Here is a 112,610-nt window from a genome sequence, read left to right on the forward strand (position 1 = left end):
ACCGGCGCTGTACGCCATGGACGCCAACAACAATCGTTTGTGCAAACTCGATTTCGCTCTTCCTGAGAAACGCAATGAAGACGCCTTCTATGAAGAAGTAAACGGAGTATGCCGATGAATTATCAACAAACAGTAGGATTAACAGCGCTGGGGATACTTTTCTTCGTGGCGACTGCAAATGCGGAAGATTGCCAAATATCGCTTTCGCAGCCGGTGGTGGATTACCATGAAATGCGTCGAGATAATATCGATAAAACCCAGCAGAACTGGCACAAAATGGCGGACCGTACCCTCAACGTTAATGTTTACTGCCCGCAGCCGCAGCAAATGGCGGTGTTGTTACAGGGGACGGCAGGCGATAAAGGGCGCTTCACATTCGGCCAGTCTGGCGGGATGGCGGTTAAAATCGATGATATGACCATCGACGGTAAAAATTACACCGTCGGCAAAACGGTCGATCAGCTCGGTTTTACTCCGCAAAGCGGCACGCCTTCGCCGTTTTATGTGCGTAATAATGAAGCGGTTATTGCGGTTGATAATAATCAGGTGCCTTCAGGCCAGCAGATGAATTTCCGGGTCACGCTATCACCTGTGCTGGATGACAATGCGTTTAGCCGCATCACCGATCAAACCGTACTGGAAAGTGACTTAACCTGGACTCTGCTGACGAGGTAGCATTTCGGTGAGTAAAAAATAGCTCTTCATTATTTCTATCGCCAATGAAATGCCTGTTTTTTTCTTGCAGCTGACTCAAGCATTGATAGGCTGGCAACCTTCATGCTGAAATATCTGAAATTTTTTTGATTACACTGTAGGTAACAAAGGGAATAAACCGGAAGGTTTATTCCCTTTTTTTTTACACTTCCAGGTAGTTCAGTATCCCGTCAGCCGCTTTGCGCCCTTCGGCAATCGCCGTCACCACCAGGTCGGAACCGCGAACGATATCGCCACCGGCGAAGATTTTCGGGTTGCTGGTCTGGAAGGCATTATCGCTGCCTTCTGGCGCAATAATACGGCCCTGCGAGTCCAGCTCAACGCTGTGCTTCGCCAGCCATTCCATGCTGTGAGGGCGGAAACCGAACGCCATCACCACGGCGTCAGCGGGGATCACGTGCTCGGAGCCTGCCACGATTTCCGCGCGACGACGGCCTTTCGCATCCGGAGCGCCCATCTCAGTGCGCGCCATCTTCACGCCGCTCACTTTACCGTTGGCATTCACTTCAATACCCAGAGGCTGGATGTTGAACTGGAATTCTACGCCCTCTTCACGCGCGTTTTTCACTTCGCGCTTAGAGCCCGGCATGTTCTCTTCGTCACGACGGTAGGCGCAGATCACGTGCGCCGCATTCTGACGAATGGAGGTACGCACGCAGTCCATCGCGGTATCACCGCCGCCCAGCACCACCACGCGTTTGCCTTCCATGCTGACGAACGGCTCATCGGCGGTTTCACCATAACCCATAATCTGCTTGGTGTTGGCAATCAGGAACGGCAGCGCGTCATAAACGCCCGGCGCGTCTTCGTTTTCCAGACCACCGCGCATGGACTGATAAGTACCCACGCCCAGGAACACGGCGTCGTAATCCTTCAGCAGATCGTCGAGCTGTACGTCGCGGCCCACTTCTGTGTTCAGTTTGAACTCAATGCCCATGCCGGTGAAGATTTCACGGCGACGGGTCATGACCTCTTTCTCCAGCTTAAAGGCCGGGATACCAAAGGTCAGCAGGCCACCAATCTCCGGATGGCGGTCAAAGACCACCGCCTTCACGCCGTTGCGGGTCAGCACGTCCGCACAGGCCAGGCCCGCCGGGCCCGCGCCGATGATCGCCACGCGCTTGTTGGTTTGCTTCACGCCGGTCATATCCGGACGCCAGCCCATCTCAAACGCTTTATCGTTGATATAGCGCTCGATGTTGCCGATGGTCACCGCGCCAAACTCGTCGTTCAGCGTACAGGAACCTTCGCACAGACGATCCTGAGGGCACACTCGGCCGCACACTTCCGGCAGGGTGTTGGTCTGGTGAGACAGCTCGGCGGCTTCAAAAATACGTCCTTCGTTGGCCAGCTTCAGCCAGTTAGGGATGTAGTTGTGTACCGGACATTTCCATTCGCAGTAAGGGTTACCGCAGGACAGGCAGCGGTCTGCCTGTGCTTTGGCCTGGCCTTCTGAAAACGGCTCGTAGATTTCAACAAATTCAATTTTGCGGATCTTCAGCGGTTTCTTTGGCGGATCAACACGCTGCAGGTCGATAAACTGGTATACGTTCTGGCTCATCTGAATTCCTTACTGCGCCTGCACGCGCAGCTCTGCTGCGCTACGACTACGGTGACCCAACAGGGCTTTAACATCGCTGGACTTCGGCTTAACCAGCGCGAATTTCGCAGAGAACGCCGGCCAGTTCGCCAGGATCTCTTCGCCGCGCGAAGAACCGGTATGCTGCACGTGTTCGGTAATCAAACCGCGCAGGTGTTCTTCGTGAATGGCCAGCGTGTCAACGTCCAGCACTTCTACCAGTTCAGGGTTCACGCGTTTACGGAACTCACCGTCTTCATCCAGGACGTAGGCAAAACCGCCCGTCATGCCTGCGCCGAAGTTCACGCCGGTTTTACCCAGAACGCAAACAATCCCGCCCGTCATGTATTCACAACCGTTATCGCCAATGCCTTCCACCACGGTGATAGCACCGGAGTTACGCACCGCAAAACGCTCGCCCGCACGGCCCGCGGCAAAAAGACGACCGCCGGTTGCGCCGTACAGGCAGGTGTTACCGATAATGCTGGCTTCATGGCTGCGGAAGGCTGAGCCGACCGGAGGACGTACCGCCAGAAGACCGCCCGCCATGCCTTTGCCGACGTAGTCGTTGGCATCGCCGGTCAGGTACAGCTCAACGCCGCCTGCGTTCCACACGCCGAAGCTCTGACCCGCAGTACCGCTGAAGTGCGCGGTAATCGGATCGGCTGCCAGCCCCTGGTCACCGTGCGTCTGCGCGATGTAGCCGGAGAGGGAGGCACCCACGGAACGGTCGGTGTTGCGGATATCAAACCAGAACGTTTTGCTCTGCTTGTCGTCCACATACGGTTTCGCCTGCTGCAGCAGCTGCGCGTTCAGCACGCCGTTGTCGAACGGCGGGTTGTTCTCGGTGCAGTAGACCGCTTTGCCAGGATGCGGCTGCGCGGTTTCCAGCAGCTTAGACAGCTCCAGCTTCTGCTGCTTGGCGGTGAAGCCTTCCAGCTCTTTCAGCAGGTCGGTACGGCCAATCAGGTCCACCAGACGCTTCACGCCCAGCTGCGCCATCAGCTCGCGGGTTTCACGGGCGATGAACTCAAAGTAGTTGGTCACTTTGAACGGCAGGCCGTGGTAGTGGTTCTTACGCAGCTTCTCGTCCTGGGTTGCAACGCCGGTTGCGCAGTTGTTCAGGTGGCAAATACGCAGGTATTTACAGCCGAGCGCAACCATTGGGCCGGTACCGAAGCCAAAGCTTTCCGCACCCAGAATCGCCGCCTTGATGATGTCGAGGCCGGTTTTCAGGCCACCGTCCACCTGCAGACGGATCTTGTGACGCAGACCGTTAGCCACCAGCGCCTGCTGGGTTTCCACCAGGCCAAGTTCCCACGGGCAGCCCGCATATTTCACGGAGGAGAGCGGGCTTGCGCCGGTACCACCGTCATAACCGGCGATGGTGATAAGGTCCGCATAGGCCTTCGCCACGCCGGTGGCAATGGTGCCGACGCCCGGTTCGGAAACCAGCTTCACGGAGATCATCGCTTTCGGGTTGACCTGCTTCAGGTCGAAAATCAGCTGCGCCAGATCCTCGATAGAGTAGATATCGTGGTGCGGCGGCGGGGAGATCAGCGTCACGCCCGGTACCGAGTAGCGCAGTTTGGCGATGTACGGGGTAACTTTATCACCCGGCAGCTGACCGCCTTCGCCCGGTTTCGCACCCTGAGCGACTTTAATCTGAATCACGTCGGCGTTGACCAGGTACGCTGGCGTCACGCCAAAGCGGCCGGATGCCACCTGCTTGATACGGGACACTTTGTTGGTGCCGTAACGGGCAGGATCTTCACCGCCTTCGCCGGAGTTAGAGTTGCCACCGATGCTGTTCATGGCTTCCGCCAGCGCCTCGTGGGCTTCCGGGCTCAGCGCGCCGATGGACATCGCCGCGGTATCGAAGCGTTTGAACAGTTCGGATGCCGGTTCGACTTCGTCAATGCTGACCGCTTCATCACCCGGATTCAGGGCAATGAGGTCGCGCAGCGTCGCCGCCGGACGGTTGTTCACCAGCTCAGCGTACTGCTGATAATCACGGTATTCGCCGCTCTGAACCGCCTGCTGCAGCGTGCGCACCACGTCAGGGTTGTAGGCATGATACTCGCCGCCGTGAACGTATTTCAGCAGACCGCCCTGATCCAGCGGCTTACGTGCCAGCCAGGCGCGCTTGGACAGGTTCACCAGATCCTGCTGGAAGTCAGCAAAACCGGCGCCGCCGATGCGGCTGACCACGCCCTGGAAGCAAAGGTTGGCGACCTCATCATGCAGGCCGACCGCTTCAAACAGCTTCGAGCAGCGGTAGGAGGCAATGGTCGAGATGCCCATTTTGGACATGATCTTGTACAGACCTTTGTTGATGCCGTTACGGTAGTTCAGCATCACCGCGCGGTAATCTTTGTCGATCGCGCGGGTATCCACCAGACGGGCCAGCGTTTCATAGGCCAGGTACGGATAGATCGCCGTCGCGCCAAAGCCTAACAGCACGGCAAAGTGGTGCGGGTCGCGCGCGCTGGCGGTTTCAACAATGATGTTGGCGTCGCAGCGCAGGCTCTTATCCACCAGACGCGTCTGGATAGCGCCCACCGCCATTGGTGCAGGCACCGGCAGACGGTTTTTCGCGATGTTGCGGTCGGACAATACCAGCAGCACGGTACCGTTACGCACCATCTGTTCGGCTTTGTCGCACAGCGCATTCACCGTCTCTTCGAGGCTCGCGTCGTTCACGTCGAAGGTAATATCGAGCGTGTCGGCGCGATAGTGCTCCTCTTTCATGGTGGTAAGCTGTTTGAAATCGGAGTACAGCAGGATCGGCGATTTAAAGGTCAGACGGTGCGCCTGGCCTTCGGCCTCGCAGAAGACGTTCATCTCGCGACCGATGCTGGTGGCCAGCGACATCACGTGGGCTTCACGCAGCGGATCGATTGGCGGGTTGGTGACCTGCGCAAACTGCTGGCGGAAGTAGTCGTAAATGATGCGCGGCTGGCTGGAGAGCACGGCAAACGGGGTATCGTCACCCATCGAGCCGACCGCTTCCTGGCCGTTCTCACCGAGCACGCGGATGACGGAGTCCAGCTCTTCCGCGCTGTAGTTAAACTGCTTCTGGTAGCTGGCGAGGGTGTCATCGTCCAGCTCGCGGCTGCCCACTTCTTCATCCGACAGATCTTCAAACGGCACCAGACGACGCACGTTTTTCTCCATCCACTCTTTGTACGGATGGCGGCTCTTCAGATCGTTATCGGTTTCGGCGGAGTGCAGGATGCGTCCACTGCGGGTGTCGATCACCATCAGCTCGCCCGGACCGACGCGGCCTTTCTCGACCACTTCGTCAGGCTGGTAATCCCAGATGCCGACTTCAGAGGCGCAGGTGATGAGCTTATCTTTGGTGATGACGTAGCGCGCCGGACGCAGGCCGTTACGGTCCAGGTTACAGGCAGCGAAACGACCGTCGGACATGACGATGCCCGCCGGGCCGTCCCACGGCTCCATGTGCATGGAGTTAAAGTCGAAGAACGCGCGAAGCTCAGGGTCCATATCCGGGTTGTTCTGCCAGGCCGGCGGCACGAGCAGACGCATGGCGCGCACGATATCCATCCCGCCCGCCAGCAGCAGTTCCAGCATGTTATCCATCGAGCTGGAGTCCGAGCCGGTTTCGTTCACGAACGGCGCGGCATCATGCAGGTCAGGGATCAATGGCGTCTGGAACTTGTAGGTACGGGCGCGGGCCCACTGGCGGTTACCGGTAATAGTGTTGATCTCACCGTTGTGTGCCAGGTAGCGGAACGGCTGAGCCAGCGGCCAGCGTGGAACGGTGTTGGTGGAGAAGCGCTGGTGGAACAGGCAAATGGCCGATTCCAGACGCAGGTCCGCCAGGTCCAGGTAGAAGCGCGGCAGGTCAGCCGGCATACACAGACCTTTATAGATGTTCACCAGGTTAGAGAGGCTACAGACGTAGAACTCTTTATCGTCCTGGAGACGTTTTTCAATGCGGCGGCGGGCGATAAACAGACGGCGTTCCATATCACGCGGACGCCAGCCCGCAGGCGCGTTGACGAAAATCTGTTCAATACGAGGCAGCGAGGAGAGGGCGATTTCACCGAGCACCCCTTCGTTGGTTGGCACATCGCGCCAGCCGACAATCGACAGGGTTTCACGCTGAAGTTCTTCTTCAACGATGCGGCGTGAGGCGGCAGCTTTTTCAGGATCCTGGTTCAGGAACAGCATGCCGACAGCGTAGTTTTTGGCTAAACGCCAGCCGCGCTCTTCCGCCACGATGCGGAAGAAACGATCCGGTTTTTGCAGCAGCAGGCCGCAACCGTCGCCAGTTTTACCATCGGCAAGAATGGCGCCACGGTGCTGCATACGGGCCAGTGCGTGAATAGCGGTACGCACCACCTTGTGGCTAGGTTCGCCTTCTATGTGGGCGATCAGGCCGAAACCACAGTTATCCTTCTCAAGGGATTTATCGTACAACATATCAGTGAACCTCCCCAGGCTCGTCGGGCTTCCCACTGAACTTTACCGTGGCGCACAGGCACAGAAAGAGCATGGCGACGGGGTTTGCGTTTCATACGCGGACCTCGCATTCGCCCTCTTTTTCATCCTTTCGCGCAGGTAAACAAGTTTGAGGACTTGCTTCAGAGGGAATCTCAATTACTGCATAAATATGATGAGCAGGCCGCTCATCCAGAAAGCTTCCAGCGGATTTCCAACTTATCGGGAATTGGTACACAGGTCAAATGGCAATCTTATTTATACAAAAATGTGCTAAAGAGAGTTTATCTGTTTGTATTTTAATGTTATTTAACTAATTTTGCATTGAATGAATGCCCTGAAAGAGCACAGCGGAGTGTGATCTGACTCACTATATGAAAGCGGTATTATCCATGTAGCGTGCTGAATAGCGGTTTTATAGCAGAACAATAATCTGGCATTGGACGCAAACCCGCATAAACACACTGTTTTTCAGTGATGGCGCTATAAATGAAAAAAACAATCAGAACATAAGGAAAAGTAATCACATGCGGCGTGAATGAAATTGCAGTAATCCTGAGTATTTATTCATATAGATAAAGGCCGTCCAGGGCGATTGATCCAGGTCATCGCCGACAGAGGCTAAAAATGGCAGGCTTGTCCCCTTTCTCCGGGACGGTCTATCAGATTATGCAGTTACAGAAATTAGTCAATATGTTTGGTGGGGATCTTTTGCAGCGCTACGGGCAAAAGGTTCATAAGCTGACGCTGCACGGCGGGTTTAGCTGCCCGAATCGCGACGGCACCATCGGGCGCGGAGGCTGCACCTTCTGTAACGTCGCGTCGTTTGCCGATGAGGCGCAGCAGCACCATTCTATCGCTGAGCAGCTTGCCCACCAGGCCAGCCTGGTGAACCGTGCGAAGCAGTATCTGGCCTATTTTCAGGCTTACACCAGCACGTGGGCGGAGGTGCAGGTATTGCGATCGATGTATCAGCAGGCCGTCAGCCAGGCCAGTATCGTTGGGCTGTGCGTGGGAACCCGCCCGGACTGCGTACCGGACGCGGTGCTGGACCTGCTCAGCGAGTACAAAGAACAAGGCTACGAGATCTGGCTGGAGCTGGGCTTGCAAACGGCACATGATAAAACGCTGCACCGTATCAACCGTGGCCATGATTTCGCCTGCTACCAGCGCACCACGCGGCTGGCACGCGAGCGCGGGCTGAAGGTCTGTTCACATCTGATTGTCGGTCTGCCCGGTGAAGGTCAACAGCATGGCCTTGAAACCCTGGAAAAAGTCGTTGAAACCGGCGTGGACGGCATCAAGCTTCATCCGCTGCATATCGTGAAGGGCAGCATTATGGCGAAAGCCTGGGAGGCCGGGCGGTTAAGCGGTATCGAGCTTGAGGACTATACGGTGACGGCGGGGGAGATTATTCGCCACACGCCAGCGGAGATTGTCTACCACCGCATCTCGGCCAGCGCCCGCCGTCCAACGCTTCTGGCACCGCTGTGGTGTGAGAACCGCTGGACGGGGATGGTGGAAATTGACCGCTACCTGCAGGAGAACGGCGTACAGGGTTCGGCGCTGGGCCGCCCGTGGGTTCCGCGTCTACCGGCGACGGCCGCCTAACAAACTCCCCAGCATGCCGCGCACGATCTGATTGGTGACCTGTCGCGCGGCGCTTTTCGCCATCGTCTGCACTACGCCGTCGCGTTTGCCGCCGCGCGGCCCGGTGCTGCCGAACAGGATGTCTTTGAGTCCGCCAAGAATGCCGTCATCCACGGCGACAGACTGCCCTTTAGCGGCAGGCGCATCCTGCGATTCCGTTGTCGCCTGGACTCCTTTTTGCAGCATCTCGAACGCGGACTCGCGATCCACCTCGTCTTCATATTTCCCGTAAACCGGAGAGTGGTTAATCAGGCCGTTGCGCTCATCGTCGGTCACCGGCCCCATGCGCGAGCAAGGTGCAATGACCATGGCGCGTTCCACTACGGACGGGCTACCCTTCGCATCGAGGAACGAGATCAGCGCTTCACCGGTGCCCAGCGCCTGAATGGCGGCTTCGGTATCAAAGGCCGGATTGGCGCGCATGGTTTGCGCAGCGGCTTTTACCGCTTTTTGATCTTTCGGCGTGAAGGCGCGCAGGGCGTGCTGTACGCGGTTACCGAGTTGTCCCAGCACGTTATCGGGGATATCCGACGGGTTTTGCGAGACAAACCAGACGCCGACGCCTTTGGAGCGGATCAGGCGGATAACCTGCTCGATCTTGTCCAGCAGCACCTGCGGTGCATCGTTAAACAGCAGGTGCGCTTCATCAAAGAAGAACACCAGCTTCGGCTTCTCAAGGTCGCCCGCCTCTGGCAGCTGTTCGTAAAGTTCAGAGAGCATCCACAGCAGGCTGGCGGCGTAGAGTTTCGGCATCTGGTAGAGCTTTTCGGAGCTCAGGATGTTAATAATCCCTTTTCCGCTGCTGTCGGTGCGCATCCAGTCTTTGATATCCAGCATTGGCTCGCCGAAGAAGTGCTCGGCACCCTGTTGCTCCAGCGTCAGTAGGCCACGCTGAATTGCGCCCACCGAGGCGCTGCTGATGTTGCCGTACTGGTTCTGGAAGGATTTGGCGTTATCGCCGATGTACTGCGTAATGGCGCGCAGATCTTTGAAATCAAGCAGCAGCAACCCCTGGTCATCGGCAATACGGAAGATGATATTCAATACGCCGGACTGCACGTCGTTGAGGTTAAGCAAACGGGCCAGCAGCAAGGGACCGAGATCGGAGACGGTGGCGCGCACCGGGTGGCCTTTTTCACCGAAGATGTCCCATACCACCACCGGGTTACCGTGCGGCGTCCAGTCCGTGATGCCGATATTCTTCAACCGTTCGAGCAGTTTTTCAGAGGCGGTCCCTTCCTGAGCCACACCGGTTAAATCGCCTTTTACGTCAGCCATAAAGACCGGTACGCCAATCTCTGAAAGCGACTCCGCCAGCTTTTGCAGGGTGACGGTTTTCCCCGTCCCGGTCGCGCCGGTGATCAGACCGTGGCGGTTCGCCATCGCGGGCAGTAAATAGAGCTCTTTTTCCAGCGTCCGGGCAATTAACAATGGTGTACTCATGATGCGCTTCCTCTCGTAGTCCTGGGTGGAGTATAAGCAACCTGACGGTAAAACGGCTGAGTAAATTGCTGACTTTGCGGCGCATTATCCAGCGCGGACTATGCTTTTGCATACGGTTCACAAAATAGTGGGAAACTATGTCCAGATTCTTCTTTAACGATCGCAAACAGCTGGTCAACGATGCCATTGAAGGCATACTGCTTTCTGCGCCACATGCCAATCTCGTCAAGCTTGATATCGATCCGGCCATCCGGATCGTCGCGCGCGGCGACTGGGATAAAAGCCGCGTGGCGGTAATTTCCGGCGGCGGCTCAGGCCATGAACCCGCACACGCCGGGTTTGTTGGCAAAGGGATGCTGACGGCGGCAGTGTGCGGCGATCTGTTTGCCTCGCCGAGCGTGGATGCGGTACTGAATGCCATCGTCGCGGTCACGGGCGATCGCGGCTGTCTGCTGATCGTCAAAAACTACACCGGCGACCGCCTGAACTTCGGCCTGGCCGCTGAAAAGGCCAAACGCTTCGGCCTGAAGGTGGAGATGGTGATTGTGGCGGACGATATCGCGCTGCCGGATAACAAGCAGCCGCGCGGTATTGCCGGCACGGCACTGGTGCACAAGATTGCGGGCTATGCGGCGGAACAGGGGAAATCGCTGAGCGAGGTGCGGGATATTGCGCAACAGGCCTGCGATAACCTCTGGAGCCTGGGCGTAGCGATGCAAACGTGCAACCTGCCGGGCAGCGACGATGAAGAGGGGCGCATTAAGCAAGGCCATGTCGAGCTGGGCCTGGGCATTCACGGCGAGCCCGGGGCTTCCGTGGTGGATACGCAAAACAGCAAAGCCGTTATCGACACCCTGGTGACGCCGTTACGCGCGCAGGCGGGGGAGGGGCGTTTTGCGGTGCTGATTAACAATCTTGGCGGCGTATCGGCGCTGGAGATGGCGCTGCTGACCAAAGAGCTGGCGCACTCGGCGCTGAAAGAGAATATCGCGTACCTGATTGGCCCTGCGCCACTGGTCAGCGCGCTGGATATGAAAGGCTTTTCTCTGACGCTGCTGAAGCTCAACGATTTCTTTGAAAAGGCGATTCACGCCGACGTCGAGACGCTGGGCTGGCAGAAGCCCGTCGCATTTGCGCCACTGCGCACCGTGGCGCATAGCGCCATTCATGACCGTGTGGAGCACACTCCGTCTGACAATCCACAGGTGCGTGCGTTTGTCTCCTCCGTGTCGACAACGCTGCTCCAGCTCGAAAACCGCCTGAACGCGCTGGATGCTAAAGTGGGGGATGGCGATACCGGCTCTACCTTTGCGCAAGGGGCGCGGGATATTGCGCAGCGCCTGGAGGAGAACGCGCTCCCGCTTAACGATGTGTCTAAGCTGCTGCTGCTGGTTGGCGAGCGGCTGGCCACGGTGATGGGCGGATCGAGCGGTGTATTAATGTCGATCTTCTTTACCGCGGCCGGGCAAAAGCTTCACGATGGCCAGTCGCTACCGGAAGCGTTGCTGAGCGGGCTGGCGCAGATGAAGCAGTACGGCGGGGCGGATCTCGGCGATCGCACGCTGATCGATGCGCTGCAACCGGCGCTGGAGGCGTTACAGAAAGGCAATATTCAGGCGGCAGCGCAGGCCGCGCAGCAGGGCGCAGAAGCAACGTCGAAAATGGCGAAAGCCGGCGCGGGACGCTCGTCGTATGTCAATAAAGAGAACCTGGATGGGGTGATGGATCCGGGAGCGGTCGCGGTAGCGGAAGTATTTAACGTATTGGCGCAGCAGTGAAAGTAGGCCGGGTAAGGCGAAGCCGCCACCCGGCAAACTCACATCAGAAATCTGCTTTCAGCACCACGCGGTAGCGGGCTTTGCCGTCGCGCACGTGCTGGATCGCTTCGTTGATTTTTGACATCGGATACAGTTCGGTGGTCGGCGCCACTTTGGTGCGTCCGGCGAATTTCATCAGTTTGCGCAGCTCGTACGGCGTACCGGTTGCAGAACCGGAGATGCTGCGATCCCCGCCGATCAGGGTAAACGCCGGAACCGGCAGCGGCTTCATTACCGCACCCACGGTGTGGAAGTTACCGCCGTAGGCCAGCGCTTCAAAGTACGGCTGCCAGTCGAGATCGACGTTCACGGTGTTGATGATCAGGTCAAACTGGCCCGCCAGCGCGTTCAGCGCGTCCGGATCGCGGCTGTTCACCACTTTATCCGCCCCCATCGCCAGCACTTCTTTCTCTTTCGCCGGGTTCGAGCTGAACGCCGTGACTTCACAGCCCATCGCGTGCAGCAGCTTAATGGCAATATGCCCCAGTCCGCCGATACCGATGACGCCGACGCGGCTGGTGGCGGTGATATGGTGCATCAGCAGCGGCTTGAAGACGGTGATGCCGCCACACAGCAGCGGACCGGCGGATTCGATATCAATGCTGTCCGGCAGCGGGATGACCCATTGCCAGTCGGCGCGCAGTTTATCGGCAAAACCACCTTTGTTGAGAATGGTGGGAACGGCGCCTTCGAGGCAGTTGATTTGATTGCCGCTGATACAGGCATCGCAGTGACCGCAACTGCGTGCCGTCCAGCCAATGCCCACGCGCTGGCCCACTTTGAGCCCTTTGTCCTGCGCGGCGCTACCGAGCGCCACGACGCGGCCAATAACTTCGTGCCCGGCAACCAGCGGATAGCTGGAGAAGCCCCATTCGTTGTCGATCATCGAGAGATCCGAGTGGCAGATCCCGCAGTAATCAACCTGTACTTCGACGTCTTCTGCTTTTAGTTCGCCCGCATCGTACTCGTACAGCTCAAGTTCTGCACCCGCCTGCGGTGCGGCGTAGCTTTTTATCTTCGACATCGTGTTTCCCCCGTTGTGGTGTGAACTGAGAGTGTAGAGCATTCAGTTTACAGCCGCTTAACAGAAGAGGGCAGGAACGAAAGTTACAGACTTTTCAGCATTCTGACTTCGCAATCAACGTGGCCGGTACAGCCCAGCGGCGCATCGATATGCTCAAAGCCCAGATGTTCATACAGGCCGATGGCCTCTTTGAGGAAGGCGGTCGTTTCAAGGTAGCAGCGGGTAAAACCCTGCTTGCGCGCGTGGTCCAGCGCCATCAGCGCCAGCTTTTTTGCCAGTCCTTGTCCGCGTGCCGTTGGCAGGAAATACATTTTCTGCAGTTCGCAGATATCCGGCTCGCTGCAGCTGAGGGGCGCCACGCCGCCGCCGCCCACGACCTGACCGTTCTGCTCGATGACCCAGTAGGCATGACCAGGCTGGCTGTAGAGCTGGAAAAGCGCGTCCAGATTCGGGTCGGCAACCGTGTAGCCCTTGTCAGCCGTCAGTCCATATTCGGCAGAAACGGTGCGAATAACGGCGGCGATAGCCGGGTTATCCTGCTCAGCGATCCGGCGCATCGTCGTCGCGACGGGGGTAATCACGCTCATAGCATTACTCATTACAAAAATTGACACATAACTGCTGTTAATAGCACCGCAGAAAGGGGAGTGCAAGCGAGGAGTTTTCAGGAAGGTTACCCCTTACGCCCTGAAGCGTAAGGGGTAAAAGCATTACAGGGCAGCGATAACCGCCTGCTGCTCAATCAGCTTGGTCTTCGCATCGGCGAAGGCAACCAGACGCTCACGCTCTTTCGCGATGACCGCTTCCGGCGCGCGGGCAACAAAGCCTTCGTTCGCCAGCTTGCTTTCGATTTTGCCAATTTCCACGTCGACTTTCGCCACTTCTTTCGCCAGACGAGCCAGCTCAGCGTCTTTGTCGATCAGACCCGCCATCGGGATCAGCAGCTCGGCGCCGTCGATGATTTTGGTCACGGAAACCGGACCTTTGTCATCAGCAGGCAGCACGGTGATGCTTTCCAGACGCGCCATGGTTTTCAGGAAGGTGTTGTTCTCGGTGACGCGACGAACGGCCGCTTCGCTACAGCCGCGCAGCAGCAGCTCCAGCGGTTTGCCCGGCGCGATGTTCATTTCAGCACGAATGTTACGTACCGCCACGATCGCCTGCTTCAGCCACTCGGTATCCGCAGACGCCGCTTCATCAACCTTAGCCGCATCGAACGCCGGGAACGGCTGCAGCATGATGGTGTCGGCGTTGATGCCTGCAATCACCTTCACGCGCTGCCAGATGGTCTCGGTGATGAATGGAATAACCGGATGCGCCAGGCGCAGCAGGCCTTCCAGAACGGTAATCAGCGTGTTGCGCGTGCCGCGCAGTTCCGCCTCAGTGCCGCCGTTCATGACCGGCTTCGCCAGCTCCAGATACCAGTCACAGAACTGGTTCCAGGTGAATTCATACAGAATGCCCGCCGCGATATCGAAGCGGTAGCTGTCCAGCGCGTCGCGGAACGCTTTCACGGTCTGGTTGAATTCCGCCAGGATCCAGCGGTCGGCCAGGGAGAGGGTCATCTCGCCGCCGTTGAAGCCGCAATCCTGATCTTCGGTGTTCATCAGCACAAAGCGGCTGGCGTTCCACAGCTTGTTACAGAAGTTACGGTAACCTTCCAGACGCTTCATGTCCCAGTTGATGTCACGGCCGGTCGAGGCCAGCGCTGCCAGGGTGAAGCGCAGGGCGTCGGTACCGTGAGCCTCAATCCCGTTCGGGAACTGTTTCTCGGTGCGCTTGCGGATTTTCTCCGCCAGCTGAGGCTGCATCATGTTGCCGGTGCGTTTTTCCAGCAGCTCTTCCAGAGAAATACCGTCAACCATATCCAGCGGGTCAATGACGTTACCCTTGGATTTGGACATCTTCTGGCCTTCGTCGTCGCGGATCAGACCGGTCATGTAGACGGTATGGAACGGAACCTGCGGCTTGCCGTCTTCGTCTTTGATGAAGTGCATGGTCATCATGATCATGCGGGCAATCCAGAAGAAGATAATGTCGAAGCCGGACACCATCACGCTGGTTGGGTGGAACTGACGCAGCGCGTCGGTGTTTTCTGGCCAGCCGAGGGTGGAGAAGGTCCACAGCGCGGAGGAGAACCAGGTATCCAGCACGTCTTCGTCCTGACGCAGGGCAACGTCAGCGCTCAGGTTGTTTTCCTGGCGCACTTCATCTTCGCTGCGGCCAACGTACACGTTGCCTTCGTTGTCGTACCATGCCGGGATACGGTGACCCCACCACAGCTGACGGGAGATACACCAGTCCTGAATATCGCGCATCCAGGAGAAGTACATGTTTTCGTACTGCTTCGGCACGAACTGAATGCTGCCGTTTTCAACCGCTTCCACAGCCGGTTTCGCCAGCACGTCGGCACGCACGTACCACTGGTCGGTCAGCATTGGCTCGATAACCACGCCGCCACGGTCGCCGTATGGCACGGTCAGGTCGTGAGGCTTGATCTCTTCCAGCAGGCCCAGTGCGTCAACGGCAGCCACAATCGCTTTACGCGCGGCAAAGCGTTCCAGCTTCTGGAACTCGGCCGGGATGTCGCTGGAATAAACGTCGGATTCGTTGCCTTTGGTGTCGTACACTTCTGCGCTTTCGCGGATATCGCCGTCGAAGGTCAGAATGTTGATCATCGGCAGGGCGTGACGACGACCCACTTCATAGTCGTTGAAGTCGTGCGCCGGGGTGATTTTCACGCAGCCGGTGCCTTTTTCCATGTCGGCGTGTTCGTCGCCCACAATCGGAATACGGCGGTTTACCAGCGGCAGCACCACGAATTTGCCAATCAGATCTTTATAACGCGGATCTTCCGGGTTAACGGCCACGCCGGTATCGCCCAGCAGGGTTTCCGGACGGGTGGTCGCGACCACCAGGTAATCTTTACCGTCAGCGGTTTTTGCGCCGTCGGCCAGCGGATAGCGGATGTGCCACATGGAGCCCTTGGACTCGCGGTTTTCCACTTCCAGATCGGAAATCGCGGTGCGCAGTTTTGGATCCCAGTTAACCAGGCGCTTGCCGCGGTAAATCAGGTCTTCTTTGTACAGGCGGACGAAGACTTCTTTCACGGCGTTGGAAAGGCCTTCATCCATGGTGAAGCGCTCGCGCTCCCAGTCCACGGAGTTGCCGAGACGGCGCATCTGACGGGTAATGGTGCCGCCAGATTCCGCTTTCCACTGCCAGATTTTGTCGATGAACGCGTCGCGACCGTAGTCGTGGCGGGTTTTCCCTTCTTCAGCGGCAATTTTACGCTCAACCACCATCTGGGTCGCGATACCCGCGTGGTCAGTCCCCGCCTGCCACAGGGTGTTTTTGCCCTGCATGCGCTGGTAGCGGATCATGGTGTCCATGATGGTCTGCTGGAAAGCATGACCCATATGCAAACTGCCGGTGACGTTCGGCGGCGGGATCATGATGCAGAAGGACTCTTTGCTTTCGTCGCCGTTAGGCTTGAAATAGCCCTGCTGTTCCCAGTGCTCGTAAAGCGGCTGTTCGATATCGCGTGGGTTATATGTCTTTTCCATTATTTCCAGGTTGCCGTATTCAGGTTAAAACCAGCCAGGCGGTACGCTTTATAGCGTTCGCGCGCCAGTTGTTTCAAGGATTCTTCGTAAGGGACAAAGTCTACCACTTCTGTGAAAGCGGTGGCAAAATCTGCAAAATCTATCCGAAGGCTAATCAGAATGTCGCGCGCGCTGCTGTTGCGCTTTTGCGGCCAGGCAATTTCCACCGGCGCCCCGCCGCGTGGCCCTTCGCCTGACAGGTTATGCGGAACAAAGCTCTCCGGCGGGCGGGCCCACAGCGCTTCATCGAGACGAATCGCCTGCTGCTCATCTTCACAGGCTATCAACACGCGTTTGCCTGCGCGCCAACGTTCTGCGGCAATTTCACACACCAGTTGTTCGACGGCGCTGAGTCCATCCTGATGGGTGTCGTTGTCCAGAAGGTAGAACGTTGCATTCTTCATATATGGGGCTTCTTGTCGTGGATTTAAATGCAAAGCCGGGTGGCGCTTCGCTTACCCGGCCTACGGTTGAGTGGCGTGTAGGCCGGGTAAGGCGAAGCCGCCACCCGGCATTTTATATCATTCGTCGCCGTTAAAACCCGCACGGTTGAGCAGGAACTGCGACAGCAGCGCTACCGGACGACCGGTTGCGCCTTTGGCCTTACCGGAGCGCCATGCGGTACCCGCGATATCCAGGTGCGCCCAGTTGTACTTGCGGGTGAAGCGCGCCAGGAAGCAGCCCGCGGTGATCGCCCCGCCAGGACGTCCGCCGATGTTCGCCATATCCGCGAAGTTAGACTCCAGCTGCTCCTGATATTCGTCACCCAGCGGCAGACGCCATGCGCGGTCACCGGCCTGCTCCGAGGCGCTAATCAGCTCGTGCGCCAGCGGATTATGGTTAGACATCAGGCCGGTAATGTGGTGGCCAAGGGCAATCACGCAGGCACCGGTCAGGGTGGCGACGTCAATGACCGCTTCTGGCTCGAAGCGCTCAACGTAGGTCAACACGTCACAGAGTACCAGACGGCCTTCAGCGTCGGTGTTCAGCACTTCTACCGTCTGGCCAGACATGGTGGTCAGGACGTCACCCGGGCGATACGCGCGACCGCCGGGCATGTTTTCGCAGCCCGCCAGGACCCCGATCACGTTGATCGGCAGCTGGAGTTCCGCGACCATGCGCATCACGCCGTAAACCGCCGCCGCGCCGCACATGTCGTATTTCATCTCGTCCATGCCTTCGGCAGGCTTGATGGAGATACCGCCGGAATCGAAGGTCAGGCCTTTACCGACCAGCACGACAGGGCGCGCGTCTTCGGCCGGGTTGCCCTTGTACTCGATAACCGACATCAGGGATTCGTTCTGCGAGCCGTTACCCACCGCCAGGTAAGAGTGCATTCCCAGCTCTTTCATCTGCTGTTCGCCGATGACGCGGGTAATCACGTTTTTGCTGTAGGCGTCTGCCAGCTGGCGCGCCTGAGAGGCGAGGTAAGCGGCGTTACAGATGTTCGGCGGCATGTTGCCGAGATCTTTTGCCGCTTTAATACCGGCGGCAATGGCCAGACCGTGCTGAATGGCGCGCTCGCCGCTGGTCAGCTCGCGACGGGTTGGCACGTTAAAGACCATTTTACGCAGCGGACGACGCGGCTCGCTTTTATTGGTCTTCAGCTGATCGAAGCTGTACAGGCTCTCTTTTGCCGTTTCGACTGCCTGACGCACTTTCCAGTAGGTGTTACGCCCTTTAACGTGCAGCTCGGTCAGGAAGCATACCGCTTCCATTGAACCGGTATCATTCAGCGTATTGATGGTTTTCTGAATCACCTGCTTGTACTGACGTTCATCCAGCTCGCGTTCTTTGCCGCAGCCAATCAGCAGAATGCGCTCTGACAGTACGTTCGGAACATGGTGCAGTAACAGCGTCTGCCCAGGTTTGCCTTCCAGTTCGCCACGGCGCAGCAGGGCGCTAATATAGCCGTCACTGATTTTATCGAGTTGTTCGGCGATCGGGGAGAGTCGGCGTGGTTCAAAGACGCCCACAACGATGCAGGCACTCCGCTGTTTCTCCGGGCTACCGCTTTTTACACTGAACTCCATGCACTACGCTCCTGAATCTTAAAGACAACGGCGGCGGCTACGGATAGAATTGAAACCTTTCGTAACTCATGTCCGCTGTTGTGGTGACTTCGTGTTAATCTTACGTTACTACGGTTTCGACACGTCAGAAAAAGTCCTGAAGCGTGAATCCGCCGGATGTTTTAATCTTAGCGATGATTTCGACGACTCAAGAGAATAAATGACGTTTAAGCCATGAAACAAGCGATTTTCCAGCAAAGAGACGGGTTTTTACGGGCGTATTTAAAGTGATAATCATAAGATATCTGGTGCGGGAGACGCTCAAAAGCCAACTGGCGATCCTCTTCATCCTGCTGCTGATTTTTTTCTGTCAGAAGCTGGTTAAGATCCTCGGTGCGGCCGTTGACGGCGAAATTCCAACAAATCTGGTGCTTTCCCTGCTTGGTTTAGGGATCCCGGAAATGGCGCAGCTTATCCTGCCGCTAAGTCTTTTCCTTGGCCTGCTCATGACGCTTGGGAAACTCTACACCGAGAGTGAAATCACGGTGATGCATGCCTGTGGCCTGAGCAAAGCGGTGCTGGTCAAAGCCGCCATGATACTGGCGCTGTTCACGGGGATCGTTGCGGCGGTGAATGTGATGTGGGCGGGTCCTCTGTCTTCTCGCCATCAGGACGAAGTGCTGGCCGAAGCGAAAGCCAACCCCGGCATGGCGGCGTTAGCCCAGGGGCAGTTCCAGCAGGCAACCGACGGGAACTCCGTGCTGTTTATTGAGAGCGTTGACGGCAGCAAATTCAACGATGTTTTCCTGGCGCAGCTGCGTCCTAAAGGTAACGCGCGTCCTTCTGTGGTGGTTGCCGACTCCGGTCAGCTTGCTCAGCGCAAAGATGGTTCTCAGGTCGTGACGCTGAACAAAGGCACCCGTTTCGAAGGCACCGCGATGCTGCGTGACTTCCGCATTACGGATTTCCAGAACTATCAGGCCATTATCGGCCATCAGACCGTGGCGCTCGATCCAACGGATACCGAGCAAATGGACATGCGTACCCTCTGGAATACCGATACCAACCGAGCGCGTGCTGAGTTCCACTGGCGTATTACGCTTGTCTTCACCGTGTTCATGATGGCGCTGATTGTCGTTCCGCTGAGCGTGGTGAACCCGCGTCAGGGACGCGTGCTCTCTATGCTACCAGCGATGCTGCTTTACCTGATCTATTTCCTGCTGCAAACCTCGATTCGTTCCAACGGCGCGAAGGGTAAGCTGGACCCAATGGTCTGGACATGGTTCGTTAACAGCCTGTACATCTTACTGGCGCTGGGGTTAAACCTGTGGGATACGGTGCCTGTGCGCCGCATACGTGCCCGATTCTCGCGTAAAGGAGCCATCTAATGCAGGCGTTTGGCGTTCTTGATCGCTATATCGGTAAAACCATTTTTACCACCATCATGATGACGTTGTTCATGCTGGTGTCCCTCTCCGGCATTATCAAATTTGTCGATCAGCTGAAAAAAGCCGGGCAGGGGAGCTATGACGCGCTGGGCGCGGGGATGTATACCCTGCTCAGCGTGCCGAAAGATGTGCAGATCTTCTTCCCGATGGCGGCCCTGCTGGGGGCGCTGCTGGGGCTGGGGATGCTGGCGCAGCGCAGTGAGCTGGTCGTTATGCAGGCTTCGGGTTTTACCCGTATGCAGGTCGCGCTGTCGGTAATGAAAACCGCCATCCCCCTGGTGCTGTTGACCATGGCGATTGGCGAGTGGGTCGCGCCGCAGGGCGAACAGATGGCGCGTAACTATCGTGCTCAGGCGATGTACGGCGGCTCACTGCTCTCGACTCAGCAAGGTTTATGGGCGAAAGACGGTAAAAACTTCGTCTACATCGAACGGGTGAAGGGGAATGATGAACTGGGCGGAGTGAGCATCTACGCTTTCGATGACCAGCGCCGTCTGCAGTCCGTTCGCCACGCCTCTTCGGCGAAGTTTGACGCCGAACATAAGCAGTGGCGGTTGTCCCAGGTTGATGAATCTGACCTGACCGATCCGAAACAGATTACGGGTTCTCAGACGGTAACCGGTACGTGGAAAACCAACCTGACGCCCGATAAGCTCGGCGTCGTGGCGCTGGATCCTGACGCGCTCTCCATCAGTGGTTTACACAACTATGTGAAATACCTGAAGTCGAGCGGACAGGATGCGGGACGCTATCAGCTCAACATGTGGAGCAAAATCTTCCAGCCGATGTCCGTGGCGGTAATGATGCTGATGGCGCTGTCGTTTATCTTCGGCCCGTTGCGCAGCGTGCCGATGGGGGTCCGCGTCGTGACCGGCATCAGCTTCGGCTTTGTGTTCTACGTGCTCGATCAGATCTTCGGTCCGCTGACGCTGGTTTATGGCATTCCGCCGATTATCGGTGCGCTGCTGCCAAGCGCCAGCTTCCTCCTGATCAGTCTCTGGCTGCTATTGAAACGCTCCTGATTGACCTCTCCTCGCTTCCGGTTACCCGGGAGCGAGGCTAATCTCCTGTTTCACCCCGCACTTTTTCTCACAACCTTCAACGTCCCGCCGCGAATTTGAGTATTATTGAGCGATAACGTCGTGAAGGGATCCTCTATGAAGCAAATTCGAATGCTTGCCCAGTATTACGTCGACCTGATGATGAAGCTTGGGCTGGTGCGTTTTTCCATGCTGCTTGCGCTGGCGCTGGTCGTTCTGGCCATTGTCGTGCAAATGGCGGTTACCATGGTTCTGCATGGTCAGGTCGAGAGTATCGACGTCATCCGCTCCATCTTCTTTGGCTTGCTTATTACTCCCTGGGCGGTCTATTTCCTTTCCGTGGTGGTTGAACAGCTGGAAGAGTCCCGTCAGCGTTTGTCTAAGCTGGTGGATAAGCTGGAAGAGATGCGCGAGCGTGACCTGAAGCTCAACGTCCAGCTCAAAGACAACATTGCGCAGCTGAATCAGGAGATTTCAGATCGTGAGAAAGCGGAGGCCGAGCGTCAGGCCACCCTGGAGCAGCTGAAAATCGAAATGAAAGAGCGCGAGGTCACGCAGATCCAGCTTGAGCAGCAATCTTCTTTCCTGCGGTCGTTCCTGGATGCGTCGCCGGATCTGGTGTTCTACCGTAATGAAGATAAAGAATTTTCCGGCTGTAACCGGGCGATGGAGTTGCTTACCGGAAAAAGCGAGAAGCAGCTGATTCACCTGAAGCCGCAGGACGTTTACTCTGAAGAGGCGGCGGCCAAGGTCATGGAGACCGACGAAAAAGTCTTCCGTCATAACGTCTCGCTGACCTATGAACAGTGGCTGGATTACCCGGACGGGCGCAAAGCCTGCTTTGAGATCCGTAAGGTACCCTACTATGACCGCGTGGGGAAACGCCACGGCCTGATGGGCTTTGGCCGCGATATTACCGAGCGTAAGCGCTATCAGGATGCCCTGGAGCGCGCCAGCCGCGACAAGACCACCTTTATCTCCACCATCAGCCACGAGCTGCGTACGCCGCTTAACGGCATCGTCGGGTTGAGCCGTATTCTGCTGGATACCGACCTGACCGCAGAGCAGGAAAAATACCTCAAGACTATCCATGTTTCAGCGGTCACGCTGGGTAATATCTTCAACGATATTATTGATATGGATAAGATGGAGCGCCGTAAAGTTCAGCTTGATAACCAGCCTGTGGATTTCACCAGCTTCCTTGCCGATCTGGAAAACCTGTCTGGCCTGCAGGCGCAGCAGAAGGGATTGAGCTTTGTCATGGAGCCAACCCTGCCGCTGCCGCATAAAGTGGTGACGGACGGCACGCGACTGCGCCAGATCCTGTGGAACCTGATCAGCAACGCGGTGAAATTTACCCAGAAAGGAAAGGTGGCGGTGCGTATCCGCTATGACGAAGGTGACATGCTGCACTTCGAGGTGGAAGACTCCGGGATGGGTATTCCGCTGGAGGAGCAGGACAAAATCTTCGCCATGTACTATCAGGTGAAAGACAGCAACGGTGGGAAACCGGCCACCGGTACGGGCATTGGCCTGGCGGTGTCTAAACGTCTGGCGAAGAGTATGGGCGGCGATATCACCGTTGCCAGCCAGCCGGGCAAAGGGTCAACCTTCACGCTGACGGTCCATGCCCCTGCGGTGGCGGAAGAGGTAGAGGATACCTTTGAAAATGACGATATGCCGCTGCCTGCCCTGCACGTCCTGCTGGTGGAAGATATTGAGCTGAACGTAATTGTGGCGCGCTCTGTACTGGAAAAACTGGGCAACAGCGTGGATGTCGCGATGACCGGCAAAGACGCGCTGGAGATGTTTAAACCAGGCGAATACGATCTCGTTCTGCTGGATATTCAATTACCGGATATGACCGGGCTGGATATCTCGCGCGAGTTGACGCGTCAGTACGCGGCCGACGAACTGCCGCCGCTGGTTGCCCTGACGGCGAACGTGCTGAAAGATAAAAAAGAGTATCTCGATGCCGGTATGGACGATGTTCTCAGCAAGCCGCTGGCGGTGCCTGCTCTGACCGCTATGATCAAAAAGTTCTGGGATACCCATGATGAAGAGGAGAGCACCATGACGTCTGTTGATAGCGCAAAAGCCCAAACGATACTCGATACCGCGATGCTGGAGCAGTACATCGATCTGGTGGGGCCGAAACTGATTACCGACGGTCTGGCGGTGTTCGAAAAAATGATGCCGGGCTATCTGAGCGTGCTGGAATCCAACCTGACGGCCCGTGACCAGAAGGGGATCGTGGAAGAAGGACATAAAATCAAAGGTGCCGCCGGCTCGGTTGGCTTACGCCATCTGCAGCAGCTGGGGCAACAGATTCAGTCGCCTGATTTACCTGCATGGGAAGATAACGTGGGTGATTGGGTTGAAGAGATGAAACAGGAATGGCAAAACGATGTGGCGGTGCTAAAAGCCTGGGTTGACGCCAGAAAAAAATGACCCCGGATTAACCGGGGTGCGCGAATACTGCGCCAACACCAGGGAAATCGTGGCTGCGCCTGTTTTTAAACGTTATTTTTGAAAGGGCGCTGCCTGAAAAATTTAGGCCGCACGCAGATAAGATAGCAAATCTTAAATGGTTTGTTACATGAATCAGTGAAATGTGTGAAGCATAGCGTTTTAATCAAAATTATTAATGTGCTTCAGCAAGTTGCAGAAAAGGATTGTCATGATGAAAAAGATTGGTGTCGTGCTAAGCGGATGCGGTGTTTACGATGGCTCTGAGATACATGAAGCCGTCATCACGCTGCTGGCCCTGGCTAAGCAGGGAGCCGAGGTGATTTGTTTTGCGCCAGACAAAAATCAGGCGGATGTGATTAACCATCTGACCGGTGAGCCAATGGCGGAAACCCGTAACGTGCTGATTGAAGCCGCGCGCATTGCGCGAGGTGACATCCATCCTCTTATTCAGGCAGACCCTGCAGAGCTTGATGCGCTCATTGTGCCGGGTGGGTTTGGCGCAGCCAAAAATCTCAGTACCTTTGCCGCGCAGGGCGCGGAGTGTCAGATCGATCCTCATCTCAAAGCGCTGTCGCAGGCCATGCATGCGGCAGGGAAACCGCTGGGCTTTATCTGTATCGCACCGGCGATGTTGCCTAAAATTTTTGATTTCCCGCTGCGCCTGACTATCGGGACGGATATTGATACCGCAGAGATCGTCGAGGAAATGGGGGGCGAACACGTTCCGTGCCCGGTGGATGACATTGTGGTTGATGAAGATAACAAGATTGTCACCACGCCTGCGTATATGCTGGCGAAGAATATCGCGGAAGCCGCCGTGGGCATTGAAAAACTGGTCGCCCGCGTGCTGGTGCTGACGGAATGAGGCGTCCGTTTTCCGCAGGCGCATGGGTGAAACGCCTTCTTCTACGCATTGTTCTCGTCATGGCGGTGTTCTGGGGAGGCGGGCTGGCCGTGTTCAGCATTATGCCGGTCCCGTTCTCTGCCGTGATGGTTGAGCGTCAGCTCGGCGCGTGGCTCAGCGGCGATTTCGGCTATGTTGCCCATTCTGACTGGGTAAGCATGGACGAGATCTCTCCGTTTATGGGGCTGGCGGTCATCGCAGCGGAGGATCAGAAATTCCCGGAGCACTGGGGGTTCGACGTTGCGGCCATTGAGAAGGCGCTGGCCCATAACGAACGCCATGAAAACCGCGTGCGCGGCGCGTCAACGTTGTCGCAGCAGACGGCCAAAAATCTGTTTCTGTGGGACGGCCGCAGCTGGGTGCGAAAGGGGCTGGAAGCGGGGCTCACCCTGGGCATGGAAACGGTCTGGAGCAAAAAGCGCATTCTGACCGTGTATCTCAACGTTGCCGAGTTTGGCGACGGGGTATTTGGTGTCGAAGCTGCATCACAACGCTATTTTAATAAACCCGCCAGCAAGCTGAGCATGTCTGAGGCGGCGCTGCTCGCGGCTGTTCTGCCTAATCCCATCCGTTTTAAAGCCAGTGCCCCCTCAGGGTACGTGCGAAGCCGTCAGGCGTGGATTATGCGCCAGATGCGTCAGTTGGGAGGAGAAGGGTTTATGGAGAGCAACAAACTTATGTAGGGCGGGTAAGCGCAGCGCCACCCGCCTGAAGGGCAGAGACCTTAATCTTCGTCGAACCCTGCGTTAAACAGCGCAATCACCGCCGCCAGCGCTTCCTCTTCCTGGGGGCCGGTGGCTTCGACTTCAATCTGACGCCCTTTGGCGGAATCCAGCATCAGCAGCGCAATGACGCTGTTCGCCTCCGCTTCGGTACCTTCGTCATTCCGCAGCAGAACTTCTGCATCGAAACCCTGCATCAGCTCAAACAGCTTCATCGCCGGGCGCGCATGCATGCCCAGCTTATTGGTGATCTCAACGGTCTGTTTTACGGTCATGTTTTACGTTTTTCCAGCGTGCGATGACGGGACTGAACGTTCTTTCCGCGTGAGCGGAAGTAGTCGGCCAGCTGTTCGGCGATGTAGACCGAACGATGTTTACCGCCGGTACAGCCAATCGCTACCGTCAGATAGCTACGATTGTTTGTCTCCAGCATAGGTAACCATAGCTCAAGGTAGCTTCGCGTCTGGTAGATAAAATTGTGAACTTCTGTGTGCCTGTCGAGGAAGGCCGCAACGGGTTTATCCAGACCGGTCATGGGACGCAGTTTCGGATCCCAGTGCGGGTTCGGCAGGAAGCGCACGTCGAAAACATAATCCGCATCAATCGGGATACCGTGCTTGAAGCCAAAGGATTCGAACACCATCGTCAGTTCGCGCTCGCGTTTACCCAACAACCGGGTACGCAGCATTTCCGCCAGCTCGTGAACGGACATCTCAGAGGTGTCGACAATCAGGTCGGCGCGAGAACGCAGCGGCTCCAGCAGATCGCTCTCTTCATCGATTGCGCTCTCCAGGGAGAGGTTCTTACTGGAAAGCGGGTGCAAACGACGGGTGTCGCTGTAGCGGCGAATCAGGGTATTACGGTCTGCATCGAGGAAAAGCAGCTGAGGCGAGAACGTGTCAGGCAGGTTACTCATTGCCTGTTCGAAGATCTCTGGCGATTCCGGCATGTTACGAACGTCGATACTGACGGCGGCCGAGGTCTGTCTCTCCGCAAGCGTACGGGCCAGGTCGGGCAGCAACACGACCGGAAGGTTATCGACGCAGTAAAAACCCATGTCTTCCAGCGCGCGCAGAGCAACGGATTTCCCCGACCCTGAACGACCGCTGACAATCATCAGCACCATGTTCCGTTTCTCCTCAGGACAACAGATGTGAAGGCCATCTCCTGGTTATGCATCATCCTGATTGCCTTCTGCTTCGGTGATAATTTGATAAAGCTCTTCATCACTTTGAGCCGAGCGCAGTCGACGGCAAATGGTTTTATCAGCCAGACGTTTGGCGACCAGCGACAGCGTATGCAGATGGGTTTTCGTCTGGTCAGCAGGCACCAGCAGCGCGAAGAGGAGATCGACGGGCTGGTTATCAATGGCATCAAAGGCGATCGGTGTTTCAAGCTGCACAAACACACCGACGGCACGCAGGGTATCCTCTTCCAGCTTGCCGTGCGGGATTGCGATGCCGTTGCCGATACCGGTACTGCCCATCTTTTCGCGGGTCAGAATCGCTTCGAACACCACCTGCGGCGGCAGGCCCAGCTGTTTTGCGGCCAGTTCACTGATGATTTCCAGCGCACGTTTTTTGCTCTGGCAGTGAACCGCACTGCGGGTACATTCCTGGTTAAGGACATTGCTCAGTTGAAGAGCGGAATCGTTGTTCATCATAATTTCACCTAAGCGCTAACTGTACAAATGGCCTGTTGTGTTTCACAACAGGCCATCCTGCACCCGTTAACTGCCCGGACAATTAGTGTTGTTTCAGTTTATCTTTATGTTTATTGAGCTGTCGCGCAAGCTTATCAATCAAGCCGTCGATAGCAGCGTACATGTCTTGCCCTTCCGCACTGGCATGCAGTTCCCCCCCGTTAACATGCAGGGTGGCATCCGAGATATGAGTCACTTTCTCCACTTTCAACACAATGTAGACCTGATTGATCCTTTCGAAATACTGCTCGAGTTTTGCAAACTTCGCGTTCACAAAGTCGCGTAAAGCCTCAGTAATTTCGACGTTTTGTCCAGTGATGTTGAGCTGCATAGTGTCTTCCTTATCGGTTGTGTCAGACCAGCTGTTTACGCTGGTTGGACGGCGGAATGGATAAAGACTCTCGATACTTCGCAACAGTACGACGTGCCACCATAATACCCTGATCGGACAGCATGGTGGTTAACTTACTGTCGCTTAGTGGCTTCGCGGGATTCTCCGCGGCGATCAACTTCTTCACCAGAGCACGAATGGCCGTTGACGACGCTTCGCCGCCGCCCTCGGTATTCACATGGCTGGAGAAGAAATACTTAAGCTCAAAAATACCGCGTGGACTGTGCAGATACTTCTGCGTGGTGACACGGGAAATGGTTGATTCATGCATCTCGACGGCCTGAGCGATATCCGCCAGCACCATCGGTTTCATATACTCTTCACCCTGCTCAAAGAACGCCTGCTGCTGTTCGACAATACAGCGGCTGACGCGTAGCAGCGTATCATTTCGGCTCTCCAGACTTTTGATCAGCCATCGCGCTTCCTGCAAATTGCTACGAATATATTGGTTGTCGGCGTCGTTACGCACGCTGGTGCACATGGAGGCATACTGCTGGTTGATTTGCAGGCGAGGGATGCTGTCTGAATTCAGTTCAACGACCCAGCGGCCGTTGTGTTTTCTGACCAGCACGTCCGGGATCACGTACTCGGGCTCGCTGGTCTGGATCGACTGACCGGGGCGCGGATCGAGCGACTGGATCAGATTCACCGCTTCTTTCAGCACCTCTTCCTTCAGGCGCGTGACGCGCATCAGGGTGCGGAAATCGTGGTTCGCCAGCAGATCCAGATGATCGCTGATGATCGCCCGCGCCTCCTCGAGCCATGGCGTTTCTTTGCTGAACTGAGAAAGCTGGATCAGCAGACAGTCGCGCAGATCTTTTGCAGCCACGCCTACCGGATCGAAACGCTGGATGCGCTTCAGAACGGCTTCGACTTCCTCAAGCTCAATCTCGTCGTCGCCCATGCTTTCCAGTATATCGTCGAGGGTGACGGTCAAATAGCCGGTGTCGTCAACGGCATCGACAATTGACGTGGCAATCGCGCGGTCGGTATCGGAGAAGGGGGTGAGTTCCACCTGCCACATCAGGTAATCCTGCAGCGACTGGGTGGTTTCGCCCTGATAGACCGGTAGCTCATCGTCCTGGTAGTCCGCACGCGTACCGGAAGGGGTTCCGGCGGTGTAGATTTCATCCCAGCTGGCATCAAGCGGAAGCTCGTCGGGCATCTCTTTTTGTTCGAGTGCATCCGCGGTATCGAGCGCTTCAGTATCCTGCGATTGCTGGGTATCTACCTCGTCATGAAGATCGGTTTGTTCCAGCAGGGGGTTACTGTCCAGCGCCTGCTGGAGCTCCTGCTGAAGTTCTAACGTGGACAGTTGCAACAGGCGAATTGCCTGCTGTAGCTGCGGCGTCATCGCCAGTTGTTGGCTGAGCCTTAATTGCAAACCTTGCTTCATGTTCAGAGCATTTTTCTCCGGTTCGGCGTTACGTTACCTCTACCCTATCAGAGTCTGAAGTCTTCCCCAAGATAGACGCGCTTAACATGATCGTCTTCGAGGATCTGCTGCGGCGTACCGTGGGCGATCAGATTGCCCTGGCTGACAATATAGGCGCGTTCACATACGGCCAGCGTTTCACGCACGTTGTGGTCGGTGATCAGTACGCCAAGCCCGCTGTCGCGCAGGTGCTCAATGATACGTTTAATGTCGATAACGGAGATGGGATCAACGCCCGCAAACGGTTCATCCAGAAGGATAAATTTCGGGTTTGCGGCCAGCGCACGCGCAATCTCAACGCGACGGCGTTCGCCCCCGGAGAGTGCCTGACCGAGGCTGTCGCGCAAATGCTCAATGTGGAACTCTTCCATCAGCTCGTTGGCACGATCCTGACGCTGTTCGTTGGTCAGGTCGTTACGAATTTGCAGGACCGCCATCAGGTTGTCGTAAACGCTGAGACGACGGAAAATGGAGGCTTCCTGCGGCAGATAGCCGATCCCGCGACGCGCGCGCGCGTGCAGCGGCAGAAGGCTGATGTCTTCATCGTCAATGATAATGTTGCCGGCATCGCGCGGCACAATACCCACCACCATGTAGAAGGTTGTCGTTTTACCCGCACCGTTCGGGCCAAGCAGCCCCACGATTTCGCCGGAGTTGACGGTCAGACTGACATCTTCTACGACACGGCGGCCCTTATAGGCCTTCGCGAGGTTTTTTGCAGTTAATGTTGCCATAACGAATTAGTTACTCTTCTTCTGTGCCGGGGCCTGGCCCTTGCCTTTGTCCTGCAGCTGCGACGGAACCAGTACGGTGGTCACGCGTTTGCCTTTCTCGCTGGAGGCCTGCATTTTTTGCTCTTTAACCAGATAGGTAATCTGGTCGCCGGTAATGTTGCTGTCCAGCTGTTCCAGATACGCATTCCCGGTCAGGATGACCAGATCCTTCGCCAGCTCATAGTGCATGTGCGTAGCGCGGCCTTTCACCGGCTTGCCGTTGTCCTGCATCTGGTAGAAGGTCGCCGGATTACCATAGCCATCGATAATCTCTTTGCCCTGCTCGCCACCCGGACGGGTTACGACCACTTTGTCGGCGTTGATTTTGATGGTGCCCTGGGTCATGACGACGTTACCCGTGAAGGTGACGACGTTACCCTGCATATCGAGAGACTGGGTGTCGGACTCAATATGGATCGGCTGGTCGGTATCGCCCGTTACAGCAAGCGCGGGGAGACTGGCCGCCAGCATCGCGCTGGCGATAATTACTTTAAGGCTGAGTTTGTTTGTTTTGAATTTCATAGGAGGTTCTAACCTTTTCAATCAGCTCGGCGTTCTTGCTGCGTAAGTTCCCGCGCATTCTTAAACCGCTGGAATTAAATGTTGTGCCATACAGTGTGACCAGATCCTGCGACGTCACGTCCTGGGTTACCAGGTTGATCTGGGCATTATCCGTCGTAATTTTTCGCAGTTGCGAGTCAGCGGTCAGGGCGTTGACTTCAACGTGGCCATACAGATAAAGCATACGGTCATTTGTCAGTTTGGCCCGATCTGACTTAATTGACCACGTCGGCACTTTGTTTTTATCAAATGTGGTCATCACAGGTTGGGTAAACCATGAAACGCCATCATCGGAAAAATATTCAACATGCTGGGCAATCAGGCGATAGTTCAGCGCGCCTTCCGGGCTATAGACCACGGTGTCGCTGTGATCGCTTTTATAGGTTGGATCGGTATTGTTGATCACTTCCGTTTGCGTATCGTCGCGATCGGCAAGGTTCACGCCAATCAATACCAGTGCGACAAGCGAAAGCAAAATGATAATCCAACGTCTGGTTTTACTCATATCGATTGCCCTTTGGCCTCATCAAGCTTGCCCTGCGCCAGCAGAAGCAGATCGCAGACTTCACGGACAGCGCCGCGGCCACCGTTGATGTGGGTAACGTAGTCGGCGCGCGGGATCAGCAGCGGATGCGCATCGGCAACGGCGATGCTCAGCCCAACTTCAGCCATCACCGGCCAGTCAATCAGGTCGTCCCCGACGTAGGCCACGTTTTCCGGTGCGATAGCCAGTTTACCCAGTAAATCATTGAACGCCGCCATCTTATCGGATTGACCCTGATACAGATGGGTAATACCTAAAGTTTCACAGCGGTCTTCTACCAGTTTAGCGTTTCGTCCGGTGATGATCGCCACCTCAATCCCCGAGGTGAGCGCACAGCGGATACCGTAGCCGTCGCGAACGTTAAACGCCTTCAGCTCTTCACCATTATTGCCCATGTAAATCAGGCCGTCGGAGAGAACCCCATCCACATCGAGGATGAGCAGACGAATGTTTTCCGCCTTTGCCATCATCTGCGTACTGACCGGACCATAACAGGTTGCAAGGGATGCACCCGCATTACTCATTGTCTTATCCTTCATTACACTACGCCTGCGCGCAGCAGATCATGCATATGTACCACACCCAGCAACTGGTCGCCATCGGCAACCATAACGGAGGTGATATGGCGGGACTGCATCAGGTTCAGCACATCCACGGCCAGCGTACCCGGACGCACGCGGATACCGCCCGGCGTCATCACGTCGGCAATGCCGAGCGTGCGGACATCGACACCCATATCGAACACGCGACGCAGGTCGCCATCGGTGAAGATCCCCTGAATTTTCATCAGATCGTCGCACACGACCGTCATCCCCAGATTCTTACGGGTGATTTCCAGCAGAGCATCACGCAGGGAGGCTTCTTTACTGACGTGAGGGATCTCATCCCCGGTGTGCATAATATCGTTTACCCGCAGCAGGAGCTTGCGCCCCAGCGCGCCGCCCGGGTGGGAAAGCGCGAAATCTTCCGGCGTAAAGCCACGGGCTTCAAGCAGCGCCACGGCAAGCGCATCGCCCATGACCAGTGCAGCGGTGGTGCTGGAGGTCGGCGCCAGACCGAGCGGACAGGCCTCCTTGGGAACCTTCACGCACAGGTGAATATCGGCTGCACGCGCCATGCTGCTTTCCGGACGGCTGGTCATGCAAATCAGCGGCACCTGCAGTCGCTTCAGAACCGGGATGAGCGCCAGGATTTCATTGGACTCACCGGAGTTGGAGAGCGCGATGACGATATCCTGCGGCGTGACCATACCCAGGTCCCCGTGCGCGGCTTCCCCCGGGTGGACAAAGAAGGAAGAGGTGCCGGTACTGGCAAAGGTTGCCGCCATTTTGCGTCCAATGTGGCCGGATTTGCCCATCCCCATCACCACGACTTTGCCGGCGCAGTAGAATATCTTCTCACATGCCAGACTAAAATCCTGATTAATGTACTGATCTAACTGCGCCAGACCTTCACGTTCAATCTCCAGAACGTCTTTGCCTGCTTTCTGAAAGTCAAAACCCGGCTGCAATTCTATTTGCGACATAATGCGTTTCCGTTTACCCAGAGAGAAGAGGCGAGAGCCAGTACAGCATCGCCATCCATACGATAAATCCACCCGTCAGCAGCGCGCCTGCGCCTTTGCCGATCTGTCGTTGCCGCCGCCAGCAGAGCAGGGCAAAAATTACGCTGACCAGCAACATCACGCCGTAATCACGTGAGAACGCCAGAGGATTAAAGGGCCCTGGCGAAATCAGGGCCGGCAGGCCCATCACAATAGCGATATTAAAAATGTTAGAACCGATGATATTACCAATGGCAATGTCATCCTCACCTTTACGTGCCCCCGCAATGGCGGTGGCCAGCTCCGGCAGGCTGGTGCCGATGGCAATCACCGTCAGGCCTATAGTCAGCTCGCTGATGGCAAAATAGTTCGCCAGCACCGTCGCGTTATCCACGACCATGCGCGTTGCCATCGGCATGATGATCAGTGCGACGCCCAGCCAGAGCAGGGCAACAGGCAGCGTGCCTTCTCGCGGAAGCTCGGCGACCTGCTCGCGCGTGAGGCTATCCTGACCCTGCTTTTCAGCCAGACGGGCGATCTTAACACTATACAGCAGCCAAATAACGGCCAGCGCCAGCAGGAAAATGCCGTCGCTGTAGCTCAGTACGCCATCGTAAAATACGCACCCTGCCAGCAGGCTTACGAGTAACATTAGCGGCAATTCACGGCGCAGAACATCAGAATGCACGCGAAAAGGATGGAGCAGCGCGGCCAAGCCTAAAATCAATAAAATATTGACGATGTTAGAGCCAATGGCGGTGCCGACTGCCAGGTCTACCTGACCATGCAGCGAGGCGGAGACAGAGACGATGATTTCAGGAAGCGACGTTCCTACGCTGACCACGGTCATCCCGATGACAACAGGCGGTACGCCACTCAGGCGACACAGGATAGATGCAGCAAACACTAAACGGTCAGCACTGTAGACCACCAACAGTAAACCAATTATTAACAGTGCTGTTGCTAAAAGCATCAAAAGTCCTTTCTTCAGGTATACTCGTCGGTCCATTGCTCGGGAATGGCTGGACTGCATACAGTCTGAGGCGTAACGAATTCCTAATTTTGACTTTATGCGCCGGAAAAGTAAAACAAATGCCAGCTTTCGCTAACCTCTACGGTTATTATTCTGTAAAAATGCGGAGTTTAGGGCTGATTCAGGCTACATGCCTTAACGTGAGCAGGATAAGAAAGGAACCATAAATGAGCCAAACCATGGCGAATTTAGTCGATGTCCGCGGTGTGAGTTTTTCTCGCGCCAACAGATTGATATTTGATGATATTTCGTTGACCGTGCCGCGTGGCAAAATTACTGCCATCATGGGGCCGTCCGGGATCGGTAAAACGACCCTGCTCCGCCTTATCGGTGGGCAGATCCCACCGGATAGCGGTGAAATCCTCTTTGATGGCGAAAACATCCCGGAGATGTCGCGCTCGCGCCTGTATACTGTTCGCAAACGCATGAGCATGCTCTTTCAGTCGGGGGCTTTGTTCACCGACATGAACGTCTTTGATAACGTTGCCTATCCGCTGCGCGAGCATACCAGCCTGCCGCCTGCGCTGCTGAAAAGCACGGTGATGATGAAGCTAGAAGCCGTCGGGCTGCGGGGCGCCGCGAAGCTGATGCCTTCGGAGCTGTCTGGCGGGATGGCGCGTCGTGCCGCGCTGGCGCGAGCCATCGCATTAGAACCTGATTTAATTATGTTCGACGAACCGTTTGTCGGGCAGGATCCCATCACGATGGGCGTGCTGGTGAAGCTCATCTCTGAGCTGAACAGCGCGCTTGGCGTCACCTGCATTGTGGTGTCTCACGATGTACCTGAAGTGTTGAGCATTGCCGATTACGCCTACATCGTAGCGGACAAAAAGATCGTCGCACACGGTAGCGCCCAGGCGCTGCAGGAAAATTGCGATCCGCGCGTGCGGCAGTTCCTTGACGGTATTGCCGATGGCCCTGTGCCGTTCCGCTACCCGGCGGGCGACTATCGTGACGATTTACTGGGAATAGGGAGTTAAGCCACTCATGCTGTTAAATGCGTTGGCCGCTCTCGGACACCGTGGCATAAAAACCATCAGGACGTTCGGGCGTGCCGGATTGATGTTATTCAACGCGCTGGTCGGCAAGCCGGAATTCCGTAAGCACGCGCCGCTATTGGTGCGTCAGCTTTATAACGTCGGCGTGCTGTCGATGCTCATCATCATTGTCTCCGGTCTGTTTATCGGTATGGTGCTGGGTCTGCAGGGCTACCTGGTGCTGACAACCTACAGTGCGGAAACCAGCCTCGGGATGCTGGTGGCGCTCTCGCTGCTGCGTGAACTGGGGCCCGTTGTGGCGGCGCTGCTTTTCGCCGGGCGCGCGGGGTCGGCCTTAACGGCTGAAATTGGCCTGATGCGCGCGACCGAGCAGCTCTCCAGCATGGAAATGATGGCGGTCGATCCGCTGCGTCGCGTGATCTCGCCGCGTTTCTGGGCCGGGGTCATCTCTTTACCGCTGCTGACGATTCTGTTTGTCGCCGTTGGGATCTGGGGCGGTTCGCTGGTTGGCGTGCACTGGAAAGGCATTGATGCCGGTTTCTTCTGGTCTGCCATGCAGGACGCCATTGATCTGCGAATGGATCTGATTAACTGCCTGATTAAGAGCGTGGTATTTGCCATTACGGTCACCTGGATTGCATTGTTCAATGGTTACGATGCCATCCCGACGTCGGCGGGCATTAGCCGCGCAACTACACGTACAGTCGTTCATTCGTCGCTGGCCGTACTGGGTCTGGATTTTGTGCTCACCGCACTGATGTTTGGGAATTGAGTTCATGCAAACGAGAAAAAATGAAATTTGGGTCGGTGTATTCCTGCTGCTGGCGCTGCTGGCCGCGCTGTTTATCTGCCTGAGAGCGGCGGATATCACGTCTGTGCGCACCGAGCCGACGTATCGCATCTATGCCACCTTCGATAACATCGGCGGGCTGAAGGCGCGTTCACCGGTCCGTATTGGCGGCGTGGTGATCGGACGCGTATCTGACATTACGCTGGATGAGAAGACCTATCTGCCACGCGTCGCGATGGATATCGAAGAGCGTTACAACCACATTCCGGACACCAGCTCCCTTTCTATCCGGACTTCCGGTCTGCTGGGCGAACAATATCTGGCGCTTAACGTCGGTTTTGAAGACCCCGAGCTGGGAACGACTATCCTTAAGGACGGGAGCGTGATCCAGGACACCAAGTCCGCCATGGTGCTGGAAGATATGATTGGTCAGTTCCTTTACAACAGTAAAGGGGATGATAAAAAGTCTGACAATGCCCCTGCGCAGAGTGAAGACCATACCAATGCTGCGCCGACCCCAGGTGCTGCGAATTAATATCAGGAGAAGTCATTCATGTTTAAACGACTGTTAATGTTTGCCATGCTGGTTATTGCCCCTCTCACCGCGGTGCACGCGGCGGATCAGAGTAACCCGTACAAACTGATGGACGAAGCCGCGAAGAAAACCTTCGATCGTCTTAAAAACGAGCAGCCTAAGATTCGTGCTAATCCTGATTACCTGCGTGACGTGGTTGACCAGGAGCTGCTGCCGTACGTGCAGATCAAATATGCGGGAGCCCTGGTGCTGGGCCGCTATTACAAAGACGCAACCCCGGCTCAGCGTGATGCCTATTTTGCCGCTTTCCGTGAATACCTGAAGCAGGCGTATGGTCAGGCGCTGGCGATGTACCACGGTCAGACCTATCAGATCGCCCCGGAGCAGCCGCTGGGTGATGCGACCATCGTCCCTATTCGCGTAACGATCAACGATCCTAACGGCCGTCCGCCGGTGCGTCTGGATTTCCAGTGGCGTAAAAACAGCCAGACCGGCCACTGGCAGGCGTATGACATGATCGCTGAAGGCGTAAGCATGATCACCACCAAACAGAACGAGTGGAGCGACCTGCTGCGCACCAAGGGGATTGATGGCCTGACCGCGCAGCTGCAGTCCATCGCTCGTCAGAAAATTAGTCTGGACGAGAAGAAGTAATGTCACAGCAACTCAGCTGGTCGCGTGAAGGCGAGACATTAAAGCTGTCCGGTGAGCTGGATCAGGATCTGCTGAACCCCTTATGGGATAAACGCCATGAGGCCATGCAGGGCGTGACGGTTATTGACTTAACCGACGTCACGCGGGTAGATACGGCAGGCGTTGCACTGCTTGCCCATCTGGTTGCGGTAGGGAAAAAGCAGGGGGCGAGCGTCACGCTTCGCGGCGCGAGCGAGAATGTCGTGACTCTGGCGCAGCTCTACAATCTCCCTCAGGACGTACTGCCTCGTTAATATTTTCAGTGCGTTACTTCCGAAAGCCCTGACAGTTTCATCGTCGGGGCTTTTTGCTTGTTTAAGACGACGCCACTTTGCTCTAAGATGTTGGGCTTGTTTTCACTATCAGATGATTAAGAGCCCATGGAAAATCATGAAATCCAGACAGTGCTGATGAATGCACTCTCCCTTCAGGAAGCCCACGTCACAGGCGATGGCAGTCACTTCCAGGTTATTGCTGTGGGTGAGATGTTCGACGGTATGAGCCGTGTGAAGAAACAGCAGGCTGTGTACGCGCCGCTGATGGAATATATTGCGGATAACCGCATCCACGCCCTGTCGATTAAAGCGTTCACCCCGCAAGAGTGGGCACGCGATCGCAAACTAAACGGTTTTTGAGCTGAGGGCGACAGGCCCGCAGCACGGTTGAATTTATAAGAGAGCACACCATGGATAAATTTCGTGTACAGGGGCCAACGCGTCTCCAGGGCGAAGTCACAATTTCTGGCGCGAAAAACGCCGCGCTGCCCATCCTCTTTGCTGCACTGCTCGCGGAAGAGCCGGTAGAGATTCAGAACGTACCGAAGCTGAAAGATATCGACACCACCATGAAGCTGCTCACCCAGTTGGGCACGAAAGTCGAGCGTAACGGTTCCGTCTGGATCGACGCCAGCAAGGTGAATAACTTCTCTGCCCCTTACGATCTGGTGAAAACCATGCGTGCTTCCATCTGGGCGCTTGGCCCGCTGGTGGCGCGTTTCGGTCAGGGTCAGGTTTCGCTGCCGGGCGGTTGCGCTATCGGTGCGCGTCCGGTTGACCTGCACATCTTTGGCCTGGAAAAACTGGGCGCAGAGATCAAGCTGGAAGAAGGCTACGTTAAAGCGTCCGTCAATGGTCGTCTGAAAGGCGCGCACATTGTTATGGACAAAGTGAGCGTGGGCGCAACGGTGACCATTATGTCTGCGGCAACGCTGGCAGAAGGGACCACGGTCATCGAAAACGCCGCGCGTGAACCGGAGATTGTGGATACTGCCAACTTCCTCGTGGCGCTGGGTGCGAAGATCTCCGGTCAGGGTACCGACCGCATCACCATCGAAGGCGTTGAGCGTCTGGGCGGGGGTGTCTATCGCGTACTGCCGGACCGTATCGAAACCGGTACCTTCCTGATCGCTGCTGCGATCTCTGGCGGGAAAATTGTTTGTCGCAACGCGCAGCCAGATACCCTGGATGCGGTGCTGGCGAAACTGCGCGATGCGGGCGCGGATATCGAAATCGGTGAAGACTGGATCAGCCTTGATATGCATGGACAGCGTCCAAAAGCGGTCAATGTGCGTACGGCACCGCATCCGGCCTTCCCAACTGACATGCAGGCACAGTTCACCTTGTTGAACCTGGTCGCCGAAGGGACCGGCTTTATCACGGAAACCATTTTCGAGAACCGCTTTATGCACGTACCGGAACTGATCCGTATGGGGGCACGTGCCGAGATCGAAAGTAATACCGTGATTTGCCACGGCGTTGAGAAACTGTCCGGTGCTCAGGTGATGGCAACCGATCTGCGTGCGTCTGCCAGCCTGGTGTTGGCGGGTTGTATCGCGGAAGGCACAACGATCGTGGATCGTATTTATCACATCGATCGTGGCTATGAGCGTATCGAAGATAAACTGCGCGCGCTGGGTGCCAATATCGAGCGTGTGAAGGGCGAGTAATCGTTCCGGCAGCCCCCTGCCAGAAATGACCGGGGGGTTGCTGTTCCTGTCAAAAAAACCTTATTCCTGCGATTCTTTTTTTACTTTTCTCAGGCGAATCATGCGCGATCTGTCGATAAATTCATGGGTGACAGGATCGTGGTAGCGCGAAGGCCAAATCACCCACGGATGCGTGTCCAGCGCCGTTGCGATAATTAATTCTCCTTTTGGCCAGGGGCGGGTGAGAGCGTTTGCCAGAGTTGAAGAACTCAGTCCATGGCGGCGGGACTCTGCTGCCAGTGAAGTGCCTTTTTTGCGCAGTGCGGCAATAATATCAGCCGTGTGCCAGTCGATAAATTTCGTATCCATAACGCCGTCCTTAAGTTCGGATTCACCTACGCCGTTTCTTCTGAAACGACGGGTTTACTATACCCATTTCGAACTCTTGTTCTAAAAAGTTCGCGTTACTTGAAGGAATATTCAGAATAAGACATGGCTTTATTCATGCGGTCTCTAAACCGATGAATTTACATGAACGCGGAATTTACTGGTGTGTACAGGAATCTCCCCGCCAGGATCGCGGGGAGAAAAAGGGAGATTAACGGTCGCGCTGAACGGCGATGTGGGCAAGGCCAATCAGTGCCTCGCGCCATGGGCTGTCTGGAATGACCTGAAGGGCCTCGATGGCCTTGTCGGCTTCTTCTTCTGCACGCTGACGCGTCCATTCCAGCGATCCGCAGATTGCCATGGTTTCCAGTACAGGTTCCAGAAGATGGCGGCCATTTCCCTGCTCAATCGCTTCACGGATCATCTTCGCCTGGTCGGCCGTTCCGTTACGCATGGCGTGGAGCAGCGGCAGGGTCGGTTTGCCTTCGTTCAGGTCATCGCCAACGTTTTTGCCGAGCGTCTCGCCGTCCGCACTGTAATCCAGCAGATCGTCAATCAGCTGGAAGGCTGTGCCCAGATAGCGGCCATAGTCCTGCAGGCCTTTTTCCTGCGCTTCGGTACAGCCCGCCAAAATGCCGGAACACTGGGCCGCCGCTTCAAACAGGCGCGCGGTTTTGCTGTAGATGACGCGCATGTAGTTTTCTTCAGTGATGTCCGGGTCGTTGACGTTCATCAGCTGGAGCACTTCGCCTTCAGCGATGACGTTAACGGCTTCGGACATCACTTCCAGCACTTTCAGGGAACCCAGGCTGGTCATCATCTGGAAGGCGCGGGTATAGATAAAATCTCCCACAAGGACGCTGGCTGCGTTCCCGAACGCGGCGTTAGCCGTGGCTTTGCCACGACGCATATCCGATTCATCCACCACATCGTCGTGCAGAAGCGTCGCCGTGTGGATAAATTCGATGAGCGCGGCGATAGTGATGTGGGCATTTCCCTGATAGCCAACGGCTCTGGCAGCCAGAATAGCAATCATCGGACGAATGCGTTTACCGCCGCCGCTGACAATGTAATAGCCCAACTGATTGATCAGCTGAACGTCAGAGTTGAGTTGCTCCAGGATTGCTGCATTCACACCCGCCATATCTTGCGCGGTTAACTCGTTGATTTTTTCTAAATTCATCGCAAAAGCCGGGCTTTTTATCCTGTTGATCCCATCTTCAATGGGGTAACGAAGGGTTTCGGTTTATCAATAGTAGTGCTGATTGTACTGAAAAAACGGCTCAGATAAACGTTACCGTACGTGTTGTGTTTTTTTTCTTCATGTATTGACGGTAGCACTTGTCAAAGGCTCGCGTTTTGCGTAATATTCGCGCCCTATTGTGAATATTTATAGCGCACTCTGATTCATACGAGGACGTGCGCGGAAGCGGAGTTTATATGTACGCGGTTTTCCAAAGTGGTGGTAAACAACACCGAGTAAGCGAAGGTCAGACCGTTCGCCTGGAAAAGCTGGACATCGCAACTGGCGAATCTGTTGAGTTCGCAGAAGTTCTGATGATCGCAAACGGTGAAGAAGTCAAAATCGGCGTTCCTTTCGTTGATGGCGGCGTTATCAAAGCTGAAGTTGTTGCACACGGTCGTGGCGAGAAAGTTAAAATCGTTAAGTTTCGTCGTCGTAAGCACTACCGTAAGCAGCAGGGCCACCGTCAGTGGTTCACTGATGTGAAAATTACTGGCATCAGCGCCTAAGACCTGAGGAGAGATTTAAATGGCACATAAAAAGGCTGGCGGCTCCACACGTAACGGTCGCGATTCAGAAGCTAAACGCCTGGGCGTTAAGCGTTTCGGTGGCGAATCCGTTCTGGCGGGTAGCATCATCGTTCGTCAACGTGGTACCAAATTCCACGCTGGCAACAACGTAGGTTGCGGTCGTGACCACACTCTGTTTGCTAAAGCAGACGGTAAAGTGAAATTTGAAGTTAAAGGCCCGAACAACCGTAAATACATCAGCATCGTTGCTGAGTAAGGTTTTCTCGGTCCGGTAACGGATTAAAGCCCCGCAACCTGTTGCGGGGCTTTTTACATTGGAAACCCGGTAATTTTTTCTGTAGGGAAAACGGGCATGAAGCAGCAGGCCGGCATAGGAATTCTTTTGGCGCTCACAACCGCAATGTGCTGGGGTGCGCTGCCAATTGCAATGAAGCAGGTACTGGAAGTGATGGAGCCGCCTACGGTGGTCTTTTATCGCTTTCTGATGGCAAGCATCGGCCTCGGGGCGATTCTGGCCATCAAAGGTAAGCTTCCACCCTTGCGGCTCTTCCGTAAACCGCGCTGGCTGGTATTGCTGGCTATCGCGACGGGCGGTCTGTTCGGTAACTTCATCCTGTTCAGCTCTTCCCTGCAATATCTCAGCCCCACGGCGTCGCAGGTGATTGGTCAGCTTTCGCCGGTGGGCATGATGGTCGCCAGCGTCTTTATCCTCAAGGAGAAGATGCGCGGTACGCAGATTATCGGGGCGAGCATGCTGTTGTGCGGTCTGGTGATGTTCTTCAACACCAGTCTGATCGAGATTTTTACCCGCCTGACGGATTACACCTGGGGTGTCATTTTCGGTGTGGGGGCAGCAACGGTCTGGGTGAGCTATGGCGTCGCGCAAAAGGTGTTATTGCGTCGGCTTGCCTCACAGCAGATCCTCTTTTTGCTGTACGCTTTGTGTACAATAGCATTGCTGCCATTAGCGAAGCCGGGCGTGATTACCCAGCTTAGCGACTGGCAACTGGCGTGCCTCATTTTTTGTGGGCTGAACACGCTGGTCGGTTATGGCGCGCTGGCCGAAGCGATGGCGCGCTGGCAGGCAGCACAGGTGAGCGCGTTGATCACGCTTACCCCGCTGTTTACGCTGTTATTTTCAGATTTGTTATCAATGGCCTGGCCCGATGTCTTCGTCAGACCGATGCTCAACCTGTTGGGTTATCTCGGTGCGTTTGTCGTGGTTGCGGGCGCGATGTATTCCGCCATTGGTCATCGTCTTTGGGGACGTTGGCGCAAAAATGAAGCGGTTGTAGTAGTCCCCCGCTCAGGCGAATGAGTTACGGAGAGTAAAATGAAGTTTGTTGATGAAGCGACGATCCTGGTCGTGGCTGGTGATGGCGGCAACGGTTGCGTGAGCTTCCGTCGTGAAAAGTATATCCCTCGTGGCGGTCCTGATGGCGGCGACGGTGGGGATGGTGGTGACGTGTGGCTGGAGGCGGATGAGAACCTCAACACGCTGATCGACTACCGTTTCGAAAAATCCTTCCGCGCCGAACGTGGCCAGAACGGCCAGAGCCGTGACTGTACCGGGAAACGCGGTAAAGACGTCACCATTAAAGTTCCGGTCGGTACGCGTGTGATTGACCAGGGGACGGGTGAAACCATGGGCGACATGACCAAACACGGTCAGCGCCTGATGGTGGCGAAAGGCGGCTGGCACGGTCTGGGTAACAGCCGTTTCAAATCGTCCGTTAACCGTACGCCGCGTCAGAAAACGATGGGTACGCCGGGCGATAAGCGCGACCTGCAGCTGGAACTGATGCTTCTGGCTGACGTGGGCATGCTGGGTATGCCAAACGCAGGTAAATCGACGTTTATTCGCGCGGTTTCTGCGGCGAAGCCAAAAGTGGCTGACTATCCGTTTACCACGCTGGTACCAAGCCTGGGCGTTGTCCGTATGGATAACGAGAAGAGCTTCGTGGTCGCCGATATTCCGGGCCTGATTGAAGGCGCCGCGGAAGGGGCGGGTCTGGGTATTCGCTTCTTGAAACACCTTGAGCGCTGCCGCGTGCTGCTGCACCTCATTGATATCGATCCTATCGACGGTTCCGATCCGGTTGAAAACGCCCGCATCATCGTTGGCGAACTGGAGAAATACAGCGAGAAACTGGCGAACAAACCACGCTGGCTGGTCTTCAACAAGATCGACCTGATGGACAAAGCCGAAGCGGAAGCAAAAGCGAAAGCCATTGCTGAAGCGATGGGTTGGGAAGATAAATACTACCTGATCTCTGCGGCAAGCCAGGTTGGCGTGAAAGATCTGTGCTGGGATGTGATGACCTTCATCATTGAGAACCCAATTGTTCAGGCGGAAGAAGTCAAACAGCCTGAAAAAGTCGAATTCATGTGGGATGACTACCACCGCCAGCAGCTCGAAGAGCTGGAAGCGGAAGAAGACGATGAAGACTGGGATGATGACTGGGATGAAGACGACGAAGAAGGCGTCGAGTTCATCTACAAGCACTAATTGCTGTTCAAAGCCCCCGTTATGGGGGCTTTTTTTATTCCAGCGTTGCGGGCAGCCAGCAGCTGGCGATTAAGCCACCTTCAGCGCCATTCTCAAGCGTTAGCCTGCCGTGGTGGAGCTGGAGGATGCGCTGCACGATGCTCAGGCCCAGCCCACTGCCTCCGTAGCGCTGGTCAAGACGGCGGAATGGCTCGGTAATTGACTGTCGGTGCGCTTCATCAATTCCAGGACCCTGATCGATAACGCTAATCTGCGTCCCGCCGTCGACCTCGGTTAATGTCACTGTAATCGTTGTCCCTGACGGGCTGTAGCGCCCGGCATTCTCCAGCAGGTTGCGCAGCATGAGGCGCAGGAGAACGGCGTCTCCCTGAACCGTGAGCGCGCTTTTAGCGGGCCAAATCACCGTATGCTCTTTGGCTTCATGCCCCAGGCCGAGAGGTTCAATGATATTTTCCGTCCAGTTCACGGTTTCGTAGTGTCCGCTCGCCATGGCCTGTCCGGCCCGGGCCAGCATCAGCAGCTGTTCGACGGTATGCATGAGCTGATCGATACGGCTAATCAGCGTGGCGGCCTGTGGCGCACCTGACTGCGACATCAGCTCCAGATGGAGCCGGATGCCAGCAAGAGGCGTTCTCAGCTCGTGAGCAGCGTCTGCAGTGAAGAGACGTTCCTGCTTAATGGTGCTATCCAGCCGGGCCAGCAGCTGGTTCAGAGAGGTCGTCACCGCGCCAATTTCTTCCATGTCGGAAAACATGGGAAGCGGTGTTAAGTTATCGGCTGAACGGTTAGCGAGGCTGGCGCGGAGTTTATTCAGCGGCCGGGTTATCCAGGTGACCGCCCAGAAAGAGAAGAGCAGGGTAAAGCCAACCATCACCAGGGAAGGGACCAGCAGCGAGGCAATCGCTTCGCGTATCTCTTTCTCAACGTGATTATTGCGCGCTTTCGCTGACAGCGTTTCGTTGACCAGAAAACCAATCTGTTCACGGCTTTCATGCCATAGCCAGATGACGCTTATCAGCTGAAAAAACAGGAGAATGACCGCCAGCAGTACCATCAGACGCCGACGCATGCTGTTCATTTCTGGCTCTCCAGACGATAGCCGACGCCGCGAACGGTTTTGATCCTGTCTTTACCGAGCTTACGCCGCAGATTATGGATGTGGACCTCAAGGGTATTTGACCCGGGATCGTCCTGCCAGGAGTAGATATCCTGCTGGAGCGTTTCTCTGTGTACCGTTTGCCCGCTGCGCATGATCAGACGCGTAAGCAAGGCGAACTCTTTTGGCGTGACCTCTACGGCCTGATCCTGTTGCAGCACCTGCTGGGTTTGCAAATTCAGCGTAATGTCGCCGTCGGTCAGTAAGTTATCACTATGGCCCTGATAACGGCGAATCAACGCTCGCACCCGTGCCTGCAGCTCCGCGAGCGCGAAAGGCTTCACCAGATAATCATCTGCGCCTGCATCGAGGCCGGTGATACGATCTTCAATGGCATCACGTGCCGTCAGGATCAGGACGGGATTGTTGATGCCGCGACGTCGCCACTGGCTGAGCAGCGTGGCGCCGTCTTTATCGGGCAAGCCCAAATCGAGGATCACCAGGCTGTATTCGCCGCTCTGGATCAGGGCATCCGCCTCTGCTGCGGTGCCTGCACAGTCGAGAGCATACCCTTCATTGGCCAGCCCCAGCGCCAGCCCTTCCTGCAATAACAGATCGTCTTCAACTATAAGTAGTTTCATCGCTAGTTATTCTGGTAGATGTCCTTATAAAGCCTGCTTTCGAAGCGAACCAGCGGAATACGACGATTGCGCTGATCGGTCGGTTCGACGGCATAGCCGGAAAGATACTGCACGAATGCCATGCGCTGTCCGCTGGCGGTAGTGATGAAGCCTGCAAGGTTGTAAACCCCCTGCAGTGAGCCTGTTTTCGCGGAGACTTTGCCATCCACGCCGGCAGCGTGAAGCCCTGCGCGGTACTGCAGTGAACCGTCATGTCCGGCCAGCGGCAGCATTGAAATAAAGTTTAGCTCAGTGTCATGCTGTGCAATGTACTGAAGCACCTGCAACATCGTGGCCGGAGAGATCAAATTATGGCGCGACAGGCCGGAGCCATCGACGGCGATGGTATTACCCAGATCGATCCCCGCCTGCTGGCGCAGAATCTGACGTACCGCGTCTGAGCCCGCGCGCCAGGTTCCCGGCACGCCGAAACGGGCGTGGCCAATCATGCGGAACACCGTATCGGCAATCATATTGTCCGACTTTTTCAGCATAATTCGCAGTAAATCGTGCAGCGGCGCAGACTGTTTGCTCGCGATGACCGTGCCGGGCTGGTTGACCTGCGTCTGACGAAGCAGGGTGCCGGAATAGGTTATTCCCGCTTGTTTCAGCTCATCTTTCAGAATGGCGCCTGCATAGCTTGCGCCATCCTGTATCGCAAAGGCCAGCGGCAGCGGATCGGCGCGCTGCGTCAGGCAGCCGGTGAGCGTGAAGCGGTTAAGGTCGCCTGGCACCACATCCAGTTCGCAATACTGGGCATCGGGGGAACCCTTGGCCAGCGTGCGAACCTGGCTAAACATGGTGACCGGGTAGTAGGACGCGATACGGATAAACGCTAAATCATCCGGCTTTGGCGCACTGTAAAGCGAAACCGAGAAGCAGTTGCGGTCAACAATCGCGGCGGCGGGCGGGGCGCTAAAGCACTGCGTCATGTCGTTCCACGGCCAGCCCGGGGCTTTGTCGTGGCTGGCAAAGATGGACGTGTCGATCAGCACATTGCCATCAATTTTCTGCACGCCGGTTTTTTTTAGCACCGCAACCATATTGCGGATATCCTGGCGTTTAAAGGTAGGATCGCCGCCAAAACGGGCGATAAGATCGCCTTTCAGTTCGCCACCCTCGACGTTACCTTTGGTTTCAAGGGTGGTCGTAAAACGGAAGTCAGGCCCGAGCTGGAGCAGAGCGGCGAGGGCGGTGATCACCTTTTGGGTACTGGCAGGCAGCGCCATCTGTTGACTGTGATAGTCAATCTCGGGAGCCTGTGCGCCAACCTTCTGCACCATCAGGGCGAGGTTCGCGCCTGCGGGAAGCTGATTAATGTACTCATCAACATTCGCGGCCTGGGCGGTGAACGTTATACTGGTAGTCAATCCGATGATAAAACTGGAAAATCGCATAATCTCGCGCTAACAACCCGAAAACAAACCGTCATACTACGGTGCATGGCACTGCAAAGTAAACGATGACCCATAGTGAACTTCGCGGTAAAATGCGTATCAAATTGAAAAATTGCTGCTGACCTGGGGCGTTGCTCCCGGGTCGGTTTTCTTTTTGCTTCTGGCCTGTTCAGGTGGGCTGGAGCAGGGAACACTGCTCCCAACAGGAATGTTTAAGAGGTATAACAAATGCAAGCTATTCCGATGACCTTACGTGGTGCCGAAAAACTGCGCGAAGAGCTGGATTTTCTGAAATCCGTACGTCGCCCTGAAATCATCGCCGCTATCGCGGAAGCGCGTGAGCATGGCGACCTGAAAGAGAACGCTGAATACCACGCCGCGCGTGAGCAGCAGGGCTTCTGTGAAGGGCGTATTAAAGATATCGAAGCAAAACTGTCCAATGCACAGGTTATCGATATCACCAAAATGCCGAATAATGGCCGTGTGATTTTTGGTTCAACCGTTACCGTGCTGAACCTGGACAACGACGAAGAGCAGACCTATCGCATCGTGGGTGATGATGAAGCTGACTTCAAACAGAACCTGATTTCGGTGAACTCACCGATTGCTCGCGGCCTGATTGGCAAAGAGCAGGACGATGTTGTCACCATCCGCACCCCTGGTGGTGAAGTGGAATACGAAATTATTAAGGTTGAATACCTGTAATTCGCTTCTCTACTAAGATGTTGATACATTGTAAAGAAAAGAAAAAGGCCGCGTAGCGGCCTTTTATCAACTCAAGGAGCATGGCATTTTGCTCGCCTGCTGACAGAAATCCCTCGTTTCACACAGAAAATGTGTTTAATTCAGGATATCCTTAACGTGGCAGCGAGATTTTACGCTCTTTAGATGGGCGGTAGAGCACCAGCGTTTTACCGATGACCTGTACATTACAGGCGCCGGTTTCGCGCACGATGGCTTCCACGATCAGGTTTTTAGTGTCTCTGTCTTCAGAGGCGATTTTCACCTTGATCAGCTCGTGGTGTTCCAGCGCTTGTTCAATCTCGGCAAGCACCCCTTCGGTCAAACCATTGTTGCCAAGCATCACTACAGGCTTGAGCGGATGTGCCAGACCTTTAAGGTGCTGTTTTTGTTTAGTACTCAGATTCATCGTATATTTTTGCTTACGTTGGGATTGAAAACGGTTCATTCTACCGCCATCTCCCTAATATCGCCAAATAGCTGCGTAGAAATTTACGTCACAGGCAAGTAACGATGAACCAGGACGGAAATGTTAAATGACAGGTAAAAAGCGTTCTGCCAGCTCCAGCCGCTGGCTTCAGGAACACTTTAGCGATAAATATGTTCAACAGGCACAGAAAAAGGGGTTGCGTTCCCGTGCCTGGTTTAAACTTGATGAAATACAGCAAAGTGACAAACTTTTTAAGCCGGGGATGACGGTTGTTGACCTCGGTGCGGCACCTGGCGGATGGTCCCAGTATGCGGTAACGCAGATCGGCGGAACGGGCCGAATCATCGCGTGCGATCTTTTACCAATGGATCCCATCGTTGGTGTCGACTTCCTTCAGGGCGACTTTCGTGATGAATTAGTGCTGAAAGCGTTACTTGATCGTGTAGGTGACAGTAAGGTCCAGGTTGTCATGTCAGATATGGCACCAAATATGTGCGGAACACCGGCGGTGGATATCCCCCGCGCCATGTATCTGGTGGAGCTAGCGTTAGAAATGTGTCGTGATGTACTAGCGCCTGGTGGTAGTTTTGTTGTGAAGGTGTTTCAGGGCGAAGGTTTCGAGGAGTATCTTAAGGAAATTCGCTCCCTGTTTGCGAAGGTCAAAGTTCGTAAGCCGGACTCTTCCCGGGCCCGTTCCCGTGAAGTGTATATTGTAGCGACCGGGCGAAAATGATAACCGGGAGATTTCAGACGAAAGTTTGAATGAAACTGGATATAGAGTATCCTGACGCTGTTTTTAACACAGTTGTAATATGAGGTTAATCCCTTGAGTGACATGGCGAAAAACCTAATACTCTGGCTGGTCATTGCCGTTGTGCTGATGTCAGTATTCCAGAGCTTTGGGCCCAGCGAGTCGAATGGCCGCAAGGTGGATTATTCTACCTTCCTGCAGGAGGTCAATCAGGACCAGGTTCGCGAAGCGCGTATCAACGGACGTGAGATCAACGTTACCAAGAAAGATAGTAACCGTTACACGACTTACATCCCGGTGAACGATCCTAAGCTGCTTGATAACCTTCTGACCAAAAACGTCAAAGTGGTAGGCGAGCCGCCAGAAGAACCAAGCCTGTTGGCTTCTATCTTCATTTCCTGGTTCCCGATGCTGCTTCTTATCGGCGTCTGGATCTTCTTTATGCGCCAGATGCAGGGCGGCGGTGGCAAAGGTGCCATGTCGTTCGGTAAGAGTAAGGCGCGTATGTTGACGGAAGATCAGATCAAAACCACGTTTGCAGACGTCGCCGGGTGTGACGAAGCAAAAGAAGAGGTGGGTGAACTGGTTGAATACCTGCGCGAGCCGAGCCGTTTCCAGAAGCTGGGCGGTAAGATCCCGAAAGGCGTCCTGATGGTCGGCCCTCCGGGTACCGGTAAAACCCTGCTGGCGAAAGCCATCGCGGGTGAAGCGAAGGTGCCGTTCTTTACTATTTCTGGTTCTGACTTCGTTGAAATGTTCGTGGGTGTTGGTGCATCTCGTGTGCGTGACATGTTCGAGCAGGCCAAGAAGGCAGCACCGTGCATTATCTTCATCGATGAAATCGACGCCGTAGGCCGCCAGCGTGGCGCAGGTCTGGGCGGTGGTCACGATGAACGTGAACAGACGCTGAACCAGATGCTGGTTGAGATGGACGGCTTCGAAGGTAACGAAGGTATCATCGTTATCGCGGCAACTAACCGTCCGGACGTACTTGACCCGGCGCTGCTGCGTCCAGGCCGTTTCGACCGTCAGGTTGTTGTCGGTCTGCCGGATGTTCGCGGTCGTGAACAGATTCTGAAAGTCCACATGCGTCGCGTACCGCTGGCGCCAGATATCGACGCGGCAATCATTGCGCGCGGTACTCCGGGCTTCTCCGGTGCGGATCTCGCTAACCTGGTCAACGAAGCTGCACTGTTTGCCGCTCGCGGTAACAAGCGCGTCGTATCGATGGTGGAGTTCGAGAAAGCGAAAGATAAGATCATGATGGGTGCGGAACGTCGCTCCATGGTGATGACGGAAGCGCAGAAAGAGTCCACGGCTTACCACGAAGCGGGTCACGCGATTATTGGTCGCCTGGTGCCGGAACACGATCCGGTGCATAAAGTGACGATTATTCCGCGCGGTCGTGCGCTGGGTGTGACCTTCTTCCTGCCTGAAGGCGACGCGATCAGCGCCAGCCGTCAGAAGCTGGAAAGCCAGATCTCAACCCTGTACGGCGGTCGTCTGGCGGAAGAGATTATTTACGGTCCGGAACATGTTTCTACCGGTGCGTCGAACGACATTAAAGTGGCGACAAACCTGGCACGTAACATGGTGACTCAGTGGGGCTTCTCCGACAAACTCGGTCCGCTGCTGTATGCAGAGGAAGAGGGTGAGGTGTTCCTGGGCCGCTCCGTCGCGAAAGCGAAACATATGTCCGATGAAACGGCTCGTATCATCGACCAGGAAGTGAAAGCGCTGATTGAACGTAACTACGGTCGCGCGCGTCAGATCCTGAATGACAACATGGACATTCTGCATTCCATGAAAGATGCGCTCATGAAATATGAGACCATCGATGCACCGCAGATTGACGACCTGATGGCGCGCCGCGAAGTGCGTCCGCCAGCAGGCTGGGAAGACCCAGGCGCTTCCAATAACTCTGACAACAATGGCACCCCGCGTGCGCCGCGTCCGGTTGATGAACCGCGTACGCCAAACCCGGGCAACACCATGTCAGAACAGTTGGGCGATAAGTAAGTCACTGCTGTTGAAGCGTTTGTTTGTACCTCAAACCCTGGAGCTTGCTCCGGGGTTTTTCATTTCTGTTTAACCATTTACATATCAGGGATTTCGCCATGAAATTATTCGCTCAGGACTCGCATCTCGATCTTTCACATCCCCATGTGATGGGGATCCTGAATGTTACCCCTGACTCCTTCTCTGACGGCGGCACGCATAACACGCTTATCGAGGCGGTTAAGCATGCGAATTTAATGATTAATGCAGGTGCCACCATCATTGATGTTGGCGGCGAATCGACGCGCCCCGGTGCGGCGGACGTGTCTGTGGAAGAAGAGCTGGCGCGCGTGGTGCCGGTCGTTGAAGCAATCGCGCAGCGGTTTGAAGTGTGGATCTCAGTAGATACCTCCAAACCGGAAGTCATCCGAGAAGTGGCGAAAGTGGGCGCTCACATTATCAATGATATTCGTTCACTTACCGAGCCGGGAGCGATTGAGGCGGCTGCGGAAACCGGGCTGCCGGTTTGCCTGATGCATATGCAGGGGCAACCGAAAACCATGCAGGACGCGCCGAAGTATGACGATGTCTTTGCCGACGTAAATCGCTTCTTTATTGAGCATATCGAACGTTGTGAACGTGCCGGTATCCCAAAAGAGAAATTGCTGCTCGACCCGGGGTTCGGTTTCGGTAAAAATCTCTCACACAACTATGCGCTGCTTGCGCGCTTATCGGAATTTCATCACTTTGGCCTGCCGCTGCTGGTGGGGATGTCGAGGAAATCGATGATTGGCCAGTTGCTGAATGTAGGCCCGAGCGAACGCCTGAGCGGCAGCCTGGCCTGCGCGGTGATTGCGGCGATGCAGGGGGCGCACATCATTCGTGTCCATGACGTCAAAGAAACAGTAGAAGCCATGCGTGTGGTGGAAGCCACACTGGCAGCGAAGGAAAACAAACGCTATGAGTAATCGTAAATATTTTGGTACCGACGGTATCCGCGGGCGCGTAGGCGATGCTCCCATCACCCCTGATTTTGTCCTGAAGCTCGGCTGGGCTGCCGGCAAGGTTCTGGCGCGTCATGGCTCACGTAAAATTATCATCGGTAAAGACACCCGTATTTCCGGCTATATGCTGGAATCCGCGCTGGAAGCGGGGCTTGCGGCGGCTGGACTGTCCGCCTCTTTTACAGGCCCAATGCCAACGCCTGCGGTCGCGTACCTGACGCGCACCTTCCGTGCGGAAGCGGGGATTGTTATCTCGGCCTCTCACAACCCGTTCTACGACAACGGCATTAAGTTCTTCTCTATTGATGGCACCAAGCTGCCGGATGAGGTGGAAGAAGCCATTGAAGCTGAAATGGAAAAAGAGATCACCTGTGTTGATTCCGCCGAGCTGGGTAAAGCGAACCGTATCGTTGATGCGGCGGGTCGCTATATCGAATTCTGTAAAGGCACCTTCCCGAATGAGCTGAGCCTGGCCCACCTCAAAATTGTGGTGGACTGTGCAAATGGCGCGACCTATCACATCGCCCCGAATGTCTTCCGCGAACTGGGTGCGAAAGTGATCGCCATCGGCTGTGAGCCGGATGGTCTGAACATCAACGAGCAGGTCGGTGCGACGGACGTTCGTGCCCTGCAGGCGCGCGTGCTGGCAGAAAAAGCCGATCTGGGTATTGCGCTGGACGGCGATGGTGACCGCGTGATCATGGTTGATCACGAAGGTAACAAGGTCGACGGCGACCAGATCCTCTACATTATAGCGCGTGAAGGTCTGCGTCAGGGTCAGCTGCGCGGCGGTGCGGTTGGGACGCTAATGAGTAACATGGGCCTGGAACTGGCGCTGAAACAGCTCGGTATTCCGTTCGTTCGCGCGAAAGTGGGTGACCGCTATGTGTTGGAAAAATTGCAGGAGAAGGGCTGGCGTATCGGCGCTGAAAATTCAGGTCACGTGATCCTGCTCGACAAAACCACCACCGGTGACGGTATTGTGGCCGCGTTGCAGGTGGTTGCCGCCATGGCGCGCAACCATATGAGCCTGCACGATCTGTGCAGCGGCATGAAAATGTTCCCACAGATCCTCGTAAACGTACGTTTCACTGCCGGCAAAGGCGATCCGCTGGAAAATGAGAACGTGAAAGCGGTGATGGCTGACGTTGAAGCTGCCCTAGGCAGCCGTGGTCGCGTGCTGCTGCGTAAGTCTGGTACTGAACCGCTGATCCGCGTGATGGTGGAAGGCGAAGACGAAGCGCAGGTAACCGAATTTGCGCACCGTATTGCGGATGCTGTTAAAGCTGCATAATCTTGCACGCTAAATGTTTAAAAAGGCGGCGTTTGCCGCCTTTGTTTTAAGCAATTAATGGCTTTTTGCTGTTTTTTTCCGCAGTTGATACAATGCGTCGAAAATGCCCTTGCGAAGGTGATTCGCTTTGGTTAGTATTCACACCCGCTTCAGTGGGAAACAGAAATCCTGCTAATTGGTCGAAGCATTGGTATGCGGCAAATCCGCAAGGAACAGGTTGATTATGTACGAAGCTCTTTTAGTTGTTTTCCTTATTGTAGCCATCGCTCTCGTAGCGCTGATTATGCTGCAGCAAGGTAAAGGCGCTGATATGGGAGCCTCCTTCGGAGCAGGCGCTTCCGGTACGCTGTTCGGTTCAAGTGGTTCTGCGAACTTCATGACCCGCACGACGGCGATTCTGGCGACGCTGTTCTTCATCATCAGTCTGGTGCTTGGCAATATCAACAGCAACAAGACCAGCAAAGGAAGCGAGTGGGAAAACCTGAGCGCGCCAGCAAAAACTGAGCAGACTCAGCCAGCTGCACCGGCTAAGCCAACCAGCGATATCCCGCAGTAAGTATTCCGTACCGAGGTGGTGGAATTGGTAGACACGCTACCTTGAGGTGGTAGTGCCCTAACGGGCTTGTGGGTTCGAGTCCCATCCTCGGTACCAATATTCCAGAAGAAAGACGTCGAAAGACGTCTTTTTTTTCGTCTGTAGCTTTTGCCGTTCGTAGGCCCGGTAAGCGCAGCGCCACCGGGCAAAATGGCGGGTGGCGCTGCGCTTACCCGCCCTACAAAAGCCGAACAAAAAGGCGCCCATTGGGCGCCTTTTGCATGTTTCATTATCGATTATTTCTTATCGCTGTGTTCCAGGTTTTCAACCTGCGGCAGGCCGTTACCTGAATTCGCAGAGAGCAGGCCATTCTCAACATAGTTGAACAGCTTCTCACGGGTATCGGTGATGTCCAGGTTACGCATGGTCAGCTGGCCAATACGATCGTCCGGTGAAAACACTGACTCACCTTTCTCCATGGTCAGACGCTCTGCTTTATAGGTCAGGTTATCAGACACGGTGTTCAGGATGGAGTAGTCGTTACCGCGACGCAGTTCCAGGGTCACTTCACCGGTAATTGCACTCGCCACCCAACGCTGAAGCGCATCACGCAGCATCAGCGCCTGCGGATCGAACCAGCGGCCCTGATACAGCAGTTTGCCCAGCTGACGGCCATGAGAGTGATACTGCTCAATGGTGTCTTCGTTGTGAATACCAGTCAGCAGACGCTCGTAAGCAATATGCAGCAGCGCCATTCCCGGAGCTTCATAGATGCCACGGCTTTTCGCTTCGATGATACGGTTTTCAATCTGATCGCTCATGCCCAGGCCGTGACGACCACCAATACGGTTAGCTTCCAGCATCAGCTCAACGTCATCAGAGAAGGTTTTGCCGTTCAGCGCAACCGGATGACCACGTTCGAAACGCACGGTCACTTCTTCTGCCGGGATCTTCACGTTCTCATCCCAGAACTTCACGCCCATGATTGGGTTAACGATCTTCACGCTGGAGTTCAGGAATTCTAGGTCTTTTGCTTCGTGCGTCGCACCCAGCATGTTGGAGTCGGTGGAGTAGGCTTTCTCGACGGACATCTTATAGTCAAAGCCGCAGGCGATCATAAACTCGGACATCTCATGACGACCACCCAGCTCGTCAATGAAGTCGGTATCCAGCCACGGTTTGTAGATCTGCAATTCGGCGTTGGTCAGCAGGCCATAACGATAGAAACGTTCAATATCGTTTCCTTTATAGGTGCTGCCGTCACCCCAGATGTTGACGCCGTCTTCTTTCATGGCGGCAACCAGCATGGTACCGGTGACCGCACGGCCCAGCGGAGTGGTGTTGAAATAGGTCAGGCCGCCGGTAGTGTTATGGAATGCACCACACTGAATAGCCGCGATACCTTCCGCGACCAGTTGCTTACGGCAGTCAATCAGGCGCGCGTTCTCTGCACCATACTCTTTCGCGCGACGAGGAATGGCATCATAGTCGTCCTCATCCGGCTGACCCAGGTTCGCAGTATAAGCATACGGAACCCCTCCCTTCTGGCGCATCCACAGCAGTGCAGCGCTGGTATCCAGGCCACCTGAGAAAGCGATGCCAATACGTTGTCCTACCGGAAGATGCTTGAGAATCGTCGTCATAGAATAAAACCCTGCTTGATTGACTGATTAGAGACCGCTTTCGCTCTCTTGTGCATTTTTATGCAAAATAAGTGAGTATTCATTTAATCATCTTTTGGCGAAGACCGGAAGAGACTCGTGCGTTTTTTGTAAAAATTTTGGTCTGATCGATCTGGCGGAAGTCGCCTTGACAGGTGGGGTCAACTATCAATATACTAAACGCCGATTTTACGTCCCGTCTTCGGTACCAAATCCCAGCATTATTTGCAAATTCTGTCCAAAACGCGTAGAATTTGCCACGTTTCAGGCGCGGGGTGGAGCAGCCTGGTAGCTCGTCGGGCTCATAACCCGAAGGTCGTCGGTTCAAATCCGGCCCCCGCAACCACTTTCCCATAAAGTTCTTTTTCAAATATACTGTGAAGACTTAGAGCCTTCGTAGCTGGATTTGAAAAAATTCTTTCGGAGAGTGCTCCAGGCCACAGTTGTGGCTATAGGGTTCAGTTATCTAAAGCCCCGATTTATCGGGGTTTTTTGTTATCTGACTACAGAATAACTGGGCTTTACGCCCTTTTTTTATGTCTTGGGGGTGGGCTTGTCCACATTAGAGCAAAAATTAACAGAGATGATTACTGCACCGGTCGAAGCACTGGGCTACGAACTGGTCGGCATCGAATTCGTTCGCGGCCGTACATCGACGCTGCGCATCTATATTGATAGTGAAGATGGCATCAATGTTGATGATTGTGCTGATGTCAGCCACCAGGTGAGTGCGGTTCTTGATGTTGAAGACCCAATTACCGTTGCGTACAACCTGGAAGTTTCCTCACCTGGCCTCGATCGCCCGATGTTCACGGCCGAGCACTATGTGCGCTTTACCGGTGAAGAAGTGGCTCTCGTTCTGCGTATGGCCGTACAGAACCGCCGTAAATGGCAGGGAATTATCAAAGCCGTTGATGGTGAAATGATCACGGTGACAGTCGAAGGCAAAGATGAAGTGTTCGCGCTGAGTAATATCCAGAAGGCGAACCTGGTTCCCCACTTTTAACAGTCTGGATTGAGGTGAAAAGCCCGCGATGAACAAAGAAATTTTGGCTGTTGTTGAAGCCGTCTCCAACGAGAAATCACTGCCGCGTGAGAAGATTTTTGAAGCGCTGGAAAGTGCACTGGCTACAGCAACCAAGAAAAAATACGAACAAGAGATCGATGTTCGCGTAGAAATCGATCGTAAAAGCGGTGACTTCGATACATTCCGTCGTTGGGTAATCGTTGAAGAAGTGACCCAGCCGACTAAAGAGATCACGCTGGAAGCCGCCCGTTTTGAAGACGAAAGTCTGAACGTGGGTGACTACGTTGAAGATCAGATTGAATCTGTGACCTTCGACCGTATCACTACCCAGACCGCTAAACAGGTTATCGTGCAGAAAGTGCGCGAAGCCGAGCGCGCGCTGGTTGTCGATCAGTTCCGCGATCAGGAAGGCGAAATCATCACTGGCGTGGTGAAGAAAGTGAACCGCGACAACATCTCTCTGGAGATCAAATCCGAAGGGTTGCCGGGTAACGCTGAAGCCGTGATCCTGCGTGAAGATATGCTGCCGCGTGAAAACTTCCGTCCGGGCGACCGTATTCGTGGTGTTCTGTACGCTGTGCGTCCAGAAGCTCGCGGTGCGCAGCTGTTCGTGACCCGTTCTAAACCAGAAATGCTGGTAGAACTGTTCCGTATCGAAGTACCGGAAATCGGTGAAGAAGTTATCGAAATTAAAGCGGCGGCTCGCGATCCGGGCTCCCGTGCGAAAATTGCGGTGAAAACCAACGACAAGCGTATCGACCCGGTCGGTGCTTGCGTCGGTATGCGCGGTGCGCGTGTCCAGGCAGTTTCTACTGAGCTGGGCGGCGAACGTATTGATATCGTTCTGTGGGATGACAACCCGGCGCAGTTCGTGATCAACGCAATGGCTCCGGCTGATGTGGCGTCTATCGTTGTTGACGAAGACAAACACACCATGGATATCGCTGTTGAAGCGGGCAACCTGGCGCAGGCAATCGGCCGTAACGGTCAGAACGTACGCCTGGCGTCACAGCTGAGCGGCTGGGAACTCAACGTCATGACCGTTGATGACCTGCAGGCTAAGCATCAGGCTGAAGCCCATGCGGCGATCGATACCTTCACCAAATACCTGGATATTGACGAAGATTTCGCCACTGTTCTGGTTGAAGAAGGTTTCTCTACGCTGGAAGAACTGGCCTATGTGCCAATGAAAGAGCTGCTGGAAATTGACGGTCTGGATGAACCAACCGTTGAAGCCCTGCGTGAACGCGCTAAAAACGCACTGACCACCCTGGCACTGGCTCAGGAAGAAAGCCTTGGCGATAAGAAGCCGGCTGATGACCTGCTGAATCTGGAAGGTCTTGATCGTGCGATTGCGTTCAAGCTGGCTGCCCGTGGTGTTTGTACGCTGGAAGGTCTCGCTGAACAAGGCGTTGATGACCTGGCTGATATCGAAGGTTTAACCGACGAGAAAGCCGGCGAGCTCATCATGGCCGCACGTAATATTTGCTGGTTCGGCGACGAAGCGTAATAAACTGTAGCAGGAAGGAACAGCATGACTGATGTAACTGTAAAATCGCTGGCTGCTGAGATTCAGACCTCCGTGGACCGCCTGGTACAGCAATTTGCTGATGCAGGGATCCCGAAGTCCGCTGATGACTCGGTGACCGCGCAAGAAAAACAAACCTTGTTAACGCACCTGAACCGTGAACACGGCTCTACGCCTGACAAGTTAACGCTGCAGCGCAAAACGCGTAGCACGTTAAACATCCCTGGTACCGGTGGCAAAAGCAAATCGGTACAAATTGAAGTCCGCAAGACGCGCACCTTTGTAAAACGTGATCCGCAAGAGGCAGAACGCCTTGCCGCGGAAGAGCAGGCACAGCGTGAAGCGGAAGAACAAGCTCAGCGTGAGGCGGAAGCAGCCGCTAAACGTGAAGCAGAATTAAAAGCTGAACGTGAGGCCGCAGAAAAAGCGAAACGCGACGCAAGTGATAAAGTGAAGCGTGACGCTGCGGAAAAAGACAAAGTGAGCAATCAACAGACAGACGAAATGACCAAAACCGCCCAGGCTGAAAAAGCCCGCCGTGAAAATGAAGCTGCCGAGCTGAAGCGTAAAGCGGAAGAAGAAGCCCGCCGTAAGCTGGAAGAAGAAGCTCGCCGCGTCGCCGAAGAAGCGCGTCGCATGGCAGAAGAAAATGAGAAGAACGGTGTTGATACCGCTGAGCAGTCTGAAGACACCAGCGACTATCACGTGACCACTTCTCAGCACGCACGTCAGGCTGAAGATGATAACGACCGTGAAGTAGAAGGCGGCCGTGGCCGTGGTCGTAATGCAAAAGCAGCGCGTCCGGCGAAAAAAGGTAACAAGCACGCGGAATCCAAAGCTGACCGTGAAGAAGCACGTGCGGCTGTTCGCGGTGGTAAAGGCGGTAAGCGTAAAGGTTCCGCTCTGCAGCAGGGCTTCCAGAAGCCGGCTCAGGCCGTTAACCGTGACGTTGTGATCGGCGAAACCATTACCGTTGGCGAACTGGCGAACAAGATGGCGGTTAAAGGCTCTCAGGTCATCAAAGCAATGATGAAGCTGGGCGCGATGGCAACCATCAACCAGGTGATCGATCAGGAAACCGCACAGCTGGTTGCGGAAGAGATGGGCCACAAAGTTATCCTGCGTCGTGAAAACGAGCTGGAAGAAGCAGTAATGAGCGACCGTGACACAGGTGCTGCGGCAGAACCGCGCGCACCGGTAGTGACCATCATGGGTCACGTTGACCACGGTAAAACCTCTCTGCTTGACTACATTCGCTCTACCAAGGTTGCCTCTGGCGAAGCGGGTGGTATTACTCAGCACATCGGTGCATACCACGTAGAAACTGACAACGGTATGATCACCTTCCTGGATACCCCAGGCCACGCCGCGTTTACCTCCATGCGTGCTCGTGGTGCTCAGGCGACGGATATCGTTGTTCTGGTTGTTGCTGCAGACGACGGCGTCATGCCGCAGACCATCGAAGCTATCCAGCACGCGAAAGCAGCGGGTGTGCCGGTTGTGGTTGCAGTGAACAAGATCGATAAGCCAGAAGCGGATCCCGATCGTGTTAAAAACGAACTTTCCCAGTACGGTATCCTGCCGGAAGAGTGGGGCGGCGAAAGCCAGTTCGTACACGTGTCTGCGAAAGCGGGTACCGGTATCGACGAACTGCTGGACGCGATCCTGCTGCAGGCCGAAGTTCTGGAGCTGAAAGCTATCCGTAACGGTATGGCGAGCGGTGCGGTTATCGAATCCTTCCTGGATAAAGGACGTGGCCCTGTTGCTACCGTTCTGGTTCGTGAAGGTACGCTGCATAAAGGCGATATTGTTCTGTGCGGTTTCGAATACGGTCGCGTTCGTGCGATGCGTAACGAACTGGGTCAGGAAGTGCTGGAAGCAGGTCCGTCCATTCCAGTGGAAATCCTGGGTCTGTCCGGTGTTCCGGCTGCTGGTGACGAAGTGACCGTTGTGCGTGACGAGAAGAAAGCGCGTGAAGTGGCACTGTATCGTCAGGGCAAATTCCGTGAAGTTAAACTGGCTCGTCAGCAGAAATCTAAACTCGAGAACATGTTTGCCAACATGACCGATGGCGAAGTTCACGAAGTGAACATCGTTCTGAAAGCCGACGTTCAGGGTTCTGTGGAAGCGATCTCCGACTCCTTGCTGAAACTGTCTACCGACGAAGTGAAAGTGAAGATCATCGGTTCTGGCGTAGGTGGTATCACCGAAACCGACGCGACCCTGGCTGCTGCCTCCAACGCTATCCTGGTTGGCTTCAACGTTCGTGCGGATGCCTCTGCGCGTAAAGTCATTGAATCCGAAAGCCTGGATCTGCGTTACTACTCCGTCATCTATAACCTGATCGACGAAGTGAAAGCAGCGATGAGCGGTATGCTGTCTCCTGAGCTGAAACAGCAGATCATCGGTCTGGCTGAAGTACGTGACGTGTTCAAATCACCGAAATTCGGTGCGATCGCGGGCTGTATGGTTACCGAAGGTAACATCAAGCGTCACAACCCAATCCGCGTACTGCGTGACAACGTGGTTATCTATGAAGGCGAGCTGGAATCCCTGCGCCGCTTCAAAGATGACGTTAACGAAGTCCGTAACGGCATGGAATGTGGTATCGGCGTGAAGAACTACAACGACGTTCGCGTTGGCGATATGATCGAAGTGTTCGAGATCATCGAAATTCAGCGTACCATCGCTTAATTTCCGATTGTAAGCCGGGATCGCCTCGCGCCACCCGGCAATAATTTCAAAAAGGGGCTTTAGCCCCTTTTTTGTCTGGAGAATTTATTATGGCGAAAGAATTTGGTCGCCCTCAGCGCGTAGCGCAGGAAATGCAGAAAGAGATCGCACTCATTCTGCAACGTGAAATCAAAGACCCGCGCGTCGGCATGATGACCACCGTTTCCGGTGTGGAAATGTCCCGCGACCTGGCCTATGCAAAAGTGTTCGTCACCTTCCTGAACGATCAGGACGAAGCCGCAGTGAAAAACGGCATTAAAGCGCTGCAGGAAGCCTCTGGTTTCATCCGCTCTCTGCTCGGCAAAGCGATGCGCCTGCGTATCGTGCCTGAACTGACCTTCTTCTACGACAACTCGCTGGTCGAAGGTATGCGTATGTCCAACCTGGTGACCAGCGTGGTGAAACATGACGATGAGCGTCGTGTTAACCCGGCGGACGACAGCAAGGAGGACTGATGAGTCGTCCTCGTCGTCGTGGTCGCGACGTGCATGGTGTGCTGCTGCTGGATAAACCCCAGGGCGCTTCCAGCAACGACGTGCTGCAAAAAGTGAAGCGTATTTTTAACGCCAACCGAGCGGGCCACACCGGCGCGCTCGATCCGCTGGCAACCGGCATGCTGCCGGTCTGTCTGGGAGAGGCGACAAAATTTTCCCAGTACCTGCTCGACTCCGATAAGCGTTACCGCGTTATCGCTAAGCTGGGCCAGCGCACGGATACCTCCGACGCGGATGGCCAGGTCGTGGAAGAGCGTCCGGTGACCTTTAGTGCGGAGCAGCTTGATGCGGCGCTGGAGAGCTTCCGTGGGGAGACGATGCAGGTGCCGTCGATGTATTCGGCGCTGAAGTATCAGGGCAAAAAACTCTACGAATACGCGCGCCAGGGTATTGACGTCCCGCGTGAAGCCCGTCCGATTACCGTGTATGAGCTGCTCTTTATTCGCCACGAAGGTGATGAGCTGGAGCTGGAAGTGCACTGTTCGAAAGGGACCTATATTCGCACCATCATTGATGACCTCGGTGAAAAGCTGGGCTGCGGCGCACATGTGATTTACCTGCGTCGCCTTGCGGTGAGCAAGTACCCGGTGGAGCGAATGGTGACCCTGGAACATCTGCGCGAGCTGGTTGAACAGGCGGAATCTCAGGGGATCGCGCCGGCAGAGCTGCTCGACCCACTGCTGATGCCGATGGACAGTCCGGCTGCGGACTTCCCGGTTGTTAATCTTCCTTTAACATCGTCCGTTTACTTTAAGAACGGCAACCCGGTTCGTACGTCAGATGCGCCGCTGGAAGGCCTGGTACGCGTGACTGAAGGTGACGAAGGGAAATTCATCGGCATGGGCGAAATGGATGGCGAAGGGCGCGTTGCGCCGCGTCGTCTGGTCGTCGAATATCCGGTCGACGCGTGACGGTAATAACGGCTCACCTTGCGATAAGCAGGGGAGACGAGTAGAATATCGCCGCTTAACGCCTGGTAAATTGTTTAACAATCTGCGGGGCGTACATGGGATTGCTGAATTAGAGATCGGCATCCTTACATTCTTTATACTTTGGAGTTTGAAAATGTCTCTAAGCGTTGAAGCTAAAGCTAAAATCGTTTCTGAGTTTGGTCGTGGTACTAACGACAGCGGTTCTACCGAAGTTCAGGTTGCACTGCTGACTGCACAGATTAACCACCTGCAGGGTCACTTTGCAGAGCACAAAAAAGATCACCACAGCCGTCGTGGTCTGCTGCGTATGGTTTCTCAGCGTCGTAAACTGCTCGACTACCTGAAACGTAAAGATGTTGCACGCTACACCGCGCTGATCGAGCGTCTGGGTCTGCGTCGCTAAGTCTTGCGAGTTTCAGAAAAGGGGGCCTGATGGCCCCTTTTTTCAAGCAGACGGCAGCAATTCACTGGAAACTATTGTATTGTTGCTATAAATGATCTTCATTGCAGAGGTTCGCGCGGCTAATGAGAGGCTTCACCCAGGGGGGTGTTGGTTGTCATTAGTCGCGAGGATGCGAAGAAGGTCGGGTCAAATCGACAGCACACCGGTGGTGTGCTGTCAAACATTTAAGAAAGGACAGAACTTTGCTGAATCCGATCGTTCGTAAATTCCAGTATGGTCAACATACCGTCACGCTGGAAACCGGCATGATGGCACGTCAGGCGACTGCTGCCGTTATGGTAAGCATGGATGACACCGCGGTATTCGTTACCGTTGTGGGCCAGAAAAAAGCTAAACCAGGTCAGGACTTCTTCCCGCTGACCGTTAACTACCAGGAGCGTACCTACGCTGCCGGTAAAATCCCGGGTGGTTTCTTCCGTCGTGAAGGCCGTCCAAGCGAAGGCGAAACCCTGATCGCGCGTCTGATTGACCGCCCGGTTCGCCCGCTGTTCCCGGAAGGCTTCGTCAACGAAGTGCAGGTTATCGCGACCGTTGTTTCCGTTAACCCACAGGTTAACCCGGACATCGTGGCGATGATCGGTGCGTCCGCTGCCCTGTCACTGTCTGGTATTCCATTCAATGGCCCAATCGGTGCCGCGCGCGTCGGTTACATCAACGACCAGTACGTGCTGAACCCAACTCAGGAAGAGCTGAAAGAAAGTAAGCTGGACCTGGTGGTTGCGGGTACCGAAGCCGCTGTGCTGATGGTTGAATCCGAAGCTGAACTGCTGAGCGAAGACCAGATGCTGGGCGCTGTGGTCTTCGGCCATGACCAGCAGCAGGTTGTTATCCAGAACATCAACGACCTGGTGAAAGAAGCCGGTAAACCACGTTGGGACTGGCAGCCAGAAGCGGCCAACGACGCGCTGAACGCACGCGTTGCTGCACTGGCAGAATCTCGTCTGAGCGATGCATACCGCATCACCGACAAACAGGAGCGTTACGCTCAGGTTGATGTGATCAAATCTGAAGTAACCGCGACCCTGGTTGCCGAAGACGAAACGCTGGACGCTAACGAAATTGGCGAAATCCTGCACGCTATCGAGAAAAACGTTGTTCGTAGCCGCGTTCTGGCTGGCGAGCCGCGTATCGATGGCCGTGAAAAAGACATGATCCGTGGTCTGGACGTGCGTACTGGCGTGCTGCCACGTACTCACGGTTCTGCGCTGTTCACCCGTGGTGAAACGCAGGCGCTGGTTACCGCGACCCTGGGTACAGCCCGTGACGCGCAGATCATCGACGAACTGATGGGCGAGCGCACAGACAGCTTCCTGTTCCACTACAACTTCCCTCCGTACTCCGTAGGTGAAACCGGCATGGTTGGCTCGCCGAAGCGTCGTGAAATTGGTCACGGTCGTCTGGCGAAGCGCGGCGTGCTGGCAGTGATGCCAGAAGCAGACAAATTCCCGTACACCGTACGTGTGGTGTCTGAAATCACCGAATCTAACGGTTCTTCTTCCATGGCTTCCGTGTGTGGTGCCTCTCTGGCGCTGATGGATGCAGGCGTGCCAATCAAAGCCGCCGTTGCGGGTATCGCAATGGGCCTGGTGAAAGAAGGCGACAACTATGTTGTTCTGTCTGACATTCTGGGTGACGAAGACCACCTGGGCGATATGGACTTCAAAGTAGCGGGTTCCCGCGACGGTATCTCTGCGCTGCAGATGGATATCAAAATTGAAGGTATCACCAAAGAGATCATGCAGGTTGCGCTGAACCAGGCTAAGGGTGCACGTCTGCACATCCTGGGCGTGATGGAACAGGCTATCAACGCGCCACGCGGTGATATCTCTGAATTCGCACCGCGTATTCACACCATCAAGATCAATCCAGACAAGATCAAAGATGTTATCGGTAAGGGCGGTTCCGTAATCCGTGCGCTGACCGAAGAGACCGGCACCACCATCGAAATCGAAGATGACGGTACCGTGAAGATCGCAGCTACCGACGGCGAGAAAGCGAAATTCGCGATCCGTCGCATCGAAGAAATCACTGCAGAAATCGAAGTGGGCCGCGTCTATGCAGGTAAAGTGACCCGTATCGTTGACTTTGGTGCGTTCGTTGCCATCGGCGGCGGTAAAGAAGGTCTGGTTCACATCTCTCAGATCGCTGACAAGCGCGTTGAGAAAGTGACCGACTACCTGCAGATGGGTCAGGAAGTGCCGGTTAAAGTTCTGGAAGTCGATCGCCAGGGCCGTATCCGTCTGAGCATTAAAGAAGCGACCGAGCAGTCTCAGCCAGCTGCTGCGCCAGAAGCACAGGCAGCAGAACAGCAAGGCGAGTAAGTTGCCATTTGCCCTCCGCTCTGCGGAGGGCCTATTATCAGGCAGGACGCCTTGTTAAGCCGCCGGGGGACAGGACGTTCATCCAATAGTTGTCTTCGGGAGTGGGAAATGAAGCCTTTTTTGCGCTGGTGTTTCGTTGCGACAGCTTTAACGCTGGCAGGATGCAGCAACTCTGCCTGGCGTAAGAGCGAAGTCCTCGCAGTGCCATTGCAACCGACTTTGCAGCAGGAAGTGATCCTGGCACGCATGGAACAAATACTTGCCAGTCGGGCTTTAACCGATGACGAACGCGCACAGCTTTTATATGAGCGCGGAGTGTTGTATGATAGTCTCGGTCTGAGGGCATTGGCGCGAAATGATTTTTCACAAGCGCTGGCTATCCGACCTGATATGCCTGAAGTATTCAATTACTTAGGCATTTATTTAACGCAGGCAGGCAATTTTGATGCTGCCTATGAAGCGTTTGATTCTGTACTTGAGCTTGATCCAACTTACAACTACGCGCACTTGAATCGCGGTATCGCATTGTATTACGGCGGTCGTGACAAGTTAGCGCAAGATGATCTGCTGGCGTTTTATCAAGACGATCCTAATGATCCTTTCCGTAGCCTGTGGCTTTACATCGTTGAGCGGAAGCTCGATGAGAAGCAGGCAAAAGAGGCACTGAAACAGCGCTTCGATAAATCGGACAAGGAACAATGGGGATGGAACATTGTCGAGTTCTACCTGGGCAACATTAGCGAAGCAACGCTGATGGAACGCCTCAAGGCGGACGCAACGGATAACACCTCGCTCGCTGAGCATCTCAGTGAAACCAACTTCTATTTAGGTAAGTACTACCTAAGTCTGGGGGATAAGGACAGCGCTACGGCACTGTTCAAATTAGCGGTCGCTAACAACGTACACAACTTCGTTGAGCACCGTTATGCATTGTTGGAATTATCGCTCTTGGGCCAGGAGCAAGACGACCTGGCAGAATCGGACCAGCAATAGCTGACGACATAAACATCAGCCCGTAATCTTTTGATTGCCATCACCTTAACTGGTGAGGGCGTTGTTGTTCGTCAATACACCTACTTTGAGCCGGTTCACACTTTTCAATGAAAATTGCTAATCATTTTCACGATGAGCTAAGTAGACTGGCCGCCATTGACATTGAGGCACTCGTACTACATGGCTGAATTCGAAACCACTTTTGCAGATCTGGGCCTGAAGGCTCCTATCCTTGAAGCCCTTAACGATCTGGGTTACGAAAAACCATCTCCGATCCAGGCTGAGTGTATCCCACACCTGCTTTCTGGTCGTGACGTGCTGGGCATGGCCCAGACTGGTAGCGGTAAAACTGCAGCGTTCTCGCTGCCGCTGCTGAACAACATTAATCCGGACCTGCGTGCACCGCAGATCCTCGTTCTGGCTCCAACCCGTGAACTGGCTGTTCAGGTTGCAGAAGCCATGACGGAATTCTCTAAACATATGCGCGGCGTAAACGTGGTTGCCCTGTACGGCGGCCAGCGTTATGACGTGCAGTTACGCGCCCTGCGCCAGGGCCCACAGATTGTTGTCGGTACGCCGGGCCGTCTGCTGGATCACCTGAAGCGCGGTACCCTGGATCTCTCTAAACTGAGCGGTCTGGTACTGGATGAAGCAGATGAAATGCTGCGTATGGGCTTCATCGAAGACGTTGAAACCATCATGGCGCAGATCCCGGACGGTCATCAGACCGCGCTGTTCTCTGCCACCATGCCGGAAGCGATTCGTCGTATCACCAAACGCTTCATGAAAGAACCTCAGGAAGTGCGTATTCAGTCCAGCGTAACCACTCGCCCGGACATCAGCCAGAGCTACTGGTCTGTATACGGCATGCGTAAAAATGAAGCGCTGGTACGTTTCCTGGAAGCGGAAGATTTTGATGCGGCGATTATCTTCGTTCGTACCAAAAATGCGACCCTGGAAGTGGCTGAAGCCCTGGAGCGTAGCGGCTACAACAGCGCAGCGCTGAACGGCGACATGAACCAGGCCCTGCGTGAGCAGACTCTGGAGCGTCTGAAAGACGGTCGTCTGGATATCCTGATTGCAACCGACGTGGCAGCACGTGGTCTGGACGTTGAGCGTATCAGCCTGGTTGTTAACTACGACATCCCGATGGATTCCGAGTCTTACGTTCACCGTATCGGCCGTACCGGTCGTGCGGGTCGTGCAGGCCGTGCGCTGCTGTTCGTTGAGAACCGCGAGCGTCGTCTGCTGCGTAACATCGAACGCACCATGAAGCTGACCATTCCAGAAGCGGACCTGCCAAACGCAGAGCTGCTGGGCAAACGCCGTCTGGAAAAATTCGCCGCCAAAGTACAGCAGCAGCTGGAAAGCAGCGATCTGGATCAGTACCGTGCGCTGCTGTCGCAGATTCAGCCTGTTGCTGAAGGCGAAGAGCTGGACATGGAAACCCTGGCTGCAGCACTGCTGAAAATGGCTCAGGGCGAACGTAGCCTGATCGTGCCACCAGATGCACCGATGCGTCCTAAGCGTGAATTCCGTGACCGTGACGACCGCTTCGAACGTCGTGGCGACCGTAACGATCGTGGCCCACGTGGTGACCGTCCAGAGCGTGGTGGTGAAGACCGTCCTCGTCGTGAACGTCGCGACGCAGGCGATATGGAACTGTACCGCATTGAAGTGGGCCGTGATGATGGTGTTGAAGTTCGTCACATCGTTGGCGCTATCGCTAACGAAGGCGACATCAGCAGCCGTTACATTGGTAACATCAAGCTGTTCGCATCCCACTCTACCATCGAGCTGCCGAAAGGCATGCCGGGTGAAGTACTGCAGCACTTTACGCGTACCCGCATCCTGAACAAGCCGATGAACATGCAGCTGCTGGGCGATGCACAGCCACGCCCTGACCGTGGCGGCGAACGTCGTGGCGGTGGTCGCGGTTTCGGCGGCGAGCGTCGTGAAGGCGGTCGCAGCGAAGGTCGCGGTGGTGAAGGTCGTCGTTTCTCCGGCGAGCGCCGTGAAAGCCGTGGCCCGCGTCGTGAAGAAGGCACCAGCCGTCGTCGTTTCGGTGACGCGTAAGCCTTACGCTTCTGACGTAAAGTAAAATATACAGCCCCGATACATGCTATCGGGGCTTTTTTTATTCCCTTTGTACTCTTGTACTGGTACAGTGCGTCACATTAAAATGCAGAACCGCATGATTGACTGGAGAAAAGGCTGTATGGCGACACTAACCACCACCCAAACGTCACCTTCGCTGCTTGGCGGCGTGGTGATCATCGGCGGAACCATTATAGGTGCCGGGATGTTCTCCCTGCCCGTGGTCATGTCCGGTGCGTGGTTCTTCTGGTCGCTGGCCGCGCTGGTCTTTACCTGGTTCTGTATGCTCCATTCCGGGCTAATGATCCTCGAAGCCAACCTGAACTACCGCATTGGCGCGAGCTTCGACACCATCACCAAAGACCTGCTGGGCAAAGGCTGGAACCTGGTGAACGGGCTGTCCATCGCGTTTGTGCTCTATATCCTGACCTACGCGTATATCTCGGCAAGCGGTTCGATTCTGCATCACACCTTCTCGGAGATGTCGCTGAACGTACCGGCGCGTCTGGCCGGGCTGTGCTTTGCCCTGGGCGTGGCGTTTATCGTCTGGATGAGTACCAAAGCGGTGAGCCGGATGACGGCGATCGTGCTGGGCGCGAAGGTCATCACCTTCTTCCTGACCTTCGGCAGCCTGCTGGGGCACGTGACGCCTGCCACGCTGTTTAACGTTGCCGAAGTGAATACCTCCTATACGCCGTACCTGCTGATGACCCTGCCGTTCTGCCTGGCGTCGTTTGGCTACCACGGTAACGTGCCGAGCCTGATGAAGTACTACGGCAAAGATCCGCGCACGATTGTGAAGTGTCTGGTCTACGGCACGCTGCTGGCGCTGGCGCTGTACGTCATCTGGCTGCTCGGGACGATGGGCAATATCCCGCGCCCGGAGTTTATCGGTATTGCGCAGAAGGGCGGTAACATTGATGTGCTGGTGCAGGCCCTGAGCGGCGTGCTGAACAGCCGCAGCCTGGATCTGCTGCTGGTGATCTTCTCTAACTTCGCGGTGGCGAGTTCATTCCTCGGCGTGACGCTGGGCCTGTTTGACTACCTGGCGGATCTGTTTGGCTTTGATGATTCTGCGATGGGCCGCTTCAAAACCGCGCTGCTGACCTTCCTGCCACCGATTGTGGGCGGCCTTCTGTGGCCGAACGGTTTCCTGTACGCCATCGGCTATGCCGGTCTGGCGGCGACCATCTGGGCGGCAATTGTGCCGGCGCTGTTGGCCCGCAAATCACGTAAACGCTTCGGCAGCCCGAAATTCCGCGTCTGGGGCGGCAAGCCGATGATTGCGCTGATCCTGGTGTTTGGCGCGGGCAATGCCCTGGTACATGTGCTGTCGAGTTTTAATCTGTTGCCGGTGTACCAGTAAACATTTTGTGCCGGATGGCGGCTACGCCTTATCCGGCCTACGCGTCCCCGTAGGCCAGGTAAGCGAAGCGCCACCTGGCAAAAAGGCTACCCCACCAACTCCTCTTTCACCTGCATGGCCAAATCAAACGAATGCAAACGTGCCTGGTGATCGAAAATCTGGCCGTTAACCATAATTTCATCCGCCTGCGTTTCGCGCAGCACCGCCTCCAGCCCGTGACGCACTTTCGCTTTATCACCCACCAGCGACATGCTCAGCGCTTGCTGTACGCCATACTGCTCTGAAGCTGACCACAGCTGATGCATATTCTCCACCGGCGGCGGAAGCTGGCCCGTCTCACCGCGACGCAGCTTCACAAACGCCTGCTGCATGGAGGTGAACAGGAATTCCGCGTCGCGATTGCTGTCGGCGGCAATAATGTTGATACAGACCATCGCGTACGGTTTCTCCAGACGCTCGGACGGTTTGAAGTGCGTGCGGTAGAGATGCAGTGCCTGATGCAGCATATCCGGCGCGAAATGCGAGGCAAACGCAAACGGCAGCCCCAGCTGGGCTGCGAGCTGCGCGCTGTAGAGGCTTGAGCCCAGCAGCCAGACCGGGATCTTCTCGCCGTAACCCGGTACCGGGCGCACGTGCGGGTTCGGGTCACGCGCGTCGAACCAGTCCACCAGTTCGGCCACGTCGCGCGGGAAGTTGTCGATATCGCCGCTCATATGGCGGCGCAGGGCGCGCATGGTCGGCTGATCGCTGCCCGGCGCACGGCCAAGCCCTAAATCAATACGGCCCGGATAGAGGGTATTCAGCGTGCCGAACTGCTCGGCGATCACCAGCGGGGCGTGGTTCGGCAGCATCACGCCGCCGGAGCCCAGGTGCAGCGTGGTGGTATTTGCCGCCAGATAACCAATCAGTACCGAGGTAGCGGCACTGGCAATGCCCACCATGTTGTGATGTTCGGCCAGCCAGTAGCGGTGATAGCCACGCTTTTCGGCCAGCTGAGCCAGATCCAGAGAGTGCGAAAAGGCTTCTCTTGCCGAGGCGCCTTGTGGGATCGGCGCCAGATCCAGCACCGAAAACGGAAGGGTTTTGTCAGTCATAACAGCTCACTTTGTCGACGGTGAATCTTTAATACTGCATTAAAAAATGATAACCGTTGTTAACAAAGTGAGCCTTTTTTAGGCCTGAAGTTCCAGCCCGGCCAGACGCTTCCAGTAGCCGTTACAGTCGCTGTTTGCCGTCAGCGGCAGCGGAGCAGCGCCGTTTTCGTTAGCGCGGAAGGCGTCCAGCATCGCGAACACGCCGGTATCCAGCGGTGACAGGCGCACCATATCGACCAGCCCGTCCATCGACGCCAGCTCGTTGCCCAGGTTATAGACATAGCCGCTCATGGTCTGAATACCGTTGAGAACAAACACCTGCTGATTCTCCTGCGACAGCATGCTGCGCCCGTTCGGATACTTAATGCAGCAGGTTTCGCACTCGTCTTTCGGACGATCTTCCGAGCGTGCGGTAAAGCAGCGGGCGGAATAGGCCAGCGGCAGATGCCCGTAGCTCAGCACTTCCACTTCAAACTTGTTGCGAATGCCCAGCTCTTGACACTGCGTGAGCAGGTTTGCCAGCCAGTCGCGGGAGAGTTCCACCGGCATGCACCAGCGCGTCATCCCCTGTTTGAGCAGCAGGCGCAGGGTCACCGCGTTGTAGCAGTTCAGGGCATGACCCGCGACAAACGGCAGCTTGCGCTCGGCACACATGTTCACCACGCCGAGATCGCTCGCTTCCAGCAGGAACTCGCCGTTCTCAACGTAGCGTTTCAACTCGCCCAGTTCAGAAGAGGCCTGCACCAGCGCGAGCGTGGAAAGCACCACCTGTTTGCCGCTTCCCGCCAGGCTTTTCGCCATCTCCAGCCAGTCGCCCACTTTCGTCGCCCTGCGTTTGCTGCACACCGCTTCGCCGAGGTAAATCACATCGGCGCTGCTGGTGGCGGCCTGTTGGTAAAAATCTTCCAGCGTCTCTTTTGGCCAGTAGTAAAGCACCGGCCCTAATGAATATTTCATGATTTTCTCACTGCCATTTACGGTGATACGCGCCCAGCGTGGTTTGCGTGCCTTCGGACATCGATCCGAGCGTCTCCATCCAGGCCAGCTGCGGCGCGTAGTTCTGCGGGTCCGCCATGCAGCGGTCGATAGCCTGACGCCACACTTTCGCCACCTGGCTCACGTATGCCGGGCTGCGCTGGCGACCTTCAATTTTCACCGAGGCGATATTGGCCGCCAGCAGTTCCGGCAGCAGCTCCAGCGTGTTAAGGCTGGTGGGCTCTTCCAGCGCGTGGTAACGCTCGCCGTCCACCAGATAGCGGCCTTTACACAGGGTGGGATAACCGGCGTTTTCACCGTCCTGATAGCGGTCAATCAGCACTTCGTTCAGGCGTGATTCCAGCCCCTGCGGCGTTTGCTGCCAGCGGACAAAGCGGGCAGGGGAACAGGCCCCGACGGTATTTGGCGACTCGCCGGTTAAATACGAGGAAAGATAGCAACGGCCTTCGGCCATAATGCACAGGCTACCAAAGGCAAAAACTTCCAGCGGCACTGGCGTGACGCGTGCGAGTTGCTTAACCTGATGAATAGAGAGTACGCGCGGCAGCACCACGCGGGCCACGTCAAAGTTTCGGTGATAAAAACGTACGGCCTCTTCGTTGGTGGCAGATGCCTGAACAGAGACGTGGCGCTCAATATGGGGATAGCGTTCTGCCGCATACTCAAGCATGGCGAGGTCGGCCAGAATCAGCGCATCGGCACCCAGCTGTGCCGCCATATCCACCGCGCGCTGCCAGCGGGCGTAGCCGTCAGGATGAGCAAAGGTATTGATGGCGATATGCAGCTTGCGGCGGTGCTGATGAACGAAGTTAACGGCTTCCTGAAGCTTTTTCTCCGTAAAGTTGAGGCCAGCAAAATGGCGGGCATTGGTGTCATCTTTCAGCCCGATATAGACCGCATCGGCCCCATTTTCGATGGCCGCCTTAAGCGCCGGAAGGTTTCCGGCAGGGCAGAGCAGCTCCATAATTTATCCTGATGTTGTCGATCGCAAAAATGTTAACGAGCTGGGATTTTAATTAACCCATACGCGACAATTTTTGATTTAAGGCAGCTAATGGCGTATTGATGGCACCAATAATGAGGTTGTCCGGACGACGGTTTGTTGATTTACGCCGCTATGTTATGCGTCGGATATGGCAAAATAGCAGGACTATAGATATCAGGGAGTAAAGCTCGTGCTGGATAAACTGCGTTCACGTCTCGTACAATTTGGCCCATCAATGCTGAGCGTGCCGGTAAAGCTGGCGCCGTTCGCGCTTAAACGTCAGGTGCTGGAGCAGGTCCTGAGCTGGCAGTTCCGCCAGGCGCTGCAGGATGGCGAGCTGGAATTCCTGGAAGGCCGCTGGTTGAGCATTGAGGTACGTGACATCGGGCTGCGCTGGTTTACCTCCGTTGAGAATGACCAGCTGATCGTCCGCGAAACCGCCGAGGCGGACGTGAGCTTTAGCGCCAACGCCAGCGATCTGCTGATGATCGCCGCGCGCAAGCAGGATCCGGATACGCTCTTCTTCCAGCGCCGTCTGGTGATTGAAGGCGACACGGAGCTGGGCCTGTACGTTAAGAATTTAATGGATGCCATTGAGCTGGAGCAGATGCCGAAAGCGCTGCGCGTGATGTTAATGCAAATGGCAGATTTCGTTGAGGCCGGGCTGAAAACCCCGCCGGACAGTAAACACACTTCAGTAGGTGAGCCATGCTGATTCGAGTCGAAATTGGGATTGATGCACCGGGTATCGATGCGTTATTACGCCGCGCTTTTGAGAGCGATGCGGAAGCCCAACTGGTCCACGATCTCCGTGAAGACGGCCTGATCACGCTGGGGCTGGTTGCCACCGATGATGAAGGTCAGGTGGTAGGCTATGTTGCCTTCAGTCCGGTCATCGTTCAGGGCGAAGAGCTGCAGTGGGTCGGTATGGCACCGCTGGCGGTGGATGAAAACTATCGCGGGCAGGGGTTGGCGCGCCAGCTGGTCTATGAAGGGCTGGATTCGCTCAATGAGTTCGGTTATGCGGCCGTTGTAACGCTGGGCGATCCGGCATTCTATGGCCGTTTGGGCTTCGAGCAGGCCGCGCATTACGATCTGCGCTGCCGCTGGCCGGGTACGGAATCCGCTTTCCAGGTGCACCGTCTGGCGGACGACGCGCTCAACGGCGTCAATGGTCTGGTTGAATACCACGACCATTTCAATCGCTTTTAATCAGGCTCTCGCGTAGCGCCTCAAAGGAGCCGTCTCCGGTCACGAGGCGCTCTTTCTGGCGCTTCGTCAGCTGTTTGATGCGGTATTCCAGCCTGAGCGCCAACGATCGGTCACCGACGGGCGCCGAAAAGGCGAGCTGTAATTCTCCTTTCCCCCGCAGCGCTTTTGCCCCTTTCCCCGTTTGATGTTGTAAAAAACGCCGCGCCACATCGGTGGTGATCCCGGTGTAGAGTGCGTTATCAGCGGTTCGGACAAGATAGAGAAACCAGCACACGGTAAACAGATTCAGTATGTTAAGGTGAACGCACCATAGCATGAGAGAGAACGAAAATGGAAACACTGGCCGCCATTAACCGCTGGCTGGCGAAGCAGCACGTCGTCACCTGGTGCGTCTACAGCGAGGGTGAGATGTGGTGCGCAAACGCGTTTTACTACTACGATCCGGAGCGCGTCGCATTTTACGTCATGAGCGAAGACAAAACGCGTCATGCGCAGATGACCGGCCAGCAGGCAAAAGTCGCGGGCACGGTAAATGGCCAGCCGAAAACAGTCGCGCTGATCCGTGGGGTACAGTTTAAAGGGGAAATCCGTCGCCTGGACGGAGAAGAGAGCGACGCGCGTCGCAAGCACTACACGCGCCGCTTTCCGGTCGCCGCTGCGCTAAAAGCCCCGGTGTGGGAAATCCGCCTCGATGAGCTGAAATTTACCGACAACACCCTGGGCTTTGGCAAGAAGCTGCACTGGTTACGCGCCGAGCAGGCGTAGCGCTTCGCGGTTAAACGCCGGGAGATCGTCCGGTGTCCGGCTGGTGATCAGCTGGTCTTTGTCGTTGACCACCTCCTGATCGTAAAACTCGGCGCCCGCATTTTTCAGATCGATAACGATCGGTTTCACCGCCGTGAGCTTACGCCCGCGTACAACCTCCGCGCTGATGAGCAGCTGCGGCCCGTGACAGATGGCAAAGACCGGTTTGCCGGTAGAGACAAAGTCCCGTGTGAAGGTCACGAAGCGCTCGTCTCCGCGCAGGGAATCCGGTGAATGGCCGCCGGGTAAAAGCAGGGCGTCAAAATCTGAGGGGCTCACGTTATCGATAGTCTCGTCGATGGTCACGCTGGCCTCGCCCTTATGGCCTTTCACCGTTTTGCCCGCCTCTTTCTCGATGGTGATGACCTCATGTCCCGCCTTGCGGAACGCCTCTGCAGGAGAGGTGAATTCTGAATCTTCAAACTCGTCGGTAATCAAGACTGCGATTTTCTTGCCCATGTTTCCTCCGTTGTTTTGGCTTCAGACTGATTTTTCTCCGCTTGTGGTAAATACTTACCTGTAACAGACTTCTAAGTGTGGTCGACGACGCCGAGTTCGCAAACGGACAATTCTGTAAAGGGGATACGATGAGTCAGGTATTGATTACCGGTGCTACCGGATTAGTGGGCGATCATCTGCTGCGGCTGCTGATTCAGGATCGCCGCGTGAACTACATCGCCGCCCCGACGCGTCGACCGCTGGTGGACATCTCCGGGGTCTTTAATCCGCACGATCCCCAACTGACGGATGCGCTGGCGCAGGTCCAGGACCCGATTGATATCGCCTTTTGCTGTCTGGGCACCACGCGGCGGGAGGCGGGGAGCAAAGAGGCATTTATCCACGCCGACTATACGCTGGTGGTGGACACCGCGCTTACGGCGAAAAAGCTGGGAGCCAGACATTTTCTGGTGGTCAGCGCGCTGGGCGCCAGTGCCGGATCGCCTTTCTTCTACAACAAGGTGAAGGGCAAGATGGAGGATGCGCTGATTGCGCAGAAATGGGAGCAGCTGACGATTGTGCGCCCCTCAATGCTGATCGGCCACCGGGACGAGCGCCGCTTTAACGAGTCGATATTTGCCCCGCTGTTTCGGATCCTGCCCGGCAACTGGAAATCTATCGAGGCGCGGGACGTCGCGCGTGCGCTGTTAAAAGAGGGACTGGCTCCGTCGAAAGCGGGCGTAAACATTATCCCTTCGGCAAAACTGCGTGAAATCGCGCAGGGCGAGGCGTAAACTCCCCCGGCTAATTACTCATACTCTCCGGGGAATGCTATGACTGGTCAGTCTTCATCTCAGGCGGCAACACCTGTTCAATGGTGGAAGCCCGCACTCTTCTTTCTCGTGGTCATTGTTGGCCTTTGGTACGTGAAATGGCAACCGTACTACGGCAAAGCCTTCACCGCCGCCGAAACGCACAGCATCGGTAAATCTATTCTCGCTCAGGCGGATGCCAGCCCGCTTCAGGCGGCGTGGGACTATGCCATGGTCTACTTCCTTGCCGTCTGGAAGGCTGCCGTCCTGGGCGTGATCCTGGGCTCACTGATTCAGGTACTGATCCCGCGCAACTGGCTGGTGAAAACCCTCGGACAGCCGCGCTTTCAGGGTACGCTGCTGGGAACGATCTTCTCCCTGCCGGGCATGATGTGCTCCTGCTGCGCTGCGCCCGTGGCGGCAGGGATGCGCCGCCAGCGCGTGTCGATGGGCGGCGCGCTGGCGTTCTGGATGGGCAACCCGCTGCTCAATCCGGCGACGCTGGTTTTTATGGGCTTTGTCCTGGGCTGGCATTTCGCGTTCATTCGTCTGGTGGCCGGACTGCTGACCGTGCTGGTGGTGGCGACGCTGGTGCAAAATCTGGTGAAGGATAAGACGCCAGAGTCCGCGTCTGTTGAGCTGGACGTCAGCGAGCCGCAGGGCGGGTTCTTTGCGCGCTGGGGCAGGGCGCTATGGCAGCTTTTCTGGAGCACCATCCCGGTCTATATCCTGGCGGTGCTGGTTCTCGGGGCGGCGCGCGTCTGGCTCTTCCCGCATGCGGATGGCGCTATCGACAACACGCTGTTGTGGGTCATTGCGATGGCCGTTGCAGGCTGCCTGTTTGTGATCCCTACCGCCGCAGAAATTCCTATTGTTCAGACCATGATGCTGGCCGGCATGGGCACCGCACCGGCACTGGCATTGCTCATCACGTTACCGGCCATCAGCCTGCCGTCGCTGATTATGCTGCGTAAGTCATTCCCGGCGAAAGCGCTGTGGCTCACCGCGGGGCTGGTGGCGTTGAGCGGGGTGATGGTGGGAAGTATTGCGCTTCTGTGAAAAACGCCCGGTGGCGCTACGCTTACCGGGCCTACAAAAAAATCCCCTCACTTGAGGGGATTTTTTTATTTAATGTAAGTAAACGCGGTGGTGACGTGCTTCACGCCGCTCACCCGGCTGGCGATATCGGCCGCCGCTTTCCCTTCACGTTCGGTCACCAGACCCAGCAGGAACACTTCACCGTTTTCCGTTGTCACCTTCACGTTGGAAGATTTCACCTGGTCCGAGCCCAGCAGCTGGGAACGTACTTTGGTGGTGATCCAGGTATCGGAAGAGGCATCACCCAGGCCAATTGGCTTGCCCTGACGCACTTCGTTAAACACCTCTGTGGTCCCTTCAACGCCCATCGCAATCTGTTTCGCACGCGAGGCGAGCTCCATGTTCGGCGCCTGGCCTGCCAGCAGCACTTTGCCCTGATAAGCCGTCACGTTGATACGCGCCTCTTTCTTGATCTGTTCGTCTTTCGACAGCGCACTGTTGACGCGCAGCTCCAGCGTACCGTCATCCACCTGTGTTCCCACAGTGCGCGGATCGGTTGCCGCTTTGGTGCCTACTGCGGCAGTACCCACAACGGCCGCAGCGATACATCCCTGAAGCAGTAATGCAGACATAAGGACTGCGAGGGTCGATAAAGCCTTCATAAGAACTCCTTAATCATCCTGGTGAGGGAAAAGCGTGTTATCGATCAAGTCACATAAGCAGTTCACCGTGAGCATATGCATTTCCTGAATACGCGCGCTCCGGTGAGACGGAATGCGGATTTCCACATCCTGCGGCCCAAGCAGACCCGCCAGCTCCCCCCCGTCATAGCCGGTTAAGGCCACGATGGTCATGTCGCGGGTGACGGCGGCTTCAACAGCTTTGACTATATCCCGGCTATTGCCGCGCGTGGAGATAGCCAGCAGCACATCTCCGGCATGACCCAGGGCTCGCACCTGCTTTGCGTAAATTTCGTCATGCAGACGATCGTTAGCAATCGCCGTTAAGACCACATTATCGGTATTAAGTGCAATGGCAGGTAAACTGGGGCGTTCTGTTTCAAAACGATTGATCATGCTGGCAGCAAAATGCTGTGCGTTGGCGGCTGACGTGCCGTTGCCACAACAGAGGATTTTGTTGCCGTTTAGCAGGGATTGCACCAGCGTCATTGCGGCACGCGAGATAGCATCCGGAAGGGCTTCCGCCGCGGCAATCTGAGTCTGGATGCTTTCTGTGAAGCACACTTTAATTCTTTCGAGCACGTTATCCCTTTTAAATCTTAATTATGCGTCTTCGCCAAAAGCGTTTTTAAGCCATTCGATCTCATTTCCGGTGAAGGCTATCACATCGAACCGGCAATCCACAGTATCAAAACTCCCATTATGGCGGGCAAGCCACAAGTGGGCAGTCTGTAATAATTTATGTTGTTTGGCGAGCGTCACGCTGGCGGCAGCACCGCCAAAACGGGAGGACTGTCGAAAGCGCACTTCTACAAACACAATGACCTGACCGTCTTTCATGATCAGGTCGATTTCGCCGCCACGTCCACGGACGTTGGCGACGATAAAACGCAGTCCTTTGCCTTCAAGCCAGCGACGCGCCTTTAACTCCCACGCATCGCCGGTTTGTTTGCGGCTTAACTGGCCGGGACGATCTGCCCCTGCTGGTATTTGAGCCATGATAACTTCCTGTTAATCACACAATCCTGGGTCGCGGTCAGATCGCCGGTGTTGCCGTTAAGCTCGAAGCCCGGCACCTGACGCATCTGGGTAAAGTGGTTCGCCAGCGCCCACGCATCAACCCCCATCGCATACAGACGCGCCAGAGAGTAATCGTTACGCACCGCGCTCAGCGCCTGCTGCATCAGGGATGGATTGCTGCCGGCCAGCATCGGGATTTCGCTGTACTGCAGACCGTCCATTTCCAGACGGAAATCCGGGCCTGCGGTGCCCTGTGCGCTGCGGGAGCTGGCGTAGAGCGTTGCGCCGCTCTGGCTGCCGTTACGCATCGCAATCATCGGTTTGATAAAGGCGATCTCCTGCGGCGTGGCAACGATATAGGCCGCATCCACTTTACCGCCACCGCTAATCTGCGCGTCGGTTGGCGGCGCAGGGATCGTCAGGCCGCCAATCGTCACGCCCTGCTGCTGTGGCAGGCTCGCGGTGACCGGGCTACCGTTAAGTGCGATACCCGCCCCGCCGTTTACGCCTGCGCGCAGTTCAGAGACGGAACCGAATTTCTGCTGCAGCACCACGCCGCCGCCCAGCTTCTGCCACTCATCGGCAAAGGCATTGGCCACGCGATCGCCCAGCGTGCTGCGTGGGATGAGCAGCAGCGGAGCCTGCTTACCCTGCTCATGAATATGACGCGCCGCATCGCGGGCTTCATCTTCTGGAGAGAGCGCGAAGTAGCAGATATTCGCCCGGTTCTGAACCTGCTCTGGCTGGTTGAGCGCCAGCACGTTCAGCGTGGTATTGCTCTTCATCAGCTCTTCCACGTTGTTCTTCAGCAGCGGACCGACAACGATGCTCGCCCCGTCCTGCTGTACCTGCGCCAGCACCTGGTCAAGCGGCTGCGAGCTGGTGTCGTAGATTTTCAATTCAGCGCCCGGGTTGGCGCTGGTGGTTGCCACGGCCTGCGGCTGCGCGGCAGGTTGAGCCGCGGGTTGTGCAGGCTGCTGTTGAGGCTGTTCTGCTGTTGTGGCAGGAGCTGGCGCCGTTTGCGTCTCGGCCGGAGCCTGGGCCGCAGGTGCTGCTGTAGCCGGTGCAGCTTCAGCTGGAGGCGTCGTCGGGGCCGTCACAGGGTTTTGCATCGTGCCCTGCGCTGGCGTTTGCGCCGTGGTCAGGTCGCTGGTCTCTGCGGCGGATGGGCTGACAACATCATTATTCACATTAGCCGCCTGGGCTGCCTGTGCGGGAACGGCGCTGCCGGCTACCGACGTCGTGCCGTTTTTCGCCGCTTCAAAACCCTGCTGAATGGTACGTCCAAACACCGCCGCCTGGCCGTTGAGCGGCAGAAGGAGGGCGATTTTGCTGGTGGAAGCGGGCTTAAAGTTCTGCACGTTCACCAGCTGGGTTGGCAGCATTTTCGCGCCCGGGTTTTGCGGGTAGCGCGTCTGCCAGTCCGTAATGCCGGCTTTCAACATTTTTGGATCGCTGCGGTTGTTAAACCACATCTGCTGCAGATCCAGCCAGCCCTGCAGGACGTTTTCATCGGCGTTGATGACCAGCGCCTGCGCCTGTTCCTGCGTCATCGACGCCAGCGCTTGCCAGGTGGCATCAATATTTTTCTGCTTATCAGCACCGCCAAGCAGCGGCTCTTGCGCGACGAGCGCGCGGAGCAAGGTCAGCGAAGGGCGTCCCTGCTCAGCGGTAATACCCGCCTGCCAGAAGCGCGCCTGCTGGTTTTTATCCAGCGCGCTTACGTCGATATCACCGAGGATCTTCTTCGCGGCGGCATAATCTTTCAGCGCGACTTTCAGCTCGGCAGAGAGCAGGCTCTGCTCGCGACGCTGTGCGTCGTTAAGATCTTTTGGCAACTGGTTAAACAGTTCGGCTGCCCGCTGGGTTTTACCCTCTTTCAGCAGTGCACGAATGGCGAGTAATTGCCAGTTGGTCTTGGTATCATTTGAACTCTGCGACATTTGTTGCAGATAAAAGCCAGAATCAGCCTGAGCAGAACCCTGGAGATGGGCGGTGCTCTGGTCAGGTGCCTGGGTGCCACAGCCTGCAAAGATCAGGGCTGCCAGCAGAAGCGGCACGCTGCGCGTGGCTTTTTTTCGAAGAAACGTTAACGGTACCATACTGTATCCAGTGATTTTTTTACGCAATGCTCAATATTAAATCGGCAATACGGACGAAACAATGAAACAACACGAAACGGCAGATAATTCTCAAGGCCAGCTTTATATTGTACCTACTCCTATCGGGAATTTGTCTGATATTACCCAACGTGCGCTCACCGTACTGCAAGCTGTTGATTTAATTGCTGCTGAAGATACCCGCCATACCGGCCTGCTGCTGCAACATTTCGCGATTAATGCCCGTTTGTTTGCGCTGCACGATCACAATGAGCAACAAAAAGCCGAAACGCTGGTGGCGAAGCTGAAAGAGGGGCAGAACATTGCCCTGGTCTCCGATGCCGGTACGCCGCTGATCAACGATCCGGGCTATCACCTGGTGCGTACCTGTCGCGAAGCCGGTATTCGCGTTGTGCCCCTGCCGGGACCGTGCGCCGCGATTGCTGCGTTAAGCGCCGCAGGTCTGCCGTCTGACCGTTTCTGCTATGAAGGCTTTCTGCCTGCTAAATCCAAAGGCCGCCGCGACGTCTTAAAAGAGCTGGAAGCGGAACCGCGCACCCTGATTTTCTACGAATCCACGCACCGCCTGCTGGAGAGCCTGGAAGATATGGTGACCGTCTGGGGGGAAGGCCGCTACGTGGTGCTGGCGCGCGAGCTGACCAAAACCTGGGAAACCATCCACGGCGCGCCGGTGAGCGAGCTGCTGGCGTGGGTGAAGGAAGACGAAAACCGCCGCAAGGGTGAAATGGTGCTGATCGTCGAAGGGCACAAGGCGGAAGAAGACGCCCTTCCTGCCGACGCGCTGCGCACGCTGGCGTTGCTGCAGGCGGAACTGCCGCTGAAGAAAGCCGCTGCGCTGGCGGCAGAAATTCACGGCGTGAAGAAAAATGCGTTGTATAAGTATGCGCTGGAGCAGCAGGGGGAGTAATTCCTGCTGTTTTGCCGGGGGGGCGGCTGTGCGCCTCACCCGGCCTGCAAACTACACTGTGATGATCTCGGTGCCCGTTTTACCCAACAGTTCTTTTTCGTGCTTTCCGATTCCATCATCCGTAATCACACAGTCTATTTTTTCCATCGGCAGCACCTGGTTGAACCCGCGGCGATTAAATTTACTGGCGTCCAGCACTGCAATCACCTTATGCGCGGCAGCTGCCATCACGCTGCTGATCGAGTAGCCTTCATTGAACGTCGTAATGCCGTTGGTGGCATCAATACCGTCCGCGCCGACAAACATCAGATCTGCGCTTATCCCGGTCAGAGAGCGCTCAGCGATGGTGCCATGCATAGAGTGGGTTTTATGGCGCACGGTACCGCCACAAACCACGAGCGTAATGTCTTTATTTTCCGAGAGGGCAAACGCGGCAGGCAGGCTGTTGGTGATGACGGTGATATTGGCTCGTTTGGTCAGCGCTTCGGCGATGAGCATGGTGGTGCTTCCGCTGTCCAGAATGATCGTCATTCCCTCTTCAATCATGGCCGCGGCAGCCTGTGCGATGCGCTTCTTCGGGTCGCTCGCAAGTTGATAACGGTCTTCCAGCACAACTTCCTGATTTTCGCTTTCTGCCAGGTTGCTGCCGGGCCTTGCGGCGCCACCGTGAAAACGCGTGACCAATCCCTTTTCTTCCAGCAGACGCAGATCTGTTCGAATCGTCACTTCTGAAATGCCAAACATATTCGACAGATCCAGCACCATGACACTGCCCTGAGCGTTGACGAGGTCAACGATTTTATTGCGTCGCTCAAATGAGTTCATATTGAATTGCCTGATAATTAACTGCCTCTATTCTAATCGAAGGTATGCGAAAGGTGTACGGTAATATTCGAAAGTAAATGTGAGCCAGCTCAGGTTGCTGGCTCGAAGCACTACGCAAAGCGCAGCATAATTTTGCCCTGCATAGGCGCACCGTTTAGTCCTTGCACGGCCTGAGCAAAGCTGTCGCTATCGCCGATATGAGCAATAAGGGGCTTTAGCTGCAGTTTTTTCTCTGTGAGCAGACGGGCTGCGGTTTTCCATTCTTCACCCGGCCACGGGGCCGAATAATTCATCCAGCTTCCCAGAAGCGTCAACTCCTTACGCAGTATCTTGCCAAATGTCGCCGCAGGTAAGTTCAGGTCATGATGCAGCGTACCCACCAGCGCGACCTGGGCCCGCGGCCCGGCGATATCAATGGCGAGCGTAACGGTTTGCGGTGTGCCAGCAGTCTCAAGAACCAACTGATCAAACGGGTTGTCGCTCAAGGCGTTAAGGATGTCGTCTGCGGCCAGAGCGCGGCTATTAAACACCTGAGTTGCCCCCAGCGTTGTTGCCAGCGCGAGCTTATCGTCGTTGATATCGATCGCGATAACGCTGTTGGCGCCCAATGCCAGTGCACACTGCATCGCCAGCAGGCCGATAGTGCCTGCGCCGACAATGATGACGTTCTTACCCTCGCAGCCGGAAGCAAGATGAAACGCGTGTAGCCCTACGGTTATGGGCTCAATAAATGCACCATCTTCAATTGCCATCTCTGCAGGAAGGCGGAACAGGTTTGCTCGCTTCACCACGATATATTCCGCGTTGCCGCCTTCGCTGCGAGATCCGACAAACTGATACTGCTTGCAGAGCGAGAAGTAGCCTTTTTCACACGCCGGACAGGAAAAGCAGGGCAGTAATGGCACGCAGGCAACCGGATCGCCTGCCTTGAGATCGTGCACTTCGGTACCACAGGCTTCGACATGACCGCTAAATTCATGTCCGAGGGTGATGGGATAATAATGTGCCCCTCCGGCAAAAATTCGCGGAATATCGGAGCCACATAATCCTGAGCAGGCAATACGCACCTGCACATCATCCGCAGCCTGAATGTGAGGGATTGGACGTTCTTCAACGCGCACGTTGCCCTCAGCGTGAATTACCACTGATTTCATATTCACTCCAGAAAAAGAGGGGAGCATGGCTCCCCGGATATCAAGACACCGTCTGGCTTTGCGGGGTAGCGGCGTTCTTTTCTGCCGCGTTAAACACGCGGGCACGTCGCCAGGTAAGCAGGATGCCGGTGACGTAAATGGCACCAATCACGATGAACCCCCCCACGTTTTGCCAGGTGAACAACTGGATGAGCAGCCAGGTGACGGGTGAACCGCCCTGATCCATGGAGGCCACCAGCCCGCCCGCTTTCAACGCGCCAGCATTTTGCGCAAGCTGGGTGTGCAGGCCGATGGTCTGGGTCGCAATCCACAGCGTAATGCCCATGATGATGACGCCAGAGATAAGCGTGCGGAACAGGTTGCCCTGATGCACCGCGACCGCCATCGCCACAAAAAAGCCGATAGTGGCAAGGTCACCGAACGGCAACACCTGGTTTCCCGGCACCAGAACAGCAATCAGGATAGTGAGCGGTATGAAAATCAGGCTGGCGGAGACGACGGACGTATGGCCCAGCAGCAGCGCCGGATCGAGACCGATTAAGAACTCCTGCCCACCAAACTTTGCCTGCAGACGTTTACGGGCATGTTTAGCAATCGGCGTCAGGCCGTCCATGATCGGTTTGATAACGCGCGGCATCAGCAGCATCACGGCGGCGGTTTTCACGGCCAGCTGGAGAACGGATTTGGTGTCGTAGCCTGCCAGCATGCCAATGGCCAGTCCCATCACAAACCCAACCGTGACCGGTTCGCCAAACGGGCCAAAGCGTTTTTGCACGTCGTCAGCGCTAAAATGAATACGCTTCAGGCCTGGGATTTTATCGATAATCGTATCGACCAGAACGGCGATTGGGCCGAGGTAAGCTGACGAGCCGTGAGGGATGGCGATCCCTTCCAGACCGAAGAAGTCCCGCGTGTCTTTGGCAAACCAGTCCCCCAGCTTGTAAACAAACGCGGCGTGCACCACAACGCCCAGGATCCCCAGCCAGTAAGAGCCGGTTGCCAGGTGCAGCATCGCACCGGTGAAGGTCATGTGCCAGATGTTCCAGATATCGACGTTCACTACCCGCGTCATCCGCGTCACTAGCATGACAACGTTGACGCCAATGGCAACAGGGATAGCGATAAGTGCAATCTGTGATGCCCAGGTCATTGGGGATGAACCAGGCCAGCCGACATCCACCACGTGCAGGTTAATCTGGAACTGCTCAGCCATCGCTTTGGCCGCCGGGCCGATGGAGTCAAGCATCAGGCCAATAACCAGACCGATCCCGACGAAGCCAATGCCGATATGTAGGCCGGATTTAAAGCAATCGCCCAGCTTCATCCCCAACAGCTTAGAGAAGATGATGATGACGATTGGCAGCATTACGGTTGGCCCCAGATCGAGGATGTACCGCATGATTTCGGTAAACATGATCTTACCCCTCGAGGATGGTCAGAATTTTTTGCTGCAGGGCTTCGATGCCGACGCCGGATACAAACGGCATGCCATGCACCACCGGGATATCGCCAAAGGCTCTGTCAACTTTCGCCGTGGTACAAATCAGGTCTGCACCGTCCATATAGGTTTCGATTTCAGTCACCCTGCACTGGACCAGATCCAGCTCAATGTGGTGGGCTTCACACAGTTCTTTGATCTCTTCTGCTGCCATGGTTGAGGTGGCGACAGCACCGCCACAGGCAACAATAATTTTGCGTTTCATAGGGTACTCCTTTCTTATTATCAGTATGTTATGAAGCCCGGGCACAGGCGACAGGCTCAAGGATCGTCTCCCGTAAACGATCGGCCAGGTGCTCTGCGGGCGCAGCCAGCAGCATGTCCAGCACGTCCGGGTTTTGTAGCTCACTGAAAAGGCGGCGCAGCAATTTCATTTGCGCCGCAGGGTTTTCAACGATTAACGCGATGATGAGTGAGACGGCGACCTCGCCATCATCATCGGCCTGCTGAAAATGCACCGGTTTGTCCGGACGAATCAGGTAAATCGCGGGGCGTTTCGCATGTACGGCTTCGCAGTGCGGAATAGCGACCGCATGGCGTTCAAAGGCAATGCCGGTGGGGTAGTTCATCTCCCTTTCCAGAAGGGCGGCAGGGTAGGTGGCGTGTACAACACCGTTAGCCAGCATCTCCTCGCCAATATGCGCCAGCGCCTGCTGGCAGGTTTCAAACTCAATTCCGGTACGGACAAAAACGTGACTCATACACTCTCCGGCATTAGAGGGGTTCAGGGGTGCAGCCAAATCGATAGGCGCGTAATACATCCTGTATTTTGTCGATGATGAGATTTTGCGGTGTTGCGGCGATCTCATTCATCGACAATCGTTCGAACTGGACGGGCATAAACTGGCTAATCAGCCCCAGAGGCAAGGAGGTTGCGCTCAGATTAGCGATCAACTTCTCAACGCTCTGGCGAATGCGCGGGTGCGGCCAGTAGTAGCGAATGCGATCGGACAGGCTAAAGTGAATATCCACCATTGCCTGGCTCCAGGTGGGGCGGTAGTACTTCTTCCAGTAATCCGGCTCGTTCAGCATGACTTCGTCGATCACGTCAAGCGCATGGCTGCGTTGCTCAGGGGCGATGAGGGCCTTCTCCATTTGTGCAAGGGCAAAAATGGCTTCTCGCAGGGCAAAGGTAAGCGCCGGGCCGACTTTCAGGATCGCGAAGTGATCGCGAACCAAAGCACGATAGGCCTGACGTGTCTGGTAGTCGGTGGAGTGCGCCTCATAGACCATGGGGGTCTGGCGGATCCAGCCGGAAAGCGCCTCTGCCGCGTGCGGTTGGTAGTGAATAATTTGCGTATGGTCGAACTCCACGCCGGGTTGTACGACTATCGCAATCACGCGCGTCATCGCCTCGTCCAAACCGAGCGCGGCAAAGGCCTCACGATGCGTTTCCAGCGTCTGCGCGGCATCTTCCACGCGGGTAACATGAACGCTGTTAATACTGCTGGCTTCACCGCCGGGAACGGGAACCTCAGTACCAATCACATAGGTTAGCGCCGCTTTTTGTTCTTCAGTGGCCGTCTCTTCTGCCGCTTTGCACAGTCGGGCAGCACGTTGTGCCACCACCCCTGGCGGGAGTGGGACAGGATCGTCTGCACAGGACATTGAGGCGTCCAGGTGGATCTTGCTAAAACCCGCCGCGATATAGGCTTTGATCAATGCGATGGATTTCTCCATCGCCGCGTCAGCCGGTTCATTTTGCCAGCAGTTTGGCCCCAGATGATCGCCACCCAGGATCAAACGTTCATGCGGAAAGCCCACTTCTTTAGCGATCTTCAGAACAAAATCACGGAAATCAGCGGGTTTCATACCGGTGTAACCGCCGAACTGGTTCACCTGATTTGAGGTAGCTTCAATCAGTACCTTGTTGTCGGTATGCAAATCGAACCGCAATGCGGCTTCGATAACCAGCGGGTGCGCTGAGCAAACAGAGCAAATACCGAGAGCTTCTCCCGCTTTATGGCGGGTAATAATATCTTTCACGTTTCCTCCTGGTCAGGACTTCAGGCTTTCGTATTTAGAGCTTTCCTTCACAACCACAATCGTTGATAACTTTACGCACCACCTCTTTCATGGCGCGTTTGGCGGGCACCATGTAATGACGCGGGTCACTGGTTTCGGGATGTGAAGCGAGATAGGTTTTCAGGGCATTCGAGAAGGCGATTTTGAGTTCTGTGGCAACGTTGACCTTGCAGATACCGAGGCTAATGGCCTGAAGGATATCGGCCGTAGATAAACCGGAAGCGCCGTGCAGCACCAGCGGGATATCGACCTGATTGCGGATCTCTGCCAGACGTTCAAAATCAAGTTTCGGCGTGGCAGTGTAGAGGCCGTGCGCGGTACCGATGGCGACGGCCAATGAGTCGATACCCGTTAATTCAACAAACTCGCGTGCCTGTTGCGGGTTGGTGTAAAGCGCATCTTTGCTATCGACCACCAGGTCATCTTCCTGCCCGCCAAGACGGCCAAGTTCAGCCTCCACGCTCACATCGTAACGGTGGCAGTAGTCTGTCACTTTCTTCACCAGCGCGACATTTTCAGCGAATGGATGATGCGATCCGTCGATCATCGCCGAGCGGATCCCGCTCTGGACTTTCTGCGCGATATCGTCGAAATCTTCGTGATGATCGAGGTGGATCGCCAGCGGTTGGTTGTACGTTTTGGCCAGATCGCTGGCGATGGCGACCACGTTACCGGTTCCTGCATAGCTGAATGTGCCGGGCGTACCCGCCACGATCAGCGGAGATCGCATCTCAGAGGCCGTTTCAACGACCACCTGCAGCGTTTCGAGATTATGAATATTGAATGCCGGTACGGCGTAACCTTCGCGCTGTGCTTTTAGCAGCATCGCTTTCGACGAGATGATGAACATCTTTCCTCCGAAACCTTTCGTTTTGTTTATGCGAAAGACAATATAGGGTTTCGGAATGTTATTTTGTGATTGATATCTTAAAAATGAAAGAATCGAAATGAAAGGTAAGGATGCGAAAGAAATGAAAGCAAAAAAAAGCATGGCCGAAGCCATGCCAAGCGAGGTTTACAGCAAACTCACGTCACCGGTGCCGGGTTAAACACCGCCAGCTGATTATGCAATCCCCATTGGTCCGAGAAGGTTTTCTTTCGCCCGCTGGCGACATCCAGAATGAAGTGGAACAGCTTCCAGCCCACGTCCTCAATGCTCTCTTCTCCGGTGGCGATGGTGCCCGCGTTAATATCCATTAAGTCATACCAGCGGTTTGCCAGCTCGGTGCGAGTCGCCATCTTGATCACCGGCACCGCCATCAGGCCGTACGGCGTGCCGCGCCCGGTGGTAAAGACCTGCACCGTAATGCCGGATGCGACCTGCTGCGTGCCGCACACAAAATCGCTGGCCGGCGTTGCCGCGTAGATCAGGCCGCGTTTCGTCGGGCGCTGGCCCGGAGAGAGCACTTCTGCAATGGCGCTCTGCCCGGATTTGGCAATAGAGCCGAGGGCTTTTTCCACCACGTTTGCCAGGCCGCCTTTCTTGTTGCCCGGAGACGGGTTGGCGCTGCGGTCGGTTTTGCCCATATCGAGATAGTTATCGTACCAGGCCATCTCCTCAAGCAGTCGCCTGCCGACCTCTTTATTAACGGCGCGCGGCGTCAGCAGATGGATGGCGTCACGCACTTCAGTCACCTCGGAGAACATCACCGTGGCGCCGCAGCGAACAAGCAGATCGGACGCATAGCCCACCGCCGGGTTGGCCGTCACGCCGGAGAAGGCATCGCTGCCGCCGCACTGGGTTCCGACCACCAGCTCCGACGCCGGGCACGTTTCGCGCTGGCGGCGGTTGAGCTTGTCCAGATGGCGTTCTGCTACCTGCAAAATATCGTCGACCATTGACCGGAAACCGACGTGGCGTTCGTCCTGCAGGCGCACGATGCTGGCCTCGTCTGCCGGGATGGCTTTGACATCCTCGGTACCTTGCAGCAGGCGTTCTGGCTGCAATTTTTCACAGCCGAGGCCAATGACCATCACCTCGCCGCCAAAGTTGGGGTTCAGGGCGATATTGTGGATGGTGCGGATAGGCACCACCGCAGCGGGCGCGTTAATCGCCACGCCGCAGCCGTAGAGGTGGTTCAGTCCCACCACGCCGTCGACGTTCGGGTATTTTGGCAGCAGATCGCGTTCGATGATTTTCACCACGTAATCCACGACGCCCGCCACGCAGTGCACGCTGGTGGTAATGCCGAGCAGATTTTTAGTGCCGACGCTGCCGTCCGCATTGCGATACCCTTCAAAGGTATAGCCTTCCAGCGGGGGAAGCGGTTCCGGCACGCGGGTTGCCAGCGGCAGCGTGTTCAGCGGCGGCGCTTCTGGCAGCGCCACCAGCGACTCCTCCACCCAGCTTCCCTGCGGTATCGAACGAACGGCATAGCCGATGACTTCACCGTAACGCACAATTTCGCTTTCAGCAGGGATATCCACCAGGGCGACTTTATGTCCCTGCGGAACATGCTCAGTCAGTTCCAGCCCGTCCGGGAAGCGGGTTCCTGCTTTTAAGCCATTGTCGTTGACGATAATCGCCACGTTATCGGCGTCGTGCACTTTTATATAAAACGCCGTCGGCGGTGCCTGTCGAATTTCAATGTCGGCCATTGGTCAGTATTCTCCAGCAAAATTCTGATAATAGGTTCAGCCATTTTTCTGATGGTAGAAATAAATACGCGGCTTTCAGAAATAAAGCATGTCAGCAGATTCAATATCAAAATGTGATCCCGATCGCTCGCGAGCCCGTAATCCTTGATTCTGTGCATTAGCGCCCAGTGCTTTGTGCATATGCAAAAATTTTTATCAAAAAATAGCGTAATACCTGAGCATTAAAACAATGTGCGGTCGTGGATTGCATCTTATACTGAATGACGATTTTATTACGCCAGAATATGTCCGAATAATAAATATCATGATGGCGCGGTGTCTGAATAAATAAAATGATGCTGAAAAAGGCTACGGAATTAAAAAGGTAAATACAATGAATAACGCTATCTTCCCGAATAAATTTAAAGCGGCTCTCGCAGCGCACCAGATTCAGATTGGCTGCTGGTCCGCGCTGGCAAACCCTATCAGCACCGAAGTGCTGGGCCTGGCCGGTTTCGAGTGGCTGGTGCTGGACGGCGAACATGCACCAAACGATATCAGCACGTTTATTCCGCAGCTGATGGCGCTGAAAGGCAGCAACAGTGCCCCGGTGGTGCGTGTCCCCACCAACGAACCGGTGATTATTAAGCGTCTGCTGGATATCGGCTTCTACAACTTCCTGATCCCGTTTGTGGAGACGGAAGAGCAAGCGGCGCTGGCCGTGGCGTCAACGCGCTATCCTCCCAAAGGGATCCGCGGCGTTTCCGTTTCGCACCGCGCCAATATGTTTGGCACCGTCCCTGACTATTTCGCGCAGTCCAACAGCAACATCACCATTCTGGTTCAGATCGAGAGCCAGCAGGGCGTCGATAACGTCGACGCGATTGCCGCCACAACCGGCGTGGACGGGATCTTCGTCGGTCCAAGCGATCTGGCTGCCGCCTTAGGCCATCTGGGTAACGCCAGCCACCCTGACGTGCAGCGCGCGATCCAGCACATCTTTGCCCGCGCCAAAGCACACGGCAAGCCGTGTGGCATTCTGGCGCCGGTTGAGGCTGATGCCCGCCGCTACCTGGAGTGGGGTGCCACGTTTGTTGCTGTCGGCAGCGACCTCGGCGTTTTCCGCTCGGCTACGCAGAAATTAGCGGACGCTTTTAAAAAATAACCATCATTGAGGAAACAGATTATGACGCTGAAAGTGGGTTTTATTGGCCTGGGGATCATGGGTAAACCAATGAGTAAGAACCTCATCAAAGCAGGTTACTCGCTGGTGGTCTCCGATCATAATCCACAGGCCGTGGCTGAGGTGATAGCGGCTGGCGCAGAAGCAGCCACCACCGCGAAAGCCATTGCCGAGCAGTGCGATGTCATCATCACCATGCTGCCAAACTCCCCGCACGTCAAAGAAGTCGCGCTGGGTGAAAACGGCATTATCGACGGCGCGAAACCGGGCCTGGTGCTGATCGATATGAGCTCTATCGCACCGCTCGCGAGCCGTGAAATCAGCGAGGCGTTGAAAGCGAAGGGCGTCGATATGCTGGATGCACCGGTCAGCGGCGGCGAGCCGAAAGCCATCGACGGCACGCTGTCGGTCATGGTCGGCGGCGATAAAGCTATTTTCGATAAATTTTACGACCTGATGAAAGCCATGGCGGGCTCCGTGGTACACACCGGGGAGATTGGGGCGGGTAACGTGACCAAGCTGGCAAACCAGGTGATCGTGGCACTCAACATTGCCGCCATGTCTGAAGCGCTGACGCTGGCAACCAAAGCGGGCGTCAATCCGGACCTGGTCTACCAGGCTATTCGCGGTGGTCTGGCAGGCAGTACGGTGCTGGACGCCAAAGCGCCCATGGTCATGGATCGCAATTTCAAACCCGGTTTCCGCATCGACCTGCATATCAAAGATCTGGCGAACGCGCTGGACACTTCCCACGGCGTGGGCGCACAGCTGCCGCTGACCGCAGCGGTCATGGAGATGATGCAGGCATTGCGTGCCGATGGCCTGGGCACGGCCGATCACAGCGCAATTGCATGCTACTACGAAAAATTGGCGAAGGTGGAAGTGGCGCGTTAATCACGGCTTACCCACAGCCGAGGGTGACAGCGGCGCGCAAACCCTCTATACTGCGCGCCGAAGCTGACCAGACAGTCGCCGCTTCGTCGTCGTCCCTTTCGGGGGAGACGGGCGGAGGGGAGGAAAGTCCGGGCTCCATAGGGCAGGGTGCCAGGTAACGCCTGGGGGGGAAACCCACGACCAGTGCAACAGAGAGCAAACCGCCGATGGCCCGCGCAAGCGGGATCAGGTAAGGGTGAAAGGGTGCGGTAAGAGCGCACCGCGCGGCTGGTAACAGTCCGTGGCACGGTAAACTCCACCCGGAGCAAGGCCAAATAGGGGTTCACATGGTACGGCCCGTACTGAACCCGGGTAGGCTGCTTGAGCCAGTGAGCGATTGCTGGCCTAGATGAATGACTGTCCACGACAGAACCCGGCTTATCGGTCAGCTTCAACTTCTTCTAAAACAATACGTTGGTGTGTCTCAGGCTTTCCCAGGTGAAAATGTGACACAGTTTATGATACAAACGAGGCACACCAACGGCTGTTCCATCCCGACTATCCTGAAACCTTGCAACCGCGACAGCCTTCATTTCCGTCTGCCTTCAGTTTATATGTATGCCTCTGGATTGCGATTCATATTTATTTACTGACAATATTGGCTCTACAGACCACCCTGGCTCACTACAATGTATGAGAAAAATAAATAAAACGTTAATGAATACAGTTTGTCCCTAATTAATTTCTGAAAATGAAGGGGGACTATTGCTATAGAATGTTAAGAGCGCTTAACTCAATGCCTAATTTTTTCATCGGCATTCGTTTGAGCATGGACAGAAAAAACAAACTAAAAAAACTAATCCAATATCATAAAAATATACTTAAAAATCACCGATATCAGCCTGATTTGGCAGGTGCAGACCTGCGATTTATGGATCTCAGGGGGCTCTATTTACGCAATATTAATTTATCGGGATGCGATATTTCGTTTTGTGATCTTCGAGGAGCCGATTTCTCCTGTGCCAACCTTGCAGGCGCTAATCTTAGCTACTGTAAAACGGAAGGTACAATTTTTAGTCACGCTAATTGTACTTGCGTGGATTTTACTGGAAGTGATATCCATGATGTCAGGTTATTGACGGAACATGAACAAAATGAAAGTGATACGCCACTATCCCGACCACTCATCTCCATCTACATGCCAACCTGGAACCGCCAGGCATTGACGATCAGAGCCATACAATCGGTACTGAATCAAGACTATGTGAACTGGGAACTCATTATCATTGACGATTTCTCATCCTCATTTGACCAACTCTTGACGTATATCTCCGAACTGAATGACCCACGCATTACCTATATCCGCAATGAATTTAACTCTGGCGCTTGTGCAGTCCGAAATCAGGCTATAAGAATGGCCCGTGGTGACCTTATTACGGGTCTGGATGATGATGATGAATGGCTGCCGACACGCCTGTCCTCTTTTCTTACCTGGCAACATAAACTTCAGTTGCACAGTTTTTTGTACGCAAATGATTATCTCTGTGACGGTACCGGATATCATCATCCTGATGAATTACAGGTGTATCCGAAACCGGCTTATAAAAAAAGCCTGTTTGATAAACGGAATATTATAGGCAACCAAATGCTGACCTTAACCAGTAGAATGCAGCAGATCCTGTTCGACGACGCCTTGCCTGCCGCTCAGGATTATGATGCTTTTTATCGGCTTGCAGAAACCTTCGGTGAACCTTTCAAACTGGATGACATCACACAGGTGCTTTATGTCAATCACGGCGAAGCCCGCATTACCTGCTCAGGACGAAAGTTTTCAGGTTATCTACGTTTTTACCGGAAACACAAAGCCAAATTAGACGTATCGAGTAAAAAATATCAGCTCTTCACTCTATACTACATTCGCAACAAAAAGATGCGCCCGCAAACCCTGATGAAACTGATGACGCTACGCAATCTGAAACGCTATCTGATGATGTATACCCGCTTCCGGAACAAAAAGTTCTGATGTGTACAAACGACAAGAGTCGTTGTGGTGTCTGGAAATAGTAGTTGAATACGGCAATCATTGTGACGAGGGGCTGGATAAGTCGCCGGGAATTACCCCGGCGGACAACCACGACGAACGGGTAAGCGCAGCGCTATCCGGCACCACACAAACGACATCAATTCTCATATTTGCGACATTAAGCACATTTCACTGTTTTTCACTCGACGGTTCCGCCTCGGCATCTGCAGAAGATCACCATCACAAAATTTAAATCTAAAAAACCGGCGATCTGTAGTATTGATAATTTGTTATGATTGTTAGCTTAATGTTCGTAAATCTTTTCTCGTTTGATGTGCGCTTATTGAAATCAAATACATTTCCTCCGTGAATATGTGACGTATTCCACTCTTTTCCTGAAATTTGAAAATTTATGTCGTAAAAAATGGCTTAAATGAAAGTATGTTTCAAACAAATGACGGTTATTTATTAGCCTTTAATTGCCTGAAATATCGTCTTTATTGATTTTTTAAGAACGGTGAAATAAATCCGGGTTATTGCCATAAAATAAATTTATTAGCGCTATTTTTGTTGATCAATATCAGCGTTGTAGCGTATTTAATTACCTTCAATGCATTGATTTATAAGGTTTTTAATGGGTTTTTAAAACGTGAGTTAAGGGTTGCTCAAAGCAAATTGTGAGTAACAGCACATACCCCCTGAAACATTATTGAGTAGAATTCACCCCGTCATAGGGAAATAAGCGCAGAATATTATGAACACTATTATTCTACCGAAAACACAGCACCTCGTGGTATTTCAGGAAGTCATTAAAAGTGGCTCCATAGGTTCTGCTGCAAGACAACTGGGCCTGACGCAACCCGCCGTCAGCAAAATCATCAGCGATATCGAATCTTACTTCGGTGTGGAAGTGATGGTACGTAAAAATACGGGCGTAAAACTGACGGCTGCAGGCCAGGTTCTGCTCTCGTACTCCGAGTCGATCACCCGTGAAATGAAAAACATGGTGAGCGAAATCAACAGTCTCAGTTTTAGCACCGTTATGGATGTCTCCTTTGGCTATCCGTCGCTGATTGGTTTTACCTTCCTGTCTGAGATGATCAAAAAATTCAAGGAAGTGTTCCCGAAAGCGCGCGTCTCAATGTATGAAGCTCAGCTCTCCTCTTTCCTCCCGGCCATTCGCGATGGTCGTCTGGATTTCGCTATCGGCACGCTGAGCGATGAAATGCTGCTGCAGGATCTGCACGTCGAACCGCTGTTTGAGTCTGAGTTTGTGCTGGTCGCCAGCAAAACGCGAACGTGCACCGGCCCGACGACACTGGCATCGCTTACGCACGAGCAGTGGGTGATGCCGCAAACCGATATGGGCTACTACAAAGAACTTCTGACCACTCTGCAAGACAACCACATCAGCATCGAAAACATCGTCCAGACCGATTCCGTCGTCACCATTTATAACCTTGTCCTGAATGCCGATTATCTGACGGTGATTCCCCGCGACATGATTGCCCCATTCGGTTCGGATCAATTTATTGTGCTGCCCGTGGAAGACGAATTACCCGTGGCGCGTTATGCTGCCGTGTGGTCTAAAAATTACAGGATTAAAAAATCGGCGTCAGTATTAGTTGAGCTGGCTAAACAATATTCGTCGATGAATATCGAAAGACGACGATGAATAATAAGTTTTAATTTTAAAAATACCCAGAGCTTAACGTATTAACGCTCTGATACCCTGACTTTGCCTGAAAAGAATGAATTATTATAACGAGGATATTATGCATATTACCTACGATCTCCCGGTAACCATTGAAGATATTCAGGACGCCAGAAAACGACTGGCAGGCAAGATATATAAAACCGGTATGCCGCGCTCGAATTATCTCAGCGAACGGTGTAAGGGCGAAATATTCCTTAAGTTTGAGAACATGCAGCGTACCGGTTCGTTCAAAATTCGCGGCGCGTTTAATAAATTAAGCTCGCTGACCGATGCTGAAAAGCGCAAAGGCGTGGTCGCCTGCTCTGCGGGAAACCACGCGCAGGGAGTGTCGCTCTCCTGCGCCATGCTCGGCATCGACGGTAAAGTGGTGATGCCGATGGGCGCACCAAAATCTAAAGTGGCCGCAACCCGCGACTACTCGGCGGAAGTGGTGCTCCACGGTGAGAACTTCAACGACACCATCGCTAAAGTGAGCGAAATCGTCGAGATGGAAGGGCGCATTTTTATTCCGCCTTACGATGACGCCAAAGTGATCGCCGGGCAGGGCACCATCGGTCTGGAAATTCTCGAAGATTTATACGACGTGGATAATGTCATTGTCCCTATCGGCGGCGGCGGATTAATTGCCGGGATTGCAACGGCGATTAAATCCATCAACCCGACCATTAATATTATCGGCGTACAGTCTGAAAACGTACACGGAATGGCAGCTTCCTGGCAGGCAGGAGAAATAACCAACCATCGCGTTACCGGCACGTTAGCCGACGGCTGCGACGTCTCTCGTCCGGGTAAATTAACCTTCGAAATCGTTCGTGAACTGGTCGATGATATTGTGCTGGTGAGCGAAGACGATATTCGCAACAGCATGATTGCCCTTATTCAGCGAAATAAAGTGGTGACGGAAGGCGCCGGCGCGCTGGCCTGTGCCGCGTTATTAAGCGGCAAGCTTGACCACTATATTCAGGGCCGCAAAACCGTCTGCATTATTTCCGGCGGCAATATCGATCTCTCCCGTGTTTCCCAAATTACCGGCTTCGTTGACGCATAAAGGTGACCTATGAGCAACACAGAAAGCATTATCGTTGGCCAGACAAAAACGTCCTCCTGGCGTAAGTCTGATACCACCTGGACGCTTGGCCTGTTTGGTACCGCCATTGGCGCAGGCGTGCTGTTCTTCCCCATTCGCGCAGGCTTTGGGGGCTTAATCCCTATCCTGCTGATGCTGGTTCTCGCGTTCCCGATTGCGTTTTACTGCCACCGCGCGCTGGCGCGCCTCTGCCTGTCCGGCAGCAACGTCTCCGGCAACATCACCGAAACGGTGGAAGAGCATTTCGGTAAAACCGGTGGGGTGGTGATCACGTTCCTCTACTTCTTTGCCATTTGCCCGCTGCTGTGGATTTATGGCGTCACTATTACTAACACCTTCATGACCTTCTGGGAAAACCAGCTCCAGCTGCCTGCGCTAAACCGCGGCGTGGTGGCGCTGTTCCTGCTGCTGCTGATGGCTTTTGTTATCTGGTTTGGTAAAGACCTGATGGTGAAGGTGATGAGCTTCCTGGTGTTCCCGTTTATTGCCAGTCTGGTGCTGATTTCCCTGTCGCTGATCCCTTACTGGAACTCCGCGGTGATCGACCAGGTCAACCTGAGCGATATCGCCTTCACCGGCCATGACGGCATTCTGGTCACGGTGTGGCTGGGGATCTCCATCATGGTCTTCTCCTTCAACTTCTCGCCTATCGTCTCCTCGTTTGTGGTCTCCAAGCGCGAAGAGTACGAGCCGGAGTTCGGTAAAGAATTCACCGAGCAGAAATGTTCCAAAATCATCGGTCGCGCCAGCATGCTGATGGTCGCCGTGGTGATGTTCTTCGCCTTTAGCTGCCTGTTTACGCTCTCTCCGCAGAACATGGCGGACGCCAAAGCGCAGAACATTCCGGTGCTCTCTTACCTGGCGAACCACTTTGCCTCCATGTCCGGCACTAAATCGACGTTCGCGACGGTACTGGAATATGGCGCTTCCATTATTGCCCTGGTCGCTATCTTCAAATCTTTCTTCGGTCATTACCTGGGCACGCTGGAAGGGCTGAATGGCCTGATCCTCAAGTTCGGCTACAAAGGCGATAAGAAGAAGGTCTCTGTCGGCAAACTGAACACCATCAGCATGGTGTTCATCATGGGCTCCACCTGGGTTGTCGCGTACGCCAACCCGAACATTCTCGACCTTATCGAAGCCATGGGCGCGCCAATCATCGCCTCTCTGCTGTGCCTGCTGCCGATGTACGCCATCCGCAAAGCACCGGCCATGGCGAAATACAAGGGCAAACCCGAGAACATCTTCGTCACGGTTGTGGGCCTGCTGACCATTCTGAATATCGTTTACAAACTGTTCTAACCCATTGCTCAGGAAGAGCGGAGTCACATGATGATTGAGTTTCCGGTTGTACTGGTAATTAACTGCGGTTCGTCCTCTGTTAAGTTTTCGGTGCTCGATGCCAGCAGCTGCGACGCCCTGGTGACGGGCATTGCAGACGGCATCAACACGGATAAAACCTTTATTTCCGTGAACGGGGGTGAGCCAGCCAGACTGGCTCACCAGGACTACGAAGGGGCGCTGGCTGCCATCGCCCTGGAGCTGGAGAAGCGTGACCTGATGAGCAGCGTGGCCTTAATTGGCCACCGCATTGCGCACGGTGGTGACCTCTTCAGCGAGTCGACCCTGATTACGGAAGAGGTGATTGAGCAGATCCGCCTGGTCTCCCCGCTGGCGCCGCTGCATAACTACGCCAACCTGAGCGGCGTGGAAGCCGCAGAGCGCCTGTTTCCGGGCGTGCAGCAGGTCGCGGTATTTGATACCAGCTTCCACCAGACGCTGCCGCCGCAGGCGTACCTGTACGGTTTGCCGTACCGCTATTTTGAAGCGCTGGGCGTGCGCCGCTACGGCTTCCACGGCACCTCTCACCGCTACGTGTCCGGGCAGGCGCACGCGCTCCTCGGGCTGTCCCCCGATGACAGCGGTCTGGTGGTTGCCCACCTCGGCAACGGGGCGTCCATTTGCGCGGTGCGTAACGGCGAGAGCGTGGATACGTCCATGGGCATGACGCCGCTGGAAGGACTGATGATGGGTACGCGCTGCGGCGACGTGGATTTTGGCGCGATGGCGTGGATTGCCCAGCAGACCGGCCAGTCGTTTGAGGATCTGGAGCGCGTGGTCAACAAAGAGTCCGGGTTGCTGGGGATCTCCGGCATCTCCTCCGATTTACGGGCGCTGGAGAAAGCCTGGCACGCCGGCAATGAGCGGGCGCAGCTGGCTATCCAGACCTTCGTTCACCGTATAGCGCGACATATCGCCGGGCACGCGGCGTCGCTGCACCGCCTGGATGCAGTGGTCTTTACCGGCGGCATCGGCGAAAACTCAACGCTTGTCCGCGCGCTGGTGGCGGAACATCTGAACGTGTTCGGCATCCGCCTCGACGACGCCAAAAATGCCCTGCCGGGCAGCGCGGGTGAGCGCGTCATCTCCACTGATACCTCCCGAGTGATCTGCGCGGTGATCCCTACCAACGAAGAAAAAATGATCGCGCTGGACGCCCTCCGTCTTGGGAAGGTTACCCCGGCTGCGGCTTACGCCTGATAAAGCGAGAATCTGATGAAAGTAACAATCGATACGGGCGTCGCGCCCTACAGCGACGCATGGGCCGGGTTTCGCGGTGAAGAATGGAAAAACGCCGTCAACGTCCGCGATTTTATTCAGCATAACTACACCCCTTATGAAGGCGATGAAGCTTTCCTCGCGCAGGCGACGCCAGCAACGACGGCGCTGTGGCAGAAGGTGATGGTCGGCATTCGTCAGGAGAATGCCACCCACGCCCCGGTGGATTTTGACACCAACATTGCCACCACCATTACGGCCCACGGGCCGGGCTACATCGACCAGGATCTGGAGACGATCGTCGGCCTGCAAACCGACAAGCCGCTCAAGCGCGCCCTGCATCCGTACGGCGGGATCAACATGATCCGCAGCTCGTTCGAAGCCTATGGCCGGGAGATGGATCCGCAGTTTGAATACCTGTTTACCGACCTGCGCAAAACCCACAACCAGGGCGTGTTTGACGTCTATTCGCCAGAGATGATGCGCTGCCGCAAATCCGGCGTGCTGACCGGTTTGCCGGACGGCTACGGGCGCGGGCGCATCATCGGCGATTACCGCCGCGTGGCGCTCTACGGTATCCGCTATCTGGTGCGCGAGCGTGAGCTTCAGTTCGCCGATCTGCAGGGCAGGCTGGAACGTGGCGAAGATCTGGAGGCGACGATCCGCCTGCGCGAAGAGCTGGCGGAACACAAGCGCGCGCTGCTGCAGATCCAGCAGATGGCGGCCAACTATGGCTTTGATATCTCACGCCCGGCGATGAATGCCCAGGAAGCGGTGCAGTGGCTCTATTTCGCCTACCTGGCAGCGGTAAAATCCCAGAACGGCGGAGCGATGTCGCTGGGGCGCACGGCCTCGTTCCTCGATATCTACATCGAACGCGACATGCAGGCGGGGCGGCTGAACGAGGTGCAGGCGCAGGAGCTGATCGACCACTTCATCATGAAGATCCGCATGGTGCGCTTCCTGCGCACGCCGGAATTCGACACGCTCTTCTCCGGCGATCCGATCTGGGCCACGGAAGTGATCGGCGGCATGGGGCTGGACGGCCGCACGCTGGTGACCAAAAACAGCTTCCGCTATCTGCACACCCTGCACACCATGGGGCCCGCGCCGGAGCCGAACCTGACGATCCTCTGGTCTGAACAGCTGCCGATCGCGTTCAAGAAATACGCCGCGCAGGTGTCGATCGTTACCTCCTCGCTGCAATACGAGAACGACGATCTGATGCGCGCCGACTTCAACAGCGACGACTACGCCATTGCCTGCTGCGTCAGCCCGATGGTGATCGGCAAGCAGATGCAGTTCTTTGGCGCGCGCGCCAACCTCGCCAAAACGCTGCTGTACGCGATCAACGGCGGGGTGGACGAGAAGCTGAAGATTCAGGTCGGCCCGAAAACCGATCCGCTGCTGGATGAGGTACTGGATTACGACACCGTAATGGCGAGCCTCGATCACTTCATGGACTGGCTGGCGGTGCAGTACATCAGCGCGCTGAATCTCATTCACTACATGCATGATAAGTACAGCTACGAAGCCTCGCTGATGGCGCTTCACGACCGGGACGTTTACCGCACTATGGCCTGCGGCATTGCCGGGTTGTCGGTAGCGGCAGATTCCCTGTCCGCCATTAAATACGCCACGGTGAAGCCGGTGCGCGATCATACCGGTCTGGCGGTCGATTTCGTGATAGAAGGGGATTACCCGCAGTACGGCAACAACGATGACCGCGTGGACAGCATCGCCTGCGACCTGGTGGAACGCTTTATGAAGAAAATTCAGGCGCTGCCAACCTACCGCAACGCGGTACCGACCCAGTCGATCCTGACCATTACCTCCAACGTGGTTTACGGGCAGAAGACCGGGAACACGCCGGACGGACGACGCGGCGGCACGCCGTTTGCCCCAGGCGCGAACCCCATGCACGGCCGTGACAGAAAAGGGGCGGTGGCCTCGTTAACGTCGGTCGCCAAGCTGCCGTTCACCTATGCCAAAGACGGGATCTCTTACACCTTCTCCATCGTGCCGCAGGCGCTGGGCAAAGACGAGCTGGTGCGCAAAACCAACCTGGTAGGGCTGCTGGACGGGTACTTCCATCACGAAGCGTCTATTGAGGGTGGGCAGCACCTGAACGTTAACGTGATGAACCGGGAGATGCTCCTCGATGCCATTGCGCATCCGGAGAATTACCCGAACCTGACGATCCGCGTTTCGGGCTATGCGGTGCGGTTTAATGCGCTGACACGCGAGCAGCAGCAGGACGTGATTTCGAGGACGTTTACGCAGGCGATTTAAGATATGTCATTCAGCCCCCTTATTGAAAAGGGGGCTTTTCATTCCAGCAGGGCGCTGGCCTCATCGAAGCGGGCAAACCACTTCATGGAGGATTCTTCATCAAACTGGTGGTTTTCGTATTCGGAATAGAAATGAAGTCCTTTATGGCCGTCATAACGAACAGGGAGAATAATCTGGTTTATTTTTACCAGTAATTGAGGAAGACCTTCCGTTTGCTTTTCGCCAAGTGGTGGAGGTAGCTCACCGGCTTTCATAATCACCCCGTTGTTATAGGAGAGCAGGCTGATTTCCGGTGTTTTCGCAAGACGCCGAGAGACGGCATCTTCTCCGCCGAGCCTTTCCAGCCAGGGCGTAGCCAGGATGGTGTACCAGCAGGCACCTTTGAGGCCTTCGACCGCTTCCCCGCCTTCCAGGGTACCCAGAGAGTCCACCATCACGCCGGAAAAACGCTGCGCCAGGGCATATTCATACGGGAACATGCGTTCACGCGCGTAGGGCAGAACGAACGACAGCCCGGCATAGCCGCTTTCCACTTCGAAGGTATTGCACAGCCACAGCAGCCAGTTTTCATACCGTTCCTTACCGTCCGGCTCTTTCAGCAGGGAAAGAGGAAAGACAAGTTTAATAACTGAACGGTCCGTATCATTATGAAAAATGCGAGTTCCCATAATTAAGATGCTGTAACCCGGCGCAAGATAGGACTCCTGAGCGGAACTCAGTACCCAGTCAATAATTTCTTCAGGCGTTGAGTCAAGGATTGCCTGCCGCTGTCTGGCATAATTGTTTTCGGTGATTCTGGTCCATTTCTTTACCGGCAGCGTTTTCCTGAGAAACGGCTTAAATTCACCGTAATAACGATCCACACACTCCACCATTTTTCGGCGAACCTCCGGCGTATGGCCGTTTTTAAAGAACACGGTGATAATCAGCCCGAGGTTGACCGCCGGGCTGCCGTCCTTGTATTTAACCGATGCTTCCGGCAGCCATTTTTCGATATAACTGAGTTCCATCTCTTGTTTCTCTTATTCCGGAATAACAAATACGCTGCCCTGGTCGTCACGCTTAAGCAGTGACCAGCGGGCGCGGTGTTTTTTGCCGTGTTTATCCTCAAAGGCGGGCATCTTCTGCCCTTCCCGGGTCTGAATATACTCCGTTGTGCCGTTAACGATGGCGGCCCACTGCCCGGCGTGCGGGGCGTTTTCATCGGTCCAGCGGGTAATGCGTACCGGTTCAGATGAGGTTTCAGGCTCCTCGCTGTCCAGCAGGGCGCTGGCCTCATCGAAGCGCCGGTACCACTTCATGGTCGATTCTTTATTAAACTGGTGGTTCTCATAGGACGAGTAAAAATGTAGCGAGCGGGGTTCATCATAGCGAACCGGCCTGATGATTTGATTAATCTTCACAAGTAACGGAGGAAGGCCTTCTTTTTTCATCTCTCCCAGGCCCGGAGGAAGCTCACCGGCTTTCAGAATTACACCATTGTTATAAGAGAGCAGGCTGATTTCCGGTGTATTCGCCAGACGTCGTGCGACGTCATTTTCTCCGACGAGCTTTTCCAGCCACGGATTGCCCAGAATGGTGTACCAGCAGGCACCTTTCAGGCCAATGACGGCTGCGCCCCCTTCAAGCGTTCCAATGGAGTCCACCATCACGCCGGAAAAACGCTGCGCCAGGTGAACTCAATATCCCACCGGAAGGGCTCGCTCAGGGCTTCCCTGCCGCGAAAGCGCAAAACATCCGGCTTCACTGGACTGTCATTGATATCCAGAAAGTAACGGGTCTGTCCGTCAAAAAGCGCCAGCCAGTTATCCATAACAAAAACCTGACTAAATGAAGGGATAAGGTGGGATGGTTACATAACTCAAATTTATTGTAAATAACTGATCTTATAAAGAGAAATAGAGTCATAGGGTTTAATGGAGGAGATAAATAAATCGATCCGCTTAACATACAAAATTGTTTATATAATTACTCACACATATTCATCCGCTCTTGAAAAACAATGCTCCTGCTTTTTCCTATAACAGCATGTAAGGACTGTAAGATGATGAAAATGACCCGCATTGCGTTGGCTGCTGCTTCACTGGTGGTGTGCAGTTTTACGGCGCAGGCCGCGAACGTTGAGGCTGCCCCGTCACCGTCCCAGGATCCTCTGGTACAGCACCTGAAGCTCAGCAATGAGCAGGTGAAAAAGATTGAAGATCTGCATAAGCAGCTGGAACAAAATGTCAGCAAGATCCCGATGACGGGCGTGAAGGACGGTGCGCTGATCGACATGTTCCAGGCGGGCAAATGGGACGAAAGCACGGTGAAAAGCCAGCTTAGTGCATTCAGCAAAATTGAAGAGCAGACCCGCTATTACCGCGTGAAATATTACTTCGACGTCAGTCAGGTATTGACGCCGGAACAGCGCAAACAGATTAGAACGGATATGGCTAACGCGCTGGCTAACTGATTTCCTGCCCGCGCACCGCGCGGGTTTTTATTTCTTGATCGGCGTCACTTTTAGAAAAATACCGTCTATCAACCCATTAACAAAGCAAATTTTCCTCTATCATTCGAAAATCCTCATAAAAGTTGTGACTTTTTTCTCCCTCGCTCCGGTTAATATTTTCTCACATCAATAACAAGCACCTGCTGCCATCTGAATCGCCATCGCTGGCGATCGGAACCTTATAAAAACAACTGTTTACCCTACAAAATAAGCGAGTGCCCCATGGATACGGCAACAAACAGCAGTGTCATTGTGAATGATTCCCCCGCGGCAAGGCGGGAGGGAATGAGTGAAAGCGAGTGGCGAGAGGCGATCAAATTCGACAGCACCGACACGGGTTGGGTCATCATGAGTATCGGAATGGCTATTGGCGCGGGGATTGTTTTTCTCCCGGTACAAGTCGGATTAATGGGGCTGTGGGTCTTTTTGCTCTCGTCCATTATTGGTTATCCCGCCATGTATTTATTCCAACGGTTGTTTATTAACACGCTGGCAGAATCCCCGGAATGCAAAGACTACCCGAGCGTAATTAGCGGGTATTTGGGTAAGAACTGGGGAATTTTATTAGGTGCGCTCTATTTCGTGATGCTGGTGATCTGGATGTTTGTCTATTCCACGGCCATTACCAACGACAGCGCCTCGTATTTGCACACCTTCGGCGTGACCGACGGTTTGCTCTCGGAAAATCCGTTCTACGGTTTATTCCTGATTTGCATTCTGGTCGCGATTTCTTCACGCGGTGAAAAGCTGCTGTTTAAAGTGTCCAGCCTGATGGTGCTGACCAAATTATTCGTAGTTGCCGCGCTGGGCCTGTCGATGATCGGCCTCTGGCATTTAGCCAACGTGGGCATGCTGCCGCCGCTGGGGCTGCTGATTAAAAACGCCATCATTACGCTGCCCTTTACCTTAACCTCCATTCTCTTTATTCAGACCCTCAGCCCGATGGTGATCTCTTACCGCTCGCGTGAAAAATCGGTGGAGGTGGCGCGTCATAAGGCGCTGCGGGCGATGAACATTGCTTTTGGCGTCCTGTTTGTGACGGTCTTCTTCTATGCCGTCTCTTTCACCCTGGCGATGGGGCACGATGAGGCGGTCAAAGCCTACGAGCAGAATATCTCTGCCCTGGCGATTGCGGCGCAGTTTATCAGCGGCGACGGCGCGGGCTGGGTCAAAATCGTCAGCGTGATCCTCAATATCTTCGCCGTGATGACCGCGTTCTTCGGCGTCTACCTCGGCTTCCGCGAGGCCACGCAGGGTATCGTCATGAACATCCTGCGCCGCAAAATGCCGGCAGAAAGAATCAATGAAAACGCCGTCCAGCGCGGGATTATGCTGTTCGCCATTCTGCTGGCCTGGAGCGCGATAGTCCTGAACGCGCCGGTGTTGAGCTTCACCTCCATCTGTAGCCCCATCTTCGGCATGGTGGGCTGTCTGATCCCGGCATGGCTGGTCTACAAGGTACCGGCGCTGCATAAATATAAAGGCGTATCGCTGGTGATAATCATCATCACCGGACTGCTGCTTTGTGTTTCTCCTTTCCTCGCATTCTCCTGAGGGTAATTAAGGTCGTAACGATGTCTGAGCAAACTCATCCTTTATGGAATCAATTTATTCGCGCGGTGCAGGAAGAAGTGAAGCCTGCCCTTGGGTGCACCGAGCCCGTCTCTCTGGCACTGGCCTGTGCGATTGCCGCAGACCTCCTGCCGGGGGAGGTCACACGGATTGAGGCGTGGGTCTCGCCGAACCTGATGAAAAACGGGCTGGGCGTAACGGTGCCGGGTACCGGCATGGTCGGGTTGCCCATTGCTGCGGCGCTGGGCGCAATTGGCGGTAACGCGCACGCCGGACTGGAGGTGTTGAAAGATGCCACAGCCGATGCACTGGTCCGCGCCAAAGCCCTGCTTGAGGCAGGGCAAGTGCAGGTAAAACTGCAGGAGGCCTGCGATGAGATCCTCTATTCCCGTGCCTGCGTTTATGCCGGGGATCTCTCGGCAATGGTGACCATCGCGGGCGGGCATACCCGGGTGGTGGAAGTGGTTTGCCAGGGGGAAACGCGCTTTACGCTGGATAAGCCCGTGACCGAGGTGGATGACAACCCGCTGGCGGTACTGTCGCACGCTACGCTGTCGCAGATCCTGGAATTTGTCGAGCAGGTGCCGTTTGAGGCCATTCGCTTCATCCTGGAAGCAGGGCAACTGAACGATGCGCTCTCCCGCGAAGGGCTCAGCGGGAAGTGGGGGCTGCATATTGGCGCAACGCTTGAGAAGCAGCGCTCGCGCGGATGGCTGGCGCAGGATCTGGGTTCAGACATTGTTATTCGCACCAGCGCCGCCTCGGATGCCCGGATGGGGGGCGCAACGCTGCCGGCGATGAGCAATTCGGGCTCCGGTAACCAGGGGATCACCGCCACCATGCCCGTCGTTGTTGTGGCTGAGCACCTTCAGGCCGGTGACGAACGGCTGGCGCGGGCGCTGATGCTGTCGCATTTGTCGGCGATCTATATCCATTATCAGCTTCCACGCCTGTCCGCACTGTGTGCGGCGACAACGGCGGCGATGGGCGCTGCGGCGGGCATGGCGTGGCTGATGGGTGGCCGTTACCAGACCATCGCAATGGCGATCGGCAGTATGATCGGTGACGTCAGCGGGATGATCTGCGACGGGGCGTCAAACAGCTGCGCCATGAAGGTCTCCACCAGCGTCAGTAGCGCCTGGAAAGCGGTGATGATGGCGCTGGATGAGTCGGGCGTGACGGGCAACGAGGGGATTGTCGCGCACGATGTGGAGCAGTCGATCGCGAACCTGTGCGCCCTGGCGTGCCGCTCGATGCAGGCCACGGACCGGCAGATTATTGAGATCATGGCGAGTAAGGTGTAGCGAGTTCAGAGCTCTATCGGTTCCCTCTCCCTGTGGGAGAGGGTTAGGGTGAGGGCGTTCTTTAAACCGGCAAATCAATCAGCAGCGCGCGCAGCGGCGTATCCGCCACCAGGGTAATATTCGCTTCATCACGAATAAACGCGCCGTCGCCGCAGGTGAGCGCTTCTTTCTCTTCCGCGTGCGTCACCGCATGCACCGTACCGTGAATCGACTGCAGATAGGCTCGCGGGCCGTGAAGCTGGAAGCTTGCCTGCTCACCTTTCTTCAGCTCGATATGGTGCAGCCACACCTGCTGACGCAGCTGCAGGCTCTCTTTACTGCCATCAGGGGATGCAATCAGCTGTTGCTTATCGCCCGTTAAATCTAACTTCTGTACCAGCGGATTTTCCCGCTCAGGGCAGGCGTCGAGCCACAGCTGCATGCGGGTCAGCGTTTTGTCTTTGCTGAGGTTATGCTCGCTGTAGCTGATGCCCGGCTGCGTGGAAATTAACAGCGCTTCGCCAGCCTTTGCCTGGACATGATTGCCCTCGCTATCGCGGTATTCTGCCTCGCCTTCCAGGATCAGGTTCAGGATATCGACTTTCGGGTACGTACGCGGCTGGAAGGAGGCGCCCGGGGCGAGCACTTCCTGGTTCAACACGCGCAGTGAAGCGTAACCGAGGAGTTTAGGGTCAAAGTAGTGTCCAAAGGAAAAGGTGTAGCGGGCCTGCAGCCAACCGAAATCGGCTTGTCCGCACTGTTTAGCTGTTCTTGTCGTAATCATAAACTTGACCTCTCTTTACACTAAAACAATGGTAAAGGTATGGACGCTTCATTGTTAGCCAGATATTCTGCCTGGTATGTTCAAATTTCCTGAATGAGAACGAGATGGCTAAAGAGAGAGCATTGACGCTTGAGGCGCTTCGCGTCATGGACGCGATTGACCGCCGCGGCAGTTTTGCGGCGGCGGCCGATGAACTGGGGCGCGTTCCGTCTGCGCTGAGCTACACCATGCAGAAGCTGGAGGAAGAGCTGGACGTGGTGCTGTTTGACCGCTCCGGTCATCGAACAAAATTCACCAATGTCGGCCGAATGCTGCTGGAGCGCGGCCGCGTGCTGCTGGAAGCGGCGGATAAGCTGACGACTGACGCCGAAGCGCTGGCGCGCGGTTGGGAAACCCATCTGACGTTAGTTACCGAAGCGCTGGTGCCAACCGAAGCGCTGTTCCCGCTGGTGGACCGCCTGGCGGCGAAGGCCAATACGCAGCTGTCGATCATCACCGAGGTGCTGGCAGGGGCGTGGGAACGTCTGGAGACGGGCAGGGCGGATATCGTTATTGCGCCGGACATGCACTTCCGTTCCTCATCGGAAATCAACTCGCGCAAGCTCTACAGCGTCATGAACGTCTACGTTGCCGCCCCCAACCATCCGATTCACCAGGAGCCGGAGCCGCTCTCTGAAGTGACGCGCGTGAAATATCGCGGCGTGGCGGTCGCGGATACCGCGCGCGAGCGTCCGGTGCTGACGGTGCAGCTGCTGGATAAGCAGCCACGTCTGACGGTGACCTCACTGGAAGACAAACGGCAGGCGCTGCTGGCCGGTCTGGGCGTGGCGACGATGCCGTACCCGTTTGTGGAGAAAGATATTGCGGAAGGGCGGCTGCGGGTCGTGAGTCCGGAGTACACCAGCGAAGTGGATATCATTATGGCGTGGCGTCGCGACAGCATGGGCGAAGCCAAATCATGGTGCCTGCGCGAAATACCCAAACTCTTCGCCCACCACAATAAATAAACGAGTAGGCCCGGTAAGCGTAAGCGCCACCGGGCAGTAATTTACGCGACGATCTTAGGATCCGGACCAAAGCGGTTTTCGCCCGGCGTCCCGCTCTGGCAGTTGAAGATAAGAATCACGATCCAGCCCACGATCGGGATCAACAGCAGCAATAGCCACCACGCCGAACGATCGGTATCGTGCAGCCGACGGAACAATACCGCCCACGATGGCAGCAGGACTAACAGGCCATAAATGGTGGTCAGCACGCCTTCACCGCCAGCCCGCTCCCAGCCAAGAATTTTATCCACAATACCCAGCACCATGATGAGGATGAAGTTCACCAGAACGAACATCCAGTACTCTTTGCGGCGGGCGCGGCCACCAAATCCAATGTAGTTGCGCAGTACTTTTAAATACCAGTCCATTTTCCTTGCCTCATTAGTCAGTCAATCACTTGTTTTCTAAGCGATCGAGGTAAGAATAGATGGAGATTGTGAATTAAAAAAGGGCATCTGGTGATGCCCTTAATATTTATCCAAAACGGACGTCGCGCCCGTGCGGTTCATCCAGATCCTGCCACGGCCCAATGGAGATAATACCCGTCGGGTTGATGGTCTTGTGGCTGCGGAAATAGTGGGTGCGAATATGGTCGAAGTCGACCGTCTCCGCGATGCCCGGCATCTGGTAGATGTCGCGCAGGAAACCATGCAGGTTCAGGTAGTCGCTGATGCGGTGCTTGTCGCACTTAAAGTGGGTGACATAGACCGGATCAAAGCGAACCAGCGTGGTCCACAGGCGAATGTCCGCTTCCGTCAGGCGATCGCCCGTCAGGTAGCGATGCTGGCCCAGGATCTGTTCCAGGCGTTCCAGCGATTCAAACACCTTTCCGACCGCTTCGTCATACGCTTCCTGGCTGGTGGCGAAACCGGCCTTATAGACACCGTTATTGACGTTGTCGTAAATCCAGCCGTTCAGCTCATCAATTTTCTCGCGCAGTTCAACCGGATAGTAATCTCCGGCACGGGCGCCGTGCGCGTCAAACGCGGTATTGAACATGCGGATGATTTCCGCAGACTCATTGCTGACAATCGTCTGGTTTTTCTTGTCCCACAGCACCGGCACGGTCACGCGCCCGGTGTAGTGCGGATCGGCGCGCAGATAGAGCTGGTACAGGAAATCGTGGTGATAAAGATCGTCGCCGGTTGCCGCAGGGAAATCACTGTCAAACGTCCAGCCATTTTCCAGCATCAGCGGGTTGACCACGGAAACCGGAATGAAGGATTCGAGACCTTTAAGCTTGCGCACGATCAGCGTGCGGTGGGCCCACGGGCAGGCGAGGGAAACATAAAGATGATAACGATCTTTCTCAGCCGCGAAGCCGCCTTCGCCGCTCGGGCCTGGTGCGCCGTCGGCGGTCAGCCAGTTACGGAAGGCCGAAACAGAGCGCTTAAAGCGACCTCCGGTGGATTTGGTGTCATACCAGACATCCTGCCAGACGCCGTCTACGAGTTGTCCCATTTTTTCTCCTCCGTCAGATAGCAAAAGCGAGGAGATGTCTCCTCGCTTTGTGTTTATTCAGTATAGCGTGCTTACCATTTCTTATTCAGAACGCGGTCGATGCTGTATGCGCCCGGGCCAGTGACGGCCAGCAGCAGGAAGCCACCCGCGATGGTCAGGTTTTTCATGAACATCAGTGAGTTCACGCCTTCCGCAAAGTTGCTGTGGAAGATGAACGCGGTCAGCAGGGTGAAGCCTGCGGTAAACAGCGCGGTGGTACGGGTCAGGAAGCCGAACAGCACTGCCAGGCCGCCGCCGAACTCAAGGAGAATGGTCAGTGGCAACAGGAACCCCGGAACGCCCATGGCTTCCATATACTGCTGGGTACCCGCATAACCGGTGATTTTGCCCCAACCTGCCACGATGAACAGAATTGGCATCAGAATACGCGCGACCAGTACACCAACATCTTCTAATTTTTTCATTTTACTCTCCAGGAAACCACATCAGCGGCTGAACGTTATTTGTCTGCAATTCCGGGTAGATACCGCGTCGTTGCTGTCGATGGAGAGCATCATAAACGTGACGGTGGGCGATTGTTAGCAAGGAAAACTGTCAATCTTCTTCAAAGATATTGAGTAAGGGAGGGGGGGTTGTCGGGTGGCGCTGCGCTTACCCGGCCTACGAGTGTAAGTAGGCCGGGTAAGGCGTAGCCGCCACCCGGCGAGAAGGCTAGCGTAATTGCTGCTGACGGATCGTGGCTTTCACCAGACGCCAGGCGCTCCAGGCACCAAAACCACGGCGCGCCCAGCGGATGAGCATATTTGGGTGACGAACCGTCCAGATAGCCATCACGCTGCTGCCGACCAGCGCCCATGAACGCAGGCTCAGGAAGGTGTTCCAGCCCCGGTCAAACCGTCGCGTCGCGTCAATCCAGTCGCGACGGCTGGCCGACAGATCCAGCCGTTGCTGCTGGATCTGGCTTAGCAGGTACGCTTTTCGCTTTTGACGTTCGGCTTTACCGCTCACGGCTTGTCATCCTCCAGCAGGGCGCGATCGTTAGCCAGCTCCTGACGCGTATGGCGCAGGAACGTGGACTTACGCGCTTTACGCAGCGTCCATATGCCGCCAATCAGCGCCGCGACCAGCAGAACGACGGTCGTGGCAATCATCGCGTTAAGACGATACTGCGGGTCAATGGCCCAGATGATTAACACCATCAGGCTCATCAGACCAAACGCGGCGAAGAGCATGGTCAGTCCAAGCATCAGCAGCATCTGGAAGAGGTTCGCTTTCTCCTCCTCCAGTTCGACCACTGCCAGCCGGACGCGCGTTTCGGCAATCCCGACCAGCGTCGTCAAAATACGCTGGCCGATGCCGAGGACGTTGTTAGCAGGCCCTTGTGCGTGACGAGGATCTTCCATATCAACGACGCGTCAGCAGGACACCCAGTACCACACCGACTGCGGCACCAATCCCGACACCCGTCCATGGATTATCACGCACATATTCGTCCGCACGCGCGGCTGCTTCGCGGGTCTGTTTTGCCAGCGCATCGCCGGTTTCACCCAGGCGATAGCGGCTCTCTTTCAGCGCCTGCTCCGCCTTGCTGCGCAGCTTGCTGACCTCTTCTTTTGACTTGTCAGCAGAGGAGTTCAGCACCTCTTCCAGGGTATCGGCCAGGGATTTCAGTTCAGCGCGCAGATGTTCAGACGTCGTATCTTTTGACATGATTCTCTCCTGTTGAGATTTCCGTTAACTCAATAATCGCGAGCTTCCAGCGCTTTCAGGTCGTCCTGCGCTTCTTTCAACTTCTTCTCGCGCTTAGCAATTTTTTCCGCATCCCCTTTCTCTTTCGCTTCCTGCAGGTCGCGACGGCGCTCGGCTATCTCGTCCTTCTGTTCAGCGATTTTCTTCTGGTGGTCGGCACGCAGCTTGCTGTCTGAACAGTTCGCTTTCACTTCGCTCAGCGCTTTTTTAAGACCATCAACACGGTGCTGATTGTTATGCTTTTCGGCATAACCGATCTCACGCTGAATATCCTGTTCTTTCTCCTGACAGAGAGAATTTGCGAAGGATGCTGTGCTTAAAGAAAAAAGGGCCAGAGCCAGAGTCATGCGGAATTTCATTATCGAAACCTTCCATTGTGTTGCGGCGTAAGCCGCTATCCAAAGTTATGCGGAGTACATTCGAGGGGTGCTCCGCGTACTTAAGCATAGTAAGTAAACGGGGGATTCACCAAAGTGAGTGAAAAGATTCGGAATCCTGGTAATTATCCAAACCGATGCGACGTATCGCGAATCAGCGACAGCCAGGCAGCAGGCTGGCTGTCATCTTCCTGCTGAGCGATGATATACCCGTGCGGCAGCGTACGGTCGAGAACCACTTTTGCGGCGGCACTTTGCGCTCGGGAATCAAACTTGATCAGTAAAACATCGTCCTGCGGGGTGATGCTTTTAAAGCGGATCCCGTTCGCGTCCAGATGGTGCCAGACAGAAAAACCGTCAGGCACGCTGGCACCCTGGTTCACCGGGCGAATGGCCAGCGTGGATTCCTGGTGCGAAAGCGCGCTCCATGCCAGCAGCATGGCGCTGAGCACCACCAGTGTCATCACGGCGCAGGCAAAACGGCGCAGGGCGAGCGGTGAGATAGCCATCGTTAGCCTCTGGCTCCATATTTCTTTTTCCACAGGACGACCAGCGAGCCGATCAGACCGAAGACCAGCAGCACCACAGGCAGCAGCATCAGGCAGGACATCAGCTGGTCTTCATATTTCATAAAGACTGGCGTTTTCCCCAACGCATAGCCGAGCGTCGTCAGAATCAGTACCCACAGCAGGCCGCTCATCCAGTTAAAGAACTGGAAGCGCGCGCTGCTCAGCCCCGACAGACCGGCAATGGTCGGCAACAGGGTGCGTACAAAGGCGATAAAGCGGCCAATCAGCAGCGCAGAAAGCCCGTGCTTATGGAAAAGATGGTGCGCCCGCTGGTGATAATGTGCAGGCAGGTGCGAGAGCCAGTTCTGGACGATCCGGGTATTGCCCAGCCATCTTCCCTGGATGTAGCTGACCCAGCAGCCGAGACTCGCGGCGACGGTCAGTAACAAAATAGTTTGCGGGAATGCCATCGCCCCTTTGGCGCACAGCACGCCGACAAGCACCAGTAAACTGTCACCGGGCAGGAAAGCAGCAGGCAGCAAGCCGTTCTCAAGGAACAGGATCATAAACAAGACGAAATAGAGCATGCCAATCATGGAAGGGTTGGCCAGCGTTTCAAAATCCTGCGCCCAGAGGGCATGCAGTAGTTGGGTCAAAAGTTCCATTCAGTGTTCCTGGAAATCGGTTAACGTCATGCCTGTTATCCGGGACAAACAGCACGGCGACATGGTTGTGATTTCATTATGGTCGCTCGCGGACACATTGCGGTGTGGCCAACACTGTTCCCTGTTAATTGGCTGGTTAGCAAGCACTAACTTACAAAATAACGAAGTGAATCCAATTGTAACAAAGCCCAACGTTCTGCGTCACAGAATTTGCAGGCGTGAGTTGATTTTGGCGTAAGCCCAGAAAGTGAGCGAGGGGATTTACAAAGGCTGACACTATATATGTTTTGCTTACCCACGTTCGCCGGAAGGCGCAGCGAAGCGCCTGCCAGCGGGAAGGTCATCTATTTTGCGGCACTGGGGACCGTATCGAGATGAACAACGGGATTATCGGCGAAAAGATAGCGGTCAGCGTTAAATTCGAAGTCGTCGCTGGTTTCATTGAACAGCATCTGCTTAGTGTTTTCCAGGTGCTGCCACATCGCCAGCTTAGCGGCGTGCGGATCTTTACGAATCAGCGCTTTAAGGATTTGATCGTGATCGTCACACCAGTTGTCGACGGTACGGGAATCGATATGGTCGTGCAGTTTTTTCCAGTACGGGTTGTGAACGCGCTGAGTCCACATTTTCTCAACGATTGCCGCCAGCGCCGTATTCTGGGTTGCCAGGGCGACCTGGACGTGGAACTGCAGATCCCACTCAGAATCGCGGAAACATTT

General features: G+C 55.3%; 110 protein-coding genes, 2 tRNA genes, 1 other RNA gene and 3 pseudogenes (2 of these 116 cut by a window edge). 59 read left to right on the forward strand and 57 right to left on the reverse strand.

The features are described 5' to 3' along the window. Together ACOTXI_RS11325 and ACOTXI_RS11330 are read left to right on the forward strand one after the other, a co-directional pair. Positions 1-118: the 3' portion of a fimbrial biogenesis usher protein gene (locus tag ACOTXI_RS11325; protein ID WP_008502826.1), read on the forward strand. It extends 2,297 nt beyond the left edge of the window; 118 of the gene's 2,415 nt are visible here — the last part of the coding sequence; its start codon lies beyond the left edge, outside the window; its stop codon occupies positions 116-118. Continuing rightward, positions 115-675: an outer membrane protein gene (locus ACOTXI_RS11330; protein ID WP_023294675.1), complete on the forward strand. Its 561-nt coding sequence runs from the start codon at positions 115-117 to the stop codon at positions 673-675. Before ACOTXI_RS11325 ends, ACOTXI_RS11330 begins: the two co-directional genes overlap by 4 nt. A gap of 181 nt (positions 676-856) precedes the next feature. Here the strand turns inward: ACOTXI_RS11330 and gltD are convergent, their stop codons facing one another. Further along, positions 857-2,275, reverse strand: a complete 1,419-nt coding sequence (gltD, locus tag ACOTXI_RS11335) for a glutamate synthase subunit GltD (protein ID WP_008502824.1) — start codon at positions 2,273-2,275, stop codon at positions 857-859. Between the two features lie 9 nt (positions 2,276-2,284). After that, entirely contained in the window at positions 2,285-6,745 is a 4,461-nt protein-coding gene (gene gltB, locus ACOTXI_RS11340) for a glutamate synthase large subunit (protein WP_023326177.1), read from the reverse strand. A 687-nt stretch (positions 6,746-7,432) separates the two neighbouring features. Here gltB and ACOTXI_RS11345 point away from each other — a divergent pair. Beyond that, positions 7,433-8,374: a TIGR01212 family radical SAM protein gene (locus ACOTXI_RS11345; RefSeq protein WP_102000900.1), complete on the forward strand. Its 942-nt coding sequence runs from the start codon at positions 7,433-7,435 to the stop codon at positions 8,372-8,374. Here ACOTXI_RS11345 and ACOTXI_RS11350 read toward each other — a convergent pair. Beyond that, entirely contained in the window at positions 8,354-9,856 is a 1,503-nt protein-coding gene (locus ACOTXI_RS11350) for a helicase HerA-like C-terminal domain-containing protein (RefSeq protein WP_008502820.1), read from the reverse strand. The genes ACOTXI_RS11345 and ACOTXI_RS11350 overlap by 21 nt on opposite strands. A 137-nt stretch (positions 9,857-9,993) precedes the next feature. Here ACOTXI_RS11350 and ACOTXI_RS11355 point away from each other — a divergent pair, with 137 nt between their 5' ends. Further along, positions 9,994-11,634, forward strand: a complete 1,641-nt coding sequence (locus tag ACOTXI_RS11355) for a dihydroxyacetone kinase subunit DhaK (protein WP_008502819.1) — start codon at positions 9,994-9,996, stop codon at positions 11,632-11,634. A gap of 43 nt (positions 11,635-11,677) precedes the next feature. On the opposite strand, the gene ahr is transcribed toward ACOTXI_RS11355, so the two are convergent. The 5 genes from ahr to pepA form a co-directional block, all read right to left on the reverse strand. Next, complete coding sequence (gene ahr / locus ACOTXI_RS11360; RefSeq protein ID WP_008502818.1) at positions 11,678-12,697, reverse strand: NADPH-dependent aldehyde reductase Ahr; 1,020 nt, start codon at positions 12,695-12,697, stop codon at positions 11,678-11,680. 83 nt (positions 12,698-12,780) lie between these two features. Next, the gene (locus ACOTXI_RS11365; RefSeq protein WP_008502817.1) at positions 12,781-13,284 is read right to left on the reverse strand and encodes a GNAT family N-acetyltransferase; all 504 of its coding nucleotides are present in this window, start codon (positions 13,282-13,284) and stop codon (positions 12,781-12,783) included. 123 nt (positions 13,285-13,407) lie between these two features. Next, positions 13,408-16,263 (reverse strand): valine--tRNA ligase, encoded by a 2,856-nt coding sequence (locus tag ACOTXI_RS11370; RefSeq protein ID WP_055321273.1) that lies wholly within the window; start codon positions 16,261-16,263, stop codon positions 13,408-13,410. Continuing rightward, the gene (gene holC, locus ACOTXI_RS11375; protein WP_008502815.1) at positions 16,263-16,706 is read right to left on the reverse strand and encodes a DNA polymerase III subunit chi; all 444 of its coding nucleotides are present in this window, start codon (positions 16,704-16,706) and stop codon (positions 16,263-16,265) included. The genes ACOTXI_RS11370 and holC overlap by 1 nt, the downstream gene beginning before the upstream one ends. A gap of 117 nt (positions 16,707-16,823) precedes the next feature. Further along, a complete protein-coding gene (pepA, locus tag ACOTXI_RS11380) occupies positions 16,824-18,335 on the reverse strand; it encodes a leucyl aminopeptidase (protein ID WP_008501434.1) in 1,512 nt (503 codons plus the stop codon). A gap of 266 nt (positions 18,336-18,601) precedes the next feature. On the opposite strand from pepA, the gene lptF reads away from it, so the two are divergent. The 5 genes from lptF (at position 18,602) to mtgA (ending at position 24,861) form a co-directional block, all read left to right on the forward strand. Further along, positions 18,602-19,702, forward strand: coding sequence for an LPS export ABC transporter permease LptF (gene lptF / locus ACOTXI_RS11385; RefSeq protein WP_021242268.1), 1,101 nt, complete (start codon positions 18,602-18,604; stop codon positions 19,700-19,702). Further along, a complete protein-coding gene (gene lptG / locus ACOTXI_RS11390) occupies positions 19,702-20,784 on the forward strand; it encodes an LPS export ABC transporter permease LptG (protein ID WP_008501437.1) in 1,083 nt (360 codons plus the stop codon). The genes lptF and lptG overlap by 1 nt, the downstream gene beginning before the upstream one ends. Before the next feature lie 135 nt (positions 20,785-20,919). Then, the gene (arcB, locus tag ACOTXI_RS11395) at positions 20,920-23,253 is read left to right on the forward strand and encodes an aerobic respiration two-component sensor histidine kinase ArcB (protein ID WP_058655012.1); all 2,334 of its coding nucleotides are present in this window, start codon (positions 20,920-20,922) and stop codon (positions 23,251-23,253) included. Between the two features lie 232 nt (positions 23,254-23,485). Continuing rightward, complete coding sequence (elbB, locus tag ACOTXI_RS11400) at positions 23,486-24,139, forward strand: isoprenoid biosynthesis glyoxalase ElbB (protein ID WP_032653621.1); 654 nt, start codon at positions 23,486-23,488, stop codon at positions 24,137-24,139. After that, positions 24,136-24,861, forward strand: a complete 726-nt coding sequence (gene mtgA / locus ACOTXI_RS11405; protein WP_023326169.1) for a monofunctional biosynthetic peptidoglycan transglycosylase — start codon at positions 24,136-24,138, stop codon at positions 24,859-24,861. The genes elbB and mtgA overlap by 4 nt, the downstream gene beginning before the upstream one ends. 41 nt (positions 24,862-24,902) lie before the next feature. On the opposite strand, the gene npr is transcribed toward mtgA, so the two are convergent. From npr to ACOTXI_RS11460, 11 genes are all read right to left on the reverse strand, one after another. Then, the gene (gene npr, locus ACOTXI_RS11410; protein ID WP_003861872.1) at positions 24,903-25,175 is read right to left on the reverse strand and encodes a PTS phosphocarrier protein NPr; all 273 of its coding nucleotides are present in this window, start codon (positions 25,173-25,175) and stop codon (positions 24,903-24,905) included. Next, positions 25,172-26,026, reverse strand: coding sequence for an RNase adapter RapZ (gene rapZ / locus ACOTXI_RS11415; protein ID WP_008501442.1), 855 nt, complete (start codon positions 26,024-26,026; stop codon positions 25,172-25,174). Before rapZ ends, npr begins: the two co-directional genes overlap by 4 nt. A gap of 45 nt (positions 26,027-26,071) precedes the next feature. Next, positions 26,072-26,563: a PTS IIA-like nitrogen regulatory protein PtsN gene (gene ptsN, locus ACOTXI_RS11420; RefSeq protein ID WP_008501443.1), complete on the reverse strand. Its 492-nt coding sequence runs from the start codon at positions 26,561-26,563 to the stop codon at positions 26,072-26,074. Positions 26,564-26,645: 82 nt separating this feature from the next. After that, a complete protein-coding gene (hpf, locus tag ACOTXI_RS11425; RefSeq protein WP_008501444.1) occupies positions 26,646-26,933 on the reverse strand; it encodes a ribosome hibernation promoting factor in 288 nt (95 codons plus the stop codon). A gap of 22 nt (positions 26,934-26,955) precedes the next feature. Further along, positions 26,956-28,389, reverse strand: coding sequence for an RNA polymerase factor sigma-54 (gene rpoN / locus ACOTXI_RS11430; RefSeq protein ID WP_008501445.1), 1,434 nt, complete (start codon positions 28,387-28,389; stop codon positions 26,956-26,958). Between the two features lie 47 nt (positions 28,390-28,436). Further along, positions 28,437-29,162, reverse strand: a complete 726-nt coding sequence (gene lptB / locus ACOTXI_RS11435) for an LPS export ABC transporter ATP-binding protein (protein ID WP_008501446.1) — start codon at positions 29,160-29,162, stop codon at positions 28,437-28,439. Positions 29,163-29,168: 6 nt separating this feature from the next. Beyond that, positions 29,169-29,723 carry a lipopolysaccharide ABC transporter substrate-binding protein LptA gene (gene lptA / locus ACOTXI_RS11440; RefSeq protein ID WP_008501447.1) on the reverse strand — a complete coding sequence of 185 codons (555 nt, stop codon included), beginning with the start codon at positions 29,721-29,723 and terminating at the stop codon, positions 29,169-29,171. Beyond that, complete coding sequence (gene lptC, locus ACOTXI_RS11445) at positions 29,692-30,267, reverse strand: LPS export ABC transporter periplasmic protein LptC (RefSeq protein ID WP_058655013.1); 576 nt, start codon at positions 30,265-30,267, stop codon at positions 29,692-29,694. Before lptC ends, lptA begins: the two co-directional genes overlap by 32 nt. After that, the gene (kdsC, locus tag ACOTXI_RS11450) at positions 30,264-30,830 is read right to left on the reverse strand and encodes a 3-deoxy-manno-octulosonate-8-phosphatase KdsC (protein ID WP_008501449.1); all 567 of its coding nucleotides are present in this window, start codon (positions 30,828-30,830) and stop codon (positions 30,264-30,266) included. The genes lptC and kdsC overlap by 4 nt, the downstream gene beginning before the upstream one ends. Before the next feature lie 14 nt (positions 30,831-30,844). Further along, positions 30,845-31,831 (reverse strand): arabinose-5-phosphate isomerase KdsD, encoded by a 987-nt coding sequence (gene kdsD / locus ACOTXI_RS11455; protein WP_008501450.1) that lies wholly within the window; start codon positions 31,829-31,831, stop codon positions 30,845-30,847. Between the two features lie 13 nt (positions 31,832-31,844). After that, positions 31,845-32,822 (reverse strand): calcium/sodium antiporter, encoded by a 978-nt coding sequence (locus ACOTXI_RS11460; protein ID WP_008501451.1) that lies wholly within the window; start codon positions 32,820-32,822, stop codon positions 31,845-31,847. A 227-nt stretch (positions 32,823-33,049) separates the two neighbouring features. On the opposite strand from ACOTXI_RS11460, the gene mlaF reads away from it, so the two are divergent. The 7 genes from mlaF to murA all read left to right on the forward strand — a co-directional run bounded on the left by mlaF (position 33,050) and on the right by murA (position 37,843). Beyond that, positions 33,050-33,862 carry a phospholipid ABC transporter ATP-binding protein MlaF gene (mlaF, locus tag ACOTXI_RS11465; RefSeq protein WP_008501452.1) on the forward strand — a complete coding sequence of 271 codons (813 nt, stop codon included), beginning with the start codon at positions 33,050-33,052 and terminating at the stop codon, positions 33,860-33,862. Positions 33,863-33,869: 7 nt separating this feature from the next. Then, entirely contained in the window at positions 33,870-34,652 is a 783-nt protein-coding gene (gene mlaE / locus ACOTXI_RS11470; protein ID WP_008501454.1) for a lipid asymmetry maintenance ABC transporter permease subunit MlaE, read from the forward strand. Positions 34,653-34,656: 4 nt separating this feature from the next. Next, positions 34,657-35,205: an outer membrane lipid asymmetry maintenance protein MlaD gene (gene mlaD / locus ACOTXI_RS11475; protein ID WP_008501455.1), complete on the forward strand. Its 549-nt coding sequence runs from the start codon at positions 34,657-34,659 to the stop codon at positions 35,203-35,205. Positions 35,206-35,223: 18 nt separating this feature from the next. Beyond that, on the forward strand, positions 35,224-35,859 hold the full coding sequence (gene mlaC, locus ACOTXI_RS11480; RefSeq protein ID WP_058655014.1) for a phospholipid-binding protein MlaC: 636 nt from the start codon (positions 35,224-35,226) through the stop codon (positions 35,857-35,859). Then, positions 35,859-36,152, forward strand: coding sequence for a lipid asymmetry maintenance protein MlaB (mlaB, locus tag ACOTXI_RS11485; protein WP_021242262.1), 294 nt, complete (start codon positions 35,859-35,861; stop codon positions 36,150-36,152). Before mlaC ends, mlaB begins: the two co-directional genes overlap by 1 nt. A gap of 126 nt (positions 36,153-36,278) precedes the next feature. Continuing rightward, positions 36,279-36,533: a BolA family iron metabolism protein IbaG gene (ibaG, locus tag ACOTXI_RS11490; RefSeq protein ID WP_008501458.1), complete on the forward strand. Its 255-nt coding sequence runs from the start codon at positions 36,279-36,281 to the stop codon at positions 36,531-36,533. Positions 36,534-36,583: 50 nt separating this feature from the next. After that, the gene (gene murA / locus ACOTXI_RS11495) at positions 36,584-37,843 is read left to right on the forward strand and encodes a UDP-N-acetylglucosamine 1-carboxyvinyltransferase (protein ID WP_032653609.1); all 1,260 of its coding nucleotides are present in this window, start codon (positions 36,584-36,586) and stop codon (positions 37,841-37,843) included. A gap of 60 nt (positions 37,844-37,903) precedes the next feature. On the opposite strand, the gene sfsB is transcribed toward murA, so the two are convergent. Continuing rightward, positions 37,904-38,191 carry a DNA-binding transcriptional regulator SfsB gene (gene sfsB, locus ACOTXI_RS11500; RefSeq protein WP_058655015.1) on the reverse strand — a complete coding sequence of 96 codons (288 nt, stop codon included), beginning with the start codon at positions 38,189-38,191 and terminating at the stop codon, positions 37,904-37,906. Between the two features lie 229 nt (positions 38,192-38,420). Then, positions 38,421-39,392, reverse strand: coding sequence for an octaprenyl diphosphate synthase (ispB, locus tag ACOTXI_RS11505; RefSeq protein ID WP_008501461.1), 972 nt, complete (start codon positions 39,390-39,392; stop codon positions 38,421-38,423). A 257-nt stretch (positions 39,393-39,649) separates the two neighbouring features. On the opposite strand from ispB, the gene rplU reads away from it, so the two are divergent. From rplU to cgtA, 4 genes are all read left to right on the forward strand, one after another. Further along, positions 39,650-39,961, forward strand: a complete 312-nt coding sequence (rplU, locus tag ACOTXI_RS11510; RefSeq protein WP_003025032.1) for a 50S ribosomal protein L21 — start codon at positions 39,650-39,652, stop codon at positions 39,959-39,961. 19 nt (positions 39,962-39,980) lie between these two features. After that, positions 39,981-40,238 carry a 50S ribosomal protein L27 gene (gene rpmA, locus ACOTXI_RS11515; RefSeq protein ID WP_004385076.1) on the forward strand — a complete coding sequence of 86 codons (258 nt, stop codon included), beginning with the start codon at positions 39,981-39,983 and terminating at the stop codon, positions 40,236-40,238. 96 nt (positions 40,239-40,334) lie between these two features. Then, entirely contained in the window at positions 40,335-41,300 is a 966-nt protein-coding gene (locus ACOTXI_RS11520; RefSeq protein WP_058655016.1) for a DMT family transporter, read from the forward strand. A gap of 15 nt (positions 41,301-41,315) precedes the next feature. Then, on the forward strand, positions 41,316-42,491 hold the full coding sequence (cgtA, locus tag ACOTXI_RS11525) for an Obg family GTPase CgtA (protein WP_021242261.1): 1,176 nt from the start codon (positions 41,316-41,318) through the stop codon (positions 42,489-42,491). Positions 42,492-42,525: 34 nt separating this feature from the next. Here cgtA and pmrB read toward each other — a convergent pair whose 3' ends face one another. The 3 genes from pmrB to dacB are packed head-to-tail and all read right to left on the reverse strand — an operon-like array spanning position 42,526 to position 45,664. Next, the gene (gene pmrB, locus ACOTXI_RS11530) at positions 42,526-43,569 is read right to left on the reverse strand and encodes a two-component system sensor histidine kinase PmrB (protein ID WP_008501464.1); all 1,044 of its coding nucleotides are present in this window, start codon (positions 43,567-43,569) and stop codon (positions 42,526-42,528) included. Beyond that, positions 43,566-44,228 carry a two-component system response regulator PmrA gene (pmrA, locus tag ACOTXI_RS11535; protein ID WP_008501465.1) on the reverse strand — a complete coding sequence of 221 codons (663 nt, stop codon included), beginning with the start codon at positions 44,226-44,228 and terminating at the stop codon, positions 43,566-43,568. The genes pmrB and pmrA overlap by 4 nt, the downstream gene beginning before the upstream one ends. A gap of 2 nt (positions 44,229-44,230) precedes the next feature. Continuing rightward, positions 44,231-45,664 (reverse strand): serine-type D-Ala-D-Ala carboxypeptidase, encoded by a 1,434-nt coding sequence (gene dacB / locus ACOTXI_RS11540; protein WP_008501466.1) that lies wholly within the window; start codon positions 45,662-45,664, stop codon positions 44,231-44,233. Between the two features lie 228 nt (positions 45,665-45,892). On the opposite strand from dacB, the gene greA reads away from it, so the two are divergent. Further along, positions 45,893-46,369 (forward strand): transcription elongation factor GreA, encoded by a 477-nt coding sequence (gene greA / locus ACOTXI_RS11545; protein WP_003861815.1) that lies wholly within the window; start codon positions 45,893-45,895, stop codon positions 46,367-46,369. A 151-nt stretch (positions 46,370-46,520) separates the two neighbouring features. On the opposite strand, the gene yhbY is transcribed toward greA, so the two are convergent. Beyond that, the gene (gene yhbY / locus ACOTXI_RS11550; RefSeq protein ID WP_003861814.1) at positions 46,521-46,814 is read right to left on the reverse strand and encodes a ribosome assembly RNA-binding protein YhbY; all 294 of its coding nucleotides are present in this window, start codon (positions 46,812-46,814) and stop codon (positions 46,521-46,523) included. A 127-nt stretch (positions 46,815-46,941) separates the two neighbouring features. Here yhbY and rlmE point away from each other — a divergent pair, with 127 nt between their 5' ends. From rlmE to ACOTXI_RS11580, 6 genes are all read left to right on the forward strand, one after another. After that, a complete protein-coding gene (gene rlmE, locus ACOTXI_RS11555; RefSeq protein ID WP_003861812.1) occupies positions 46,942-47,568 on the forward strand; it encodes a 23S rRNA (uridine(2552)-2'-O)-methyltransferase RlmE in 627 nt (208 codons plus the stop codon). A 102-nt stretch (positions 47,569-47,670) separates the two neighbouring features. Beyond that, positions 47,671-49,605 (forward strand): ATP-dependent zinc metalloprotease FtsH, encoded by a 1,935-nt coding sequence (gene ftsH / locus ACOTXI_RS11560; RefSeq protein ID WP_013098921.1) that lies wholly within the window; start codon positions 47,671-47,673, stop codon positions 49,603-49,605. A 98-nt stretch (positions 49,606-49,703) separates the two neighbouring features. Beyond that, positions 49,704-50,552, forward strand: coding sequence for a dihydropteroate synthase (folP, locus tag ACOTXI_RS11565; RefSeq protein ID WP_008501468.1), 849 nt, complete (start codon positions 49,704-49,706; stop codon positions 50,550-50,552). Then, positions 50,545-51,882, forward strand: coding sequence for a phosphoglucosamine mutase (gene glmM / locus ACOTXI_RS11570; protein ID WP_021242257.1), 1,338 nt, complete (start codon positions 50,545-50,547; stop codon positions 51,880-51,882). Before folP ends, glmM begins: the two co-directional genes overlap by 8 nt. 223 nt (positions 51,883-52,105) lie before the next feature. Then, the gene (gene secG, locus ACOTXI_RS11575) at positions 52,106-52,438 is read left to right on the forward strand and encodes a preprotein translocase subunit SecG (protein ID WP_021242256.1); all 333 of its coding nucleotides are present in this window, start codon (positions 52,106-52,108) and stop codon (positions 52,436-52,438) included. Positions 52,439-52,447: 9 nt separating this feature from the next. After that, a tRNA-Leu gene (locus ACOTXI_RS11580) sits at positions 52,448-52,534 on the forward strand. Positions 52,535-52,713: 179 nt separating this feature from the next. On the opposite strand, the gene argG is transcribed toward ACOTXI_RS11580, so the two are convergent. Continuing rightward, positions 52,714-54,060: an argininosuccinate synthase gene (argG, locus tag ACOTXI_RS11585; RefSeq protein WP_058655017.1), complete on the reverse strand. Its 1,347-nt coding sequence runs from the start codon at positions 54,058-54,060 to the stop codon at positions 52,714-52,716. Positions 54,061-54,347: 287 nt separating this feature from the next. On the opposite strand from argG, the gene ACOTXI_RS11590 reads away from it, so the two are divergent. From ACOTXI_RS11590 to mtr, 12 genes are all read left to right on the forward strand, one after another. After that, positions 54,348-54,424: transfer RNA gene (locus ACOTXI_RS11590), tRNA-Met, on the forward strand. Between the two features lie 207 nt (positions 54,425-54,631). Continuing rightward, entirely contained in the window at positions 54,632-55,084 is a 453-nt protein-coding gene (gene rimP / locus ACOTXI_RS11595) for a ribosome maturation factor RimP (protein ID WP_014833432.1), read from the forward strand. Positions 55,085-55,112: 28 nt separating this feature from the next. Then, positions 55,113-56,615 (forward strand): transcription termination factor NusA, encoded by a 1,503-nt coding sequence (gene nusA, locus ACOTXI_RS11600; RefSeq protein WP_058655018.1) that lies wholly within the window; start codon positions 55,113-55,115, stop codon positions 56,613-56,615. Between the two features lie 24 nt (positions 56,616-56,639). Continuing rightward, complete coding sequence (gene infB / locus ACOTXI_RS11605; RefSeq protein WP_008501472.1) at positions 56,640-59,327, forward strand: translation initiation factor IF-2; 2,688 nt, start codon at positions 56,640-56,642, stop codon at positions 59,325-59,327. An 89-nt stretch (positions 59,328-59,416) separates the two neighbouring features. Further along, complete coding sequence (gene rbfA, locus ACOTXI_RS11610) at positions 59,417-59,821, forward strand: 30S ribosome-binding factor RbfA (protein WP_003024988.1); 405 nt, start codon at positions 59,417-59,419, stop codon at positions 59,819-59,821. Then, positions 59,821-60,771 carry a tRNA pseudouridine(55) synthase TruB gene (truB, locus tag ACOTXI_RS11615; RefSeq protein WP_058655019.1) on the forward strand — a complete coding sequence of 317 codons (951 nt, stop codon included), beginning with the start codon at positions 59,821-59,823 and terminating at the stop codon, positions 60,769-60,771. The genes rbfA and truB overlap by 1 nt, the downstream gene beginning before the upstream one ends. A gap of 154 nt (positions 60,772-60,925) precedes the next feature. Next, on the forward strand, positions 60,926-61,195 hold the full coding sequence (rpsO, locus tag ACOTXI_RS11620; protein ID WP_003861789.1) for a 30S ribosomal protein S15: 270 nt from the start codon (positions 60,926-60,928) through the stop codon (positions 61,193-61,195). Positions 61,196-61,437: 242 nt separating this feature from the next. Next, positions 61,438-63,576, forward strand: coding sequence for a polyribonucleotide nucleotidyltransferase (pnp, locus tag ACOTXI_RS11625; RefSeq protein ID WP_008501475.1), 2,139 nt, complete (start codon positions 61,438-61,440; stop codon positions 63,574-63,576). Positions 63,577-63,684: 108 nt separating this feature from the next. Beyond that, entirely contained in the window at positions 63,685-64,569 is an 885-nt protein-coding gene (gene nlpI / locus ACOTXI_RS11630; protein ID WP_008501476.1) for a lipoprotein NlpI, read from the forward strand. Between the two features lie 107 nt (positions 64,570-64,676). After that, entirely contained in the window at positions 64,677-64,757 is an 81-nt protein-coding gene (gene yrbN / locus ACOTXI_RS11635; protein ID WP_100122156.1) for a protein YrbN, read from the forward strand. After that, entirely contained in the window at positions 64,750-66,645 is a 1,896-nt protein-coding gene (locus ACOTXI_RS11640; RefSeq protein WP_058655020.1) for a DEAD/DEAH family ATP-dependent RNA helicase, read from the forward strand. The genes yrbN and ACOTXI_RS11640 overlap by 8 nt, the downstream gene beginning before the upstream one ends. Before the next feature lie 142 nt (positions 66,646-66,787). Next, positions 66,788-68,032, forward strand: coding sequence for a tryptophan permease (gene mtr / locus ACOTXI_RS11645; protein ID WP_008501478.1), 1,245 nt, complete (start codon positions 66,788-66,790; stop codon positions 68,030-68,032). An 86-nt stretch (positions 68,033-68,118) separates the two neighbouring features. On the opposite strand, the gene ACOTXI_RS11650 is transcribed toward mtr, so the two are convergent. From ACOTXI_RS11650 to ubiU, 3 genes are all read right to left on the reverse strand, one after another. Then, positions 68,119-69,126: a luciferase-like monooxygenase gene (locus tag ACOTXI_RS11650; RefSeq protein WP_008501479.1), complete on the reverse strand. Its 1,008-nt coding sequence runs from the start codon at positions 69,124-69,126 to the stop codon at positions 68,119-68,121. 78 nt (positions 69,127-69,204) lie between these two features. Further along, positions 69,205-70,083, reverse strand: coding sequence for a U32 family peptidase (locus ACOTXI_RS11655; RefSeq protein WP_008501480.1), 879 nt, complete (start codon positions 70,081-70,083; stop codon positions 69,205-69,207). 7 nt (positions 70,084-70,090) lie between these two features. Further along, positions 70,091-71,086 carry a ubiquinone anaerobic biosynthesis protein UbiU gene (ubiU, locus tag ACOTXI_RS11660; protein WP_008501481.1) on the reverse strand — a complete coding sequence of 332 codons (996 nt, stop codon included), beginning with the start codon at positions 71,084-71,086 and terminating at the stop codon, positions 70,091-70,093. Between the two features lie 211 nt (positions 71,087-71,297). Here ubiU and ubiT point away from each other — a divergent pair, with 211 nt between their 5' ends. Then, positions 71,298-71,822 (forward strand): ubiquinone anaerobic biosynthesis accessory factor UbiT, encoded by a 525-nt coding sequence (ubiT, locus tag ACOTXI_RS11665; RefSeq protein ID WP_008501482.1) that lies wholly within the window; start codon positions 71,298-71,300, stop codon positions 71,820-71,822. Continuing rightward, positions 71,816-72,319, forward strand: a complete 504-nt coding sequence (locus tag ACOTXI_RS11670; RefSeq protein ID WP_008501483.1) for a GNAT family N-acetyltransferase — start codon at positions 71,816-71,818, stop codon at positions 72,317-72,319. Before ubiT ends, ACOTXI_RS11670 begins: the two co-directional genes overlap by 7 nt. Here the strand turns inward: ACOTXI_RS11670 and ACOTXI_RS11675 are convergent. Beyond that, positions 72,306-72,635, reverse strand: a complete 330-nt coding sequence (locus ACOTXI_RS11675; RefSeq protein WP_008501484.1) for a GIY-YIG nuclease family protein — start codon at positions 72,633-72,635, stop codon at positions 72,306-72,308. The two genes, ACOTXI_RS11670 and ACOTXI_RS11675, sit on opposite strands and share 14 nt — an antisense overlap. Positions 72,636-72,649: 14 nt before the next feature. On the opposite strand from ACOTXI_RS11675, the gene ACOTXI_RS11680 reads away from it, so the two are divergent. Further along, positions 72,650-73,084 carry a YhbP family protein gene (locus ACOTXI_RS11680; RefSeq protein ID WP_008501485.1) on the forward strand — a complete coding sequence of 145 codons (435 nt, stop codon included), beginning with the start codon at positions 72,650-72,652 and terminating at the stop codon, positions 73,082-73,084. Here the strand turns inward: ACOTXI_RS11680 and ACOTXI_RS11685 are convergent. Next, positions 73,064-73,582, reverse strand: a complete 519-nt coding sequence (locus tag ACOTXI_RS11685; RefSeq protein ID WP_008501486.1) for a type 1 glutamine amidotransferase domain-containing protein — start codon at positions 73,580-73,582, stop codon at positions 73,064-73,066. The two genes, ACOTXI_RS11680 and ACOTXI_RS11685, sit on opposite strands and share 21 nt — an antisense overlap. A gap of 128 nt (positions 73,583-73,710) precedes the next feature. On the opposite strand from ACOTXI_RS11685, the gene ACOTXI_RS11690 reads away from it, so the two are divergent. Together ACOTXI_RS11690 and ACOTXI_RS11695 are read left to right on the forward strand one after the other, a co-directional pair. Further along, positions 73,711-74,355, forward strand: coding sequence for an NAD(P)H-binding protein (locus ACOTXI_RS11690; RefSeq protein WP_008501487.1), 645 nt, complete (start codon positions 73,711-73,713; stop codon positions 74,353-74,355). A gap of 39 nt (positions 74,356-74,394) precedes the next feature. Then, entirely contained in the window at positions 74,395-75,432 is a 1,038-nt protein-coding gene (locus ACOTXI_RS11695; protein WP_008501488.1) for a permease, read from the forward strand. Between the two features lie 65 nt (positions 75,433-75,497). On the opposite strand, the gene dolP is transcribed toward ACOTXI_RS11695, so the two are convergent. From dolP to ACOTXI_RS11715, 4 genes are read right to left on the reverse strand one after another with little or no spacing between them, the layout of a single operon-like run. Continuing rightward, on the reverse strand, positions 75,498-76,073 hold the full coding sequence (gene dolP / locus ACOTXI_RS11700) for a division/outer membrane stress-associated lipid-binding lipoprotein (RefSeq protein WP_008501489.1): 576 nt from the start codon (positions 76,071-76,073) through the stop codon (positions 75,498-75,500). A 9-nt stretch (positions 76,074-76,082) separates the two neighbouring features. Then, positions 76,083-76,673, reverse strand: coding sequence for a DnaA initiator-associating protein DiaA (diaA, locus tag ACOTXI_RS11705; protein WP_003861754.1), 591 nt, complete (start codon positions 76,671-76,673; stop codon positions 76,083-76,085). A 21-nt stretch (positions 76,674-76,694) separates the two neighbouring features. Then, positions 76,695-77,090 (reverse strand): YraN family protein, encoded by a 396-nt coding sequence (locus tag ACOTXI_RS11710; RefSeq protein ID WP_008501490.1) that lies wholly within the window; start codon positions 77,088-77,090, stop codon positions 76,695-76,697. Then, positions 77,048-79,213 carry a penicillin-binding protein activator gene (locus tag ACOTXI_RS11715; protein ID WP_008501491.1) on the reverse strand — a complete coding sequence of 722 codons (2,166 nt, stop codon included), beginning with the start codon at positions 79,211-79,213 and terminating at the stop codon, positions 77,048-77,050. Before ACOTXI_RS11715 ends, ACOTXI_RS11710 begins: the two co-directional genes overlap by 43 nt. Positions 79,214-79,274: 61 nt before the next feature. Here ACOTXI_RS11715 and rsmI point away from each other — a divergent pair, with 61 nt between their 5' ends. Next, positions 79,275-80,138 carry a 16S rRNA (cytidine(1402)-2'-O)-methyltransferase gene (rsmI, locus tag ACOTXI_RS11720; RefSeq protein WP_008501492.1) on the forward strand — a complete coding sequence of 288 codons (864 nt, stop codon included), beginning with the start codon at positions 79,275-79,277 and terminating at the stop codon, positions 80,136-80,138. Positions 80,139-80,189: 51 nt separating this feature from the next. On the opposite strand, the gene ACOTXI_RS11725 is transcribed toward rsmI, so the two are convergent. The 8 genes from ACOTXI_RS11725 to garD form a co-directional block, all read right to left on the reverse strand. Further along, a complete protein-coding gene (locus ACOTXI_RS11725) occupies positions 80,190-80,963 on the reverse strand; it encodes a DeoR/GlpR family DNA-binding transcription regulator (RefSeq protein ID WP_008501493.1) in 774 nt (257 codons plus the stop codon). A gap of 110 nt (positions 80,964-81,073) precedes the next feature. Beyond that, positions 81,074-82,117: a galactitol-1-phosphate 5-dehydrogenase gene (gatD, locus tag ACOTXI_RS11730; RefSeq protein ID WP_058655021.1), complete on the reverse strand. Its 1,044-nt coding sequence runs from the start codon at positions 82,115-82,117 to the stop codon at positions 81,074-81,076. 40 nt (positions 82,118-82,157) lie between these two features. After that, positions 82,158-83,531, reverse strand: a complete 1,374-nt coding sequence (locus ACOTXI_RS11735; protein ID WP_008501495.1) for a galactitol-specific PTS transporter subunit IIC — start codon at positions 83,529-83,531, stop codon at positions 82,158-82,160. 4 nt (positions 83,532-83,535) lie between these two features. Then, on the reverse strand, positions 83,536-83,820 hold the full coding sequence (gatB, locus tag ACOTXI_RS11740; protein ID WP_008501496.1) for a PTS galactitol transporter subunit IIB: 285 nt from the start codon (positions 83,818-83,820) through the stop codon (positions 83,536-83,538). Positions 83,821-83,848: 28 nt separating this feature from the next. Next, positions 83,849-84,316: a PTS galactitol transporter subunit IIA gene (gene gatA / locus ACOTXI_RS11745; protein ID WP_058655022.1), complete on the reverse strand. Its 468-nt coding sequence runs from the start codon at positions 84,314-84,316 to the stop codon at positions 83,849-83,851. A gap of 13 nt (positions 84,317-84,329) precedes the next feature. After that, the gene (gene gatZ, locus ACOTXI_RS11750) at positions 84,330-85,601 is read right to left on the reverse strand and encodes a tagatose-bisphosphate aldolase subunit GatZ (RefSeq protein ID WP_008501498.1); all 1,272 of its coding nucleotides are present in this window, start codon (positions 85,599-85,601) and stop codon (positions 84,330-84,332) included. A 34-nt stretch (positions 85,602-85,635) separates the two neighbouring features. Continuing rightward, positions 85,636-86,490: a tagatose bisphosphate family class II aldolase gene (locus ACOTXI_RS11755; RefSeq protein ID WP_008501499.1), complete on the reverse strand. Its 855-nt coding sequence runs from the start codon at positions 86,488-86,490 to the stop codon at positions 85,636-85,638. A gap of 176 nt (positions 86,491-86,666) precedes the next feature. Continuing rightward, positions 86,667-88,238 carry a galactarate dehydratase gene (gene garD / locus ACOTXI_RS11760; RefSeq protein ID WP_008501500.1) on the reverse strand — a complete coding sequence of 524 codons (1,572 nt, stop codon included), beginning with the start codon at positions 88,236-88,238 and terminating at the stop codon, positions 86,667-86,669. Between the two features lie 373 nt (positions 88,239-88,611). On the opposite strand from garD, the gene garL reads away from it, so the two are divergent. From garL to pflB, 10 genes and pseudogenes are all read left to right on the forward strand, one after another. Beyond that, the gene (gene garL / locus ACOTXI_RS11765; protein ID WP_058655023.1) at positions 88,612-89,382 is read left to right on the forward strand and encodes a 2-dehydro-3-deoxyglucarate aldolase; all 771 of its coding nucleotides are present in this window, start codon (positions 88,612-88,614) and stop codon (positions 89,380-89,382) included. Between the two features lie 21 nt (positions 89,383-89,403). Then, the gene (garR, locus tag ACOTXI_RS11770; RefSeq protein ID WP_008501502.1) at positions 89,404-90,294 is read left to right on the forward strand and encodes a 2-hydroxy-3-oxopropionate reductase; all 891 of its coding nucleotides are present in this window, start codon (positions 89,404-89,406) and stop codon (positions 90,292-90,294) included. A 59-nt stretch (positions 90,295-90,353) separates the two neighbouring features. Next, positions 90,354-90,730: RNase P RNA component class A (rnpB, locus tag ACOTXI_RS11775), an RNA gene on the forward strand. A gap of 372 nt (positions 90,731-91,102) precedes the next feature. Further along, positions 91,103-91,384, forward strand: a pseudogene (locus tag ACOTXI_RS11780) (pentapeptide repeat-containing protein); the annotation flags it as partial. A 24-nt stretch (positions 91,385-91,408) separates the two neighbouring features. Then, on the forward strand, positions 91,409-92,296 hold the full coding sequence (gene wcaA / locus ACOTXI_RS11785; RefSeq protein WP_227009871.1) for a colanic acid biosynthesis glycosyltransferase WcaA: 888 nt from the start codon (positions 91,409-91,411) through the stop codon (positions 92,294-92,296). Between the two features lie 754 nt (positions 92,297-93,050). Continuing rightward, positions 93,051-93,971: a transcriptional regulator TdcA gene (gene tdcA, locus ACOTXI_RS11790; protein WP_008501504.1), complete on the forward strand. Its 921-nt coding sequence runs from the start codon at positions 93,051-93,053 to the stop codon at positions 93,969-93,971. Between the two features lie 100 nt (positions 93,972-94,071). Then, entirely contained in the window at positions 94,072-95,061 is a 990-nt protein-coding gene (tdcB, locus tag ACOTXI_RS11795; protein ID WP_023326154.1) for a bifunctional threonine ammonia-lyase/L-serine ammonia-lyase TdcB, read from the forward strand. A 9-nt stretch (positions 95,062-95,070) separates the two neighbouring features. Beyond that, complete coding sequence (tdcC, locus tag ACOTXI_RS11800) at positions 95,071-96,402, forward strand: threonine/serine transporter TdcC (protein WP_008501506.1); 1,332 nt, start codon at positions 95,071-95,073, stop codon at positions 96,400-96,402. A gap of 30 nt (positions 96,403-96,432) precedes the next feature. Further along, positions 96,433-97,641, forward strand: coding sequence for a propionate kinase (gene tdcD, locus ACOTXI_RS11805; RefSeq protein WP_058655034.1), 1,209 nt, complete (start codon positions 96,433-96,435; stop codon positions 97,639-97,641). 15 nt (positions 97,642-97,656) lie between these two features. Further along, positions 97,657-99,951, forward strand: a complete 2,295-nt coding sequence (gene pflB, locus ACOTXI_RS11810) for a formate C-acetyltransferase (protein ID WP_058655024.1) — start codon at positions 97,657-97,659, stop codon at positions 99,949-99,951. A gap of 38 nt (positions 99,952-99,989) precedes the next feature. Here pflB and ACOTXI_RS11815 read toward each other — a convergent pair whose 3' ends face one another. The 3 genes and pseudogenes from ACOTXI_RS11815 to ACOTXI_RS11825 all read right to left on the reverse strand — a co-directional run. Then, complete coding sequence (locus ACOTXI_RS11815; RefSeq protein ID WP_058655025.1) at positions 99,990-100,961, reverse strand: DUF3396 domain-containing protein; 972 nt, start codon at positions 100,959-100,961, stop codon at positions 99,990-99,992. A gap of 12 nt (positions 100,962-100,973) precedes the next feature. Beyond that, a pseudogene (locus ACOTXI_RS11820) lies at positions 100,974-101,624 on the reverse strand (type VI immunity family protein); the annotation flags it as partial. Continuing rightward, a pseudogene (locus tag ACOTXI_RS11825) lies at positions 101,624-101,764 on the reverse strand (type IV secretion protein Rhs); the annotation flags it as partial. The pseudogenes ACOTXI_RS11825 and ACOTXI_RS11820, both read right to left, overlap by 1 nt. Before the next feature lie 231 nt (positions 101,765-101,995). On the opposite strand from ACOTXI_RS11825, the gene ACOTXI_RS11830 reads away from it, so the two are divergent. The 3 genes from ACOTXI_RS11830 to ACOTXI_RS11840 all read left to right on the forward strand — a co-directional run bounded on the left by ACOTXI_RS11830 (position 101,996) and on the right by ACOTXI_RS11840 (position 105,321). After that, positions 101,996-102,406 (forward strand): Spy/CpxP family protein refolding chaperone, encoded by a 411-nt coding sequence (locus ACOTXI_RS11830; RefSeq protein ID WP_008503131.1) that lies wholly within the window; start codon positions 101,996-101,998, stop codon positions 102,404-102,406. Between the two features lie 261 nt (positions 102,407-102,667). Then, positions 102,668-103,999 (forward strand): amino acid permease, encoded by a 1,332-nt coding sequence (locus ACOTXI_RS11835; protein ID WP_058655026.1) that lies wholly within the window; start codon positions 102,668-102,670, stop codon positions 103,997-103,999. Positions 104,000-104,019: 20 nt separating this feature from the next. After that, positions 104,020-105,321: a serine dehydratase subunit alpha family protein gene (locus ACOTXI_RS11840; protein ID WP_058655027.1), complete on the forward strand. Its 1,302-nt coding sequence runs from the start codon at positions 104,020-104,022 to the stop codon at positions 105,319-105,321. Between the two features lie 61 nt (positions 105,322-105,382). On the opposite strand, the gene ACOTXI_RS11845 is transcribed toward ACOTXI_RS11840, so the two are convergent. After that, complete coding sequence (locus ACOTXI_RS11845; protein WP_008503134.1) at positions 105,383-106,084, reverse strand: pirin family protein; 702 nt, start codon at positions 106,082-106,084, stop codon at positions 105,383-105,385. 104 nt (positions 106,085-106,188) lie between these two features. On the opposite strand from ACOTXI_RS11845, the gene yhaJ reads away from it, so the two are divergent. Further along, complete coding sequence (yhaJ, locus tag ACOTXI_RS11850; protein WP_008503135.1) at positions 106,189-107,091, forward strand: DNA-binding transcriptional regulator YhaJ; 903 nt, start codon at positions 106,189-106,191, stop codon at positions 107,089-107,091. A 41-nt stretch (positions 107,092-107,132) separates the two neighbouring features. Here the strand turns inward: yhaJ and ACOTXI_RS11855 are convergent, their stop codons facing one another. From ACOTXI_RS11855 to exuR, 10 genes are all read right to left on the reverse strand, one after another. Further along, positions 107,133-107,498, reverse strand: a complete 366-nt coding sequence (locus tag ACOTXI_RS11855) for a DUF805 domain-containing protein (protein ID WP_008503136.1) — start codon at positions 107,496-107,498, stop codon at positions 107,133-107,135. Between the two features lie 106 nt (positions 107,499-107,604). Beyond that, a complete protein-coding gene (locus ACOTXI_RS11860) occupies positions 107,605-108,591 on the reverse strand; it encodes a glutathione S-transferase family protein (protein ID WP_023326148.1) in 987 nt (328 codons plus the stop codon). A gap of 71 nt (positions 108,592-108,662) precedes the next feature. Beyond that, complete coding sequence (locus ACOTXI_RS11865; RefSeq protein ID WP_023294633.1) at positions 108,663-109,055, reverse strand: DoxX family protein; 393 nt, start codon at positions 109,053-109,055, stop codon at positions 108,663-108,665. 247 nt (positions 109,056-109,302) lie between these two features. After that, complete coding sequence (locus ACOTXI_RS11870; protein ID WP_008503139.1) at positions 109,303-109,599, reverse strand: YqjK-like family protein; 297 nt, start codon at positions 109,597-109,599, stop codon at positions 109,303-109,305. Beyond that, the gene (locus ACOTXI_RS11875; RefSeq protein WP_014885329.1) at positions 109,596-109,994 is read right to left on the reverse strand and encodes a phage holin family protein; all 399 of its coding nucleotides are present in this window, start codon (positions 109,992-109,994) and stop codon (positions 109,596-109,598) included. The genes ACOTXI_RS11870 and ACOTXI_RS11875 overlap by 4 nt, the downstream gene beginning before the upstream one ends. 1 nt (position 109,995) lies before the next feature. After that, entirely contained in the window at positions 109,996-110,301 is a 306-nt protein-coding gene (locus ACOTXI_RS11880; RefSeq protein WP_008503141.1) for a DUF883 family protein, read from the reverse strand. A 29-nt stretch (positions 110,302-110,330) separates the two neighbouring features. Further along, positions 110,331-110,699, reverse strand: a complete 369-nt coding sequence (locus ACOTXI_RS11885; protein ID WP_008503142.1) for a DUF1090 domain-containing protein — start codon at positions 110,697-110,699, stop codon at positions 110,331-110,333. A 143-nt stretch (positions 110,700-110,842) separates the two neighbouring features. After that, positions 110,843-111,226, reverse strand: a complete 384-nt coding sequence (gene mzrA, locus ACOTXI_RS11890) for an EnvZ/OmpR regulon moderator MzrA (protein WP_008503143.1) — start codon at positions 111,224-111,226, stop codon at positions 110,843-110,845. Positions 111,227-111,228: 2 nt separating this feature from the next. After that, the gene (gene yqjA, locus ACOTXI_RS11895; protein WP_008503144.1) at positions 111,229-111,891 is read right to left on the reverse strand and encodes a DedA family general envelope maintenance protein YqjA; all 663 of its coding nucleotides are present in this window, start codon (positions 111,889-111,891) and stop codon (positions 111,229-111,231) included. Between the two features lie 344 nt (positions 111,892-112,235). Next, positions 112,236-112,610 carry the final stretch of a transcriptional regulator ExuR gene (exuR, locus tag ACOTXI_RS11900; RefSeq protein WP_008503145.1) on the reverse strand. 402 nt of this gene lie beyond the right edge of the window, so only the last 375 of its 777 coding nucleotides appear in the window; the start codon falls outside the window, past its right edge; the stop codon is at positions 112,236-112,238.

Source organism: Enterobacter cloacae complex sp. BZL2005 (assembly GCF_049238885.1).
Taxonomy (GTDB): Bacteria; Pseudomonadota; Gammaproteobacteria; order Enterobacterales; family Enterobacteriaceae; genus Enterobacter; species Enterobacter roggenkampii.

Coding starts and splice junctions, on each gene's coding strand:
- mlaD (WP_008501455.1), top strand. CDS start 34,657: ATGCAAACGAGAAAAAATGAAATTTGGGTCGGTGTATTCCTGCTGCTG.
- ispB (WP_008501461.1), bottom strand. CDS start 39,392: ATGAATTTAGAAAAAATCAACGAGTTAACCGCGCAAGATATGGCGGGT.
- ACOTXI_RS11875 (WP_014885329.1), bottom strand. CDS start 109,994: ATGGAAGATCCTCGTCACGCACAAGGGCCTGCTAACAACGTCCTCGGC.
- ACOTXI_RS11680 (WP_008501485.1), top strand. CDS start 72,650: ATGGAAACACTGGCCGCCATTAACCGCTGGCTGGCGAAGCAGCACGTC.
- greA (WP_003861815.1), top strand. CDS start 45,893: ATGCAAGCTATTCCGATGACCTTACGTGGTGCCGAAAAACTGCGCGAA.
- ACOTXI_RS11370 (WP_055321273.1), bottom strand. CDS start 16,263: ATGGAAAAGACATATAACCCACGCGATATCGAACAGCCGCTTTACGAG.
- pmrB (WP_008501464.1), bottom strand. CDS start 43,569: ATGAACAGCATGCGTCGGCGTCTGATGGTACTGCTGGCGGTCATTCTC.
- rpmA (WP_004385076.1), top strand. CDS start 39,981: ATGGCACATAAAAAGGCTGGCGGCTCCACACGTAACGGTCGCGATTCA.
- ibaG (WP_008501458.1), top strand. CDS start 36,279: ATGGAAAATCATGAAATCCAGACAGTGCTGATGAATGCACTCTCCCTT.
- holC (WP_008502815.1), bottom strand. CDS start 16,706: ATGAAGAATGCAACGTTCTACCTTCTGGACAACGACACCCATCAGGAT.
- truB (WP_058655019.1), top strand. CDS start 59,821: ATGAGTCGTCCTCGTCGTCGTGGTCGCGACGTGCATGGTGTGCTGCTG.
- glmM (WP_021242257.1), top strand. CDS start 50,545: ATGAGTAATCGTAAATATTTTGGTACCGACGGTATCCGCGGGCGCGTA.
- mlaB (WP_021242262.1), top strand. CDS start 35,859: ATGTCACAGCAACTCAGCTGGTCGCGTGAAGGCGAGACATTAAAGCTG.
- dolP (WP_008501489.1), bottom strand. CDS start 76,073: ATGAAGGCTTTATCGACCCTCGCAGTCCTTATGTCTGCATTACTGCTT.
- gatD (WP_058655021.1), bottom strand. CDS start 82,117: ATGAAATCAGTGGTAATTCACGCTGAGGGCAACGTGCGCGTTGAAGAA.
- ubiU (WP_008501481.1), bottom strand. CDS start 71,086: ATGGAGCTGCTCTGCCCTGCCGGAAACCTTCCGGCGCTTAAGGCGGCC.
- ACOTXI_RS11670 (WP_008501483.1), top strand. CDS start 71,816: ATGCTGATTCGAGTCGAAATTGGGATTGATGCACCGGGTATCGATGCG.
- nlpI (WP_008501476.1), top strand. CDS start 63,685: ATGAAGCCTTTTTTGCGCTGGTGTTTCGTTGCGACAGCTTTAACGCTG.
- tdcA (WP_008501504.1), top strand. CDS start 93,051: ATGAACACTATTATTCTACCGAAAACACAGCACCTCGTGGTATTTCAG.
- folP (WP_008501468.1), top strand. CDS start 49,704: ATGAAATTATTCGCTCAGGACTCGCATCTCGATCTTTCACATCCCCAT.
- elbB (WP_032653621.1), top strand. CDS start 23,486: ATGAAAAAGATTGGTGTCGTGCTAAGCGGATGCGGTGTTTACGATGGC.
- kdsC (WP_008501449.1), bottom strand. CDS start 30,830: ATGAGTAATGCGGGTGCATCCCTTGCAACCTGTTATGGTCCGGTCAGT.
- ACOTXI_RS11830 (WP_008503131.1), top strand. CDS start 101,996: ATGATGAAAATGACCCGCATTGCGTTGGCTGCTGCTTCACTGGTGGTG.
- ACOTXI_RS11520 (WP_058655016.1), top strand. CDS start 40,335: ATGAAGCAGCAGGCCGGCATAGGAATTCTTTTGGCGCTCACAACCGCA.
- mlaF (WP_008501452.1), top strand. CDS start 33,050: ATGAGCCAAACCATGGCGAATTTAGTCGATGTCCGCGGTGTGAGTTTT.
- ACOTXI_RS11855 (WP_008503136.1), bottom strand. CDS start 107,498: ATGGACTGGTATTTAAAAGTACTGCGCAACTACATTGGATTTGGTGGC.
- lptG (WP_008501437.1), top strand. CDS start 19,702: ATGCAGGCGTTTGGCGTTCTTGATCGCTATATCGGTAAAACCATTTTT.
- npr (WP_003861872.1), bottom strand. CDS start 25,175: ATGACCGTAAAACAGACCGTTGAGATCACCAATAAGCTGGGCATGCAT.
- ACOTXI_RS11650 (WP_008501479.1), bottom strand. CDS start 69,126: ATGACTGACAAAACCCTTCCGTTTTCGGTGCTGGATCTGGCGCCGATC.
- rpoN (WP_008501445.1), bottom strand. CDS start 28,389: ATGAAGCAAGGTTTGCAATTAAGGCTCAGCCAACAACTGGCGATGACG.
- ACOTXI_RS11345 (WP_102000900.1), top strand. CDS start 7,433: ATGCAGTTACAGAAATTAGTCAATATGTTTGGTGGGGATCTTTTGCAG.
- mlaC (WP_058655014.1), top strand. CDS start 35,224: ATGTTTAAACGACTGTTAATGTTTGCCATGCTGGTTATTGCCCCTCTC.
- pflB (WP_058655024.1), top strand. CDS start 97,657: ATGAAAGTAACAATCGATACGGGCGTCGCGCCCTACAGCGACGCATGG.
- ACOTXI_RS11365 (WP_008502817.1), bottom strand. CDS start 13,284: ATGAGCGTGATTACCCCCGTCGCGACGACGATGCGCCGGATCGCTGAG.
- ACOTXI_RS11690 (WP_008501487.1), top strand. CDS start 73,711: ATGAGTCAGGTATTGATTACCGGTGCTACCGGATTAGTGGGCGATCAT.
- ACOTXI_RS11860 (WP_023326148.1), bottom strand. CDS start 108,591: ATGGGACAACTCGTAGACGGCGTCTGGCAGGATGTCTGGTATGACACC.
- ACOTXI_RS11655 (WP_008501480.1), bottom strand. CDS start 70,083: ATGAAATATTCATTAGGGCCGGTGCTTTACTACTGGCCAAAAGAGACG.
- yrbN (WP_100122156.1), top strand. CDS start 64,677: ATGAAAATTGCTAATCATTTTCACGATGAGCTAAGTAGACTGGCCGCC.
- mtr (WP_008501478.1), top strand. CDS start 66,788: ATGGCGACACTAACCACCACCCAAACGTCACCTTCGCTGCTTGGCGGC.
- argG (WP_058655017.1), bottom strand. CDS start 54,060: ATGACGACGATTCTCAAGCATCTTCCGGTAGGACAACGTATTGGCATC.
- ACOTXI_RS11815 (WP_058655025.1), bottom strand. CDS start 100,961: ATGGAACTCAGTTATATCGAAAAATGGCTGCCGGAAGCATCGGTTAAA.
- lptA (WP_008501447.1), bottom strand. CDS start 29,723: ATGAAATTCAAAACAAACAAACTCAGCCTTAAAGTAATTATCGCCAGC.
- ACOTXI_RS11840 (WP_058655027.1), top strand. CDS start 104,020: ATGTCTGAGCAAACTCATCCTTTATGGAATCAATTTATTCGCGCGGTG.
- nusA (WP_058655018.1), top strand. CDS start 55,113: ATGAACAAAGAAATTTTGGCTGTTGTTGAAGCCGTCTCCAACGAGAAA.
- kdsD (WP_008501450.1), bottom strand. CDS start 31,831: ATGTCGCAAATAGAATTGCAGCCGGGTTTTGACTTTCAGAAAGCAGGC.
- rplU (WP_003025032.1), top strand. CDS start 39,650: ATGTACGCGGTTTTCCAAAGTGGTGGTAAACAACACCGAGTAAGCGAA.
- rsmI (WP_008501492.1), top strand. CDS start 79,275: ATGAAACAACACGAAACGGCAGATAATTCTCAAGGCCAGCTTTATATT.
- murA (WP_032653609.1), top strand. CDS start 36,584: ATGGATAAATTTCGTGTACAGGGGCCAACGCGTCTCCAGGGCGAAGTC.
- tdcB (WP_023326154.1), top strand. CDS start 94,072: ATGCATATTACCTACGATCTCCCGGTAACCATTGAAGATATTCAGGAC.
- ACOTXI_RS11685 (WP_008501486.1), bottom strand. CDS start 73,582: ATGGGCAAGAAAATCGCAGTCTTGATTACCGACGAGTTTGAAGATTCA.
- lptC (WP_058655013.1), bottom strand. CDS start 30,267: ATGAGTAAAACCAGACGTTGGATTATCATTTTGCTTTCGCTTGTCGCA.
- yqjA (WP_008503144.1), bottom strand. CDS start 111,891: ATGGAACTTTTGACCCAACTACTGCATGCCCTCTGGGCGCAGGATTTT.
- lptB (WP_008501446.1), bottom strand. CDS start 29,162: ATGGCAACATTAACTGCAAAAAACCTCGCGAAGGCCTATAAGGGCCGC.
- cgtA (WP_021242261.1), top strand. CDS start 41,316: ATGAAGTTTGTTGATGAAGCGACGATCCTGGTCGTGGCTGGTGATGGC.
- ACOTXI_RS11695 (WP_008501488.1), top strand. CDS start 74,395: ATGACTGGTCAGTCTTCATCTCAGGCGGCAACACCTGTTCAATGGTGG.
- arcB (WP_058655012.1), top strand. CDS start 20,920: ATGAAGCAAATTCGAATGCTTGCCCAGTATTACGTCGACCTGATGATG.
- ACOTXI_RS11835 (WP_058655026.1), top strand. CDS start 102,668: ATGGATACGGCAACAAACAGCAGTGTCATTGTGAATGATTCCCCCGCG.
- gatA (WP_058655022.1), bottom strand. CDS start 84,316: ATGAGTCACGTTTTTGTCCGTACCGGAATTGAGTTTGAAACCTGCCAG.
- garL (WP_058655023.1), top strand. CDS start 88,612: ATGAATAACGCTATCTTCCCGAATAAATTTAAAGCGGCTCTCGCAGCG.
- gltD (WP_008502824.1), bottom strand. CDS start 2,275: ATGAGCCAGAACGTATACCAGTTTATCGACCTGCAGCGTGTTGATCCG.
- rbfA (WP_003024988.1), top strand. CDS start 59,417: ATGGCGAAAGAATTTGGTCGCCCTCAGCGCGTAGCGCAGGAAATGCAG.
- mlaE (WP_008501454.1), top strand. CDS start 33,870: ATGCTGTTAAATGCGTTGGCCGCTCTCGGACACCGTGGCATAAAAACC.
- ACOTXI_RS11845 (WP_008503134.1), bottom strand. CDS start 106,084: ATGATTACGACAAGAACAGCTAAACAGTGCGGACAAGCCGATTTCGGT.
- ACOTXI_RS11675 (WP_008501484.1), bottom strand. CDS start 72,635: ATGCTATGGTGCGTTCACCTTAACATACTGAATCTGTTTACCGTGTGC.
- tdcC (WP_008501506.1), top strand. CDS start 95,071: ATGAGCAACACAGAAAGCATTATCGTTGGCCAGACAAAAACGTCCTCC.
- ACOTXI_RS11710 (WP_008501490.1), bottom strand. CDS start 77,090: ATGGCTCAAATACCAGCAGGGGCAGATCGTCCCGGCCAGTTAAGCCGC.
- tdcD (WP_058655034.1), top strand. CDS start 96,433: ATGATTGAGTTTCCGGTTGTACTGGTAATTAACTGCGGTTCGTCCTCT.
- mtgA (WP_023326169.1), top strand. CDS start 24,136: ATGAGGCGTCCGTTTTCCGCAGGCGCATGGGTGAAACGCCTTCTTCTA.
- ACOTXI_RS11865 (WP_023294633.1), bottom strand. CDS start 109,055: ATGAAAAAATTAGAAGATGTTGGTGTACTGGTCGCGCGTATTCTGATG.
- yhaJ (WP_008503135.1), top strand. CDS start 106,189: ATGGCTAAAGAGAGAGCATTGACGCTTGAGGCGCTTCGCGTCATGGAC.
- gltB (WP_023326177.1), bottom strand. CDS start 6,745: ATGTTGTACGATAAATCCCTTGAGAAGGATAACTGTGGTTTCGGCCTG.
- ftsH (WP_013098921.1), top strand. CDS start 47,671: ATGGCGAAAAACCTAATACTCTGGCTGGTCATTGCCGTTGTGCTGATG.
- ACOTXI_RS11350 (WP_008502820.1), bottom strand. CDS start 9,856: ATGAGTACACCATTGTTAATTGCCCGGACGCTGGAAAAAGAGCTCTAT.
- pmrA (WP_008501465.1), bottom strand. CDS start 44,228: ATGAAACTACTTATAGTTGAAGACGATCTGTTATTGCAGGAAGGGCTG.
- sfsB (WP_058655015.1), bottom strand. CDS start 38,191: ATGGATACGAAATTTATCGACTGGCACACGGCTGATATTATTGCCGCA.
- secG (WP_021242256.1), top strand. CDS start 52,106: ATGTACGAAGCTCTTTTAGTTGTTTTCCTTATTGTAGCCATCGCTCTC.
- ACOTXI_RS11715 (WP_008501491.1), bottom strand. CDS start 79,213: ATGGTACCGTTAACGTTTCTTCGAAAAAAAGCCACGCGCAGCGTGCCG.
- gatB (WP_008501496.1), bottom strand. CDS start 83,820: ATGAAACGCAAAATTATTGTTGCCTGTGGCGGTGCTGTCGCCACCTCA.
- garR (WP_008501502.1), top strand. CDS start 89,404: ATGACGCTGAAAGTGGGTTTTATTGGCCTGGGGATCATGGGTAAACCA.
- dacB (WP_008501466.1), bottom strand. CDS start 45,664: ATGCGATTTTCCAGTTTTATCATCGGATTGACTACCAGTATAACGTTC.
- ACOTXI_RS11640 (WP_058655020.1), top strand. CDS start 64,750: ATGGCTGAATTCGAAACCACTTTTGCAGATCTGGGCCTGAAGGCTCCT.
- pepA (WP_008501434.1), bottom strand. CDS start 18,335: ATGGAGTTCAGTGTAAAAAGCGGTAGCCCGGAGAAACAGCGGAGTGCC.
- rpsO (WP_003861789.1), top strand. CDS start 60,926: ATGTCTCTAAGCGTTGAAGCTAAAGCTAAAATCGTTTCTGAGTTTGGT.
- ACOTXI_RS11880 (WP_008503141.1), bottom strand. CDS start 110,301: ATGTCAAAAGATACGACGTCTGAACATCTGCGCGCTGAACTGAAATCC.
- rapZ (WP_008501442.1), bottom strand. CDS start 26,026: ATGGTGCTGATGATTGTCAGCGGTCGTTCAGGGTCGGGGAAATCCGTT.
- ptsN (WP_008501443.1), bottom strand. CDS start 26,563: ATGATGAACAACGATTCCGCTCTTCAACTGAGCAATGTCCTTAACCAG.
- ACOTXI_RS11355 (WP_008502819.1), top strand. CDS start 9,994: ATGTCCAGATTCTTCTTTAACGATCGCAAACAGCTGGTCAACGATGCC.
- mzrA (WP_008503143.1), bottom strand. CDS start 111,226: ATGGCTATCTCACCGCTCGCCCTGCGCCGTTTTGCCTGCGCCGTGATG.
- ACOTXI_RS11885 (WP_008503142.1), bottom strand. CDS start 110,699: ATGAAATTCCGCATGACTCTGGCTCTGGCCCTTTTTTCTTTAAGCACA.
- rlmE (WP_003861812.1), top strand. CDS start 46,942: ATGACAGGTAAAAAGCGTTCTGCCAGCTCCAGCCGCTGGCTTCAGGAA.
- infB (WP_008501472.1), top strand. CDS start 56,640: ATGACTGATGTAACTGTAAAATCGCTGGCTGCTGAGATTCAGACCTCC.
- yhbY (WP_003861814.1), bottom strand. CDS start 46,814: ATGAATCTGAGTACTAAACAAAAACAGCACCTTAAAGGTCTGGCACAT.
- hpf (WP_008501444.1), bottom strand. CDS start 26,933: ATGCAGCTCAACATCACTGGACAAAACGTCGAAATTACTGAGGCTTTA.
- ACOTXI_RS11330 (WP_023294675.1), top strand. CDS start 115: ATGAATTATCAACAAACAGTAGGATTAACAGCGCTGGGGATACTTTTC.
- ahr (WP_008502818.1), bottom strand. CDS start 12,697: ATGTCGAAGATAAAAAGCTACGCCGCACCGCAGGCGGGTGCAGAACTT.
- garD (WP_008501500.1), bottom strand. CDS start 88,238: ATGGCCGACATTGAAATTCGACAGGCACCGCCGACGGCGTTTTATATA.
- ACOTXI_RS11735 (WP_008501495.1), bottom strand. CDS start 83,531: ATGTTTACCGAAATCATGCGGTACATCCTCGATCTGGGGCCAACCGTA.
- ACOTXI_RS11755 (WP_008501499.1), bottom strand. CDS start 86,490: ATGTTCATCATCTCGTCGAAAGCGATGCTGCTAAAAGCACAGCGCGAA.
- ACOTXI_RS11460 (WP_008501451.1), bottom strand. CDS start 32,822: ATGCTTTTAGCAACAGCACTGTTAATAATTGGTTTACTGTTGGTGGTC.
- ACOTXI_RS11725 (WP_008501493.1), bottom strand. CDS start 80,963: ATGAACTCATTTGAGCGACGCAATAAAATCGTTGACCTCGTCAACGCT.